This is a genomic window from Pelagovum pacificum (assembly GCF_016134045.1).
GTDB lineage: Bacteria > Pseudomonadota > Alphaproteobacteria > Rhodobacterales > Rhodobacteraceae > Oceanicola > Oceanicola pacificus_A.
Map to the genome: position 1 here is coordinate 222,687 of NZ_CP065915.1, position 106,713 is coordinate 329,399.

124 protein-coding genes, 1 other RNA gene, 1 pseudogene and 1 riboswitch are annotated in these 106,713 nt (G+C 66.7%); of the genes and pseudogenes, 74 read left to right on the top strand and 52 right to left on the bottom strand.

Going from position 1 to position 106,713, the window contains the following annotated elements; all coding sequences use genetic code 11:
- Positions 1 to 58 precede the first annotated feature (58 nt).
- Positions 59 to 844, top strand: coding sequence for a precorrin-4 C(11)-methyltransferase (gene cobM / locus I8N54_RS01105; RefSeq protein ID WP_140194347.1), 786 nt, complete (start codon positions 59 to 61; stop codon positions 842 to 844).
- Between the two features lie 75 nt (positions 845 to 919).
- Positions 920 to 1,267: a hypothetical protein gene (locus I8N54_RS01110; RefSeq protein WP_140194346.1), complete on the top strand. Its 348-nt coding sequence runs from the start codon at positions 920 to 922 to the stop codon at positions 1,265 to 1,267.
- Positions 1,268 to 1,274: 7 nt separating this feature from the next.
- On the opposite strand, the gene I8N54_RS01115 is transcribed toward I8N54_RS01110, so the two are convergent.
- Positions 1,275 to 2,447, bottom strand: a complete 1,173-nt coding sequence (locus I8N54_RS01115) for a MalY/PatB family protein (RefSeq protein WP_140194345.1) — start codon at positions 2,445 to 2,447, stop codon at positions 1,275 to 1,277.
- A gap of 101 nt (positions 2,448 to 2,548) precedes the next feature.
- On the opposite strand from I8N54_RS01115, the gene def (I8N54_RS01120) reads away from it, so the two are divergent.
- From def (I8N54_RS01120) to fmt, 4 genes are all read left to right on the top strand, one after another.
- Positions 2,549 to 3,070 carry a peptide deformylase gene (def, locus tag I8N54_RS01120; RefSeq protein WP_140194344.1) on the top strand — a complete coding sequence of 174 codons (522 nt, stop codon included), beginning with the start codon at positions 2,549 to 2,551 and terminating at the stop codon, positions 3,068 to 3,070.
- A gap of 1 nt (position 3,071) precedes the next feature.
- A complete protein-coding gene (def, locus tag I8N54_RS01125; RefSeq protein WP_140194343.1) occupies positions 3,072 to 3,566 on the top strand; it encodes a peptide deformylase in 495 nt (164 codons plus the stop codon).
- On the top strand, positions 3,563 to 4,054 hold the full coding sequence (def, locus tag I8N54_RS01130; protein ID WP_140194342.1) for a peptide deformylase: 492 nt from the start codon (positions 3,563 to 3,565) through the stop codon (positions 4,052 to 4,054). Before def (I8N54_RS01125) ends, def (I8N54_RS01130) begins: the two co-directional genes overlap by 4 nt.
- Positions 4,055 to 4,266: 212 nt before the next feature.
- Positions 4,267 to 5,169 (top strand): methionyl-tRNA formyltransferase, encoded by a 903-nt coding sequence (gene fmt / locus I8N54_RS01135; RefSeq protein WP_140194341.1) that lies wholly within the window; start codon positions 4,267 to 4,269, stop codon positions 5,167 to 5,169.
- A gap of 108 nt (positions 5,170 to 5,277) precedes the next feature.
- Here the strand turns inward: fmt and rnhA are convergent, their stop codons facing one another.
- The gene (gene rnhA / locus I8N54_RS01140) at positions 5,278 to 5,730 is read right to left on the bottom strand and encodes a ribonuclease HI (protein WP_140194340.1); all 453 of its coding nucleotides are present in this window, start codon (positions 5,728 to 5,730) and stop codon (positions 5,278 to 5,280) included.
- Positions 5,731 to 6,013: 283 nt separating this feature from the next.
- Positions 6,014 to 6,949: an L-threonylcarbamoyladenylate synthase gene (locus I8N54_RS01145; RefSeq protein ID WP_140194339.1), complete on the bottom strand. Its 936-nt coding sequence runs from the start codon at positions 6,947 to 6,949 to the stop codon at positions 6,014 to 6,016.
- A 114-nt stretch (positions 6,950 to 7,063) separates the two neighbouring features.
- Here I8N54_RS01145 and I8N54_RS01150 point away from each other — a divergent pair, with 114 nt between their 5' ends.
- The 5 genes from I8N54_RS01150 (at position 7,064) to I8N54_RS01170 (ending at position 11,175) form a co-directional block, all read left to right on the top strand.
- Positions 7,064 to 8,761 (top strand): acyl-CoA dehydrogenase, encoded by a 1,698-nt coding sequence (locus I8N54_RS01150; RefSeq protein WP_140194338.1) that lies wholly within the window; start codon positions 7,064 to 7,066, stop codon positions 8,759 to 8,761.
- A complete protein-coding gene (locus tag I8N54_RS01155; protein WP_231592548.1) occupies positions 8,758 to 9,792 on the top strand; it encodes an MBL fold metallo-hydrolase in 1,035 nt (344 codons plus the stop codon). The genes I8N54_RS01150 and I8N54_RS01155 overlap by 4 nt, the downstream gene beginning before the upstream one ends.
- 50 nt (positions 9,793 to 9,842) lie before the next feature.
- The gene (locus I8N54_RS01160) at positions 9,843 to 10,331 is read left to right on the top strand and encodes a DUF6173 family protein (protein WP_140194337.1); all 489 of its coding nucleotides are present in this window, start codon (positions 9,843 to 9,845) and stop codon (positions 10,329 to 10,331) included.
- Between the two features lie 71 nt (positions 10,332 to 10,402).
- A complete protein-coding gene (locus I8N54_RS01165) occupies positions 10,403 to 10,537 on the top strand; it encodes an aa3-type cytochrome c oxidase subunit IV (protein ID WP_140194336.1) in 135 nt (44 codons plus the stop codon).
- Between the two features lie 23 nt (positions 10,538 to 10,560).
- Positions 10,561 to 11,175 (top strand): hypothetical protein, encoded by a 615-nt coding sequence (locus I8N54_RS01170; RefSeq protein WP_140194335.1) that lies wholly within the window; start codon positions 10,561 to 10,563, stop codon positions 11,173 to 11,175.
- 140 nt (positions 11,176 to 11,315) lie between these two features.
- Here the strand turns inward: I8N54_RS01170 and I8N54_RS01175 are convergent, their stop codons facing one another.
- Together I8N54_RS01175 and I8N54_RS01180 are read right to left on the bottom strand one after the other, a co-directional pair.
- Entirely contained in the window at positions 11,316 to 11,639 is a 324-nt protein-coding gene (locus I8N54_RS01175; protein WP_140194334.1) for an AzlD domain-containing protein, read from the bottom strand.
- Positions 11,636 to 12,346, bottom strand: a complete 711-nt coding sequence (locus tag I8N54_RS01180; protein ID WP_140194333.1) for an AzlC family ABC transporter permease — start codon at positions 12,344 to 12,346, stop codon at positions 11,636 to 11,638. Before I8N54_RS01180 ends, I8N54_RS01175 begins: the two co-directional genes overlap by 4 nt.
- 58 nt (positions 12,347 to 12,404) lie before the next feature.
- On the opposite strand from I8N54_RS01180, the gene I8N54_RS01185 reads away from it, so the two are divergent.
- Genes I8N54_RS01185 through I8N54_RS01205 form a run of 5 tightly spaced genes read left to right on the top strand, consistent with a single transcriptional unit; the run spans position 12,405 to position 17,029 of the window.
- Positions 12,405 to 13,259, top strand: a complete 855-nt coding sequence (locus I8N54_RS01185) for a formate dehydrogenase accessory sulfurtransferase FdhD (RefSeq protein WP_140195661.1) — start codon at positions 12,405 to 12,407, stop codon at positions 13,257 to 13,259.
- Positions 13,256 to 13,843 carry a molybdenum cofactor guanylyltransferase MobA gene (gene mobA / locus I8N54_RS01190; RefSeq protein WP_140194332.1) on the top strand — a complete coding sequence of 196 codons (588 nt, stop codon included), beginning with the start codon at positions 13,256 to 13,258 and terminating at the stop codon, positions 13,841 to 13,843. The genes I8N54_RS01185 and mobA overlap by 4 nt, the downstream gene beginning before the upstream one ends.
- On the top strand, positions 13,840 to 14,328 hold the full coding sequence (gene mobB, locus I8N54_RS01195; protein WP_140194331.1) for a molybdopterin-guanine dinucleotide biosynthesis protein B: 489 nt from the start codon (positions 13,840 to 13,842) through the stop codon (positions 14,326 to 14,328). Before mobA ends, mobB begins: the two co-directional genes overlap by 4 nt.
- On the top strand, positions 14,325 to 16,454 hold the full coding sequence (locus I8N54_RS01200; RefSeq protein WP_140194330.1) for a molybdopterin-binding protein: 2,130 nt from the start codon (positions 14,325 to 14,327) through the stop codon (positions 16,452 to 16,454). The genes mobB and I8N54_RS01200 overlap by 4 nt, the downstream gene beginning before the upstream one ends.
- Positions 16,451 to 17,029 carry a GNAT family N-acetyltransferase gene (locus tag I8N54_RS01205; protein WP_140194329.1) on the top strand — a complete coding sequence of 193 codons (579 nt, stop codon included), beginning with the start codon at positions 16,451 to 16,453 and terminating at the stop codon, positions 17,027 to 17,029. The genes I8N54_RS01200 and I8N54_RS01205 overlap by 4 nt, the downstream gene beginning before the upstream one ends.
- Positions 17,030 to 17,059: 30 nt before the next feature.
- Here the strand turns inward: I8N54_RS01205 and I8N54_RS01210 are convergent, their stop codons facing one another.
- The 8 genes from I8N54_RS01210 to I8N54_RS01245 all read right to left on the bottom strand — a co-directional run bounded on the left by I8N54_RS01210 (position 17,060) and on the right by I8N54_RS01245 (position 22,991).
- A complete protein-coding gene (locus tag I8N54_RS01210) occupies positions 17,060 to 17,536 on the bottom strand; it encodes a hypothetical protein (protein ID WP_140194328.1) in 477 nt (158 codons plus the stop codon).
- On the bottom strand, positions 17,533 to 18,141 hold the full coding sequence (gene plsY, locus I8N54_RS01215) for a glycerol-3-phosphate 1-O-acyltransferase PlsY (RefSeq protein ID WP_140194327.1): 609 nt from the start codon (positions 18,139 to 18,141) through the stop codon (positions 17,533 to 17,535). Before plsY ends, I8N54_RS01210 begins: the two co-directional genes overlap by 4 nt.
- 3 nt (positions 18,142 to 18,144) lie before the next feature.
- Positions 18,145 to 18,603, bottom strand: coding sequence for a CPBP family glutamic-type intramembrane protease (locus tag I8N54_RS01220; protein WP_140194326.1), 459 nt, complete (start codon positions 18,601 to 18,603; stop codon positions 18,145 to 18,147).
- Positions 18,600 to 19,868, bottom strand: a complete 1,269-nt coding sequence (gene pyrC / locus I8N54_RS01225; RefSeq protein ID WP_140194325.1) for a dihydroorotase — start codon at positions 19,866 to 19,868, stop codon at positions 18,600 to 18,602. The genes I8N54_RS01220 and pyrC overlap by 4 nt, the downstream gene beginning before the upstream one ends.
- A 459-nt stretch (positions 19,869 to 20,327) precedes the next feature.
- Positions 20,328 to 20,927: an aspartate carbamoyltransferase catalytic subunit gene (locus tag I8N54_RS01230; RefSeq protein ID WP_140194324.1), complete on the bottom strand. Its 600-nt coding sequence runs from the start codon at positions 20,925 to 20,927 to the stop codon at positions 20,328 to 20,330.
- Between the two features lie 158 nt (positions 20,928 to 21,085).
- Positions 21,086 to 21,523 carry a hypothetical protein gene (locus tag I8N54_RS01235; protein WP_140194323.1) on the bottom strand — a complete coding sequence of 146 codons (438 nt, stop codon included), beginning with the start codon at positions 21,521 to 21,523 and terminating at the stop codon, positions 21,086 to 21,088.
- Positions 21,520 to 22,026, bottom strand: coding sequence for a hypothetical protein (locus tag I8N54_RS01240; protein WP_198571743.1), 507 nt, complete (start codon positions 22,024 to 22,026; stop codon positions 21,520 to 21,522). Before I8N54_RS01240 ends, I8N54_RS01235 begins: the two co-directional genes overlap by 4 nt.
- An 8-nt stretch (positions 22,027 to 22,034) precedes the next feature.
- A complete protein-coding gene (locus I8N54_RS01245) occupies positions 22,035 to 22,991 on the bottom strand; it encodes an aspartate carbamoyltransferase catalytic subunit (RefSeq protein ID WP_140194321.1) in 957 nt (318 codons plus the stop codon).
- A gap of 177 nt (positions 22,992 to 23,168) precedes the next feature.
- Here I8N54_RS01245 and I8N54_RS01250 point away from each other — a divergent pair, with 177 nt between their 5' ends.
- From I8N54_RS01250 to I8N54_RS01265, 4 genes are all read left to right on the top strand, one after another.
- Positions 23,169 to 23,981 carry a uracil-DNA glycosylase gene (locus tag I8N54_RS01250; RefSeq protein ID WP_140195659.1) on the top strand — a complete coding sequence of 271 codons (813 nt, stop codon included), beginning with the start codon at positions 23,169 to 23,171 and terminating at the stop codon, positions 23,979 to 23,981.
- Positions 23,978 to 24,574, top strand: coding sequence for a metallophosphoesterase family protein (locus I8N54_RS01255; RefSeq protein WP_140194320.1), 597 nt, complete (start codon positions 23,978 to 23,980; stop codon positions 24,572 to 24,574). Before I8N54_RS01250 ends, I8N54_RS01255 begins: the two co-directional genes overlap by 4 nt.
- A 7-nt stretch (positions 24,575 to 24,581) precedes the next feature.
- Positions 24,582 to 25,121, top strand: a complete 540-nt coding sequence (gene moaB, locus I8N54_RS01260) for a molybdenum cofactor biosynthesis protein B (RefSeq protein WP_140194319.1) — start codon at positions 24,582 to 24,584, stop codon at positions 25,119 to 25,121.
- A 61-nt stretch (positions 25,122 to 25,182) separates the two neighbouring features.
- Entirely contained in the window at positions 25,183 to 26,037 is an 855-nt protein-coding gene (locus tag I8N54_RS01265) for a GGDEF domain-containing protein (RefSeq protein WP_140194318.1), read from the top strand.
- 107 nt (positions 26,038 to 26,144) lie between these two features.
- On the opposite strand, the gene I8N54_RS01270 is transcribed toward I8N54_RS01265, so the two are convergent.
- From I8N54_RS01270 to I8N54_RS01285, 4 genes are all read right to left on the bottom strand, one after another.
- Positions 26,145 to 26,591: an NUDIX domain-containing protein gene (locus I8N54_RS01270; RefSeq protein ID WP_140194317.1), complete on the bottom strand. Its 447-nt coding sequence runs from the start codon at positions 26,589 to 26,591 to the stop codon at positions 26,145 to 26,147.
- Between the two features lie 213 nt (positions 26,592 to 26,804).
- Positions 26,805 to 27,881, bottom strand: coding sequence for a 5-(carboxyamino)imidazole ribonucleotide synthase (locus I8N54_RS01275; RefSeq protein WP_140194316.1), 1,077 nt, complete (start codon positions 27,879 to 27,881; stop codon positions 26,805 to 26,807).
- Positions 27,874 to 28,362, bottom strand: coding sequence for a 5-(carboxyamino)imidazole ribonucleotide mutase (purE, locus tag I8N54_RS01280; RefSeq protein WP_140194315.1), 489 nt, complete (start codon positions 28,360 to 28,362; stop codon positions 27,874 to 27,876). The genes I8N54_RS01275 and purE overlap by 8 nt, the downstream gene beginning before the upstream one ends.
- 361 nt (positions 28,363 to 28,723) lie before the next feature.
- Positions 28,724 to 28,942, bottom strand: a complete 219-nt coding sequence (locus I8N54_RS01285) for a YdcH family protein (RefSeq protein WP_140194314.1) — start codon at positions 28,940 to 28,942, stop codon at positions 28,724 to 28,726.
- Positions 28,943 to 29,107: 165 nt separating this feature from the next.
- Between I8N54_RS01285 and I8N54_RS01290 the strand changes: the two genes are divergently transcribed.
- From I8N54_RS01290 to I8N54_RS01320, 7 genes are all read left to right on the top strand, one after another.
- Positions 29,108 to 29,521, top strand: a complete 414-nt coding sequence (locus I8N54_RS01290) for an Hsp20 family protein (protein ID WP_140194313.1) — start codon at positions 29,108 to 29,110, stop codon at positions 29,519 to 29,521.
- Positions 29,522 to 29,523: 2 nt separating this feature from the next.
- Entirely contained in the window at positions 29,524 to 29,748 is a 225-nt protein-coding gene (locus tag I8N54_RS01295; RefSeq protein ID WP_140194312.1) for a DUF1150 family protein, read from the top strand.
- Between the two features lie 63 nt (positions 29,749 to 29,811).
- The gene (locus tag I8N54_RS01300; protein ID WP_140194311.1) at positions 29,812 to 30,855 is read left to right on the top strand and encodes a succinylglutamate desuccinylase/aspartoacylase family protein; all 1,044 of its coding nucleotides are present in this window, start codon (positions 29,812 to 29,814) and stop codon (positions 30,853 to 30,855) included.
- Between the two features lie 96 nt (positions 30,856 to 30,951).
- Positions 30,952 to 32,328 (top strand): DUF1800 domain-containing protein, encoded by a 1,377-nt coding sequence (locus tag I8N54_RS01305; protein WP_140194310.1) that lies wholly within the window; start codon positions 30,952 to 30,954, stop codon positions 32,326 to 32,328.
- A 2-nt stretch (positions 32,329 to 32,330) separates the two neighbouring features.
- Positions 32,331 to 33,503 carry a DUF1501 domain-containing protein gene (locus tag I8N54_RS01310; RefSeq protein WP_140194309.1) on the top strand — a complete coding sequence of 391 codons (1,173 nt, stop codon included), beginning with the start codon at positions 32,331 to 32,333 and terminating at the stop codon, positions 33,501 to 33,503.
- Between the two features lie 14 nt (positions 33,504 to 33,517).
- Positions 33,518 to 34,318, top strand: a complete 801-nt coding sequence (locus tag I8N54_RS01315; protein ID WP_269434071.1) for an NAD-dependent epimerase/dehydratase family protein — start codon at positions 33,518 to 33,520, stop codon at positions 34,316 to 34,318.
- Entirely contained in the window at positions 34,315 to 34,959 is a 645-nt protein-coding gene (locus tag I8N54_RS01320) for a sugar transferase (protein ID WP_140194307.1), read from the top strand. Before I8N54_RS01315 ends, I8N54_RS01320 begins: the two co-directional genes overlap by 4 nt.
- Here the strand turns inward: I8N54_RS01320 and I8N54_RS01325 are convergent.
- A complete protein-coding gene (locus I8N54_RS01325; protein ID WP_197097548.1) occupies positions 34,920 to 35,096 on the bottom strand; it encodes a hypothetical protein in 177 nt (58 codons plus the stop codon). The two genes, I8N54_RS01320 and I8N54_RS01325, sit on opposite strands and share 40 nt — an antisense overlap.
- 133 nt (positions 35,097 to 35,229) lie before the next feature.
- Positions 35,230 to 35,943: a response regulator gene (locus I8N54_RS01330; protein WP_140194306.1), complete on the bottom strand. Its 714-nt coding sequence runs from the start codon at positions 35,941 to 35,943 to the stop codon at positions 35,230 to 35,232.
- Positions 35,944 to 36,088: 145 nt separating this feature from the next.
- On the opposite strand from I8N54_RS01330, the gene mce reads away from it, so the two are divergent.
- Together mce and I8N54_RS01340 are read left to right on the top strand one after the other, a co-directional pair.
- Positions 36,089 to 36,493 carry a methylmalonyl-CoA epimerase gene (mce, locus tag I8N54_RS01335; protein WP_140194305.1) on the top strand — a complete coding sequence of 135 codons (405 nt, stop codon included), beginning with the start codon at positions 36,089 to 36,091 and terminating at the stop codon, positions 36,491 to 36,493.
- Complete coding sequence (locus I8N54_RS01340; protein WP_140194304.1) at positions 36,493 to 36,777, top strand: DUF1467 family protein; 285 nt, start codon at positions 36,493 to 36,495, stop codon at positions 36,775 to 36,777. The genes mce and I8N54_RS01340 overlap by 1 nt, the downstream gene beginning before the upstream one ends.
- Here the strand turns inward: I8N54_RS01340 and I8N54_RS01345 are convergent.
- Both I8N54_RS01345 and I8N54_RS01350 read right to left on the bottom strand, forming a co-directional pair.
- Positions 36,716 to 37,432 (bottom strand): EI24 domain-containing protein, encoded by a 717-nt coding sequence (locus I8N54_RS01345; RefSeq protein ID WP_140194303.1) that lies wholly within the window; start codon positions 37,430 to 37,432, stop codon positions 36,716 to 36,718. The two genes, I8N54_RS01340 and I8N54_RS01345, sit on opposite strands and share 62 nt — an antisense overlap.
- Positions 37,429 to 38,007, bottom strand: a complete 579-nt coding sequence (locus tag I8N54_RS01350) for a nitroreductase family protein (protein WP_140194302.1) — start codon at positions 38,005 to 38,007, stop codon at positions 37,429 to 37,431. The genes I8N54_RS01345 and I8N54_RS01350 overlap by 4 nt, the downstream gene beginning before the upstream one ends.
- A 123-nt stretch (positions 38,008 to 38,130) precedes the next feature.
- Here I8N54_RS01350 and I8N54_RS01355 point away from each other — a divergent pair, with 123 nt between their 5' ends.
- Positions 38,131 to 38,514 (top strand): VOC family protein, encoded by a 384-nt coding sequence (locus tag I8N54_RS01355; RefSeq protein WP_140194301.1) that lies wholly within the window; start codon positions 38,131 to 38,133, stop codon positions 38,512 to 38,514.
- On the opposite strand, the gene I8N54_RS01360 is transcribed toward I8N54_RS01355, so the two are convergent.
- Positions 38,511 to 39,614: a class II histone deacetylase gene (locus I8N54_RS01360; protein WP_140194300.1), complete on the bottom strand. Its 1,104-nt coding sequence runs from the start codon at positions 39,612 to 39,614 to the stop codon at positions 38,511 to 38,513. The two genes, I8N54_RS01355 and I8N54_RS01360, sit on opposite strands and share 4 nt — an antisense overlap.
- 83 nt (positions 39,615 to 39,697) lie before the next feature.
- Here I8N54_RS01360 and I8N54_RS01365 point away from each other — a divergent pair, with 83 nt between their 5' ends.
- The gene (locus tag I8N54_RS01365; RefSeq protein WP_140195657.1) at positions 39,698 to 39,970 is read left to right on the top strand and encodes a DUF167 domain-containing protein; all 273 of its coding nucleotides are present in this window, start codon (positions 39,698 to 39,700) and stop codon (positions 39,968 to 39,970) included.
- Here I8N54_RS01365 and I8N54_RS01370 read toward each other — a convergent pair.
- Positions 39,946 to 40,182, bottom strand: a complete 237-nt coding sequence (locus I8N54_RS01370) for a hypothetical protein (protein ID WP_140194299.1) — start codon at positions 40,180 to 40,182, stop codon at positions 39,946 to 39,948. The two genes, I8N54_RS01365 and I8N54_RS01370, sit on opposite strands and share 25 nt — an antisense overlap.
- A gap of 145 nt (positions 40,183 to 40,327) precedes the next feature.
- On the opposite strand from I8N54_RS01370, the gene I8N54_RS01375 reads away from it, so the two are divergent.
- Complete coding sequence (locus I8N54_RS01375) at positions 40,328 to 41,080, top strand: M48 family metallopeptidase (protein ID WP_231592546.1); 753 nt, start codon at positions 40,328 to 40,330, stop codon at positions 41,078 to 41,080.
- A 13-nt stretch (positions 41,081 to 41,093) separates the two neighbouring features.
- Here the strand turns inward: I8N54_RS01375 and trhA are convergent, their stop codons facing one another.
- Complete coding sequence (trhA, locus tag I8N54_RS01380; protein ID WP_456299565.1) at positions 41,094 to 41,759, bottom strand: PAQR family membrane homeostasis protein TrhA; 666 nt, start codon at positions 41,757 to 41,759, stop codon at positions 41,094 to 41,096.
- A 125-nt stretch (positions 41,760 to 41,884) separates the two neighbouring features.
- On the opposite strand from trhA, the gene I8N54_RS01385 reads away from it, so the two are divergent.
- Both I8N54_RS01385 and I8N54_RS01390 read left to right on the top strand, forming a co-directional pair.
- A complete protein-coding gene (locus I8N54_RS01385; protein WP_140194297.1) occupies positions 41,885 to 42,136 on the top strand; it encodes a DUF6455 family protein in 252 nt (83 codons plus the stop codon).
- Between the two features lie 63 nt (positions 42,137 to 42,199).
- Positions 42,200 to 42,730 carry a tetratricopeptide repeat protein gene (locus tag I8N54_RS01390; RefSeq protein WP_140194296.1) on the top strand — a complete coding sequence of 177 codons (531 nt, stop codon included), beginning with the start codon at positions 42,200 to 42,202 and terminating at the stop codon, positions 42,728 to 42,730.
- A gap of 55 nt (positions 42,731 to 42,785) precedes the next feature.
- Here I8N54_RS01390 and rimO read toward each other — a convergent pair whose 3' ends face one another.
- Positions 42,786 to 44,162, bottom strand: coding sequence for a 30S ribosomal protein S12 methylthiotransferase RimO (gene rimO / locus I8N54_RS01395; protein WP_197097547.1), 1,377 nt, complete (start codon positions 44,160 to 44,162; stop codon positions 42,786 to 42,788).
- A 265-nt stretch (positions 44,163 to 44,427) separates the two neighbouring features.
- Here rimO and I8N54_RS01400 point away from each other — a divergent pair, with 265 nt between their 5' ends.
- On the top strand, positions 44,428 to 45,618 hold the full coding sequence (locus tag I8N54_RS01400; RefSeq protein ID WP_140194295.1) for a GAF domain-containing sensor histidine kinase: 1,191 nt from the start codon (positions 44,428 to 44,430) through the stop codon (positions 45,616 to 45,618).
- Between the two features lie 131 nt (positions 45,619 to 45,749).
- On the opposite strand, the gene map is transcribed toward I8N54_RS01400, so the two are convergent.
- Positions 45,750 to 46,496, bottom strand: coding sequence for a type I methionyl aminopeptidase (map, locus tag I8N54_RS01405; protein ID WP_140194294.1), 747 nt, complete (start codon positions 46,494 to 46,496; stop codon positions 45,750 to 45,752).
- 134 nt (positions 46,497 to 46,630) lie between these two features.
- Here map and I8N54_RS01410 point away from each other — a divergent pair, with 134 nt between their 5' ends.
- The 3 genes from I8N54_RS01410 to dgcA all read left to right on the top strand — a co-directional run bounded on the left by I8N54_RS01410 (position 46,631) and on the right by dgcA (position 50,059).
- Positions 46,631 to 47,794 carry a mechanosensitive ion channel family protein gene (locus I8N54_RS01410; RefSeq protein ID WP_140194293.1) on the top strand — a complete coding sequence of 388 codons (1,164 nt, stop codon included), beginning with the start codon at positions 46,631 to 46,633 and terminating at the stop codon, positions 47,792 to 47,794.
- A 208-nt stretch (positions 47,795 to 48,002) separates the two neighbouring features.
- Entirely contained in the window at positions 48,003 to 49,109 is a 1,107-nt protein-coding gene (locus I8N54_RS01415; RefSeq protein ID WP_140194292.1) for a fumarylacetoacetate hydrolase family protein, read from the top strand.
- Positions 49,106 to 50,059 carry an N-acetyl-D-Glu racemase DgcA gene (gene dgcA, locus I8N54_RS01420; RefSeq protein WP_140194291.1) on the top strand — a complete coding sequence of 318 codons (954 nt, stop codon included), beginning with the start codon at positions 49,106 to 49,108 and terminating at the stop codon, positions 50,057 to 50,059. Before I8N54_RS01415 ends, dgcA begins: the two co-directional genes overlap by 4 nt.
- Positions 50,060 to 50,415: 356 nt before the next feature.
- Here the strand turns inward: dgcA and ispH are convergent, their stop codons facing one another.
- Both ispH and I8N54_RS01430 read right to left on the bottom strand, forming a co-directional pair.
- Positions 50,416 to 51,366 carry a 4-hydroxy-3-methylbut-2-enyl diphosphate reductase gene (ispH, locus tag I8N54_RS01425; protein WP_140194290.1) on the bottom strand — a complete coding sequence of 317 codons (951 nt, stop codon included), beginning with the start codon at positions 51,364 to 51,366 and terminating at the stop codon, positions 50,416 to 50,418.
- A gap of 131 nt (positions 51,367 to 51,497) precedes the next feature.
- Positions 51,498 to 52,079 (bottom strand): LabA-like NYN domain-containing protein, encoded by a 582-nt coding sequence (locus tag I8N54_RS01430; RefSeq protein ID WP_140194289.1) that lies wholly within the window; start codon positions 52,077 to 52,079, stop codon positions 51,498 to 51,500.
- 114 nt (positions 52,080 to 52,193) lie between these two features.
- Here I8N54_RS01430 and folK point away from each other — a divergent pair, with 114 nt between their 5' ends.
- The 13 genes from folK to I8N54_RS01495 all read left to right on the top strand — a co-directional run bounded on the left by folK (position 52,194) and on the right by I8N54_RS01495 (position 62,709).
- Positions 52,194 to 52,772, top strand: a complete 579-nt coding sequence (gene folK, locus I8N54_RS01435; protein WP_140194288.1) for a 2-amino-4-hydroxy-6-hydroxymethyldihydropteridine diphosphokinase — start codon at positions 52,194 to 52,196, stop codon at positions 52,770 to 52,772.
- A gap of 113 nt (positions 52,773 to 52,885) precedes the next feature.
- On the top strand, positions 52,886 to 53,245 hold the full coding sequence (rpoZ, locus tag I8N54_RS01440) for a DNA-directed RNA polymerase subunit omega (RefSeq protein ID WP_140194287.1): 360 nt from the start codon (positions 52,886 to 52,888) through the stop codon (positions 53,243 to 53,245).
- Between the two features lie 19 nt (positions 53,246 to 53,264).
- Positions 53,265 to 55,403, top strand: coding sequence for a RelA/SpoT family protein (locus tag I8N54_RS01445; protein WP_140194286.1), 2,139 nt, complete (start codon positions 53,265 to 53,267; stop codon positions 55,401 to 55,403).
- 21 nt (positions 55,404 to 55,424) lie between these two features.
- Entirely contained in the window at positions 55,425 to 56,051 is a 627-nt protein-coding gene (locus tag I8N54_RS01450) for a DUF2062 domain-containing protein (RefSeq protein ID WP_140194285.1), read from the top strand.
- A 55-nt stretch (positions 56,052 to 56,106) separates the two neighbouring features.
- A complete protein-coding gene (locus I8N54_RS01455) occupies positions 56,107 to 56,847 on the top strand; it encodes a pyridoxine 5'-phosphate synthase (protein ID WP_140194284.1) in 741 nt (246 codons plus the stop codon).
- Between the two features lie 180 nt (positions 56,848 to 57,027).
- On the top strand, positions 57,028 to 57,471 hold the full coding sequence (locus tag I8N54_RS01460; RefSeq protein WP_140194283.1) for a hypothetical protein: 444 nt from the start codon (positions 57,028 to 57,030) through the stop codon (positions 57,469 to 57,471).
- Positions 57,468 to 57,875, top strand: a complete 408-nt coding sequence (acpS, locus tag I8N54_RS01465) for a holo-ACP synthase (RefSeq protein WP_140194282.1) — start codon at positions 57,468 to 57,470, stop codon at positions 57,873 to 57,875. The genes I8N54_RS01460 and acpS overlap by 4 nt, the downstream gene beginning before the upstream one ends.
- A gap of 148 nt (positions 57,876 to 58,023) precedes the next feature.
- A complete protein-coding gene (gene lepB / locus I8N54_RS01470; protein ID WP_140194281.1) occupies positions 58,024 to 58,884 on the top strand; it encodes a signal peptidase I in 861 nt (286 codons plus the stop codon).
- Positions 58,881 to 59,828: a signal peptidase I gene (lepB, locus tag I8N54_RS01475; RefSeq protein WP_140194280.1), complete on the top strand. Its 948-nt coding sequence runs from the start codon at positions 58,881 to 58,883 to the stop codon at positions 59,826 to 59,828. Before lepB (I8N54_RS01470) ends, lepB (I8N54_RS01475) begins: the two co-directional genes overlap by 4 nt.
- Entirely contained in the window at positions 59,825 to 60,508 is a 684-nt protein-coding gene (gene rnc, locus I8N54_RS01480; protein ID WP_140194279.1) for a ribonuclease III, read from the top strand. The genes lepB (I8N54_RS01475) and rnc overlap by 4 nt, the downstream gene beginning before the upstream one ends.
- Positions 60,505 to 61,404, top strand: a complete 900-nt coding sequence (locus tag I8N54_RS01485) for a DMT family transporter (protein WP_140194278.1) — start codon at positions 60,505 to 60,507, stop codon at positions 61,402 to 61,404. The genes rnc and I8N54_RS01485 overlap by 4 nt, the downstream gene beginning before the upstream one ends.
- A 70-nt stretch (positions 61,405 to 61,474) precedes the next feature.
- Positions 61,475 to 62,380 carry a GTPase Era gene (era, locus tag I8N54_RS01490; RefSeq protein WP_140194277.1) on the top strand — a complete coding sequence of 302 codons (906 nt, stop codon included), beginning with the start codon at positions 61,475 to 61,477 and terminating at the stop codon, positions 62,378 to 62,380.
- A complete protein-coding gene (locus I8N54_RS01495; protein ID WP_140194276.1) occupies positions 62,377 to 62,709 on the top strand; it encodes a DUF1491 family protein in 333 nt (110 codons plus the stop codon). Before era ends, I8N54_RS01495 begins: the two co-directional genes overlap by 4 nt.
- Before the next feature lie 55 nt (positions 62,710 to 62,764).
- Here I8N54_RS01495 and I8N54_RS01500 read toward each other — a convergent pair whose 3' ends face one another.
- From I8N54_RS01500 to I8N54_RS01515, 4 genes are all read right to left on the bottom strand, one after another.
- Positions 62,765 to 63,832 (bottom strand): threonine aldolase family protein, encoded by a 1,068-nt coding sequence (locus I8N54_RS01500; protein ID WP_140194275.1) that lies wholly within the window; start codon positions 63,830 to 63,832, stop codon positions 62,765 to 62,767.
- Between the two features lie 4 nt (positions 63,833 to 63,836).
- Positions 63,837 to 64,316 (bottom strand): YcgN family cysteine cluster protein, encoded by a 480-nt coding sequence (locus I8N54_RS01505; RefSeq protein ID WP_140194274.1) that lies wholly within the window; start codon positions 64,314 to 64,316, stop codon positions 63,837 to 63,839.
- Positions 64,309 to 65,247: a bifunctional riboflavin kinase/FAD synthetase gene (locus I8N54_RS01510; protein ID WP_140194273.1), complete on the bottom strand. Its 939-nt coding sequence runs from the start codon at positions 65,245 to 65,247 to the stop codon at positions 64,309 to 64,311. Before I8N54_RS01510 ends, I8N54_RS01505 begins: the two co-directional genes overlap by 8 nt.
- Before the next feature lie 414 nt (positions 65,248 to 65,661).
- Positions 65,662 to 66,534 carry a TIGR01459 family HAD-type hydrolase gene (locus I8N54_RS01515; protein WP_140194272.1) on the bottom strand — a complete coding sequence of 291 codons (873 nt, stop codon included), beginning with the start codon at positions 66,532 to 66,534 and terminating at the stop codon, positions 65,662 to 65,664.
- A gap of 221 nt (positions 66,535 to 66,755) precedes the next feature.
- On the opposite strand from I8N54_RS01515, the gene I8N54_RS01520 reads away from it, so the two are divergent.
- Together I8N54_RS01520 and I8N54_RS01525 are read left to right on the top strand one after the other, a co-directional pair.
- A complete protein-coding gene (locus tag I8N54_RS01520; RefSeq protein ID WP_140194271.1) occupies positions 66,756 to 67,946 on the top strand; it encodes an acyl-CoA dehydrogenase in 1,191 nt (396 codons plus the stop codon).
- Positions 67,946 to 69,073, top strand: coding sequence for a CaiB/BaiF CoA transferase family protein (locus I8N54_RS01525; protein WP_140194270.1), 1,128 nt, complete (start codon positions 67,946 to 67,948; stop codon positions 69,071 to 69,073). Before I8N54_RS01520 ends, I8N54_RS01525 begins: the two co-directional genes overlap by 1 nt.
- Positions 69,074 to 69,176: 103 nt before the next feature.
- Here the strand turns inward: I8N54_RS01525 and I8N54_RS01530 are convergent, their stop codons facing one another.
- The gene (locus I8N54_RS01530; RefSeq protein WP_140194269.1) at positions 69,177 to 69,827 is read right to left on the bottom strand and encodes a DUF1194 domain-containing protein; all 651 of its coding nucleotides are present in this window, start codon (positions 69,825 to 69,827) and stop codon (positions 69,177 to 69,179) included.
- 151 nt (positions 69,828 to 69,978) lie between these two features.
- Between I8N54_RS01530 and I8N54_RS01535 the strand changes: the two genes are divergently transcribed.
- The gene (locus I8N54_RS01535) at positions 69,979 to 70,170 is read left to right on the top strand and encodes a hypothetical protein (RefSeq protein WP_197097546.1); all 192 of its coding nucleotides are present in this window, start codon (positions 69,979 to 69,981) and stop codon (positions 70,168 to 70,170) included.
- 83 nt (positions 70,171 to 70,253) lie between these two features.
- Here I8N54_RS01535 and ssrA read toward each other — a convergent pair.
- Positions 70,254 to 70,604, bottom strand: a transfer-messenger RNA (tmRNA) gene (gene ssrA, locus I8N54_RS01540).
- Between the two features lie 124 nt (positions 70,605 to 70,728).
- Here ssrA and I8N54_RS01545 point away from each other — a divergent pair.
- The 3 genes from I8N54_RS01545 to I8N54_RS01555 all read left to right on the top strand — a co-directional run bounded on the left by I8N54_RS01545 (position 70,729) and on the right by I8N54_RS01555 (position 73,626).
- A complete protein-coding gene (locus I8N54_RS01545) occupies positions 70,729 to 71,139 on the top strand; it encodes a TadE/TadG family type IV pilus assembly protein (RefSeq protein WP_197097545.1) in 411 nt (136 codons plus the stop codon).
- Positions 71,140 to 71,153: 14 nt separating this feature from the next.
- Positions 71,154 to 72,587: a pilus assembly protein TadG-related protein gene (locus I8N54_RS01550; protein WP_197097544.1), complete on the top strand. Its 1,434-nt coding sequence runs from the start codon at positions 71,154 to 71,156 to the stop codon at positions 72,585 to 72,587.
- A gap of 103 nt (positions 72,588 to 72,690) precedes the next feature.
- Complete coding sequence (locus tag I8N54_RS01555; RefSeq protein WP_197097543.1) at positions 72,691 to 73,626, top strand: LCCL domain-containing protein; 936 nt, start codon at positions 72,691 to 72,693, stop codon at positions 73,624 to 73,626.
- Between the two features lie 97 nt (positions 73,627 to 73,723).
- Here the strand turns inward: I8N54_RS01555 and I8N54_RS01560 are convergent, their stop codons facing one another.
- Together I8N54_RS01560 and I8N54_RS01565 are read right to left on the bottom strand one after the other, a co-directional pair.
- Positions 73,724 to 75,226 (bottom strand): MORN repeat-containing protein, encoded by a 1,503-nt coding sequence (locus I8N54_RS01560; RefSeq protein ID WP_140194265.1) that lies wholly within the window; start codon positions 75,224 to 75,226, stop codon positions 73,724 to 73,726.
- 82 nt (positions 75,227 to 75,308) lie between these two features.
- Positions 75,309 to 76,937 carry a tannase/feruloyl esterase family alpha/beta hydrolase gene (locus I8N54_RS01565; RefSeq protein ID WP_197097542.1) on the bottom strand — a complete coding sequence of 543 codons (1,629 nt, stop codon included), beginning with the start codon at positions 76,935 to 76,937 and terminating at the stop codon, positions 75,309 to 75,311.
- A 272-nt stretch (positions 76,938 to 77,209) separates the two neighbouring features.
- Between I8N54_RS01565 and lepA the strand changes: the two genes are divergently transcribed.
- Positions 77,210 to 79,012 carry a translation elongation factor 4 gene (lepA, locus tag I8N54_RS01570; RefSeq protein ID WP_140194263.1) on the top strand — a complete coding sequence of 601 codons (1,803 nt, stop codon included), beginning with the start codon at positions 77,210 to 77,212 and terminating at the stop codon, positions 79,010 to 79,012.
- A 92-nt stretch (positions 79,013 to 79,104) separates the two neighbouring features.
- On the opposite strand, the gene I8N54_RS01575 is transcribed toward lepA, so the two are convergent.
- The 5 genes and pseudogenes from I8N54_RS01575 to I8N54_RS01595 all read right to left on the bottom strand — a co-directional run bounded on the left by I8N54_RS01575 (position 79,105) and on the right by I8N54_RS01595 (position 81,082).
- Positions 79,105 to 79,641, bottom strand: coding sequence for a hypothetical protein (locus tag I8N54_RS01575; RefSeq protein WP_140194262.1), 537 nt, complete (start codon positions 79,639 to 79,641; stop codon positions 79,105 to 79,107).
- Positions 79,642 to 79,742: 101 nt separating this feature from the next.
- On the bottom strand, positions 79,743 to 80,318 hold the full coding sequence (locus I8N54_RS01580) for a hypothetical protein (protein ID WP_140194261.1): 576 nt from the start codon (positions 80,316 to 80,318) through the stop codon (positions 79,743 to 79,745).
- A 151-nt stretch (positions 80,319 to 80,469) separates the two neighbouring features.
- Positions 80,470 to 80,538 (bottom strand): annotated as a pseudogene (locus tag I8N54_RS20335) (DUF3072 domain-containing protein); the annotation flags it as partial.
- Between the two features lie 90 nt (positions 80,539 to 80,628).
- The gene (locus tag I8N54_RS01590; protein WP_140194260.1) at positions 80,629 to 80,796 is read right to left on the bottom strand and encodes an entericidin A/B family lipoprotein; all 168 of its coding nucleotides are present in this window, start codon (positions 80,794 to 80,796) and stop codon (positions 80,629 to 80,631) included.
- 85 nt (positions 80,797 to 80,881) lie between these two features.
- Positions 80,882 to 81,082 carry a DUF3072 domain-containing protein gene (locus tag I8N54_RS01595; RefSeq protein WP_140194259.1) on the bottom strand — a complete coding sequence of 67 codons (201 nt, stop codon included), beginning with the start codon at positions 81,080 to 81,082 and terminating at the stop codon, positions 80,882 to 80,884.
- Between the two features lie 143 nt (positions 81,083 to 81,225).
- Here I8N54_RS01595 and I8N54_RS01600 point away from each other — a divergent pair, with 143 nt between their 5' ends.
- The gene (locus I8N54_RS01600; RefSeq protein WP_140194258.1) at positions 81,226 to 81,465 is read left to right on the top strand and encodes a hypothetical protein; all 240 of its coding nucleotides are present in this window, start codon (positions 81,226 to 81,228) and stop codon (positions 81,463 to 81,465) included.
- A 146-nt stretch (positions 81,466 to 81,611) separates the two neighbouring features.
- On the opposite strand, the gene I8N54_RS01605 is transcribed toward I8N54_RS01600, so the two are convergent.
- Positions 81,612 to 82,337, bottom strand: a complete 726-nt coding sequence (locus I8N54_RS01605) for an alpha/beta fold hydrolase (protein WP_140194257.1) — start codon at positions 82,335 to 82,337, stop codon at positions 81,612 to 81,614.
- 51 nt (positions 82,338 to 82,388) lie between these two features.
- Here I8N54_RS01605 and I8N54_RS01610 point away from each other — a divergent pair, with 51 nt between their 5' ends.
- Positions 82,389 to 82,760 (top strand): hypothetical protein, encoded by a 372-nt coding sequence (locus I8N54_RS01610; RefSeq protein ID WP_140194256.1) that lies wholly within the window; start codon positions 82,389 to 82,391, stop codon positions 82,758 to 82,760.
- Here the strand turns inward: I8N54_RS01610 and glyA are convergent.
- A complete protein-coding gene (gene glyA / locus I8N54_RS01615) occupies positions 82,757 to 84,040 on the bottom strand; it encodes a serine hydroxymethyltransferase (RefSeq protein ID WP_140194255.1) in 1,284 nt (427 codons plus the stop codon). The two genes, I8N54_RS01610 and glyA, sit on opposite strands and share 4 nt — an antisense overlap.
- A 176-nt stretch (positions 84,041 to 84,216) precedes the next feature.
- Here glyA and I8N54_RS01620 point away from each other — a divergent pair, with 176 nt between their 5' ends.
- The 4 genes from I8N54_RS01620 to I8N54_RS01635 all read left to right on the top strand — a co-directional run bounded on the left by I8N54_RS01620 (position 84,217) and on the right by I8N54_RS01635 (position 86,646).
- On the top strand, positions 84,217 to 84,981 hold the full coding sequence (locus tag I8N54_RS01620; RefSeq protein WP_140194254.1) for an NAD kinase: 765 nt from the start codon (positions 84,217 to 84,219) through the stop codon (positions 84,979 to 84,981).
- 276 nt (positions 84,982 to 85,257) lie between these two features.
- Positions 85,258 to 85,698, top strand: a complete 441-nt coding sequence (locus I8N54_RS01625; RefSeq protein WP_140194253.1) for a curlin — start codon at positions 85,258 to 85,260, stop codon at positions 85,696 to 85,698.
- A gap of 73 nt (positions 85,699 to 85,771) precedes the next feature.
- A complete protein-coding gene (gene csgH / locus I8N54_RS01630) occupies positions 85,772 to 86,155 on the top strand; it encodes a curli-like amyloid fiber formation chaperone CsgH (protein ID WP_140194252.1) in 384 nt (127 codons plus the stop codon).
- 104 nt (positions 86,156 to 86,259) lie between these two features.
- Positions 86,260 to 86,646 carry a curlin gene (locus I8N54_RS01635; protein ID WP_140194251.1) on the top strand — a complete coding sequence of 129 codons (387 nt, stop codon included), beginning with the start codon at positions 86,260 to 86,262 and terminating at the stop codon, positions 86,644 to 86,646.
- A 135-nt stretch (positions 86,647 to 86,781) separates the two neighbouring features.
- On the opposite strand, the gene I8N54_RS01640 is transcribed toward I8N54_RS01635, so the two are convergent.
- Positions 86,782 to 87,630, bottom strand: a complete 849-nt coding sequence (locus I8N54_RS01640; RefSeq protein ID WP_140194250.1) for a M15 family metallopeptidase — start codon at positions 87,628 to 87,630, stop codon at positions 86,782 to 86,784.
- Here I8N54_RS01640 and I8N54_RS01645 point away from each other — a divergent pair.
- Positions 87,629 to 88,177, top strand: a complete 549-nt coding sequence (locus I8N54_RS01645) for a hypothetical protein (RefSeq protein ID WP_140194249.1) — start codon at positions 87,629 to 87,631, stop codon at positions 88,175 to 88,177. The two genes, I8N54_RS01640 and I8N54_RS01645, sit on opposite strands and share 2 nt — an antisense overlap.
- Here the strand turns inward: I8N54_RS01645 and I8N54_RS01650 are convergent, their stop codons facing one another.
- Positions 88,178 to 90,070, bottom strand: coding sequence for a propionyl-CoA synthetase (locus I8N54_RS01650; RefSeq protein ID WP_140194248.1), 1,893 nt, complete (start codon positions 90,068 to 90,070; stop codon positions 88,178 to 88,180).
- Between the two features lie 169 nt (positions 90,071 to 90,239).
- Between I8N54_RS01650 and I8N54_RS01655 the strand changes: the two genes are divergently transcribed.
- On the top strand, positions 90,240 to 91,304 hold the full coding sequence (locus I8N54_RS01655; protein WP_197097541.1) for a hypothetical protein: 1,065 nt from the start codon (positions 90,240 to 90,242) through the stop codon (positions 91,302 to 91,304).
- A gap of 24 nt (positions 91,305 to 91,328) precedes the next feature.
- Here the strand turns inward: I8N54_RS01655 and I8N54_RS01660 are convergent, their stop codons facing one another.
- Positions 91,329 to 93,608 carry an NADP-dependent malic enzyme gene (locus tag I8N54_RS01660; RefSeq protein WP_140194246.1) on the bottom strand — a complete coding sequence of 760 codons (2,280 nt, stop codon included), beginning with the start codon at positions 93,606 to 93,608 and terminating at the stop codon, positions 91,329 to 91,331.
- A 128-nt stretch (positions 93,609 to 93,736) separates the two neighbouring features.
- Positions 93,737 to 93,934 (bottom strand): DUF3072 domain-containing protein, encoded by a 198-nt coding sequence (locus I8N54_RS01665; protein ID WP_197097540.1) that lies wholly within the window; start codon positions 93,932 to 93,934, stop codon positions 93,737 to 93,739.
- 112 nt (positions 93,935 to 94,046) lie between these two features.
- On the opposite strand from I8N54_RS01665, the gene I8N54_RS01670 reads away from it, so the two are divergent.
- The 6 genes from I8N54_RS01670 to I8N54_RS01695 all read left to right on the top strand — a co-directional run bounded on the left by I8N54_RS01670 (position 94,047) and on the right by I8N54_RS01695 (position 99,954).
- Positions 94,047 to 94,439, top strand: a complete 393-nt coding sequence (locus I8N54_RS01670) for a cytidine deaminase (RefSeq protein ID WP_140194244.1) — start codon at positions 94,047 to 94,049, stop codon at positions 94,437 to 94,439.
- A complete protein-coding gene (locus tag I8N54_RS01675) occupies positions 94,440 to 95,744 on the top strand; it encodes a thymidine phosphorylase (protein ID WP_140194243.1) in 1,305 nt (434 codons plus the stop codon).
- The gene (locus tag I8N54_RS01680; protein ID WP_140194242.1) at positions 95,741 to 96,916 is read left to right on the top strand and encodes a phosphopentomutase; all 1,176 of its coding nucleotides are present in this window, start codon (positions 95,741 to 95,743) and stop codon (positions 96,914 to 96,916) included. The genes I8N54_RS01675 and I8N54_RS01680 overlap by 4 nt, the downstream gene beginning before the upstream one ends.
- A 66-nt stretch (positions 96,917 to 96,982) precedes the next feature.
- On the top strand, positions 96,983 to 97,984 hold the full coding sequence (locus I8N54_RS01685) for an adenosine deaminase (protein WP_140194241.1): 1,002 nt from the start codon (positions 96,983 to 96,985) through the stop codon (positions 97,982 to 97,984).
- Positions 97,981 to 98,622, top strand: coding sequence for a uracil phosphoribosyltransferase (upp, locus tag I8N54_RS01690; protein WP_140194240.1), 642 nt, complete (start codon positions 97,981 to 97,983; stop codon positions 98,620 to 98,622). The genes I8N54_RS01685 and upp overlap by 4 nt, the downstream gene beginning before the upstream one ends.
- A gap of 66 nt (positions 98,623 to 98,688) precedes the next feature.
- Entirely contained in the window at positions 98,689 to 99,954 is a 1,266-nt protein-coding gene (locus I8N54_RS01695; RefSeq protein WP_140194239.1) for a hypothetical protein, read from the top strand.
- Positions 99,955 to 99,962: 8 nt separating this feature from the next.
- Here the strand turns inward: I8N54_RS01695 and I8N54_RS01700 are convergent, their stop codons facing one another.
- The 5 genes from I8N54_RS01700 to ybeY form a co-directional block, all read right to left on the bottom strand.
- Positions 99,963 to 100,976 carry a hypothetical protein gene (locus tag I8N54_RS01700; RefSeq protein ID WP_140194238.1) on the bottom strand — a complete coding sequence of 338 codons (1,014 nt, stop codon included), beginning with the start codon at positions 100,974 to 100,976 and terminating at the stop codon, positions 99,963 to 99,965.
- A gap of 139 nt (positions 100,977 to 101,115) precedes the next feature.
- On the bottom strand, positions 101,116 to 102,282 hold the full coding sequence (gene metK, locus I8N54_RS01705) for a methionine adenosyltransferase (RefSeq protein ID WP_140194237.1): 1,167 nt from the start codon (positions 102,280 to 102,282) through the stop codon (positions 101,116 to 101,118).
- A 6-nt stretch (positions 102,283 to 102,288) separates the two neighbouring features.
- Positions 102,289 to 102,337, bottom strand: a riboswitch (SAM-SAH riboswitch).
- A gap of 13 nt (positions 102,338 to 102,350) precedes the next feature.
- Positions 102,351 to 103,862: an apolipoprotein N-acyltransferase gene (gene lnt, locus I8N54_RS01710; protein ID WP_140194236.1), complete on the bottom strand. Its 1,512-nt coding sequence runs from the start codon at positions 103,860 to 103,862 to the stop codon at positions 102,351 to 102,353.
- Positions 103,855 to 104,754 (bottom strand): hemolysin family protein, encoded by a 900-nt coding sequence (locus I8N54_RS01715; protein WP_140194235.1) that lies wholly within the window; start codon positions 104,752 to 104,754, stop codon positions 103,855 to 103,857. Before I8N54_RS01715 ends, lnt begins: the two co-directional genes overlap by 8 nt.
- 50 nt (positions 104,755 to 104,804) lie before the next feature.
- The gene (ybeY, locus tag I8N54_RS01720; RefSeq protein WP_140194234.1) at positions 104,805 to 105,296 is read right to left on the bottom strand and encodes an rRNA maturation RNase YbeY; all 492 of its coding nucleotides are present in this window, start codon (positions 105,294 to 105,296) and stop codon (positions 104,805 to 104,807) included.
- Between the two features lie 135 nt (positions 105,297 to 105,431).
- On the opposite strand from ybeY, the gene I8N54_RS01725 reads away from it, so the two are divergent.
- On the top strand, positions 105,432 to 105,773 hold the full coding sequence (locus tag I8N54_RS01725; RefSeq protein ID WP_140194233.1) for an ArsR/SmtB family transcription factor: 342 nt from the start codon (positions 105,432 to 105,434) through the stop codon (positions 105,771 to 105,773).
- Positions 105,770 to 106,681, top strand: a complete 912-nt coding sequence (locus tag I8N54_RS20320) for an SRPBCC domain-containing protein (protein ID WP_140194232.1) — start codon at positions 105,770 to 105,772, stop codon at positions 106,679 to 106,681. The genes I8N54_RS01725 and I8N54_RS20320 overlap by 4 nt, the downstream gene beginning before the upstream one ends.
- Positions 106,682 to 106,713: the final 32 nt, after the last annotated feature.

Here is a 106,713-nt window from a genome sequence, read left to right on the forward strand (position 1 = left end):
AGCGGGCCGACGCGGTCACGGGGCACGAGAGCACCTAAAGGATAAGGGAGATCACAGGATGACCGTCTATTTCATCGGCGCCGGGCCGGGCGATCCCGAGTTGCTCACGCTCAAGGCCGCACGGCTGATCGAGAGCTGTCCTGTCTGCCTCTACGCTGGCTCGCTGGTGCCAGAGGCCGTCGTCGCCCGCGCGCCCGAGGGGGCGGTGGTGATGGACACCGCTCCGATGACGCTGGACGAGACGCATGGCGAGATCCTCGCCGCCCACCAGCGGGGCGAGGACGTCGCCCGCGTCCACTCCGGTGACCCGTCGCTCTATGGTGCGATCGCCGAACAGACCCGGCGGCTGAAGGCCGACAACATCCCCTACCAGATCATCCCCGGCGTGCCCGCCTACGCCGCCGCGGCCGCAGCGCTCGGGCAGGAACTGACGATCCCCGAGGTCGCGCAGTCCATCGTGCTGACGCGCATGTCGATGAAGTCGACGGCCATGCCGAACGGTGAGACGCTTGAGAACTTCGCCCGCACCGGTGCGACGCTCGCCATTCACCTCGGGATCCGGGCGCTGCGCGAGATCGAACGCCAGCTCGCGCCGCACTACGGGGCGGACTGCCCGGTGGCCGTCGTCTATCGCGCCAGCTGGCCGGACGAGCAATTGATCCGGGGCACCCTGTCGGACATTCAGAGCAAGGTCCGCGAGGCCAAGATCACCCGCACTGCGCTGATCCTCGTCGGCCCCGCGCTCGGTCGCGAACACGGCTTTCCCGACAGCGCGCTCTATGATGCTGCACGGCCGCATCTGCTGCGCCCGAAAGCCCGGCGCGGCGCAACTGCAACCTCGTGAAACTCTGCTCAACCTGTCCCTTGATTTGCGGAGGGGGCACGTCATTTTAGACGTGAAGGATGGAGGGTCACGACGATGGAATTCTTGCCGGACAGCGTGAGGGAAGGACTCGAGCAGGCGCGAAAGAAAGCCGAGCGCCGCAAGAGCCGCCTTCGCCTCGAAGTGGGTGACCGTTCGATCCGCGTCCTGCGGTCATGGAGCACGGGCTTCGCACTCGACCGGGAAGAAGGCGGCAACCTGCGCGGCCTCGTCGACCTGTTCGAAGGCAGCAAGCACATCGCGCAGTGCCTGATCCTGACCTCTCGCGAAGACGGCGATGAGCTGATCTACGAGATCAAGCGCGCCACGCCCGCCGCCGACAAGCCGCCCGTCGATTTCGAGCAGCCAGATTTCAAGCCGGCGGGCTACCTGCCGCCGACCTGATCCGGCCTTACTGAACGTCCGCGAACGCCTTTTGCAGCCGCGCAACCGCGTCTTTCACGCGGGCACGCGACGTGCCGAGGTTGAACCGCATGCAGTGTTCGCCCCCGGTACCGAACGCCGGGCCGGGGCTCGGCGCGATGCGGGCGTCCTCATGTACCCGGCGCACCACTTCGTCGTGCGCCATGCCGAGCGCTTCGAAATCGACCCAGGCGAGGTAGGTGGACTGCATCGGCATCGACGACACGCCGGGGATCGCCGCGATCCCGTCCGCGAAGACGCTCACGTTTCCGGCGAGATAGGCCGTCAGCTCATCGACCCATTCCGCGCCGGCCGGGGAATAGGCGGCACGTGTGATCTCCGTTCCGAAGCGGTTCGGCTGGATATCGAACTGCCGGATGCGAGTCGTGATTCGCTCCTGCAGGGATGGATCGGTTGCGATCAGGAAGCCGGTGCGCCCTCCGGCGACGTTGAAGGTCTTTGACGCGGCCATCGCCATGATCGTCCGGTCCATGTGCTGCGGCGCAGCGACCGGGAAGGGTATGTGCCGGTTGCCCGGCAGGATCAGGTCGTGGTGAATCTCGTCGCACAGCAGGATCAGGTCGTGCCGCGCGCAGAAGTCGCCGATCGCGACCTGCTCCTCCGCCGTCCAGATTCGCCCCGCCGGATTGTGCGGGGAGGAGATGATGAGCATCTTCTCCGCGCCGGTCAGCAATGTCTCCCACCGCTCGAAGTCGAGCGCGAACAGGCCGTTGTCATCTTTCGCCAGCGGAAGCTCGCGGACCTCGCGGTCGTTGCGGCGGACCTTGTTGGTGAACTCGTGGTACACCGGCGTCATGATCGCGACCGGGTCGCCCGGCGCCGTGAATATGTCGAGGCACAGCGCGATCGCGTTGCCGATCCCGTGGGTGGCGTTCATGCAATCGGTCGACACGGTCCAGCCATGCCGCGTCTCCAGCCACCAGGCGACCGCGTCGTAGCAGGCGGGCAGGGTGGAGAAATAACCGTGGAAGCCCGTTTCCGTCACCTCGCGCAGCGCGTCCGCGATGAAGGGGCCGCTCTCGAAATCCATGTCGGCGACCCACATCGGCAGCACGTCCTCGCCGGTGACGCCCAGCATATCCGTCATGTCCCACTTGATGGAGCCGATACCGGCGCGGCCGACGGGTTCGTCAAATGACATGTGAATTCCTCTGCTTGCACGTTCGGCGAGAAGCTACGCTTCTGTAACGTGGCCACAAGGGGCGAGTTGCGCGGCGGCAGGGCTTGTCCTAGATGAGCGTCATGGCGAAGCGCACCATCCTCATCCATCCCGACCCGCGGTTGAAGACCGTGGCCGAACCGGTGACCGAAATCACCGACCAGCTCCGCACGTTGGCCGACGACATGCTCGAGACGATGTACGACGCGCCGGGCATCGGCCTCGCCGCGCCGCAGGTCGGCGTGATGAAACGGCTGCTCGTGATGGATTGCGTGAAGGAAGAGGGCGAGGATCCCCGCCCGATGGTCCTGATGAATCCCGAGGTCACCTGGACGTCGGACGAAATGGCAACCTACGAGGAAGGATGTCTCTCGATCCCCGACCAGTACGCCGATGTCGAACGGCCGGCGGAGGTCGAGGTCGGCTGGCTCGGCCTTGACGGGGCGCAGCATTCCGAACGGTTCGACGGTCTCTGGGCGACCTGCGTCCAGCACGAGATCGACCATCTCGATGGCAAGCTGTTCATCGACTACCTCAAGCCGCTGAAGCGCCAGATGATCACCCGCAAGATGCAGAAGCTGAAGCGCGAGAAGGCGCGCGCCTGACATGGCGCTGCGGCCGATCCTGCTCTGGCCCGACCCGCGCCTCGCCGAGGTCTGCGCGCCCGTGACCGACTTCGACGACGCCCTGCGTGCGCTGTCCGACGACATGCTCGAGACGATGTACGACGCGCCCGGCCGCGGCCTCGCCGCGCCGCAGATCGGTGTGATGTCGCGCCTGTTCGTCGTCGACGTGGCGTGGAAGGAGGCCGAGCCAGAGCCCATGGTCTTCGTGAACCCGGTCCTGCTCGGCACGTCGGAAGAGGTCTGCAGTTACACCGAGGGGTGCCTGTCGATTCCCGGAGTCACCGCCAGCGTGATACGCCCCGAGGCGGTCGAACTCCGCTGGCAGGGCCTCGACGGGGTGGAGCGCACCGGCCGCATGGACGGTGCGCTCGCCCGCTGCATCCAGCACGAGCTCGACCATCTCGACGGCCTCGTCCATTTCGACCGACTCCCGCCTGCCGAACGCGCGGCGCTCGAGGCCGAGTACGCCGCATGAGCCGTCCATTCGTGATGTGGCCCGACAAGCGCCTGCGCACCCCAGCCGCGCCGGTCGAGGCCGTGACGGACGAAACCCGCGCCATCTGGGACGAGATGATCGAGGCGATGGAAGCGATGCCGGGCTACGGCCTCGCCGCGCCTCAGCTCGGCATCGGCCTGCAGCTCGCCGTCGTCGACGCCAGCACCGCGCGCGGGCAGGCCGTCCGCCTCGCCAATCCGGAAATCCTGCACGCCAGTGTCGAGCCGCGCGAGCACGAGGAAGCCTCGCCCAACCTCCCCGGCGTCTCCGCCGTCGTGACCCGGCCCCGCGCCGTCACCGTGCGGTTCCTGAACGCTGCCGGCGCGATCGAGGAGAAGGACTTTGTCGGCCTCTGGGCGACCAGCGTCCAGCACCAGATCGACCACCTTGCCGGCCGGATGTATTTCGACCGGTTGAGCCGCCTGAAGCGTGAGCGGCTGCTGAAGCGGGCCACGAAGCAGCGCTGACGGTTGGCCCCTTGGGCCAGTTTTGAGCAGCAAAAGTGGGTGCGCATCGAGCGCGCACCCTACCCCCGGAGCGCCGGAACCCTCTCCCCTCGGGGGAGAGGGCAGGGTGAGGGGTCAGCCCCCAACGGCACCCACCAAGCGCAAACCACCCAAACCCTTCCCGCCCCCTCTCCCCGATGCTACCTCCGCAACGAAACAACGCCGGAGCCACCATGCGCATCGTCTTCATGGGCACGCCCGACTTCTCGGTCCCCGTCCTCGACGCCCTCGTCGACGCGGGGCACGAAATCGCCGCCGTCTATTGCCAGCCGCCCCGCCCGGCGGGCCGTGGCAAGAAGGACCGCCCGACCCCGGTGCAGGCCCGGGCCGAGGCGCTCGGCCTCGAGGTGCGCTACCCGGTCTCGCTGCGTAACGCCGAGGCGCAGGCGGACTTCGCCGCGCTCGGTGCCGAGATCGCGGTCGTCGTCGCCTACGGTCTGATTCTGCCGCAGGCCGTGCTCGATGCCCCCGCGCGCGGTTGCCTCAACATCCATGCCTCGCTCCTGCCGCGCTGGCGCGGCGCCGCGCCGATCCACCGCGCGGTCATGGCCGGCGACGCGGAGACCGGCGTCTGCATCATGCAGATGGAGGCCGGGCTCGACACCGGTCCCGTCCTGTTGCGCCGCGACACCGCGATCGGCGTGGAAGAGACGACCGGATCCCTGCACGACCGGCTCTCAATGCTTGGAGCGTCGGCGATCGTCGACGCGCTCTCCCGTCTGGAAGAGCTGTCGCCGGAGGAGCAGCCGGAGGATGGCGTGACCTACGCCGCCAAGATCGACAAGGCAGAGGCCCGCATCGACTGGACCCGCCCCGCGACGGACGTCGACCGCCTGATCCGTGGCCTGTCCCCGTTCCCCGGGGCCTGGTGCAAAGCGGACGGCGAACGGCTGAAACTTCTGGGGTCCGGCCTCGCCGACCAGTCCGGTGCGCCGGGAACGCTCGGCCCCGGCTTCACGGTGACCTGCGGTGAGGGCGCGGTCCGAATCTCTCGCGTACAGCGCGAGGGCAAGCGCGCGATGGATGCGGGCGAGGTGCTGCGCGGCTGGCAGGGGGCGCCGGACCGGCTCGACTGATCTCGACCGGAGCCACCGAAGAGCCGTCCACGAGACCACAAAGCCCGGCGCGCCGCGCAGCGGATGCCCGGGGAACTGTCCCCGCGTCCGGCGAACAGCCGGCAACCGCTACTTCTTGAAAGGTGCCATCCCGGCACGCGCCAGCTCGTCGGCGCGCTCGTTCTCGGGATGCCCGGCATGACCCTTCACCCACTCCCAGGTGATCTCATGCCGCGCGGCGGCTTCGTCGAGGCGGCGCCAGAGGTCCTCGTTCTTCACGGGCTTCTTGGCGGCGGTCTTCCAGCCGTTCCGCTTCCAGCCCCTGAGCCAGGAGGTGATGCCGTCCTTCACATAGTTGCTGTCCGTCACCATCGTCAGCCTTGAGGGCCGCGCCAGCGCCTCGAGCGCGGTGATCGCGGCGAGCAGCTCCATACGGTTGTTCGTGGTCTGGGCTTCCCCGCCGGAGAACTCCTTCTGCCGGACGATTGTATCGCCGTCGCGGGCGATGAGGATCGCGCCCCAGCCGCCGGGGCCGGGATTTCCGGAGCAGGCTCCGTCGGTATAGGCGTAAAGGTCGGTCATGCCGGCGGAATGGCGCGGCTGCCCGCATTTGTCGAGCAGGATTTGCTCCGGCGCGCCATGCCTCAGCGGCAGGACTGTTTGAAAGGTCGGAGCCTCCGGCGGGAGGTATTTATGGCCAGATGAGCGAGCGGGTGCGTGCCGTTCCCTTGGTGAGTCCCCCGTGTCTTCGGGCCGGAAATACCTCTCGGGGGTGAATGGTCCGCAGGACCAGAGGGGGCAGACAGCCCCCTGAGGCGTCCGACCACAAGGGGGCAGGCCTGCGCGCCGAAGGTGGTCCGCCGGATCAGCGTGGCGCGGCGGCGCGGCGCAGCCGGTCGTTGATCGCGCGACCGAGGCCATGGTCGGGAATCGGCGCGACAGCGATCGCCGTTGCTCCCATCGCGTCGAGCTGGTGCAGGCAGCCGAACAGAGCCGCCGCCGCTTCGACGAGGTCGCCGCTCCGCGACAGGGTCAGATCACCCTCATGGGGACCGAAGCCGAGGTAGGTCTCGCCTTCCAGGGGAGACTCGACCGCGAGCCGGACCCGGCCCGCCGGGGCGTAGTGCGACGACAGCTGGCCGGGCGAGATCGGGGCGCTGCCCGGGTCGCCCGGTTCCTGCAGCGCCGTGCCGAGGCATCGCTCCAGCGCTTCGACCGGCAGTCCGCCGGCCCGCAGCAGGGTCGGCTCCGGCAGCAGTCCGACGATCGTCGATTCGAGCCCCACCGGGCAGGGCCCGCCGTCGAGTACCGCCGCGATCTTGCCGTCGAGCCCGGCGAGCACATGCTCCGCGCTCGTCGGGCTGATCCGTCCCGACAGGTTGGCCGATGGCGCGGCGAGCGGCCCGGTTTTTCGCAGCAGCGCCCGCGCGGCAGGATGGTCGGGCACGCGCACGCCGAGCGTCGGCAGACCCGCCGTGACCAGCGGCGCGATTCCCGCGTCGTCGCGCAGCGGCAGGACCATCGTCAGCGCGCCGGGCCAGAAAGCGGCGGCGAGCCGCTCGGCATCGTCCGTCATCTCGACCAGTTCCGCCGCCGCCTCCGCGTCCGCGACATGCACGATCAGCGGATTGAACGCCGGCCGCCCCTTCGCGCGGTAGACCCGGGCGACCGCCTCTCCGTTGCGGGCATCGGCGGCGAGGCCATAGACCGTCTCCGTCGGCAGCGCGACGATCTCGCCGGCCCCAAGCAGGGCGGCGGCCTCCGCGAGGCCGGCATCATCCGTGGTCAGGTGTCTGGTCATGACGTGGCGTTCCGGTTGCGGGGTGGGGGCGCACGGCTAGCCTGTGGCCCATTCGTCCCGACCGGGCATAGACCTGTGCCGCCGGCCGGACAAGCAGCGCACGGGAGGCGTTTCATGCCATATCAGGCCTCGGTTTCCGAGTTCCGTTTCCTCCTCGACCATGTCGTCGGCTTCGAGCGCGTCGCCGACACCGACCGTTTCGCGGAGGCCACGCCCGAGACGGTGGACGCCATTCTCACCGAGGCCGGTCGGCTCTGCCAGACCATCGTCGCCCCGCTGCAGCGCCCCGGTGACACCAATCCCGCAAGGCTCGAGAACGGCATCGTGCGCACGCCCCCGGGCTTCGGCGAGGCGTTCGCCGCCATCGCCGAGGGCGGCTGGATCGGCATCTCCGCCGATCCGGACTACGGCGGAATGGGCCTGCCCCTGACGCTCACCACCGCGTTCAACGACATGATGGCAGGCGCCTGCCTTGCCATGCAGCTCAACCCGCTGATGAGCCAGGGCCAGATCGAGGCGCTCGAACATCATGCCAGCGACGAGTTGAAGGCGCTCTACCTGCCAAAGCTGATCTCCGGCGAATGGTGCGGCACGATGAACCTCACCGAACCGCAGGCGGGCTCGGACGTCGGCGCGCTCAGCACGAAGGCGGAGCCGAACGGCGACGGCACTTTCGCGATCACCGGTCAGAAGATCTACATCACCTGGGGCGACAACGATTTCTCCGACAACGTCTGCCACCTCGTTCTCGCGCGGCTGCCGGACGGCCAGCCGGGGACGCGCGGTATCAGCCTCTTCCTCGTTCCGAAATATATCCCCGATGCCGACGGCACCCCGGGCGAGCGCAATTCGCTGCAGGTCGTCAGCCTCGAGCACAAGCTCGGTCTGCATGGCTCCCCGACCGCAGTCATGGAATACAGCGGCGCGACCGGCTGGCTCGTCGGGCCCGAGCACGGCGGCATGGCCGCGATGTTCACGATGATGAACAATGCCCGGCTCGGCGTCGGCACGCAGGGTGTCGGCGTAGCCGATGCCGCCTTCCAGCTCGCCCTCGCCCACGCGACGGGGCGCAAGCAGGGCAAGGCCGCCGGCAGCGGCACCATCGTCGAACATGCCGACGTGCGCCGGATGCTGGCCGGCATGAAAGCCGATCTCTTCGCCGCCCGCGCCATCACGCTCGCCTGCGCCGTCGCGCTTGACATGGCGAAGGCCACGGGCGAGGACGCGTGGGCCGCCCGTGCCGCCCTGCTGACGCCGATCGCCAAGGCCTTCGGCACCGACATCGGCGAGGAAATCGCCTCGACCGGCATCCAGGTCCATGGCGGCATGGGCTTCATCGAGGAGACGGGGGCCGCGCAGCTGCTGCGCGACGTGCGCGTGACCTCGATCTACGAAGGCACCAACGGCATCCAGGCGATGGACCTTGTCGGACGCAAGCTGGCCGACAAGGGTGAGGCCGCGTTCCGCCTGATCGACGAGATCTGCGCCGGCTCCGAAGCGGCCCGCGCCGAACAGCCCGGCCTTGCAGACGCGGTCTACGATGCGGCTGAATCGCTGCGCGACGCGACCGAGGCGCTGGTCGCGCGCGACCCGGCCGACCGCTTCGCCGATGCCGTGCCCTACCTGCGCGCCTTCGCCCGCGTCCTCGGCGGGCACTTCCACCTCGTCGCGGCGACCTCGGGCGAGGCAGCCCGCACCAAGCTCGCCCGGTTCTACATCGATCGTCTGCTCCCGGAACATGCGAGCCTGCTCGCCGGGCTCGATGCCGCTGACGCGGTGCTCGACCTTTCGCCGGACGAGCTCGCCGCGTGACCATCCGGGCCGAGGCGATATCGACCCCGTGGGACACGCCGCCCGCGGCAGGCGAGGCGATCGAGGTGGCCGAGGGCATTTACTGGCTGCGCTTGCCGCTGCCGATGAAGCTCGACCACGTGAATGTCTACGCGCTTGACAACGGGGACGGCTGGACGCTGATCGACACCGGCATGGCGACGACAGCCGGACGTGCCGCGCTGCGGGCCGCGCTCGACGGACCGCTCGCGGGCAAGCCTGTCACACGCGTCGTCGTCACGCATCACCACCCCGACCACGTCGGCCTCGCCGGAGGGTTGATGGCACAGGGGGCGGAGCTCCTGATCCCGCGCACCGCCTACCTGATTGCGCGGATGCTCGTGCTCGACGAGCAGGACGTCGCGCCGCCCGAATCCGTCGCGTTTTACCGCGCCGCCGGGCTGGAGGGCGCGGCGCTCGACCGCTACATCGCCCGCCGGCCATTCAACTTCGCTGATGTGGTGGAGCCCCTGCCGCTCGGCTTCCGGGACCTGCCAGAAGGCGGGATGCTGAAGATGGGCGGGCGCACTTGGGACATTCGGCTCGGCGGCGGCCACGCCATCGACCACGCAACCTTCTGGTGCCGCGAAGAGCCGCTCGTCCTCGGCGGCGACCAGCTGCTGCCCGGCATCAGCCCCAACCTCGGCGTGCACCCGACGGAGCCCGAGGCCGACCCGGTCGCCGACTGGATCGCGGCGTGCCGGCGCCTCGCCCCCTTCGCGACGGAGGACCAACTGATCCTGCCCGGCCACAAGCTGCCCTATCGCGGCCTGCCGTTCCGCCTGCGCCAGATGGAGGAGAACCATCACTCCGCCCTCGCGCGGCTGCGCAATCACCTGGCCGAGCCACGCACGGCGATCGAGTGTTTCCCCGCGCTCTTCCGCCGCCGGATCGGCGAGGGCGAATTCGGCCTCGCGCTGGTGGAGGCGGTTGCCCATTGCAATCACCTCTGGCTCGCAGGGGAGGCCAGCCGCACCCGGCGCGGCGACGCATGGGTGTACAGTACGGCGTGACCTTGCGCCCAACCTTGCACCCGGCGGCGCGGCATGCTCCGGTCTCGCACATGACGAATGATGAGATCGCCACCGCCGCCGAGGCGCACGAGGCCGACGCGCTGCCCGCCGTGCACGAAGTGCACGCCGATCCCGCCACCGGGATCGTCGCGGTCCCCGAGGGTCTGAAACGCAGCGCCGAGCGCAAGAGCGCCGCCCGCTGGGCCTACGAGCGGCTGATCCTCTACATCCGCAACTTCGAGCAGCAGCTCGATTCGGAACACGAGGTCGCCATCGGCTTCACCGGCGGCGATGCCGGCGTGATCCGGATCGAGGGGATGGGGTACTTCGACCCTGACATCGTGACCTTCTACGGGGCCGATGGCACGGGCGCGAAGACGCAGGTGATCCAGCATGTCACGCAGCTCAACGTCCTGCTGCGCGCGATGCCCAAACATATCGATCAGCCCAAGGCGAACCGGATCGGCTTCCGCCTCGCCCGTGATCTCGACGCCGAGGACGAGGCGGGCGATGCAACGCCGCCACCTGCGACAGACTGACAGCTTCGTGAAGGTGACAGGGGCGACGCGATCGTCTAAGCACCGGACAACCAACGCACGAGGGAGCCGACATGGCCGAACACAAGCACGGTGAGATGGACATCTCCGTTCAGCAACAGACCTTCGACACCTTCATCAAGTTCGTCACCCGTGGTGCGATCGTGATCATCGTCGGTCTCGTCCTCCTCGCCCTCGTCAACGGCTGACAGGCCAGCCCCGGATCATCCCCTTGCAGCGACGCGCTTTCCTTCTCGGCGCCCCGGCAACCCTGCTGACCGCCTGCGGCGCGGCAGAGCCGACCTGGGCGCCCGACGAATTCCTCAATCCCCGCATCTATGCCTTCGACGGGCCGCCGATGCTCACGCTCTTCACCATGCGGGAAGAGGGCGGCGGGCAGGGCGCGCACACCGGGCTGATGATCAATGCCAGCCAGCGGGTTATCTTCGATCCCGCCGGGACCTTCGGCCACGAGTCGATCCCGGAGCGGAACGATGTCCATTACGGCATCTCTCCGCAGGTCGAGGAATATTATGAGACCTACCACGCGCGGATCACCTACTACCTCTACAGACAGGACAAGGTCGTGCCTGCGCCGGTCGCCGAACAGGCGCTGCGCCGCGCGATGACTTTCGGCGCCGTGCCCAAGGCCCAGTGCGCCCGCGCGACCTCGACCATCCTGTCCGAGCTGCCGGGGTTCGAATCGATCAACGTCACGTGGTTCCCGAACGCGCTCGCCCGCCAGTTCGACCGCCTGCCCGGCGTCACCAGCCGCGAACGGCACGAGACGGACAGCGACGACAAGACGATCGCCCGCGCCGCCTTTGACGAACAGGTCGCCGAATAGCGCACGGTCTCCGGCCTTCTTCGGGCTTCAAATATTTCTCGGGGGTGAATGGTCCGCAGGACCAGAGGGGGCAGACAGCCCCCTGAACCTGTCCGCCCGGAGGGCGGGCGTCCAGAGCGCACCGAAGGTGCGCCGCCGGATCAGGCCTGCAGCCAGATGCCGAGGTAGAACACCGCCGCCCCCGCCGCGATCGACAGCACGAGGTTCTTGCGCCAGACGCCGACCAGCAGCGTGGCGAGCGCCGCCGCGATCCACGCCGCGTCCGGCTCCCCGCCGGTCGAATCGGGCCAGAGCACCAGCGGCGCGACCATCCCCGGTAGCACCGCGACCGGCGTGTAGCGCAGCAGCCGCAGCACCAGCGGCGGCAACTTGCGGTCGCCGATTATGCCCAGGAACGAGAATCGGATCAGGAAGGTGCCGATCCCGAGCAGGACGATCAGCAGCCAGATCGCGGCGGAACTCATGGTGCCGGCCTCCCCATCAGGATCTCGACCGTCGCGCCCACCGCCATCGCGCAGGCCGCCGCCAGCAACAGCCCTGTGCCCGCCGGCAGTCCGGCCAGCAGCAGCGCCACGATGACCGAAGTCACCGCCGCCGCGACATGGGCCAAGGTTTTCAGCATCGGCGCAACGACGGCGAGGAAGGTGATCGGCAGCGCGAAGTCGATGTTCGCCTCGTCCGGAATGGCCGACCCGACCAGCGCACCGACGATCGTCATCGACGCCCAGAGCGGCGCGATCGGGATGGCCACGCCGAGGAAGAACGCCACCCGTTCGCCGACCGTCATCTGCGGCTCTGCCTCGTAGCGGGCGACGGACAGCGCGAAGGTCTGGTCGAAGTTCAGGTAGCTCACCAGCGCCCGCTGCCAGAGCGGCGCGCTCCCCAGCCACGGCACGAGTGAGGCCGAATACATCGCCATTCGCAGGTTTACCGCCAGCGCGCCCGCAAGCGCCATCCAGACGCCCGCCCCGTCGAGGATCAACTGCAGCGCAGTCAGCTGCGACGCGCCCGCGATCACCAGCAGCGTCATCGAGAAGGCCTGGATCAGCGGCAGGCCCGCCTCGGTCGCGACCACGCCGAACAGCAGGCCGAACGGCCCCACGACGAGCACGAACGGCAGCCCGTCGCGAAAGCCCTGCCAGAAGGCGGATTTCTCGGTGGAGGTGGTCATTGCGGTGAATTACTCTGAAGGTCGCACCGTGGGTATCCGGCGACGGAAGGAATGGCAATTGGCCCGGCTCGAGGATCTCTCCGGCTATCGTCTCGCTCCCGATCCGGAGGCCGCGCGCCTGACCCGGAGGGTGGCCGGGCACGATGAAACCGGCGCGCGCATCGAGGCCGACGTGGTCGAGGAACGCCCCCTGACGATCTACCTCAACAGCCGGGAGATCGTCACCGCCATGACCATCGGCGACTACCCGGAATATCTCGCTCTCGGTTTTCTGAAGAACCAGGGGATGCTGGCGGATGGCGAGGATGTGACCGGCGTCGATTACGACGCGGAAGTCGAGACGGTCGTCGTGCGGACCCGTTCGCGGACCACCTACGAGGACAAGCTCAGCCGCAAGACTCGCACCAGCGGCTGCGCCGTGGGCACCGTTTTCGGCGATATGATGGAGGGGCTCGAGGGCCTCACTCTGCCAGACCTCGCCTTGAAAACGTCCGATCTCTACGCGCTGTCGCACCGGATCAACCGGACGCCCTCGCTCTACCTGCGGGCCGGGGCGATCCACGGCACCGTGCTCTGCCGGGGGGATCAGCCGCTCGTCTACATGGAGGATGTCGGCCGCCACAACGCCGTCGACAAGATCGCCGGTTGGATGGTCGCGACGGGGGAGGGCGCGGCGGACAAGACTCTCTACACGACCGGACGGCTGACCTCCGAGATGGTCATCAAATGTGCGCTCATGGGCATCCCGGCGCTGGTCTCGCGCTCGGGCTTTACCGCGTGGGGTGTCGAGATTGCCAACCAGGTCGGCCTGACCCTGATCGGACGTCTCAAGGGCCGGCGCTTCCTCTGCCTCGCCGGGGAAGACCGGCTGGTGCGTGACGCGTCGCCGGACGGGACGGAGTCCACGGAATGAAGGCGCCGGTCGGAGTGATCCTCGCAGGGGGGCGCGCGACGCGGATGGGCGGCGGCGACAAGGGGCGGCTGCGGCTCGGACGATCGACCATCCTCGACCACGTGATCGACCGTTTCTCGCCGCAAGTCGCCGCGCTGGCGCTCAACGCCAACGGCGACGCCGGGCGCTGGTCCGATGTCGGCCTGCCGGTGCTGCCCGACGGGATCGACGGCTTTCCCGGACCGCTCGCCGGGGTGCTCGCCGGGCTCGACTGGGCGGCGGAGCAGGGCGCCGACCATGTGGTGAGTGCCGCCGCCGACACGCCGTTCCTGCCGCCCGACCTCGTACCCCGCCTGCTGCTCGCGGCGGAGGAGGGGGCTGTGCCGATCGCGCTCGCCGCGTCGCCCTCTGGTCGTCAGCCGACCTTCGGGCTCTGGCCCGTCGCGCTGCGCGACGACCTCCGCCAGGCGCTGACGGACGGACTGCGAAAGGTGGTGATCTGGACCGATCGCCACGGCTGCGCGATGGCCGAGTTCCCCGACGATACCGCCTTCTTCAACGTGAACACGCCCGAGGACCTTGCGACCGCGGAGACGATGGCGTGAGGCTGTTCGGGATCGTCGGCTACAAGAACTCCGGCAAGACAGGACTGGTGGAGCGACTGGTCATCGAGCTGACGGGCCGGGGCCTCAGGGTCTCCACCCTCAAGCACGCGCACCATGCGTTCGATGTCGACCAGCCGGGCCGCGACAGCCACCGCCACCGGGACGCCGGGGCGCGGCAGGTGCTGGTTGCCTCGGACCGTCGGTGGGCGCTGATGAGCGAGCTCGGCGATGCGCCCGAGCCGACCCTCGATGAGTTGCTCGAACGGCTCGACCCGGTGGACGTGGTGCTGGCGGAGGGCTGGAAAACCGCGCCGATCCCGAAGATCGAGGCCTGGCGCGAAGCGGCCGGCAACCCGCTGCTCGCACCCGACGACTCCACCGTCCGGGCGGTTGCCTCGGACGTCGAGGTGACGGTGCCGTGCCCGCGCTTCCCGCTCGACGATGCGTCCGCCATCGCCGACTTCATCCTGTCGGAGCCCGCATGACCCGGTTCGACGCCGTCCTGATGGTTGACTGGTCGGGGTCCGCCACGCCGACCTCCGCCAAGCCGAAGAAGGACGCGATTTGGATCGGTGAAGCGTCGGACAACGGCGTGACCGCCAGCTACCACCGCACGCGAGCCTCGGCGATGGCGGCGATCTCTGCCCGCATCGACACGGCGCTGGCCCACGGCGAGCGGCTGCTGATCGGCTTCGATTTCCCCTTCGCATACCCCCGCGGCTTCGCCCATGCGCTGACCGGCGCGACCGATCCGCTGGGCCTCTGGGACTGGCTGGCTGAGCGGATCGAGGACGCGCCCGACAATGCCAACAACCGGTTCGAGGTCGCCGCCGCGATCAATGCGCGCTTCCCCGGCGTCGGCCCGTTCTGGGGGCGGCCCGCGCACCTCGACCTGCCCGACCTGCCGACGCATGGCAGCGCGCGAACCTTCAAGGGCTTCCCCGAAAGGCGCGAGGTCGAGGGATTGCTGAAAAGCACGCACCCCTGCTGGAAGCTGTTCACCACCGGTTCGGTCGGTTCGCAGGCGCTGCTCGGGCTGCCGCGTCTGGCGGCGCTGCGGCAGCGCTACGGCAAGGCGATCGCAATCAGCCCGTTCGAACGCGCCGAGGCCCCGGTCGTTCTGGCGGAGATATTCCCCACGCTGCTCGACCGCGTGGTGCGCGCCCGGACAGGAGCGGACGATATCCGCGACGAGGTGCAGGTCAGGACGCTGGCCGAGGCGTTCTTCCGGCTCGCGCCGGAGCAGCTTGCCGCGATGCTGGCCGAAGGCGATGCCGAGGAAGGCTGGATCCTCGGCATCGGCCATGCTGACGCTCTGGAACGGGCGTTGCCATCAGGGGGCGTCGTCCGGGACTTCACGCCGGTGCCGCCGCTCTCGGACGATTGCTTTGCGCTGCCCCGCGGGGTGACCTGGACGCCGGTGGACGAGGCGCTCGACCTGCTGCGCGACCGACTTTCCCCGGTGACGGAAAGCGAGATCTGCCCCGTGACCGAGGCCGTAGGCCTGCCGCTCGCGGAGGATGCCGTCGCGGCACGGTCACATCCGCCGGGCGCGAACGCGGCGGTGGACGGCTACGGCTTCGCCCACCCCGGGCCCCAGACGGGCGCTCTGGTCCTGCCGCTGGTCCGTGGCCGGGCGGCTGCGGGCGCGCCCTTCGATCAGCGTGTCGCATCGGGGCAGGCAGTGCGCATCCTGACCGGGGCGCTGCTGCCCGACGGGGTCGATACCGTGGCGTTGCAGGAGGACTGCGCGGTCTCCGACGGAGACGTCGCGATGACGAAGGCCCCGAAACCCGGCGCCAACACCCGCAAGGCGGGTGAGGACATCCGGACGGGCGATCCGGTGCTCCCGGCCGGTCGGGTCCTCACGCCGGGGGATCTCGCCACCCTGTCGGCGGCGGGGCTCGGCACGGTGACGGTCCGGCGGCGGCTGAGGGTTGGCGTGCTGTCTACGGGGGACGAGCTGCGCGCTCCGGGGGAGGCCGACGGCGTGTCGCACACGATCGACGCCAATCGGCCGATGCTTTTGTCGCTGCTCGGCCGCTGGGGCTACGAGCCGGTCGACCTCGGCATCGCGCCAGACAGTCAGGACGCGGTCCGCGACCGGCTCGAGCACGGCGCGGCCGAGGCGGATGCGATCCTCACCTCCGGTGGCGCTTCGGCGGGGGATGAAGACCACGTCAGCCGTCTGCTGAACGAGACCGGGTCGATGCAGCTCTGGCGGATCGCGGTGAAGCCGGGACGTCCGCTGGCGCTCGGCCTGTGGCGGGGGGCGCCGATATTCGGCTTGCCCGGCAACCCGGTCGCCGCCTTCGTCTGCACGCTGATCTTCGCGCGGCCCGCGCTCGCGCGGCTGGCCGGCGCAGGCTGGCCGGACGTCGTCGGGTTCGAGGTGCCCGCCGCCTTCACCAAGTCGAAGAAGCAAGGCCGGCGCGAGTACCTGCGCGCGCGCATCCGCGAGGGCCGGGCGGAAGTCTTCGCCTCCGAAGGTTCGGGCCGGGTCACCGGGCTGAGCTGGGCCGAGGGGCTGGTCGAACTGGCCGAACCTGCGCGGCAGATCGCGCCCGGCGACCCGGTGCGGTTCCTCCCGTTCGGGAGCTTCGGCCTGTGATCGTGCGCAAGGGGTTCCACCCCGACGACCGCCCGGTGCTGGCGCGGCTCTACTGGCAGGCGTTCGGGGGCAAACTGGGTCGCGTCCTTGGTCCCGAGCAGAAGGCGTTGCGCTTCATCGAGGAAATGGCGAGCCCGTCCCATGCCCTCTGCGCCTACGACGGCGAGGTCCTGATCGGCGTCGCCGGGTTCCACACGCGGGACGGGGCGCTGGTGGGCGGCGACTTCGCCGATCTGCGGCGGGTCTACGGCCTGCCGGGCGCGCTTTGGCGGGCCGCTTGCCTGCGGCTGCTGGAGCGTCCGATGGAGCAGCGACAGCTGCTCGTGGACGGTATCTTCGTCACCGAAGCGGAGCGCGGGCGCGGCGTCGGCACCGCGCTGATCGAGGCACTGGCACGGGAGGCGCAGGCGCGGCATTGCCGCGAGGTGCTGCTCGACGTGGTGGAGGACAACGTCTCCGCGCGGGCGCTCTATGATCGGCGGGGGTTTCAGGAAGTGGGGGAGCGCGGCTCGCCCCTGATCCGGCTGCTGTTCGGTTACGGCAAGGCGACGACGATGGCGAGGCGCATCATGTGAGCCGTGCGATACAGTGGGGCGCGGCGCGGCTCACTCCTCGCTCACGTCCTCTTCGGCCGAGCCGGGGTCGAGCACGGTCTGGAACTCGCCGTCATAGGCGACGAAGGCCTGCACGCAGGGGCTGGCCCCGAAGTTGTCGCAGCGCGATCCGTGCCGCGCGAGCAGGATCACCCGCTCGCCCGCGAAATCGACCGTCTCCCACTTGAAGCCCCACCAACTCTTGGACCAGCTGCCGTCGATGACGAAATGGATCGGCGAGCCACCTGTGCCGTGCCAGTGGGCCATGTTCCACTCGCAGGAGACATATTCGAAATCGACGACCTCGTCGTCGGACATCCCGTCTCCATCGAGGTCGGCGGAGATGATCGCGCCATCCCGTACCTCGAGCGCGCCGGCTTCGATCGACTCGCAGGTCTCGGCGGCCTCGTCGAGGATCATCTGTGCCCGCTCGCTCTGAGCGAGGGCAGGCGCGGCGAGGAGCGACAGCAGCAGCGCGAGATGTTTCATGACTTCTGTCCGATCCTCGTTTCGGTGCCCGCCCGGAGCCGGGCTATGTTCGCAGCATGCCGGATGTAGACGAGGACCGCGAGGAGGAGCGCCATCACGAATATGTCGGCGTGCCCGACCAGCAGCGCCCAGGTCGGTGCCAGACCTGCAGCGACGAGCGCGGCGAGCGACGAGAAGCGGAAGGCCGCAGCGACGGCCAGCCACGTGACACAGGTCAGCAGCCCCACGGGCCAGGCGACGGCGAGCATGATCCCGATGAAGGTCGCCACGCCCTTGCCGCCCCGAAAGCCGAGCCAGACCGGGAAGCAATGGCCAAGGAAGCTGGCCACCGCCGCAATCTGCGCCGCGTCGGGCCCCGCCAGCCACCGGGCCAGCAGCACCGCCACCGCGCCCTTGCCGCCGTCGAGCAGCAGCGTCAGCGCCGCCGCCCGCTTGTTGCCGGTGCGCAGCACGTTGGTCGCGCCGATATTGCCCGAGCCGACCTTGCGCAGATCGCCGAGGCCGAACGCCCGCGACAGCAGCACGCCGAAGGGCACGGAGCCGAGCAGGTAGCCGAGGATGGCCCAGAGGATCAGGAGAGTGGCGGGTGAGGTGAGCTCAGGCATCTGTCATCCTTCCGGTCCGCCCCAGCCGAGGATCCATGCCGCGACGGTCAGCCAGTGGAGCGTGATGGCCGGCAGCAGCGTCCCGCTTCGCCATGTGCTCAGCGTCGCCGAGAGGCCGAGCGTCGCGGTCAGGGCGAGGAAGGCGGGATCGGTGAAGAGCGGCACCATCGCGGGGCGGAACAGCCAGGCCGCGAGCGGGTGCCAGGCGAGGTAGGTGGCCAGCAGAAGTGCCGCCACGGGAAGGCTGCGCAGGCGCGGGCGCAGCAGCGGGCCGCGAAAGACCAACTCTTCCGCGATCGCCGGGACGAGCAGGGCAAGCGCCGCCTGTTTCGCGCGCGAAACGTCGACGTTGGGCTGCAATTGTCCGGGAAAGCCGGAAAATCGGTTGAGGATCAGTGCGACGAGCACGATCGCGGCCAGCATCGCCGCGGCTTCGAGCCAGTCGCGGCGGCGGCCTGTCATCCATGAACCTGCCGTCCTCCGACCCACGTTCCCCTGACGCGGCCCTGCATCCGCGCGCCATCAAACGGCGTGTTCTTCGATTTCGAGAGCAGCGCGAACCGGTCCATGATGAACGGCGCGTCCGGGTCGAACAGGACGAGGTCGGCGGGCGCGCCTTCGGACAGGCGTCCGCTATCGAGCGCCAGTCGCTTCGACGGGTTCAGCGACAGCGCGCGGAACAGGCCCGGCATGGACAGATGCCCGGAATGATACAGCCGCAGTGCGGCGGGCAGCAGCGTCTCGAGCCCGACGGCGCCGGAGGCGGCTTCCTCGAACGGCAGGCGCTTGCTCTCCTCGTCCTGCGGCGTGTGCATCGAGCAGATCACGTCGATCAGGCCGGAGGCGACCGCTTCCACCACGGCGAGACGGTCGTCCTCGTGCCGGAGCGGCGGCTTCACCTTGAAGAAGGTGCGGTAGTCGGCGACGTCGAGCTCGTTCAGCGTCAGGTGGTGGATCGACACGCCGGCGGTGATGTCGAGCCCGTTGCGCTTCGCCCGCTCCAGCGCGGGCAGGGCGCGGGCGGTGGTGAGCTGGTCGATATGGAGCCGCGCGCCGGTCATCTCCGCCAGCGCGATCTGGCGATCGAGCTCCATCCGCTCGGCCATCGGCGTCACGCCGGAGAGGCCGCGCAGCGATGCGAACTTGCCCGAGGTGGCGCAGGCGCCGGCGGAGAGGATCGGCTCCTGCACGTGGGCGACGACGAGTGCGCCGAGCGCGCGGGCGTAGGTCAGCGCGCGGGAATAGACCTTGGTGTTTTCGACCACGCGGTCGCAGTCGGAGAAGGCGACGGCGCCGGCATCAAGGAGGAAGCCGATCTCCGTCATCTCGCGCCCCTCGCGGCCCTTCGTGAGCGCCGCCATCGGCAGAACGCGCACGATCGAGTCGGCGCTGGCGCGGCGTTCGACGAACTCCAGCGTCTCGGGCGTGTCGATCGCGGGGGTCGTGTCGGGCCGGGTGATCATCGTGGTGACCCCGCCTGCGGCGGCGGCGCGCCCGGCGGAGGCGAAGCTCTCCTTGTGGCGCTCGCCCGGCTCGGAGACCTTCACGCCGAGGTCTACGATGCCGGGGGCGAGGAACTGGCCGCCGCAATCCATCGCGCCGTCGGGGATGTCGGTGCCGTCGATGAGAGCGGCGATGCGGCCGTCCTCGATCCGAAGCCCGCCGGGACGGACCTCGTCACGTTCGGGGTCGATCAGGCGGGCGTTGGCGAGAATCACGGTGGTCATCGGGGCTCCGGCTTGCGGGGTCTTTCTACCGTATGGAGGCGTGGGGTCGAGGGGGTGTTGCGGGGTGAGTTAGGCGTGGCCCTCTTCCGACGGGGGAGAGGGTTGGGTGAGGGGCAGCACGGCTGCGCATCGAGCGCGCACCCTACGGATGGGTGGGACGTGGCCCTCCCCCCTCGGGGGAGAGGGTTGGGTGAGGGGGCAGCACGGGAGCGCATCAAGCGCGCATCCTACGGATGGGTGGGACGTGGCCCTCCCCCCTCGGGGGAGAGGGTTGGGTGAGGGGGCAGCTCGGGTGCGCATCGAGCGCGCACCCTACGGATGGGTGGGACGTGGCCCTCCCCCTCGGGGGAGAGGGTTGGGTGAGGGGCAGCACGGGTGGGCATCAGGCGCGCACCCTACAGATGCGTGGCGCCGCCCTATCCCCATGTGTGAGGGGGCAAGCCAACGACCCCGATCAACTCACCCGTTCCCCTCGGCCGCCATCTTGATGCCGCGCATGATGCGGTAGACCTCGCGGCCGTCGTCGATGCGGGCGAACTCGATCGGGGTGCGTACGGTGCGGGTCCGCCGACGGCCGTTGCGGCTCGAGGTGACGGTCCGCGTATCATACGCGAAGCGGACCGTGGCCGGGTCTCCGTCGAAGAGGCGGATCTCGGTGGTCTCGTCGATCGGCCAGTCCGACAGCGTCCGGCCCCGAAACGGATGGTCCACGGCGATGAAGGCCCGCTTGTCGGTCAGCGTGTAGTAGGTCCGGGTCATCAGATAGCTCGACCAGAGGAACCGGCCGATCGCGTTCCACAGCCCGATGAACAGGAAGATCAGCCCGAAATAGGGAAACAGCGCGAAAGGGCCCGGTGCGTCGCGGGGTGGGCCCATCGAAAAGGCCATCGACATCCAGAAGAGCGAGAACACCACGAAGACGCCGCCCATCAGCCCTTCGAACAGGTTGTAGCCGGCGAAGCTCAGTCCGCTGCGCGGGCGGCCCTGCCAGCGTACCGTCTCGCCGTCGTCGAGGATGCCTTCCCAGCCGGAAGGCGCGGTTGAAATGGTTGCCGTCATCGAAATCGTCCTGCGTGCCGAAATATGCCGGGAGTATGCCCGGGAAGGCGGCATCGGGGAAGCGGTGTTGGAAAGTTGCCGTATGGCCCTGACGTGCGCCCGGACCCTGTCCGCGACGGACGGCGCTGCCCGACCCGCCCGGGGCTTGGTCCGGTCGGTCAGGCGTCGCGCGCGGCCTCGATCCGCTCCAGCGTGAGGCGGGGCTTGCGCTGGAACCGGACGAGGTGGCGGCTGCCGGAATTGGTCGTCACCTGCACGGCGGAGCCGAACGGGCGCAGCTTGTCGATGCGCTTGAGCTCGATCTCCTGCCCGCCGGGTCCGACGAGGCGGCGGTCGGTGAGGTGCCAGCGCTCGGTCATGTCGCGATCGGCCGCGCTCTTGTGGCGGGCGGCGACGATGAGGATGGCGACCGGCGGGCCGGCGAAGGCGAGCGGCCTCCAGACCAGCCAGAAGGACAAGGCGGACAGCGCTGCCGCCAGCACGGCGAGCCACGCGTGGTCGCGGGTGTAGACCGCCGGGTCCGGGGCGAACGATTGCAGCAGGCGCTCGTCCGGAGCGAGGTCGGGCGCCTCGGGATCGGGGAGAGCCTCGCTCACGAGATCAGGATCATCACGAGGACGAGCGCGAAGAGCACCAGGAGCACAAGCACCGCGATCCGCCCGCCGATCGCTGCGTCGGAGGGTGGCTTGCGGGTCTCGTCGAGCGTGCCTTCGGCAGCGTCGGCGCGCAGCTTCTCCATCGGGGCGATCACCGTCGGCTCGGAATAGGTGCCGATCCAGCGCAGGGGTGGGCCGACTTCGAGCGTCCGGCCCTTCACCGCATTCGACAGAAGGATCAGCACGTGTCCGCGCAGCCCGTCGAGCCGGGAGGCGTCCGGGCGGACCTGGTCGACATCCATGCCCATCCCCTCGACGAGGTAGGACGACAGGCCGAGGCCCGCCAGGTTGCCGATCGGGAACAGCTCCACCTGCTCCATGTCGAGCGTCTCGATCCCGAGCGCGGCGGCGAGGTCGTCCGGCGTCAGCGCCTCCGCCCGTTCCGGGTCGAGGTCGACGGCGAAGACACGGGCGTGACCGTGTTCGGAGGCGGGAACCTGCATCGTGGTACTCATGCCGGCACAGCGCCCGCCTTGCGGGCTTCGCGCAGGTTGCGGGCGAGCATGTCCATCGCGGCCATGCGCACGGCGACGCCCATCTCGACCTGTTCCTGGATGACGGAGCGGTTGATGTCGTCGGCGAGGGTGCCGTCGATTTCCACCCCGCGGTTCATCGGTCCGGGGTGCATCACGATGGCGTCGGGCTTGGCGTGGGCGAGCTTTTCGGCATCGAGGCCGTAGCGGTGGAAATACTCGCGCTCTGACGGGATGAAGCCGCCGTCCATCCGTTCCTTCTGGAGGCGCAGCATCATCACCACGTCGACGTCGCGCAGCCCTTCGCGCATGTCGTCGAACACCTCGACCCCGAAGTCGGCGACGCCGGAGGGCATCAGCGTCGGCGGGGCGATCAGGCGGACCCGGTTCTCCATCTTGCCGAGCAGCATGATGTTGGAGCGGGCCACGCGGGAATGTGCGATGTCGCCGCAGATCGCGATGGACAGCCGGTGCAGCCGGACCTTGGCGCGGCGGATGGTGAGCGCGTCGAGCAGCGCCTGCGTCGGGTGCTCGTGCCGTCCGTCCCCGGCGTTCAGCACGGCGCAGTTCACCTTCTGCGCCAAGAGGTCGACCGCGCCGGAGTTCGGGTGCCGCACGACCAGCAGGTCGGGCCGCATCGCGTTCAGCGTCAGCGCGGTGTCGATCAGCGTCTCGCCCTTCTTCACCGAGGAGGAGGCGATTCCCATGTTCATCACGTCGGCGCCGAGCCGCTGGCCGGCGAGCTCGAAGCTCGCCTGCGTGCGGGTCGAGTTCTCGAAGAACATGTTGATCTGGGTGAGGCCGGCCAGCACGTCGCGGTGCGCGACGCCGCGGCGGTTGTCCTCCGCATAGCGGTCGGCGAGGTCTATCAGCGCGGTGATCTCGTCCTGTCCGAGATGCTCGATCCCGAGGAGGTGGGGGGCGCGAAAGGTCATGTGGTCTCCGACCGGTTGCGGACCCGTTATATCCGGGCGGCGTGGCGCGGCAACCCGGGGACGGCGGGTGACGCTCGGCTGCGCCGTCGCCCCACCCGCCGTCCCGCCGCGCCGTGTGACAAGACCGGCGCGGCAGGCTATCGCTGGGGCCACACCTGCAGGAATGGATTCGGCGGCATGGAGCTGAGCTACTGGGACGCGAAGGCGGCGCTCGACTGGCAGATCGAGCTCGGCATCGACGAGGCGATCGGCGACGAGACGGTCGACCGCTACGCGCTCGAGCCCGCGCGCCCGGCCGAGGCCGCCCCGACCGCCGCGCCCGCCGCCGCGCCGGGTGAAGACCAGCGTCCCGCCACGCCGCCCTTGCCGGTGGTCGAGAAGGTCGATGCCATCGCACTGGCCCGACAGGCGGCGGCCGGAGTTGCCGACCTCGGCGCACTGGCCCGCGCGATGGAAACGTTCGACCATTGCCAGCTCAAGGCCGGCGCGCGGAGTTTCGTCTTCTGCGACGGCAACCCCGACGCGCGGCTGATGATCGTCGGCGAGGCCCCGGGCCGCGACGAGGACCGGCTGGGCCGGCCCTTCGTCGGACGGGCGGGGCAGTTGCTCGACCGGATGCTCGCCGCCATCGGCATGGCGCGGGATGCGACTGACGCCGAACGCGCGGTCTACATCACCAACGTGCTGCCGTGGCGCCCGCCAGAGAACCGTAAGCCGGAGAAGGCGGAGATCGGCATGTTCCTGCCGTTCCTCGAGGCGCACATCGCGCTCGCCCGGCCCGAGTTGCTGATCCTGATGGGCAACACGCCCTGCGAGGCGCTGCTCGGCCGGGCCGGGATCACCCGGCTGCGGGGGCAGTGGACCGAAGTGCTTGGCGTGCCGGCCTTGCCGATGTTCCATCCGGCCTATCTTCTCCGTCAGCCCCAGGCGAAACGCGAGGCCTGGGCGGACCTTCTGGACATACAGGCGCGACTGAGAGGAAGCCATTGAGGATACTCGCCTTTTCCGACCTTCATCTCGATGTGGCGGCACGCGACGCGATCCTTGCGGCGGCGGGCGAGGCCGATCTGCTGATCGGTGCGGGGGACTTCGCCAACCGTCACGAGGGGCTCGCCGATTACATCGCCCCGTTCGAGGCAGTCGCCGACAAGACCGTCTTTACCTGCGGCAACAACGAAACCTTCGCCGCGCTGAGGGAGTCGACGTCGGTCCCGGTCCTGCACGGCACCACGATCGAGCGCGGCGGCCTCGTGATCGCGGGCATAGGCTGTGGCATCCCGCCGCTGACCGACGCGCCGTTCGTATCCTTCGACATGGAGGAAGACGATGCCGAGGCCATGCTGTCGGAGATCGACGCGGCCGATATCCTGATCTCGCATTCGCCGCCCAAGGGCATCGGTGACGCACACTCGAGCGCCGGCTCCATCGGGTCGATCGCCGTGGCCGAAGCCGCGGCCCGGATCGCACCGCGCTTCCTGTTCTGCGGTCACGTGCATGATTGCTGGGGCGTGCGCGGCACGATCGGAACGACCGAGGTTGCGAATCTCGGCCCCGGTCTCAACTGGTTCGAAACACAGGACTGAGGGCGCGATGGCAATCGACGAGTCGAGGGACTTCATCCCGGTACGCATTGCGGTTCTGACGATATCCGACAGCCGTTCGCTATCGGACGACCGTTCGGGAGATACGCTGGTCGAGCGGATCGAGTCGGCCGGCCATACCCTCGCCGCGCGGGACATCGTGACCGATGACCGGGCCGAGATCGCGGCCCGCCTGCGGGGCTGGATCGAATCGCCGGATGTCGACGTCGTGATCTCGACCGGAGGCACGGGACTGACCGGTCGCGATGTCACGGTGGAGGCGCATCGTGATGTTTATGAAAAGGAAATCGACGCGTTCGGAACGGTGTTTACCATCGTGTCGATGAACAAGATCGGCACCTCGGCGGTGCAGAGCCGGGCCACGGCTGGCGTCGCGCGCGGCACCTACCTCTTCGCGCTGCCCGGCTCCCCCGGAGCGTGCCGCGACGCTTGGGACGAGATCCTGCTGGCGCAACTCGATTACCGGCACAGGCCCTGCAATTTCGTCGAAATCTTCCCGCGGCTCGAGGAACACCGGCGCCGGAAGTAACCACCTGTTAAGAGTCGGCGACTAGTCTGATGGTCGAGCTTCGGGTTCGGGGGTCAGACTTATGCCGCTCTATCATTTCCTGTCTCGCCACATCTCGGCGGGCTTCGTCGCCAAGGCGATGCTTGTCGTCATGGCCGGCTTCTTCGTGCCGGTGATCGGGCTGGCCGCCTACGTGCTGCGCAGCGGGACGGCGGGGCTCGACCATTCGCTCGTCACTGTGATCCTCTCGGCGGTCTGCGCCGGCATGGTGCTGGCGGTGCTGGGAATCCGGGCGATTCTCGCGCCGGTCATGCTGGTGTCGGGCGCGCTGGACCGGTGGGGGCGGACCGGGCAGATGCCGGTCCTGCCGGAATCCTACCGGGACGAGGTCGGCCTGCTGATGGTCCGCACCAACCTGATGATGGCGCGGGCGCAACGGACGATCGACCATTCCCGCCGCGAAAGCGATACCGACCCGCTCACCGGGGCGCTGAACCGTCGGGGCGCTCTGCGGATGCTGCGCGACGCGCCGAGCGGGTGGATCGTGCTGATCGACCTCGACCATTTCCGGCTGTTGAATGAACGGCTTGGCCGTGCCGACGGCGACCGGCTGCTGCGCGACATCGCGCAGGCCTGCGCCAATGTCCTGCGGGAGAATGACATTCTGGCCCGCATGGACGGGAAGGAATTTCTCGTCTTCCTGCCGGGAACGCCGCGCAAGGTCGCGCTGCGCGTCGCGGACCGCCTGCGGGAAACGATCGGTCAGAGGCTCGTCAGCGGCAAGTTGCGTCTGACTGCTTCTGCCGGGCTGGCACATTTCGACGGCGGCGAGCCTGTCGATGAGGCGATCGCTGCAGCGAACGAACAGTTGAAACGGGCGAAAGCCTTGGGACCGGGGCAGGCCTGCTGGTCGGGCCAGGAAAGCGCGGCGGCCTGAGGATGCTTCGGGCGGGTCTCCTCCGGCACTGGATCATGCAGGTGGAGCTTGCAGTCAGCGCGATTGCTGGCCGTGTCGGGCTGCATCCGCAAAGCAGGCGGCTGGCACTAGCGAACGATCGGCTCGATCGGGTCATAGTAGGTGCCGGGCTCCGTGCTCCACGTGATGGCGCCCAGGCTGTCGGGTTTGACGTTGAGCGTGGCGAGCTCCTCCCGTGTGACCCACCGGCGATGCGTGACGACGCCCTCGACGTCCATCCAGTCGCCGTCGGGGTCTCCCCCGACCAGGGTGCACCGGAAGTAGATGTCGACCTGATGGAACGGTTCGCCGGGCGCGTGAAACTCGTTGACGAGGCAGATCTCGCCGGGGCCCACGGTCAGACCAGTCTCTTCGTGGACTTCCCGGACGAGGTTTTCGGGAAGTCCCTGGTGAGGCTCGGCCCCCCCGCCCGGCGCGCACCAGAGATCGGTGCGCCCGGCATAGGCGTTCACGAGGAGAAGGCGGTCATCGCGCAGGATGATGCCGCGCACGGCGAGGCGGATCGGACGTTGCATGGCGCGGAAGGTGCCCGCCTGCGCGGCGCACCGCAAGGCGGGCCGGGAATTTCAGCTCGCCTCGGGTCAGGTCGGCGCTGCTACCGCGCTCGCAGAAGTGCCACGCGATGGGATCGAACGCTTTGTCGGGGGCACCTGCCGCCGCCTCGGGCGGATAATCCCACCCGATCGGGCGCCCGGCGTCGCCAGTCGCCAAGCTTATCCGAATTCAGCTCACCCGCTTCCGAGCGGTTTGAGGTGGTTCACATGCCCCATCTTGCGTCCCTCTCGGACCTCGGCCTTGCCGTAGAGGTGCAGCGCGGCACCGGACGCGGCGAGCTCGGGCACGCGGTCCATGTCTGCTCCGATCAGGTTCTCCATCATCACGTCGGAATGGCGCGTCCCGTCGCCAAGCGGCCATCCGCAGATTGCGCGGATGTGCTGTTCGAACTGGCAGATCGCGCAGCCGTTCTGCGTCCAGTGACCGGAGTTGTGAACCCGCGGTGCGAACTCGTTCACCACAAGACCGCCGGGCGTCACGAAGAGTTCGACACCGATGACACCGACATAGTCGAGCGCGTTCAGGATACGCCCGGCAAGCAGGACCGCATCCGCCTGCAGCGACGCCGGAAGGCTGGCGGGGACAGTGGTCGTGCGCAGGATACCGTCGGAATGGACGTTCTCGCCCGGGTCGAAACATGCGACCGCACCGTCGAGCGAACGTGCGCCGATGACGGAAACTTCGGCAGAGAAGTCCACGAACCCTTCGAGGATCGAGGGCGCGTCCGTCATGGCAGACCAGATCGCCGGCAGGTCGCTGTCCTCGTTCAGCCGCGCCTGTCCCTTGCCGTCATAGCCGAAGCGCCGGGTCTTCAGGATCGACGGCAGGCCGACTTCGGCGACCGCGGACTCCAGCCCTGCGAGGTCGTCAACCGTCGCGAACGGCGCGGTCTTCAGGCCGAGATCCTGCAGGAAAGTCTTTTCCGTCAGGCGGTCTTGCGACGTGGCGAGCGCGGTCCGGTTCGGGCGGATCGGGCAGATCGCCTCGATCCGGTCGAGCGCCTCCGCCGGGACGTTCTCGAATTCGTAGGTCACGACATCGACCGAGCGGGCGAAGGCTTCGAGCGCGTCCGCATCGTCCCAGGCCGCCGTCGTCAGCGCGTCGGACACCTGCGCGGCGGGCGGCGCGTCGCCGGGATCATAGATATGGCACCGGAGGCCAAGCCGCGCCGCGGCGAGTGCGAGCATGCGGCCAAGCTGACCACCGCCAAGGATGCCAATCACGGATCCGGTGGGAAGCGGGTCACTCATCGCTCGGCTCCTCGGGAATCGAGGCGGCGAGCTCCTTGCGCCATGTGTCGATGCGCGCCGCGAGCGCGGGATCCGACAGGGCAACGATCTGCGCAGCCATCAGCCCGCCATTCATCGCGCCCGACGCGCCGATGGCCATGGTCGCCACCGGAAAGCCGCGCGGCATCTGGACGATGGAATAGAGCGAGTCGACCCCGCTCAACGCGCGGGTCTGGACCGGAACGCCAATCACCGGAACCCGCGTCTTGGACGCCAGCATACCGGGCAGGTGCGCCGCACCACCGGCGCCGGCGACGATTGCCTGCAAGCCCCGGTCGGCGGCTTCGATTCCGTAGCTCCACATCCGGTCTGGCGTGCGATGGGCCGAGACGATGCGCGTTTCGAACGGCACGCCAAGTTCTTCAAGGATATTGGCGGCTTCCTTCATGGTGGGCCAGTCTGACTGGCTGCCCATCACGACGCCGACGCGCGGTTCCGTCATCGCTTCCCTCCTTCGCGGAACGCGCACTATATCCGCGCGCCGGTCGGGTGCAATCGTCTGGCCCGAGGTCGTCTTGCCCGAGGGCGTCCGGGCCGAGATTGTGCCGCTTGAAAATGTGTGGCCCAAGATCGCTCTGCGGACGGACTATCTGCCCAAGGCCGTCTGGCCCCAAGTCGTTCGGCGCGGCGACGATGTCCAGCAAGGCAATGAGGGCCAGCGGAAAAACGACGAAAACTCAAGCGACGACGCACGGTCAGGCTTGGGGCGCGGGTAAGTCGCCGCCATCCAGACAAGTGACGACACCCAGACAGGTGAGTGCGCCGAAACATCTGATGATGACCGGTCAGGCGACCATGCTTGGTCAGGCGATGATGTCCGGGGTGATCCGGTCCTCGAGCGCCGAGATCCGGTCCTTCAGCGACAGCTTGCGCTTTTTCAGGCGACGGATGGTCAGCACGTCGGCGGTCGGGGTCGCCTCGAGCGCCTGGATGGCCGTGTCGAGATCGCGATGCTCGCCGCGCATCACCTCGAGCTCGACCCGCAGCACTTCGAGCTGCTCCATCCGGGCGGATTTGTTCATGGTGTCCTGCGCTTTCCCTGTGTCGCGGACAACATAACGCCGGGGCGAGGCGGCGCAAAGCCTGCACTTGCAAGGGGCGGAGCGCTTTCCCATATCTTTCGACAAGGCGGCTGCCGACAAGAGGGGCCGCTTCTGGACGGTCGCTTTGACGAAGGACATGTCGATATGACGAAACTCACGCTCGGGTCGCACCCGTTCCTGCTGGGGTTCGAACAGCTTGAAAGGCTGGTCGAGCGGACGGCGAAGACCGGGAACGAGGGCTATCCTCCCTACAATATCGAACAGACGTCCGAGACGTCGTACCGCATCACGCTCGCCGTGGCGGGCTTTTCCGAGGACGATCTGTCGATCACGGTCGAAGACAACCAGTTGGTGATCCGCGGCCGTCAGGGCGACGAAGGTCAGGATCGCCTGTTTCTTCATCGCGGGATCGCCGCACGGCAGTTTCAACGCAGCTTCGTGCTCGCCGATGGCGTGGATGTGGGCGATGCTCTTCTCGAGAACGGTCTTCTTCATGTCGATTTGAAACGACATGTCCCCGAAAGCGTTGTTCAAACGATAGAGATCCGGAGGAAGTGACCATGAACAGCAAAATCGACTTCGCCCATCTGGGCCAGAACATGGTCTACGTCAAACCCGTCGACGTCGCCGATCTGCCCGAAGACGTGCAGGAAGAGGCGGGCGATCTGGAGCAGCTTTTCGCCGTCCACAATTCGGACGGAGAGCAGCTTGCGCTGGTCGCTGACCGCAACCTCGCCTTCAGCCTTGCCCGGCAGCACGACATGTCGCCGGTGACGCTGCATTGACCTCTCGGCCGGGCTTGCGCTCGGCCGAAAACTCTGCCGTTCTCGTGGCTTGAGGGCTGCGATATGGCAAAACGTGCATCATTCGAAATCGGCGGTGAAACGGTAGCGCCGGGAACCCGGAAGGTCATCGACCTGCCGGTCTCGGTCATGTCGGATCATACGCCCGTCCATCTTTCGGTCGAAGTGATTCATGGCCGCCAGCCGGGGCCGACGGTGTTTGTCAGCGCTGCGGTGCATGGCGATGAAGTGATCGGTGTCGAGATCGCGCGGCGGCTTCTCAAGTCAGCACCCTTGCGGAGCCTTCGTGGCACGCTTCTGGTCGTGCCGATCGTAAACTCATTCGGTTTCCTGAACCATTCCAGGTACCTGCCGGACCGTCGCGATCTGAACCGATCGTTTCCCGGACATGCGCAAGGATCGCTCGCCTCGCGGCTGGCAAACCTGTTCCTGACAGAGATCGTGCTGCGTTGCGACTTCGGGATCGACCTGCATTCGGCGGCCGTCCATCGCACAAACCTGCCCCAGATCCGTGTGACGCCGGGCGTGCCGAGGCTGCGACAGCTCGCCTCCGCGTTCGGGCCGCCTGTCATCATCAACTCGCCGGTCCGGTCGGGGAGCCTGCGCGCCGAGGCGAAGGCGAAGGGCGTCGATATCCTGCTTTACGAGGCAGGAGAGGGCCTGCGTTTCGACGAGATGGCCGTGCGTTCAGGTGTGGCTGGCATCCTGCGGGTGCTGAATTCCTGTGCCATGCTGCCCGACAAGGGGATCAGCCGACCGCGTGCGGCGCCGCTGCTCGCGGTGGAGACCCATTGGTTGAGGGCGCCGCGGGGCGGGTTGCTGCGAACGTTCCGAGGCGATGGCGAGATCGTGTCCGAAGGCACCGTGATGGCCGCCGTGAGCGGTCCGTTCGGCAACACGGAGGCCGAGATACTCGCGCCGTTCGACGGCCTCGTCGTGGGGCGGGCCGTGATGCCGGTGGTGAACGAAGGCGATGCGGTCTTTCACCTTGCGCAGGTGGCGCGGCCCGACGCCGCAAACGAAGCGCTAGAGGATATGGCCGATCACCTGTCGCGCGATCCGCTGTTCGACGAAGACGAGATCATTTGACATCGGCGGCTACGCGCTTGTGATCCTTGCATCGTTGGAAGGTGGGCCGGCGAAGCGTTAAGTTGTGTCTCAGAATTCATTGAGACTCGTTGCTTCATGTTTGATCCCATCCTGGCCGAAATCCGGTTCGGAACCGGCCTGTCGCCCATCCATCGCCCCGTCCAGTCCGCAGACACCATGATTGCGCGGCTGAAGGGCCCTGACGTGGCCGCCGGTGACTTCGGCTGGACCATGTTCCGCAATACGCGGCCCTCGCCGGACGACCTTCTGGATGCCGGTCGCGCCATCCGGGATGCCGAGACGGAGGCGGCCCGGGAAGAGGCGCTGGCGGCCCGGCGGGAGATGTACGACCGTGTCGGGCTGCTCTACCGGCGGGGGTTCAAGACGTCTTTGCTGCGGGCGGCGCGGGCGGAGGACGGCTTTCGCGAGGCGCTTGTCGACTTCTGGGCCGACCATTTCACGGTACTGGCGAAAAACGCGCAGCACCGCCACCTCGTGATGGGATACATCGAGGAGGCGATCCGGCCGAACGTCGCCGGTCGCTTCCAGGACATGCTGATCGCGGTGGTGACGAACCCGCTGATGCTGCTCTACCTAGATCAATCGAGCTCCGTCGGGCCGAACTCTCCCGCCGGACAGCGGGGCGGGCGCGGGCTGAACGAGAACCTCGCCCGCGAGATGCTGGAGTTGCATACCGTCGGGGTAGAGGCGGAATATTCGCAGACGGATGTTCGGCAACTCGCCGAGCTGCTGACCGGGCTCACCGCCCCGTCGGGCGACCATTTCAAGTTTCAGCGCAACCGCTCCGAACCGGGTGAGGAAGTCGTTCTGGGCCGCACCTACGGTAGCGGGGGTGAGGGGTTTCACAACGTGGTCGAAGCGCTGACCGACATCGCGACGCACCCGGCCACGGCCCGTCATATCTCGACCAAGCTGGCCCGCCATTTCATCGCCGACGATCCGCCGGAAGAGGTGATCGCCGTCATGGCGGACGCCTTCCGCGCGACGAACGGCGATCTTGCCGCGGTCTACGAGGCGATGTTGCGCCATGACCAGGCGTGGACGCCGGAGCGGCTCAAGGTGAAGCAGCCGATCGAATTCATGAAATCCGCCTGCCGTGCGCTGGGCATGGGGGCGAACGATATCGCTTCGGACCGGCCCGGCGATCTTCATCCGGCGTTCTTCAGTCCGCTCATCACGATGGGGCAGGAGTGGCAGAAGCCGAACGGACCCGATGGCTGGCCCGAGAGGTCGGACTTCTGGGTCACCCCGCAATTCATGGCCGCGCGGATCAGCTGGTCGATCTACAAGGTGAATACCTTCATGACCCATCTCGAGGACCCGCGCGACTTCGTGCGGACCGCGCTCGGGCCCAACCCGCCGGAAGACGTGGTCTTCGCGGCGGGCGCAGCCGCCAACATTCGCGACGGGATCGGCGTTGTCCTGTCCTCCGCCGCGTTCCAGAGGAGATGACGATGGATCGCAGGGACTTTCTTCTCAGAGGCACGGCGCTTGGCTGTACCGCAGCGGCGAGCCCGTTCGTCACGCCAGTCGCGCTGGCGAGCGCGCCGTGGGACAACCGGCTTGTCGTCGTCATCCTGCGCGGGGCTATGGACGGGCTTGATGTCGTGCAACCCTACGGCGACGCCGGGCTGGCGGGGCTTCGGCCCGACCTTCCGTCGGGCGAGGCGGGCGGGGGTATGGACCTCGACGGGTTCTTCTCGATGCATGCGTCGCTCGGCGCGCTGTCGCCGTTGTGGCGAAGTGGCGAGCTTGGCTTCGTTCACGCGGTTTCGACCCCGTACCGCGACAAGCGCAGCCACTTCGACGGACAGGACCTTCTGGAAGCCGGAATCGGCGGGACGAGCGGTATTCGTGACGGCTGGCTGAACCGGATGCTGCAGCAGGTGCCGGGTCTGGAGCAGGAGATCGCCTACGCCGTGGGGCGCGAGCAGATGCTGATCCTGAGCGGCGACAAGCTGGTGTCGAGCTGGGCGCCGGGGACCGACCTTCAACTCGGCACCGAAACGCAGAGATTGCTGGAGCTGGTCCAGCACGACGATCCGATCTTCCGCGCGGCGAGCACCGACGCCATCCGGATCGCGGCGGAAGCACGCGACCTTGGCAACCTCGCCGGTGAGGCCGTCGGACGTGGCACGTCGGTCGATGTGGCGCGCTTCGCGGCGTCGCGGCTGCTGGCGGATACGCGGATCGCGTCGTTCTCGATCAACGGCTGGGATACGCACAACCAGCAGGCGCGGGGACTGCGCCAACCGCTGGAAGAGCTGGCGAACACGATCCTCACACTGAAGTCGTCTCTTGGCGACGTCTGGTCGAAGACGGCGGTGGTCTGCATGACCGAGTTCGGGCGCACGGCGCGCCAGAACGGCAGCGGCGGCACGGACCACGGGACAGCCGGGGCGATGCTGCTGGCCGGCGGGGCTGTGCGGGGCGGACGTGTCGTGACCGACTGGCCGGGACTGGGCGAGGCCGATCTTTATGACCGTCGCGACCTGATGCCGACGCGCGACGTGCGGGCACATGCCGGCTGGATGATGCGGGGGCTGTTCGGGTTGCCGCAAGGCACCATCGAGTCCGCGATCTTTCCCGGGCTCGAGATGGGTGGCGACCCGGGGCTGCTGCTCTGACCGAACGCTGGCTCATCCTCGGCGCGACAGGGCGGATCGGCTCCATGCTGGTGCGTCACTGGTCGGAGGCGCCGCCGACGGGGGCCGAGATCGTCCCGCAGGCGCGGCGTGCGCGGACCGGCCATGTCGTCTGGGACCCGTTGTCGGACGTCTGTCCGGTCAAGGCCGACGTCGTGGTGGGCTTGGCCGGCGTCACGCCGGGGCCGGGCGCGGAGTTCGGTCTGAACGTCGACCTCGGGCTTGCTGCGGTGCGGACCGCCGAAGAGGCGGGCGCGCGGCGGCTTTTGCTCGCCTCCACCTCGGCCATCTACGGGCCGGCGCGCAATGCGCCCGAGGACGCGGCGGTCGATCCACCCTCCGACTACGGCGCTTCCAAACTGGCGATGGAGCGGGCCGTGGCGAGTGAGTCGGTCGAGACCTGCTGCCTCAGGATCGGCAACGTCGCCTGGGCCGATGCACTGCTGGGGCGTTTGCAGCCGGGCAAGCCGGTGATGCTCGACCAGTTCGCCGACGGGGGCGGGCCGGTGCGGTCCTATCTCGGGCCGCGAACGTTGGCGCGGGTCATCGAGAGCCTCGCACGTGTGGAGGGGGCGCTGCCCAAGGTCCTGAATGTCGGCGGACCCGATCCGGTGACGATGGAATCGTTGCTCTTGGCGGCGGGCGTGCCTTGGGAGTGGCAGCCGGCGCCGCCGACGGCAGTGCAGCATGTCACGCTCGACTGTTCGAAGCTCGCCGCGTTGCACGGTTTCGCGTCGGACGCCACGGCGCCTGAGGTCTTGATCGCGGAAGGGAGAGGCCTCAAAGGAGGCGCATGACTCCTGCCAAGCGCCTGCTCGACATCCTGCTTTCGCTGATCCTCGGCCTGATCCTGTTGCCGGTGGTGATCGTCATCGCCCTGCTTATCCTGTTCCGGGACGGGCGGCCGGTGTTCTACATCTCCGAGCGGATGAAGTCGTTCGAGGAGGGGTTCGGGCTCATCAAGTTCCGCACGATGACTGTGGTCGAGAGCGACAGCGGCGTCTCCGGCGGGGACAAGTCATCGCGAATCACGCGGACCGGACGGCTCTTGCGGCGCACGCGGCTCGACGAGGTGCCGCAGCTTTGGAACGTGCTGGTCGGGGATATTTCATTCGTGGGGCCAAGGCCGCCGCTCCGGCAATATGTCGAGCGTTTTCCGAAAATCTATCGCGAAGTCCTGAAGGCGCGGCCGGGTATCACCGGGCTCGCCACGCTGGTCTACCATCGCCACGAAGAAATGCTGTTGGCCCGATGCTCCACAGTGGAAGAAACGGACGCTGTCTATTCCCGGGCCTGCGTGCCGCGGAAGGGCAGGCTGGACCTGATCTATCGTGACAACCGGACGATCTGCTGGGATCTGGCGATCATGTGGCGGACGGTCGCCCCGAAGCGCGCAGATCAGGCGCCGTCGACGGAAACGACCGCGAGCTCTTCCTGAGCGACCTGCCGGGAGCCGCCAGTGACGGTTGCGAAGACGGCGGTGCCGAGCATCAGGACACCGGCGGCAAGAACCATCCAGTCGACGACAGAATTCCCGTTTTCGTCAGTCCAGAGCCGTTCGACGATCCGCGCCATATGTGCAACCTCATTCCCTTTGGCGTCCGGGAGCAGCTCCGGACAGGCACCTAACTGCACCCCGAATCGGGCCGGAATTGGCCGAAGCGGCGGAACTTTCGGGTCACGCAGGGCGCCCGCCGCTTCAACTTCGTCACACTGTTGCCGCGTCGCGGATGCGAGCCTCGATCAGGGCCTTCAGCCGCGCCAGCGCCGCCGCGCGGTCCGTGGCGCGGTCGATGTCCGACGCCGCCCGCGCCAGCGGAGTGTCCCCGGCGCTGAGGGCCAGCCCGGCGAGGAAGCGGACGGCGTAGTTCACGGCCTCCGACGATTGGTCGTCGCCTAGGTCGGACAGCAGCCCGGAAACGGACAGAAGATCGTCGCGAAAGGCGAGCGGGTCGGGGTCCACCACCTCGCGCGGGATCGCGCGGGGCCCCGACGGCTGGCGGTCCGACGGCAGCCGTGACAGGATCGCCGTCTGGAACTCCGCCAGCGACGTCAGCGGCTTGGGCAGGAACTGCATCGCGCCTGCGGCCACGGCCGAGGATTCCGCAGAGGGGTCACCGCTGGTGGCGAGCAGCACGTCGACGGCGGGCGTCGCGCCGGAGAGTTCGGCGAGGAGTTCTTCCCCCGGACCATCGGGGAGGCCCATGTCCACGATCACGCAAGTCGGGCGGTAAACCCGAAGGTGTCGTCGCGCATTGGCCAGGCTGTCGGCGCGCCGGATCCGGGCGCCGGACCGAAGACAGAGCAGGCGCAGCGCGTCGCAGGCATATCGGCTGTCCTCGACCACGAGCACGGTAACCCCGAGCAGGGGGCGAGCGGGGGTCGGCGGGCGAGACATCAGGAATTCGTCCAACGTGTCCATCTGGTTTCCCTTCGCAGCAGAGGCTGATGACTCGATCCTCGCGCAGCGGAGTGAAGGGGCCGTTAACTCGCCGCGACCATCGGGCACGGTTGCGGCAATCGTCGCGGGGACGCATATGTCATCCGGGTCAGAGGGAAGGGCTCGCATGATCGGACGTCTCAACCATGTGGCCATCGCCGTGCCCGACCTCGAGGCGGCGACGGCGCAATATCGCGACACACTTGGCGCATCGGTGCGTCCGCCGCAGGACGAGCCGGAGCACGGCGTGACGGTCGTATTCATCGAGCTGCCGAACACCAAGGTGGAGCTGATCCACCCGCTCGGGGACGCATCGCCGATCGCCGCTTTCCTCGAGAAGAACCCCGCCGGCGGCATCCACCACATCTGCTACGAGGTGGAGGATATCGCCGCCGCCCGTGACCGGCTGACCGCGCAGGGCGCCCGGGTGCTGGGTGGCGGAGAGCCGAAGATCGGCGCACACGGTAAGCCGGTGCTGTTCCTGCACCCGAAGGATTTCAACGGCTGCCTGATCGAACTGGAGGAAGTCTGATGGGTATCACGTCCGGAATCGTGCTGTTCGCCGTTGTCTGGTTCATGGTGCTGTTCGTCGTCCTGCCGCTGCAACTGACGACGCAGGGCGAGGCGGGCGAGGTCGTGCCCGGAACGCACAAGTCCGCGCCGACCGATCCTCAGCTCAAGCGCAAGGTGAAGATGACGACGCTGTGGGCGATTCCGATCTGGGCGATCATCGCCACGATCATCCTCACCGGTGTCATCGAGGTGCGGGATTTCGACTGGATGCACCAGATGAGCCCGGCGTCCGACGCGAACTGACCCGGTGGTAGAGGTGCGTGAAGGTCGCCGCGCCGAGAATCGGGATCAGCAGGTTCACCAGCGGGATCGACAGCGGTAGCGCCATCAGGATGCCTGCCATCCAGATCTCGGTCCGATGGCGGCGGAACAGCTCTTTCGCGCCCTTGCGGCCCTCTCGGCGCATGGCGGCAATCTGGAAATACTCCCGTCCGAGCAGGTAGCCGTTCAGCGCGTAGAACAGGAACGGCGTGGAGAACGGCAACAGCACGTAGACCACGAGCGCGACGAGGTTCGCCGCGATGATGACCCCGAGGAAGTTCACTGTGTCGAGCGCGGAATCCCCGAACGAGGTGCGCGGCACCGGGGGCAGGCCGGGATAATGCCGGTCCTCGACCGCCGCTGCCACGTCGTCGAGGAAGAGCGAGGTCATGGCCGACGCAACCGGCACCATCAGCACGATGGAAAACATCAACACGAGGAAGAACGACACGATCAGCGGCGTGCCGTCGAACAGCGGGCTTTCGAAATCGGGGAGCACGGCTTCGAAGAACCAGAACAGCCCGATGTAGATCATCACCAGCACCACGAAGGTTAGCGCGATGCCGAGCAGGAAAACCCGCCGGAAGCGCGGGTCGGACAATTGTCCGACCGCACGGACGAAGTCGCGCAGGATCATGCGTCGAGCCAGGTGACGATGCGGGAGAGGTCCGGGCGCGGGCGGTCGGGCGGGGTCATCTTCTCGGTCCCGATGTGGATCATGCCCGCGACGAACTCGCCCGGCATGAGGCCAAGCGTGCTTTCGACGAAGCCCCGGTCGTGGACCGGCCAGCCCGTCAGCCAGTTCGCGCCCCAGCCGGAGGCGAGGGCCGCGTTCAGCAGGGCGAGGCAGACGGCACCGGCGGACAGTACCTGCTCGATCTCCGGGACCTTCTCGATCTCTTCCGGCCGGGCGATGACGGCAATGGCGAGATCGGCATCCGCGAACTGGAGGCGCGCCTTCTCGATCCTGTCGGGGTCATGGCCGAGCCGGTCCCCAGCCTCCGGCACCGCTTCTGCGAGGCGGGCGAGGGCGGGCTTTTCCAGCACGATGAAGCGCCAGGGCTCAAGTTTGCCGTGGTCCGGGCTGCGGGCGGCGGCGGTTAGGATCGTCTCGATCTCGGCGCGGTCCGGCACGGGGCCGGTCAGCGTCTTCGCGGGCCGCGACCGGCGGTTCAGCAGAAAATCGAGCGCGGCCTGGTTCCTGTCTGGCATGTCTGTCCCCGTTGATGTCCCGTCTGAGCTAAGCGCGCATGTGCCGGGTTTCCAGCAGAAAGCTGTTGCGCGGAAGTCCGAGGTGCGGTCATCTCGATACATACCGACCGGAGGGTATGTATAATGGCGGACACAAAGCGCTTTCCCATGGTGGCGGCGATGACCCTGTTCACGGAGGACCTCGTCGCGGCAAAGGCCTTCTACGCGCTGCTGCTCGAGGACGACCCGATTCACGAGGACGAGGCGTCCTGCGTCTACAAGGTGGGGCAGACGATGTTAAATCTGCTTCGCACCGAAGCCGTGCCGGAGCTGATCGACCCGCTCGAGATGGCGCAACCCTCGGTGCGGGCGGTCTACACGCTTCCCGTTGAGGATGTGGATGCGGAAGTCACGCGGCTTCAGGCGGCGGGTATCACGCTCGTCAACGGCCCGATGGACCGGCCGTGGGGCATCCGGACGGCGAGCGTCCGCGATCCCTCGGGCCATGTATGGGAGCTTGCGGCCTAGCGCAGCGCCTCTTCCATCTCGCCGATCAGTTCGCTGACGAAGGCGTCGAAGCGGGCGGACGGCTGGCGTCCGGCATAGGTCTCGGCGAATAGGTCGGCGGCGCGGATCGTGCTGCCGGACATCTGTTCGAGGACGGCGTGACCGCAGAAGGGGACGTAGACCTCGGAGTAACCGCCTTCGTGCACGACCAGCAGACGACCGTCGCAAAGCTCGGCGGCGAGGTCCTGCGTCATGGCGGTCATCGCGCGGTAGGTTTCGGCCGTGCAGAGCATCCGGCTCAACGGGTCGATCAAGGCGGCGTCATAGCCGCAGGCGACGATGATGACTTCCGGCTCGAACGCGCGGATGGCGGGCAGGGCAAGCCGCTCCATCGCTTCGAGGTAGCTCTTGTGACCGGTGCCGGGCGGCAGCGGGATGTTGAGGTTCGCGCCCTCTCCGGCGCCGGAGCCGCGCGCCGAGAACTCGCCCGTGTCGAGCGGGTAGTTGCGCTCCTGGTGGAGCGAGACGGTCAGGACGTCGGGATCGTCGTAGAATATCTCCTCCGTCCCGTTGCCATGATGAACGTCCCAGTCGAGCACGGCGACCCGGCGCAGCGTTCCGGCGGCACGGGCGTCCTCGATCGCGATGGCGATATTGTTCAGCAGGCAGAAGCCGTTGGGGAAATCGCTGGTGCAATGGTGCCCCGGCGGGCGGGAGAGGGCGTAGGCATTCGCGTGCAGTCCGGCCAGCACGTCGCGCAGCGCGGTCGAGGCGATCCCGGCGGACAGGCGGGCGATGTCATAACCGTCGACGCCGAAGGGCGCGCGCAGGCCAATCTCTCCGCCGCCGGCACGGGCGACCTTCTCGAACTCGTCGATGTAGCGGGGGGCGTGGACACGGAGCAGCGACTCGCGCGAAGCGGGCTCCGCGCCCGCGAGGACGAGCTCGGCGGACAGGCCGGTGACGTCGATCAGGTTCTTAAGGCGGCGCTTGCCTTCGGGGTTTTCCGGCAGGCCGCCGGCGGCAAGCGGCTGGACCAGCCCGCCGACCGGCGCGTTCCCGGCGTAGTTGCCGCCGGAGTGCCAGAAGCAGCGTTCGGCCCAGTAGAAACCCGTGGTCATGCTGTGACTCCCTGTGTCTCGTCGGGATGGTGGCGAAGCGGCGGCTTGTTCTCAAGTGGCTCGGGCGGGTAGCTGGCGGCATGATGCCGGACCTGTCCCACCTCGCCGAACCGGGCACCGAGATTGCGGTCCGGGTGACCCCCAAGGCGTCGCGCGCCCGTATCGAGCTGGCTGACGACGGCACGGTGAAAGTCTGGGTGACCGTGTCGCCGGAGGGCGGCAAGGCGAACGACGCGGTGATCCGGCAACTGGCCAAGGCGCTCGGCGTGCCGAAGACGGCGCTCACGCTCGTTCGGGGCGCGGCGTCGCGGGACAAGGTCGTTCGGCTGGATCACTCCACCTGGCGGAGGCGATAGACGCCTTCAGGCAGGTTCAGCGCCGCGCGCAGGTCGCGAAGCTGGGACATGGAGAACGTCACCACGACGTCGCGGTCGAGCCGCGAATCGAACTGGGTGATGGTGACGCATTCCTCGAAGGCCTGGACGATCACGTCCTCGCCCAGAGGGGCCGCGCCTTCGTCGACAAGGGTGACGACCGTGGCGTCGAAATCGTGCTCGATGGTGAACATGGAGAGAGCGTAGCGGCTCGCCCAAGCGGTTGGAAGAGCAAGGTGGCAAGGCTCTGCCAATAGCGTGATCGGGACGCGAACGGACTGTTCCCGCTCAACCGCTGTGCTACGTAGGCCATCGTTCGCTCATGAAAGAAGGTCCCGCATGATCGCCCGTCGACTGGCATCCTGTCTTGTCATCCTGATGACCGGCCTCCTTGCCGCCTGTACGGAGATGCCCGAACCGTCGGGGGAGCCGAAGACCGTGGCCGGACGCGTGCCCTTCGTGGGTGGCGCGATCGATGCCCGGACGGCGGCGCGGAATTTCATCGAAGTGGTCGAGGCGGTCGAGCCGGTGGCCGAGGCCGAGTGCCGGCGCCGTGCGGCACATTCAAACTGCGATTTGCGGATCGTAGTGGACGATCGTCCGGGAATGCCGCCGAACGCCTTCCAGACGATCGATTCCGAGGGTCAGCCGATCATCGCCTTCACCCTGTCGCTGATCGCCGAGGCCCGGAACAAGGACGAGATCGCTTTCGTCATGGCCCACGAGGCGGCGCACCATATCGAGGGACACCTCGACCGGCAGCGCGAATATGCGACTGCCGGAGCGGTGGTTTTCGGTCAGCTGGCCGGGGTTCTCGGCGCGGGGAGCGAGGACGAGATCCGTACCGCGCAGGAGATCGGGGCGGTCGTCGGGGCGCGCTCCTACTCCAAGTCGTTCGAGCTGGAGGCGGACGACCTCGGCACGATCATCACCGCGCGGGCAGGCTTCAACCCGATCGTCGGCGCCGACTTCTTCTTCCGGATTCCCGATCCGGATGGCCGGTTCCTGAGCACGCACCCGCCGAACGCGGAGCGCTACGACGCGGTCATCACCCGGGCGGCGACGCTCGGCATCACGCCACCGATGAACTGACGGCGCGCCGACGTCAGCCGACGACGGCGACGCTCCACGCGATGGCGGCGAAGAAACAGGCGGAGGCCGCGACCACGAAGCCGTGCCAGATCGCGTTCTGGAAGCGCAGATTCTTGAGGCTGTAGAAGATGGTGCCGGCCGAATAGAGCAGGCCACCGATCACGATCAGAGTCATCCCGCCCACGGGCAGTTTCTGTGCCAGCGGCCACATGAGGGCGAGGCTGAGCCAGCCGAGCACAAGGTAGAGTGCCGTCGCCCAGTGCCCCGGCGTTTCCCAGAAGAAAAGCTTCGCAGCGGCGCCGACCACAGCCAGCAGCCAGACCGCGCCGAGCACGGCCCAAGCGAAGACCGACCCGATCAGTGCGACCAGCGGCGTGTAAGTGCCCGCGATCTTGAGGTAGATCGCCGCGTGGTCGAGCCGCCGGAAGATCGGCCGCGCCCCGTCCCACGGTGTGAAGTGATAAAGCGTCGAGGCCGCGAAGGTCGCGATCAGGGCCGCGCCGTAGATGCTGACGGCGGCGATCATCAGACCCGGCTTCGCGCCGGCGGACATCACGATCAGCAGCACCGCGCCAACGATGGCGAAGCCGAGGCCGACGAAATGCATCGCGAAATCGGCGATCCTTTCGGCGCGCGAGAAGACGGGATACCCGGACTTTAGCAATTCTCTAACCATCATTTGCAAGTATGCCTGATTCTCGTTGCGGAAAGGGTAACGAACGCGCCGTCCCGCTTGATCTGACGCAAGGTCGTGGCCCTTGAAACCTGCGATCGTGGGTCAGCGACCTGCAGGAGGACCCGATCATGCGACCACTGGGACATCCGAGACAGCATTACTGGCTCGTGAAGGGCATGGCGAAACGCCTCGGCGCCGACGTCGTCGGCGCTGTCGAGACCGGAGAGCTCGACCTGTCGGAATGGTCGGGCATGGTTCAGGCCTGTCGGGGCTGTAGCGATCCGGAGGGCTGCCGGAAGTGGCTCGACCGGACGGACCATGCCGACGCGGCGCCCGAGGTCTGCCGCAACCGCGACCGGCTGGCGCGGCTCGCCCGCTGACGGAAAGATGATCTCCCGACCGGCCCGGCGTGGTAGCGTGGGGCAGGAAACGGGAGAGTCCTTATGCGCCACATGATCCTTGCTGCGATGCTGCTTGCCCCTGTCTCGGCCTTTGCCGTCGGCAGCGACGACGATGCGCCGCCCGAGCCAACCGAGTCCGTGACCGAGTGCGAGGAGGGGCTGGTCTACGACGAGGCGACCGAGACCTGCGTAACGCCGGAGGAGACCACGAACGACGACAGCGCGCGGATGGAGGACATCCGCTCGCTCGCCTACGAGGGGCGCTATGCCGATGCGCTCGGCCTGCTCGAGACGATGGATCCGGGCGATCCGATGGTGCTGACCTACTACGGCTTCGTGTCGCGCAAGATGGGGGACGTGCCGGCGGGCATGGATTACTACGCGGCGGCGCTCGAGGCCGATCCGGACCTGCTGCTGGCCCGCGCCTATCGCGGCATGGCCTTCATCGAGGCGGAGGATACCGTGTCAGCCTGGACCGAGCTGCAGGAGATCCAGGCGCGAGGTGGCCGGGGCAGCTGGCCGGAGCAGGCGCTGATCCGGGCGATCGAGACGGGGGAGACGATCGGGTATTGATCGGTCGGGGCACAGAGGTGCGGGAGGGTGCGCATCGAGCGCGCACCCTACGGGGTTATGAAGACGTCAGGCGGCCCCAGAGGTCGTAGTCGCCGGCCTCGTCGACTTCGACCGTGACGAGGTCGCCGACGGAGAGGCCCTCTGTCCCCTCGTCGATGAAGAGGTTGCCGTCGATCTCGGGCGCGTCGGCCTTGGTGCGGCACGTGGCGATGCCGTCGGCGTCGATGTCGTCGACCAGAACGTCCTGCATGGTGCCGACCTTCTTCGCCAGCTTCGCCTCGGAGATCGCCTGTGCCTTCTCCATGAAGCGGTTCCAGCGGTCCTGCTTCACCTCTTCGGGCACGTGGTCGGGCAGGTCGTTCGACCGCGCGCCGGCGACGTTTTCGTACTGGAAGCAGCCGACGCGGTCGAGCTGCGCCTCGTCGAGCCAGTCGAGCAGGTAGGAGAACTCTTCCTCCGTCTCGCCGGGATAGCCGACGATGAAGGTGGAGCGCAGGGTGATGTCCGGGCAAGTGTCGCGCCAGGCGGCGATCTCGGCCAGCGTCTCCGTCTGGGCGGAGGGGCGGGCCATCCGCTTCAGCGTGTCCGGGTGGGCATGCTGGAACGGGATGTCGAGGTAGGGCAGCACCAGCCCCTCGGCCATCAGCGGGATCAGATTGCGAACGCGCGGGTAGGGGTAGACGTAATGCAGCCGCACCCACGCGCCCAGGGAGCCGAGATCGCGGGCGAGGTCGTCGATATGGGCGCGGTGGCCGCGCTCTTCGGCGAACCTGATGTCGGCGCCGTAGGCGGAGGTGTCCTGGCTGATGACCAGAAGCTCCTTCACGCCGTTCTCCACCAGCTTCTCGGCCTCGCGGACGATGGCGTGGGCGGGTCGGCTGACGAGGCGGCCACGCATGTCTGGGATCACGCAGAACTTGCAGCGGTGGTTACAGCCCTCGGAGATCTTGAGGTAGCTGTAGTGCCGCGGTGTGAGGCTGACGCTCTGCGCCGGCATCAGGTCGATGTAGGGGTCCGGCGCGGGCGGCACGGCGGTGTGCACGGCGTCGAGGACCTGCTCGTACTGGTGCGGCCCGGTGACGGCGAGAACCTTCGGGTGCGCACCGGTGATGAACTCCGGCTCCGCGCCGAGGCAGCCGGTGACGATGACGCGCCCGTTCTCGGTCAGCGCCTCGCCGATCGCGTCGAGGCTTTCGGCCTTGGCCGTATCCAGGAACCCGCAGGTGTTGACGATGACCGCATCCGCCCCGCCGTAGTCGGGCGAGATGGCATAGCCCTCGGCCCGGAGCCGCGTGAGGATCCGCTCGGAATCGACGAGCGCCTTGGGGCAGCCGAGGGAGACCATGCCGATCGTCGGCTGGCCGGGGCGCGGCGCGTCCAGCCGCATCTTCGGCGCGAGGTCAGGGCGGAGGTCGGGAGGGTTCTGGGGCATTGGCGCGATATAGAGGGTGTGACGGAGGTGGGGAAGGGGGCGTGGAAGTGCGGCCGGGCGGCTTCCGGCCCCAGCTTTGTCGCGCCGGGACCGAAACGAGCGGCCAAGCGGGCAGACAGCGGTTTCGGCACCTTCAAAGTGCTGTCCTGTCAGCAAGATCGTGTGACAATCCCTGTGGCCGCCGGTAGGAAGGGTCGTACGGAAGCAGGTAACGCAAAGGCATGTCTGGCTAAACTGACACGCAAGCCTTTGAGAAATGGGCGAAATGTCAGTCGGTTCTCACGATTTCCAAAGGGACATCGACGCAATCGGTGCGAGCGACGCCGTGCCGACGATCCTCGAAACGGTGAGCCTGTCCACGGGGATGGGGTTCGCCGCCGTCGCCCGTGTCACGGATTCCCGCTGGGTCACCTGCCGGGCGGTCGATCACATTCATTTCGGCCTCAACCCGGGAGACGAGCTCGAAGTCGAGAGCACGCTCTGCCATGAGGTGCGGCAGTCGGATAACGAGATCGTCATCGCGGACGTCCAGACAGACACTCACTATTGCCACCATCATACGCCTGCCCGTTATGGCTTCCGAAGCTACATCTCGGTGCCGATCTACCGCTCGGACGGCAGTTTCTTCGGCACGCTCTGCGCCATCGACCCCGAGCCCCGCGACCTGAACGATCCGCGCGTGCTCAACATGTTCCGACTGTTCGCGCGCAGCATCGGCGACAGCCTCGAGTCCGGTGAACGGCTGCAACTGGCTGAGCAACGGCTGGCAGAAGAAAAGGACCTCACCCGGCTCCAGGAAGAGTTCGTGGCGATCCTTGGTCACGATCTGCGCAATCCGATCGCCGCCATGGGGGCCGGTCTTCGGATGCTGTCCAGACGGCCGCTCGATGAGCAGTCGGTCGATCTGGTTGGACATATGCAGGCGTCTTTGCACCGCATGTCGGGACTGGTCGGAAACATCCTGGATCACACAAGGGTGCGGCTGACGGGCGGTATCGGTGTCGAGCGGGAAACCTGCGACGATCTGGGGCAGACCCTCGAACATGTCGTGCACGAAGTCCGGGCCGTGTCCGTGAGCCACAGCTTCGACGTGAATATCGAGGTCGGCGATCCGGTGTATTGCGACAAGGATAGGCTGGGGCAGCTTCTGTCCAACCTCCTGTCCAATGCCGTTCTTCACGGAGACGGGGGTGAGCCGATCACCATCAACGCCCGGGCGGAGGATGGCGAGTTGTTCGTCTCCGTCGGGAACGGCGGGGAGCCCATCCCTCCTGCGACGCAGGAAAAGCTGTTCGCGCCGTTTTCCCGGGGCGACGCGACGTCGCCCTACAGTGGTCTCGGCCTCGGGCTGCATATCGCGGCGCAGATCGCGAAGGGACATGAGGGCCAGATCGATGTCCATTCGGATGCCGACGGCACCCGGTTCACGTTACGGATGCCGGTTCAGCCGGGCTGAGGCTGTCTCCGTCTACGGTCGCCCTTTGACGCCGGCTGAGGGTCGGCTTGCGCTCTTTTCAGCGAAGATGCCGAGATCACAGCGGTCAGTTCACGCCCCGGAGCTACGGTTCGCTGTAAACTCCGACAGTCTTATGCCGCCGTGATGACGATCGCCCCACGCTCCGTCGCCACGACCGTGTGTTCGTACTGGACGACCGGGGCGGCGGGCTCGGAATAGAGGGTCCAACCGTCGTCGCCGTCCACGGCCCAGAGGCCGCCTTTCGACAGGAAGGGCTCGACCGTCAGGACGAGGCCGCGGTCGATGCGGCGGCGCTCGGCCCGGGTGGGCCAGGTCGGGATCTCGCCCGGCTCCTCATGGAGCGCGCGGCCGATGCCGTGGCTGGCGAGATTGCGGATCAGCGTGTAGCCGCGCTTCGAGGCGAAGGCGCCGACCGCCTTGCCGATCCCCGCGAGCGGCTGGTCGGCCCGCACGGCCTTGATCCCGACCGACATCGCCTGCTTGCCGTCGCGGCAGAGCTTGTCGAGCGAGGGCGTCACCGGCCCGGCGCGGAAGGTGGCGCCGGTGTCCGCGAAATAGCCATTCTTGGAGGCGGAGACGTCGATGTTGACGAGGTCGCCTGTCCGGATCGCGCGGGGTCCGGGGATACCGTGGGCGATTTCCTCGTTCACGCTGATGCAGGTGTGGCCCGGAAAGTCGTAGGTCGAGCGGGGCGCGGAGATGGCACCCTCCCGCTCGAGCTCGGCGGCGCCGATGGCGTCGAGCTCCGCCGTCGTGATGCCGGGTTCGATCGCCTTGGCCATCGTCTGCATGGTGCGGGCGACGATGCGGCCAATGTCCTTGAGGCCGTCGAGCTCGTCTTCACGGGTGATCGTCATGGGGCATCCTTGCTGAAAGTCTCGGCACTCTAGCGTGCAACGGCGGGGATGTCCTGCCGGTTGTGCCGTCGACGGGAACCGCTTCGCGCCGAGGTGTTTTAGCCTCGAGACGGGGCGAAACCGAGGGGGACCCGATGTCAGGACCGACAGATATCGTCAACTCCGTGGGTGGCTACGTGCCGGCCTGGCTGGAGTCGCTGCTGCTGTTGCTGGTCGGGGTGGCGCTGGCCTACCTGCTGCACGGGCTGCTCTGGCGCGTCGCGACACGGATGATCGGCGAGCGGCGCGGGCTTGCGGTGCGCATCTTCCACCGGCTGAAGCGGCCCTCGCGGCTGGCGCTCGTGCTCGTGGTGCTGATCGCGCTGGTGAACGGCGGCACGCTGAGCCGGGCCTGGGAGCGCGGGATCGAACAGGCGGCGCTCGCCATCCTGTTCGTGATCTTCGGCTGGGCCGGGCTGATCGCCATCGATACCGCCTCCGAGCGGGCCGCGGGCAAGCTGCGGCTCGATGCGGAGGACAACCTGTCGGCCCGCAAGCAGATCACGCAGATCAAGGTGGTTCAGAAGGTCAGCAAGGTGCTGGTCTGGCTGCTCACGGCCGGTTTCGTGCTGTCGACCTTCGAAGCGGTGCGGCAATACGGTGTGTCACTGTTCGCCTCGGCCGGGGCGGCCGGGCTCGTGCTTGGCTTTGCCGCGCGGCCCGTGCTGACTAACCTGATCGCAGGCATCCAGATCGCTCTGACCCAGCCGATCCGCATGGACGACGTGGTGATCGTCGAGGGCGAGTGGGGCTGGATCGAGGAGATCGCCTCGACCTACGTGGTGGTGCGGATATGGGATCTGCGGCGGCTGGTGGTGCCGTTGTCCTACTTCATCGAGCAGCCATTCCAGAACTGGACGCGGGAGAATGCCAACATCATCGGCTCGGTCTTCTGGTTCGTGGATTACAAGGCGCCGATCGCCGCGATGCGGGCGAAGTTGCAGGAGTTTGTGGAGGCCACGCCGCTCTGGGACGGCAAGGTGGTGAACCTGCAGGTGACGGAGTCCGAGCGCGATACGGTGCAGGTGCGGGCGCTGGTGTCCGCCCGGACATCGCCCCGCGCATGGGACCTGCGCTGCGAGATCCGCGAAAAGATGATCGAGTGGCTCAAGGACGAACATCCGGAGGCGCTGCCGCGCGAGCGGGGCGAGCTGATGGTGATGCGCGACCGCGACGAAGGGCCCGGTCCCCGGTTCGAGCGGGAGACGGGAGTCGAGGACGCGGGCACCGGCATTCCGCGCGAGGCGCGGCCGGGGTGACCCCGCGGTGCACCTGCGGTGCGCTTTGGGAGCCCTCCCTGACGGTCGGGCGGAGTCCGGGGGCTGTCTGCCCCCTCTTGGGCCTGCGGCCCAATTCACCCCCGAGAATATTTGAGGGCCCAAAGAAGATGGGGCGCCGGGTTGCAGTCCGGGCGGGATGTGGTGACAGTCCGCGGGACTGAGACTGGACCGGCGGGGAGGCGCGGAGATGGCTGGAGTGCTTGAAGGGTTGGCCGGGGATGGCCTGTTTGTCGGCCGGGCCGAAGGGCCGGACGGGCCGGTGGTGCTGCGCCTCGCCGACGGCGCCTTGAGCGACGTGACCTGCCGCGAGGTGCCCACGGTGCGCGATCTGCTCGAGCTGGAGGACCCCGCCGGCTGGCTTCGTGCCGCCGACGGTGTGCCGTTCGAGGCCGGGGACCGGATGCTCGCGCCATGTGATCTGCAGGCGGTGAAGGCCTGCGGCGTCACCTTCGCGAAATCCATGGTCGAAAGGGTGATCGAGGAACGCGCCGCCGGCGATGCCGGCAAGGCGGAGGAGATCCGCGCCCGCGTGGGCGAGCTGGTCGGCGGGCGGTTGCGCGATCTCGTGCCCGGCTCGGAGGCAGCCGCCGAAGTGAAGGCGGCGCTGCAGGGCGAGGGGCTCTGGTCGCAGTACCTCGAGGTTGGGATCGGTCCGGATGCGGAGGTATTCTCCAAGTGCCCGCCGATGGCCGCCGTCGGGACCGGGGCCGAGATCGGGCTGCACCCGGTCTCCACCTGGAACAACCCGGAGCCGGAAGTCGTGCTGGCAGTGAACTCGCGCGGGGATATCCTCGGGGCGACGCTGGGGAACGATGTGAACCTGCGGGATGTGGAGGGCCGCTCGGCGCTGCTGCTCGGCAAGGCGAAGGACAACAACGCGTCGGCCGCGATCGGGCCGATGATCCGGCTGTTCGATCAAGGCTACTCGCTGGACGACGTCCGGCAGGCCGAGGTGCGGCTGACCGTGACGGGCGAGGATGGCTACGTGTTGCAGGGTTTCTCGTCGATGGCCGAGATCAGCCGCGACCCTGCGGACCTCGTCGCGCAGGCGATCGGGCCGCATCACCAGTATCCGGACGGCATGATGCTCTACCTCGGAACGCTGTTCGCGCCGGTCGAGGATCGGGATGCGCCGGGACAGGGGTTCACCCATAAAATCGGCGACGAAGTAAGGATCGAGTCGGACGGGCTCGGGGCGCTGGTGAACCGGGTGCGTCTGTCGACCGACTGCGCACCCTGGACGGTCGGGGCAGGGGCGCTGATGCGAAATCTCTCCGGACGGGGGCTGCTATGAGCCTGAAGGTGACGGCTGACTCCTTCCGTCTGGCCGAGGCGTTCGTCATTTCGCGCGGGTCCCGGACGGAGGCGAAGGTGCTGACGGTGCGGACCGGAGACGGCTGGGGCGAGTGCGTGCCTTACGCGCGCTACGGCGAGACGATGGAGAGTGTCACCACCGAGATCGAGGGCCTGCCGGACGGCGTCGATAGGGACGCGTTGCAGGGACTATTGCCACCCGGTGCCGCTCGCAATGCCGTGGATTGCGCCTTGTGGGATGCCGAGGCCAAAGCGGCGGGCAAACGGGTTTGGGACCTGGCGGGCCTGTCCTCGCCGGGGCCTGTCGACACGGCCTACACGCTGTCCCTGGGTGAGCCCGATGCGATGGAAGCGGCGGCGGCGAAGCACGCGGCCAAGCCGCTTTTGAAGATCAAGCTGGGCGGCGAAGGCGATATGGCGCGGCTCGAAGCCGTGCGCCGTGGTGCGCCCCGGTCCCGGATCATCGTGGACGCCAACGAGGGCTGGACGGCGGACGTCTATTCCGAGCTGGCGCCGCATCTCGTCAGGCTCGGCGTCAGCCTGGTCGAGCAGCCGCTGCCCGCAGACGAGGACGGGATGCTGGGCGAGATCGACCGTCCGCTGCCGGTCTGCGCCGACGAGAGTTGCCATGACCGGGCAACCCTGGCGGCGCTGAAAGGCCGCTACGACATGGTGAACATTAAGCTCGACAAGACGGGGGGGCTGACGGAGGCGCTGGCGCTCAGGGACGAGGCGCGAGCCGCCGGCTTTGGCATCATGGTCGGCTGCATGGTCGGGTCGTCGCTGGCGATGGCACCGGCCGTGTTGCTGGCGCAGGGGGCGGAAGTGGTCGACCTCGACGCGCCGTTGCTGCTGGCGGAGGACCGGCCGGTGCCGCTGCGCTACGAGGGGACGGTGGTGCATCCGCCAGAAGTCGGTCTTTGGGGATGACGTCGGACGGCTGCCGCGTCGCTCGGGCGCAGGAGCCGTAAGGCCGGCGTTAAGGTTAACGCGGTTATCGAATTTTCGACGAAAATTCGGGTGTTAAGGTTAATGGGACGGTCGAAAAGGCGTGGCCGTGACGGAGGCAGGTGGCTCTGTTCCCGATTATCCGGCCCGTCCTCTCCAGGGCCGGTGTCGGTGAAGAGCGCCAGAGTTCCATTCGCCTCTCGGCGCGGCACTTTTCCCGGTCGGGCGAGACCGATCATTAACCTTAACGGAGCTATCAAATTTTCTACGAAAATTTGGTGCTGACACAATTATGCGCGTGCAGCCGGGAAACAGGTGGCTGAAGCCACCCAACCCGATCACGCAGGTTCGCGAAAAACCCTCGGCACCTTGAACTCGACGTTCTCGGTCGCCGTCGTCACGGTCTCCACCGTTACGTCGAAGCGCTCCCGGAACGTATCGACCACTTCGTCGATCAGCACTTCGGGTGCCGATGCCCCCGCCGTGATTCCGATCGTCGTGATCCCCTGAAGGGCACGCCAGTCGATGTCGCTGGCGCGCTGGACCAGCTGCGCATAGCTGCAGCCCGCCTTGCGCCCGACTTCCACCAGCCGCTTCGAGTTCGAGGAGTTCGGCGCCCCGACCACCAGCAGACCGTCGATCTTCGGTGCCATCTCCTTCACCGCCTCCTGACGGTTGGTCGTCGCGTAGCAGATGTCTTCCTTGTGCGGCCCGACGATCTTCGGGAAACGGGCCTTGAGCGCCTTCACAATATCCGCCGTATCGTCGATCGACAGCGTCGTCTGCGTCACGAAGGCGAGCTTGTCGGGATCGCGGACCTCGACCTCCGCCACGTCTTCCGGCGTCTCGACCAGAAGGACTTCGCCATCGGGCAGCTGCCCCATGGTGCCGATCGTCTCGGGGTGGCCGGCATGGCCGATCATGATCATCTGAAGGCCGTTTTCGGCGTGGCGCGAGGCCTCGATATGGACCTTGGACACCAGCGGGCAGGTCGCGTCGACATAGATCATCTCGCGCTTGGCGGCTTCGGCCGGGACGGCCTTCGGCACACCGTGGGCGGAAAAGATCACCGGGCGGTCGTCGGGACATTCCTCGAGCTCTTCCACGAAGACCGCGCCCTTGTCGCGCAGGTCGTCGACCACGTACTTGTTGTGGACGATCTCATGCCGGACGTAGACCGGAGCGCCCCATTTCTCGAGCGCCATTTCCACGATCTTGATCGCGCGATCGACGCCGGCGCAGAATCCACGCGGGGCGGCGAGGTAGAGGGTCAGAGGGGGCTTGGTCATCGCGGGCTCCTTCCTGTTGGCACCTAAGCAATCGGGCGCGCCGCGTCGAGGGGGAGGAGGCATGCCGGGTGTGCGGTTGCCGAACACCCGGCCAGTTCAGTCGAACCGGCAAACCGATCCGGGCCGACGGCTTATTCGCCCTCGGCCATTTCTTCTTCGTGCTGGCTGCGGGCCGGGCGATCTTCGCGCGGCGGACGGCCCACGACTTCGCGCAGTTCGTCAAGCTCGATGAAGTTGTCGGCCTGGCGGCGGAGTTCGTCGGCGATCATCGGCGGCTGGCTGCGGATGGTGGAGCAGACCGAGACGCGAACGCCTTTGCGCTGAAGGGCCTCGACAAGCGGACGGAAATCGCCGTCGCCGGAGAAGAGCACGATGTGATCGACGTGAGCGGCGATCTCCATGGCATCGACGGTCAGTTCGATGTCCATGTTGCCTTTGACCTTACGGCGGCCCTGGCTGTCGGTGTATTCCTTGGCCGGCTTCGTGACCATCGTGAAGCCGTTGTAATGCAGCCAGTCCACGAGAGGCCGGATCGGAGAGTAATCGTCATTCTCCAGCAGTGCGGTGTAATAAAATGCGCGCAACAGCTTGCCCCGGCGCATGAACTCCTGCCTGAGGAGCTTGTAATCGATGTCGAAGCCGAGCGCCTTGGCGGCCGCATAAAGGTTCGATCCATCGATGAAGAGCGCAAGCCGCTCGTCCCGATAAAACATCAAGTTGTCCTTCTACGTGACTGTTTCCGCCGTTGAAGTCCGTGAGTGTGAGTGAAAAATGGCCGGCGGAGCACTGTGTATATGTAAATCTTCAGTAACATGGATCAACCCGGAATGGCAGATGGCACAATTCGTACGGCGTTGATTGCCGCAGGGTCGAACGCAACGTCAGAAGGCCGCGTGTCACGTGATCTGGTTACGGAAGCCTTTCGGTCGATCGAATTGATCGCAATTGGAGCCGTCGAATTGAGCCGGCTATACCAGACGCCGGCATTTCCGGCCGGTTCGGGTCCCGACTTCGTGAACGCAGCGTGTGCGATCCGCACACATTCCGGGCCGGAAGAGCTGCTCGCCGCCCTGCACGCCATTGAAACCGAGGCGGGGCGCACACGGCAGGTGCGCTGGGGACAGCGGACGCTGGACCTCGATCTCATCGCGATGGACGGTCTGGTCCTGCCTGATGCGGAGAAGCTCAAGGGGTGGATCAATCTCCCGCTGGAGTTGCAGCTGAAGTCTGCTCCGGAAGAGCTGCTCCTGCCGCATCCCCGGCTTCAGGACCGAAGTTTCGTTCTTGTCCCGCTGGCCGATGTCGCGCCCGATTGGCGTCACCCGATTCTCGGTCGGACGGTCTCGGAGATGCTGGCCGCGCGTCCGTCCGGTGAGCGGGACGAGGTGATCGTCCTCGACCCCTGAAAATTCAGCGTAATACAGGGCCGGAACGTGGTTCGACCGCCTTGTCAATGCCTTTGATCGGTAGTAGAGAGCCTTTTCCGACGATCCCCAGGACCGAGAGTGGAGGCCCCCGCATGGCCCGCGTTACCGTTGAAGATTGTGTCGACAAGGTTCCGAACCGTTTCGAGCTCGTGATGCTCGCCGCCCATCGTGCGCGCGAGATCAGCTCCGGCGGACCGCTCACCGTCGACCGTGACAACGACAAGAACCCGGTCGTTGCGCTTCGCGAAATCGCCGAGGAAACGCAGCAGTCCGACGACCTGCGCGAACGGATGATCGAAGCCAACCAGACCCAGATCGAGGTCGACGAGCCCGAGGACGACGCCATGGCGCTACTCATGGGCGCGTCCGAGCCTGCCGACAAGCCTGCCGACGACGACATGTCCGAGGAGAAGCTCCTCCGGGCACTGATGGAGGCGCAGGGGCAGCGGTAATCCGCACCCGGCGGACGGGATGACGACAGACTGCGACCTCATCGCGCTCGTCCGCTCCTACAACCCGCACAGCGATGCCGACCTTCTGCGCCGGGCCTACGCGTTCGGGCAGGAGATGCACGATGGCCAGTTCCGGCAATCGGGCGAGCCCTATTTCACGCACCCGCTCGCCGTCGCGCTGATCCTCGCGGAACAGCAGATGGACGATGCCTCGATCGTCACGGCGCTGTTGCACGACACGATCGAGGACACCCGCGCCAGCTACAAGATCGTCCGTGACCAGTTCGGACAGGAGATCGCCGACCTCGTCGACGGCGTGACCAAGCTGACGAACCTGCAGCTTTCCTCGACCGAGACGAAGCAGGCCGAGAATTTTCGCAAGCTCTTCATGGCCACCAGCCGCGATCTGCGGGTGACGCTGGTCAAACTCGCCGACCGTCTGCACAACATGCGCACGATCCGGTCGATGCGTCATGAAAAGCAGGTCCAGAAGGCGCGGGAGACGATGGACATCTTCGCTCCGCTGGCCGGCCGCATGGGCATGCAGTGGATGCGTGACGAGCTCGAGGACCTAGCCTTCCGGGTCCTGAACCCCGAGGCCCGCAACTCCATCATCCGCCGCTTCATCATGCTTCAGCGGGAAACCGGCGACGTGGTTCAGAAGATCACCGCCGACATGCGCCTCGAGATGGAGAAGGCCGGTATCAGGGCCGAGGTGTCGGGCCGGGCGAAGAAGCCCTATTCGATCTGGCGCAAGATGCAGGAGAAGGATCAGGGCTTCTCGCGCCTGTCCGACATCTACGGTTTCCGGATCATCACCGGGACGGAGGCGGACTGCTACCGTACGCTGGGCGCGATCCACCAGCGCTGGCGCGCCGTGCCGGGTCGCTTCAAGGACTACATCAGCCAGCCGAAAAGCAACGGTTACCGCTCGATCCACACGACGGTCTCTGGCCGGGACGGCAAACGGGTCGAGGTCCAGATCCGCACGCAGGAGATGCACGAGGTCGCTGAAGCCGGGGTTGCCGCGCACTGGTCCTATCGCGAGGGCGTGCGCGTCGAGAACCGCTTCGCCGTCGACCCCGCCCGCTGGATCGCCGCCCTGACGGAGCGTCTGGACGAAGGGCAGGACCACGACGAGTTCCTCGATATGGTGAAGCTCGAGATGTACACCGACCAGGTGTTCTGCTTCACGCCGAAGGGGGATGTCATCAAGCTGCCGCGCGGCGCGACGCCGATCGACTTCGCCTATGCCGTGCACACCAAGGTCGGACACGCCTGCGTCGGCGCAAAGGTGGACGGGATGCGCGTGCCGCTCTGGACCCGTTTGAAGAACGGCCAGTCGGTGGAGATCATCACCGCCGACGGTCAGTCGCCGCAGGCGACCTGGATCGACATCGCTGTCACCGGTCGGGCCAAGACCGCGATCCGCCGGTCGCTGCGGGAAGAGGACCGCGAACGCTTCATCAAGCTCGGTGCCGAGCTCGCCCGGGTCGCATTCGAGAACGTCGGCAAGAAGGCGACCGACAAGGCGCTGCGCACCGCGGCGCGGGCGCTCGCGCTCGACGGGGCCGAGGACCTGCTGGAGAAGCTGGGCTCTGCCGAGGTGTCGGGCCGGGAGGCCGTGCGCGCGATCTATCCCGACCTCGCCGAAAAGCCCGGCGACGAGGTCGACCAGAAGCGCGCGGTCGTCGGCCTCGCCCCCGGGCGGCGCCACCTGCGCGCGCCATGCTGCCAGCCGGTGCCGGGTGAGCGGATCGTCGGGATCACGTTCCGCGGCAAGGGGGTTGTGCTCCACGCCATCGATTGTGAAGTGCTGGCACAGTTCGAGGATCAGGGCGACCGGTGGGTGGACCTGCAATGGCAGGAAGGCACGCACCCGGCGGTGAACACCGTCACGCTCGACGTCTCGATCAGCAACGACACGGGGATGCTGGGACGAATTTGCACGTTGATCGGAGAGCAGTCGGCGAATATCTCCGACCTAAGGTTCATTGATCGGAAACCGGATTACTACAGGCTGCTGATCGACGTCGACCTGCGCGATGCGGAGCATCTCCACAGGGTGATGACGGCGCTCGAGGCGGACAGCAACGTCGCCTCCATCAGCCGCCATCGGGACCCGGCGCGGGCGACGTTCGTGGCATTCGAAGGCTGACCGCCGGCAAGGGGAACGGGTTTGGTATTCAAGCGCAGGGACAGGCGGCCGATCTGGCGGATCGCGCTCGAGTTCCTCTGGCCCCGCGGTGGCTGGGGGCGCGCGGCTCGATACGTGCGTCACCGCGTCCGGCGGCTGCCCGACACGCCCGAGAAGATCGCCCGCGGCATCTGGGCCGGGGTCTTCACAACCTTCACGCCGTTCTACGGGCTGCATTTCATCGTCTCGGCGGCGCTTGCCAAGGCGATGCGCGGCAACATCGTCGCGGCCCTGCTGGCGACGTTCTTCGGCAACCCGCTGACCTATGTGCCGATCGGGATCATCTCGCTTCGGGTCGGGCACTGGATCCTCGGCTCGCAACCGCCGTGGGGGATGGAGCACAGCCTCTTGCGGATGTTCTCGGGCGCGGGCAACGACCTCTGGCGCAACTTCATGACGCTGTTCAACGGGTCGACGCCGGACTGGTACCGGCTGTCGATCTTCTACCACGAGGTTTTCCTGCCCTACTTGGTCGGGGGCATCCTTCCCGGCATCATCGTGGCCTCCGTCGGCTACTACCTGACGCTGCCGGTGATCCGCGCCTACCAGAACCGCCGGCGCAAGATGCTGCGGGCCAAGCTCGACAAGCTGAAGACCACCGGGGGCTGACATTGCATTCGCGTGGCGCGCCGCTATCGTCCGCGCCGAACCGGGGAGAACGGCCATGGAAAAGCTGAGACTTGGCGTCAACATCGATCACGTCGCGACGGTGCGCAACGCGCGCGGCACGGCATGGCCCGACCCGGTGCGCGCGGCGAAACTGGCAGAGCAGGCCGGCGCCGACGGTATCACCGCGCACCTTCGCGAAGATCGCCGCCACATCTCCGACGCCGATATCGAAGCGCTCGCCACCGGCCTGACGGTGCCACTCAACTTCGAGATGGCCGCGACCGAGGAGATGCAGGCGATCGCGCTGCGCCACAAGCCGCACGCCGTCTGCCTCGTTCCCGAAAAGCGGGAGGAGCGGACGACCGAAGGCGGCCTCGAAGTCGCGCGCGAGGAGAATCGCCTCGCCCATTTCATCGCCCCGCTGCGCGACGCCGGCTGCAGGGTGTCGATCTTCATCGCCGCCGACACGGCCCAGATCGAGGCCGCGCACCGGATCGGCGCTGCCGTGGTGGAACTGCACACAGGTGCCTATTGCGACCATCATGCCGAAGGCGACATGGCCGCCCGCGACGCCGAGCTCGCCCGCCTGACCGAGATGGCGACCTTCGCCCATTCGCTCGGGCTCGAGGTGCACGCCGGTCATGGCCTGACGTACGACACGGTCGGTCCGATCGCTGCGCTGCCCGAGATTCGCGAGCTCAACATCGGCCACTTCCTGATCGGCGAGGCGATCTTCCGCGGGCTCGAAGGCTCGATCGCCGAGATGCGCCGGGCGATGGATGAAGCGCGGACCTGACACCTCTTCGGGCTGCAAATATTCCGGGGGAGGCGCCGCAGGCGACGGGGGCAGTGCCCCCTCCCGCCCGCCCGGCAGGACGGGCTCGCAGAGCGCGCCGAAGGCGCACCGCGAGGTCGCGCGCCCTTGCGGTGGCCGCGGCCTTGCGCTTTCACTGACCGCGCCAAGGGAGGACACGAGATGATGAAAGCCTGCGCCGCGATGCTCTGCCTGTTGCCCGCTCTCGCGACCGCCGAGCCACTGGTCCGCGACTGCGACAGCTACATCGCCAACGCTCGCAACCTTTCCCGCCCGTTCGACCAGGCGACGCGCGAGTTCGCGAACGGCGAAGTCGCCATATTGTCGCTTCTGCTGGATGAGCCGGCCTGCTGCGGCGCGCACCTGATGGTGACCTACCCGGACCCCTACGAGGGGTTCGCCCAGTGCCGGCTCGTCACGACCGCCGACGAGATGGGCTACGCGTCCTTCGACCTCGTGTCGGCGCAGGCGGCCTACGACCCGGCGACCGGCCTCGTCCTGTCGCTGCCCGCACGGCAGTTCGACGGCTCCGACTTCGCGCCGCTCACGGTCGAGGTCACCGTGAACCGCGCGGTGGGCGAGGTCTACGCGACCGAGCGGCGATGATCCTCGGCATCGGCACCGACCTCTGCAATATCGAGCGGATCGAGCGCACGCTCGCCCGGTTCGGCGACCGCTTCCGCCACCGTGTCTTCACCGAGATCGAGCAGGCGAAGGCGGAACGCCGGGCCGACACCCCCGGCACCTACGCCAAGCGCTGGGCCGCGAAGGAGGCCTGCTCCAAGGCGCTCGGCACCGGGCTGCGGATGGGCATCGCGTGGAAGGACATGGCGGTCAGCAACCTGCGCACGGGCCAGCCTGTGATGCACGTGACGGGCTGGGCGAAGGAGCGTCTGGACGAGATGACCCCGGAGGGTCACGAGGCGATCATCCACGTCACGCTCACCGACGATCACCCGTGGGCGCAGGCCTTCGTGGTGATCGAGGCGCGGCCGTTGCCGGGAACGTGACCGCCCCGGGCCTGTGTCCTGTGACGTGGCAGGCAAGGCGCATCGGGCCCCAACCGGAACACATTGAAGCAGTTGGACAACGGGCAACTTGACTCGCCCCGAACCGCCACGCATGTAGCCGGCATTCAGGAGAGAGGACACGAGCAGCATGGCCGAAAAGGACGGGGTCCTCCAGGGCATCTGGGAGACCATAAAGACGATCGTCTATGCGCTGCTCATCGCAGGGCTGTTCCGCACGCTCCTGTTCCAGCCGTTCTGGATTCCGTCGGGCTCGATGAAGGATACGTTGCTGATCGGCGACTTCCTCTTCGTCAACAAGATGGCCTATGGCTATTCGTACGCCTCCTGTCCCTCGATCCGCATTCCGGCGCTTGGCGTGGATATCGGCGCGGACGATTTCTGCGGCGTCTTCCAGGGCGACCGCAGCAGTCCGGACTATGAAGGCGGCGATCGGTTCCTGGGCGGCCAACCCGATCGGGGCGATGTCGTGGTCTTCCGCCATCCGGTCACGGGTCGCGATTTCATCAAGCGCCTGATCGGCCTGCCCGGCGACCGCATCCAGATGAAGGAGGGGCACCTCTTCATCAATGACGAGCCCACCCAGGTTGTCGATGCCGGCATCTTCGAGGAAGTCTTCGCCCCGCAAGGGCCGCAGGGCCTGCGGCCACGCTGCTCCAACGGAGCGGTCGGACTTGGCGCGGTCTGCGAGAAGCGGCTCTCGATCGAGACGCTGCCGAACGGTGTCGAGCATCACATTCTCAACATTGGCACGCAAACTTTCGACGATACGGGTGTCTATACCGTCCCGGAAGGGTATTACTTCTTCATGGGAGACAACCGCGACAACTCGCGTGACAGCCGTGAAAGCCAGGCCTCCGGGGGCGTCGGTTTCGTGCCTTACGAAGATATCGTGGGCCGCGCCGACCGGGTCATGTTCTCGTCCGCCGGACGCTCGATGCTCTATTTCTGGACCTGGCGGGCAGACAGGTTCTTCAAGAAAATCGAATGATCCTGACTCGGGCCCTTCGCGACTTCTTTATCGGGGGTTTCGACTGGAACGGGGTGTCGGGCCGCTGGACGGTGCTGGTCGGCATGGCGACCGCAGGCCTCATCATCCTGCTGGGGGCCCCGCTGTCGGGTCTGACAAATGGTGCCCTCTCGCCGATCCAGGTGATCTTCGTGCTGTTCGCGCCGTTCTGCGTGCAGGCCTATGGCACGATGGTGCGCCGCCTGCATGACGCCGGCCGCAGCGGGGTCTGGGTCGTGCTGTTCGGCTTGCCCTATGGGCTCATCCTGCTGCCGCTCGCGCTGCTGGCCCTGCCGCGCAAGCCGGACGCGCCGCAACGGCGCAAGCCGACGCTGCTGCGCCGGATCGGCTTCGCCGCCGCCTGCGTGCTGGCGCTGACCTACGCCTCGCGGGCGTTCTGGACCGGGCACCTCATCATCAACGAAGCGATGGCGCCGACGCTGCAGGTCGGCGACTACGTCGGCGCGACGACGCTGTTCGGCCATCCCCGGCGCGGCGACATCGTGATCTACTCGCTCGACGCGCCCGGCGATCCGCTGCAGATCATGCGGGTCGTCGCGCTCGAAGGGGAAGAGGTCTCCATCGGCCCCGACGGCCTGTCGATCGACGGCGTGCCGGTGGAAAACAGCGACTCGCAAGAGACGCTGCCCGGCGGGCTGACCCACCTCGTCGTGCCGGCCACCGCGACGGCGGAGGAGGTGCAATCCACCGAAGTGCCGCAGGATCATATCTTCGTGCTGGTCGACAACCGCACGCTGGAGGACACGCTGAGCAATCCCGGCACGATGGAGGCCCGTCTCGTCCCGCTGGAGCGGACCCGCTCGCGTGTCTTGAGGATCATCGCCTCTTCGGAAAGCTGGCAGGCCGGCATTCTGCGCTGGGGCCGTGACATGCGATGGGACCGGGTCTGGAGCCGGCCGATATGAAGGTTTCCGCCGACGTCGCCGCTTTCTGCGACCGGCTGGGCTATCGGTTCTCCGACCCTGCGCCGCTGTTGCAGGCTCTGACCCATCCGTCCTTCGGCAGCCCCGGACGGGGCGACAACCAGCGGCTGGAATTCCTCGGCGATCGGGTGCTCGGCCTCGTGATGGCCGAAGCGCTGTTCAAGGCCGACCCGACCGCCAAGGAAGGTCTTCTGGCGCCCCGCTACAACGCGCTGGTCCGGAAAGAGACCTGTGCCGAAGTCGCGCGCGAGATCGACATAGGCGCGGTGCTCAAGCTCGGCCGCTCTGAGATGATGTCCGGCGGTCGGCGCAAGGATGCGCTGCTTGCCGACGCGATGGAGGCGGTGATCGCCGCCGTCTATATCGATGCCGGGTTCGACGCCGCGCGGGACCTGATCCTGCGCCTATGGGGCCGCCGCGTGGCCGAAGTGGAAGCCGACGCCCGCGACGCCAAGACCGCCCTGCAGGAGATCGCGCAGGCCAAGGGCGAGCCACCGCCCGCCTATGTCGAGGTCGCGCGCACCGGTCCCGACCATCAGCCGCAGTTCACCATCGAAGTGCAGCTCGCCTCGGGGCCGAAGGCCACCGCCACGGCGGGCAGCAAGCGACAGGCCGAACAGGCCGCCGCCCGCGACCTGCTGACGCGGCTCGAACGGGGATGACCGCTAACGCCTCGCGCCGCCCGCGCGCCGCGCTTTCACCCAACCTCGTCGGCAGCGGCTTCATGGTGCTGGCCATGATGGGCTTCGCGGTCGAGGACGCATTCTTCAAGGCCGCGAGCGCGAGCGCCTCTCCCGGGCTGCTGACGGTGATCTTCGGGGTGCTCGGCACCGTGGCGTTCGCCGTGCTGTCGTGGCGTGCCGGCCAGTCGCCGGTGACGCCGCAAATGCTGAAACCGCGACTTCTGATCCGGTCGGCGTTCGAGATCGTCGGACGGCTGTTCTTTGCGCTCGCGCTCGCCTTCACGCCGCTCTCCACCACCTCGGCGATCCTGCAGGCGACGCCGCTGGTCGTCACGCTCGGCGCGGCGGTCCTGCTGGGCGAACACGTCGGGCCGCGCCGGTGGGTGGCGATCCTCCTCGGGTTCTGTGGTGTGCTGCTGATCCTGCGCCCGACCCCGGCGGGGTTCGAAGTCTCCGCGCTGCTGGCAGTCATGGGCATGATCGGTTTCGCCGGTCGCGACCTCGCCACCCGTGCGAGCCCGCCGGAGGTCTCGGGCAACCAGCTCGGCGTACTCGGCTTCCTCGTCGTAACGGCGGCGGGCCTCGTGATCCTCGCGACGGAGGGCGGGGCACCGACGATCGATCTCCCCGCCGCGCTGCGCATCTGCGGTACGGCGACGGCGGGCGTGCTGGCCTACGCGGCGCTGACGCGGGCAATGCGGACCGGCGAGATATCGGTCGTTGCGCCATTTCGCTACAGCCGTCTGCTGATCGCGCTGCTGTTTGCTTACGTCCTGTTCGGCGAACGGCCCGACGCGCTGACGCTGGCGGGTGCGGGGCTGATCGTGGGAAGCGGGCTCTATACGCTCTGGCGGAGTCACCGCGCGGGACGTTGAGCGGGCTTGCCCTCTGGCGCGGGTCGCGGGCATCCTGTAAGGGGCGGCCTTCCGCTGTCGAGAGTGCACCATGACCACACGCGCGGGCTTTGTCGCCCTGATCGGAGAGCCGAACGCCGGCAAGTCGACCCTGACCAATCGCCTGGTCGGGGCGAAGGTGTCGATCGTCACCCACAAGGTGCAGACCACGCGGGCCCGCATCCGGGGCGTCGCGATGGACGGCGACGCGCAGATCGTGCTCGTCGACACGCCCGGCCTTTTCAAACCGAGGCGCCGGCTCGATCGGGCGATGGTCGCCGCGGCATGGGGTGGGGCGGCGGATGCCGATATCACCGTGCTGCTCGTCGAGGCGCACCGGGGGATCACGCCCGGCGTCGAGGAGATCCTGTCTCGGCTGGAAGAGATCGGGCAAGGTCGCACCGTGGTGCTCGCCATCAACAAGATCGACCGCGTGCAGGCGCCCGTGCTGCTGGCGCTGACGAAGGACCTGAACGAGCGTTACGCCTTTGCCGAGACCTTCATGATCTCCGCCGAGAAGGGCCACGGCGCTGCCGACCTGAAGCGCTGGTTGGGAGAGCACCTGCCCGAGGGGCCGTGGCTCTATCCCGAAGACCAGATCGCGGACCTGCCGCTGCGGATGATCGCGGCCGAGATCACCCGGGAGAAGCTGACGCTGCGCCTCCACCAGGAACTGCCCTATCAGCTGACGGTCGAGACGGAGGCCTGGGAAGAGCGCGAGGACGGCTCCGCCCGGATCGACCAGATCGTCTATGTGGCGCGCGACGGGCACAAGGGCATCGTGCTCGGCCACCGGGGCGAGACGATCAAGTCGGTCTCGACCGCCGCCCGCACCGAGCTTGAAGAGTTCATGGGCCGCAAAGTGCACCTGTTCCTGCAGGTGAAGGTGCGGCCGAACTGGCTGGACGAGGCGGAGCGCTATTCCGAGATGGGACTCGATTTCCGGGACGGCGCGTGACCGCCCGGCTGACCGCGGACCTCTGGGTATCGGCCTACCTCGCGCGGCTCCGGCTGGCGGACATCCCGGCCTTCGTAGTGGCGCGGGGCGACGGCACGGCGGGTGCCGTTCTGGTCAAGCAGAACCGTCTCGATGGCACCTCGACGTGCCATGAGCGTTCACTCGACCTGATGAGCGGTGAACGCCGGTGGATCGTACTGTCGGAAGGCGACGAAGCGGAGGTCGACGCGGTGATCTCCCGCCAGCGGAGTCGCGACCCGGACCTCTGGGTGATCGAGGTGGAGGATCGCGACGGACGGCACCTGCTCGACGAGCCGGGACTGGAGTGAGAAGGCCCTGACCGAACGACGATGTTCGGTCGAAGGCCCTCGAAAGTCTCTCGCCTCAGGCTGCTGCCCGCGCGCCCTGCAAGTGGCCGAGGAACTCGTCCACGCCTTCGTCCGTCATCGACCAGTCGCAGACCAGCCGGCCAGTAAGGAGCTCGTCCGGGTTGCTCCCATCGAGCGACCCGCGCGTCAGATAGTAGGTCGCACCCGCATCGGTCAGGGCCTGATGCACGCGGCGCGGCCAGCGGACGTAGAGCATGTTCGCCGCCGGGTCCGTGACGAGGCTGTCACCGAGGCCCGCCGCTTCGATCCCCGCCTTGAGCCGCGCGGCCGCGACGTTGGCCTGCCGCGCGAGGTCGAGCCAGAGACCATCCGTCAGATAGCCCTTCATCTGGGCCGACAGCAGCCGATGCTTGGAATAGAGGTGCCCGCCACGCTTGCGGCGCAACTGGAACTGCCAGCTGTCGTCCGGATCGAACAGGATACAGGCCTCGACCCCGAGGCAGCCGTTCTTCGTGCCGCCGAAGCTGACCGCGTCCACCCCGGCCTTCCACGTCATCTCCGCCGGCGTGCAGCCGAGCGAGACCAGCGCATTGGCGAAGCGTGCGCCATCGAGGTGAGTCTTCAGGCCGTAGCTCTTCGCGACGTCGGTGATCGCGGAGATCTCCTCGACGCTGTAGATCGTGCCGCGCTCGGTGACCGAGGTGATGGAGACCGGCCCGCGCTGCGGCGTGTGTACGCCATGCGCGCCGCGTACCTGGAGGACGTCGGCCAGCGCCTCTGCTGTCATCTTGGCGCCCTTGGAGGGAACATGCGTGAGGGATGCCCCGCCCGACGCGGCCTCGACCCCGTTGCATTCGTCGTCGGAAATGTGGCTCTCACCCGTGCAGAACACCGTTTCCCACGGGTTCGCCATGGTGGCGAGCAGCAGCGTGTTCGCCGCCGTCCCGGTCCCGACGAGGTGGACCGCCGCGCGTGGCGCCTCGAAGATTTCGCGCACCATTTCCTGCACTTCGGCCGTCAGCGGGTCGGCGCCGTAACCGGACTGGTAGCCCCGGTTGGCGTCTGAAAGGGCGTCCAGGATGGCGGGATGGGCCGGGCCGGCGTTGTCTGAAGCAAAAAACATCGCGTCAGGGTTCCTCGATGATGTGGTCCTCCCACTCGTCCTCGCTGACCTCGAATTCGGGGACGGTCAACCCCCGGACCGAGACGCCGGCGTCATGCACCGTGCGCGGATCGCCGGAGACGAGCGGATGCCAGTGAAACAGGTCGCGCCCCTCGTAGACCAGCCGGTAGGCACAGGTCCGCGGGAGCCAGTACATGTGTTCGTGAATGGTCTGCGGCGTGAGCCGGATGCAGTCCGGCACGAACTGGTGGCGGATCTCGTAATTGCCGCAAAGGCAGGTGGAATCGTCGAGCAGCCGGCACGCGACACGGGTCAGGGCGACCTCGCCCGTGTCCTCGTCCTCGAGCTTGTTGAGGCAGCACTTGCCGCAGCCGTCGCAGAGTGCTTCCCACTGCTTGGCGTTCATCTTCTCGAGCGGCGTGTCGCGCCAGTAACCCTCGCGCAGGCCATCGCGGTCGATCGGGTCGGGGAAGGCCTCAGACATCGGCCAGGATCCTTCCTGCCTCCGCGCAATCCTCGCCCATGCGGGTGATCAGCGCCTCGAGGCTGTCGAATTTCAGCTCTGGCCGCAGGTAGTCCACCAGAGCGACCGAGAGGTGTTCATCGTAGAGATCGCCGCTGAAGTCGAACAGGAAGGTCTCGCAGTTCGGCAGGTTCTCACCGAACATGGGCCGGATCCCGATCGAGGCGGCGCCATTGTAGGTGCCGGCGTGGGGACCGGTCAGCACGTCGACCTTCACCGCGTAGACACCGAACTTCGGCGGGTGCAGCCCCTCGATCGACATGTTGGCGGTCGGGTAGCCGAGCTCGCGCCCGCGCTGCTCGCCGTGGATCACCTTGCCTTCGATCCGGTGCCAGTGACCGAGCATCTTCGCCGCGGTGCGCGGATCGCCGTCGGTCAGCGCCTTGCGGATCGCCGTGGAGGAGACCTCCGTCTCGCCGAGCGACAGGATCGGCGAGATCGTGACGCCGAAGCCGAGCTTCGCGCCGAGTTCGCCCAGCGTCTCTGCCGTGCCTGCGCGGTTGCGTCCGAAATAGAAGTCCTCGCCGACGACGACATGGGTGAGGCCGAGCGCGTCGTGAATGATCTTCTCGGCGAACATGTCGGGCTCGTATCCCGCGAGCGCGCGGTTGAAGGGCACCTCGTAGAGCATCTGAACCCCGACCTTGGCGAGGCGGTTGGCCCGGGCTTCGGCATTCATCAGGCGGAACGGCGGGGCATCGGGCGCGAAGACCTCGCGCGGGTGGGGCTCGAAGGTCATCACGCCGAGGGGCGCGTCGGTCTGCCCGGCGATTTCGCGAGCGGTGTCGATCACGACGCGGTGGCCGAGGTGGACGCCATCGAAATTGCCGATGGCCACGGCGGCGCCGCGGTCGGCAGGATCGAGGTAGGCTGTGTCGCGGACGATGCGCATGTGGGGCAGGTAGCGCCGCCCGGTCCCGGGCGCAAGGTGCCGCACTGCGGCACGGTGTTGGGGCAGGGTGCGGGTGCGCCGCCGGGGGTGCGATGCAGGGGGGGTGCGCATCGAGCGCGCACCCTACGGGCGGAGCGGGTTGCCCTCTCCCTTCGGGGGAGAGGGTTGGGTGAGGGGGGCAGCTTGGGTGCGCATCGAGCGCGCACCCTACGGGCGGCGCGATTGCCCTCTCCCCTCGGGGGAGAGGGTTGGGTGAGGGGGGCAGCGCGGGTGCGCATCTAGCGCGCACCCTACGGATGGGGCGCGATTGCCCTCTCCCCTCGGGGGAGAGGGTTGGGTGAGGGGGCAGCGCGAAATGGCGAGGCGCAGCTCTCTCCCCCGGGGGGGGGGGAGGGCTGGGTGAGGGGCCAGGCCCTACCGAAGATATCCGATCGAGAACGTCGGCTCGACCCGCTCCCCGGCGAGATAGGCATCGAGCGCCGCCGCATCCGGCTGCTCTTCGGTCTTCGTCTCCGAGGCAGCGAGGCCTCCGGTGATGAAGAGAGTGTCGATATCCTCCTGCTGGCCGCCGAGGATGTCGGTGCGGATGCCGTCGCCGATGCAGATGATCGACGGCGTCTTCTCAGCGCCGTCGAGGTCGGCATAACGCCGGCGGGCGAGGTCGTAGATCGGCGGATGCGGCTTGCCGAAGTAGAGGCTCTCGCCGCCCATCTCGGTGTAGAGCTGCGCCAGTGCGCCGGCACACCATTCGCGCTTCTCACCCCGGTCGACGACGATGTCGGGGTTGGCGCAAAGCAGCTTCAGCCCCTTCTGCTTGGCATAGAGAAACGTCGGTCGATAGACGTCCGGGTCGGCAAACCGGTCCTCGGGGCCGCAGCAGACGATGCCATCGGCCTCCTCGAGAGCGACGCGGGTGATCTCGACAGGGTCCTTGATGACGTTCAGCGGCTCGAAGAAGGACATGTCGTTCTGTTCGCCGATGAAGTAGACCTTGCTGCCCACGGCGCCTTCGAACATCGCCGCCCGGGCACTGTCGCCGGACGTGGCGATGCTGTCGTAGGCCTCTTCCGTGATGCCGAGCCCGTTGATCTGGGTCGCCACGGGGCCGCGCGCGCGGGGCGCGTTGGTGACCAGCACGACCTTGCCGCCCGCCTTGCGATATTCGGTCATCGCCTCGACGGCGGCCGGGAAGGCGTGGATGCCGTTGTGCATGCAACCCCAGAGATCGACGAAGGCGACGTCGTACTGATCGGAGATCTCGGCGAAGCTGTTGATGATGCGGGTCATGGGGTCTCCGTAAGGTCGCGGCTGCTCGCCCGGTTGATGGCCTATCGGGCGGGAGAGACCAAGGCCTTTGCAGGCGCCGTGGAAAGATTCTCGCCGCGTCGGTCCGGTGACGCCGCCTTACCGCAGCCCCATCCGCGACCTGACGTCCGGACCGGCGACTTGTGTTTGACGCCGGGCCGCCAAACGGCGACCTTTTGCGCCGAACCGACAGGAGCGCCGAGATGTCCGCCAAGCCCGCCACCTTCACATGGGACGACCCCTTCCTGCTGGATCAGCAGCTCGAGGAAGACGAGCGCATGATCCGCGACACCGCCCGCGCCTATGCGCAGGAGCGGCTGCTGCCCCGGGTGATCGAGGCTTATGCCGAAGAGAAGACGGACCCTTCGATCTTCGCGGAGATGGGCGAACTTGGCCTGCTTGGCGTCACGGTGCCGGAAGAGCAGGGCGGCATCGGCGCCTCCTACGTGGCCTACGGCCTGATCGCCCGCGAGGTGGAGCGCGTCGATTCCGGCTATCGCTCGATGATGTCGGTGCAGTCGAGCCTCGTGATGTATCCGATCAGTGCCTACGGCTCCGATGCGCAGCGGCAGGAATTCCTGCCCAAGCTGGCGAGCGGGGAGTGGATCGGTTGCTTCGGTCTGACAGAGCCGGATGCGGGGTCCGACCCGGCAGGCATGAAGACGGTCGCGAAGAAGACCGATGGCGGCTACCGGCTGAACGGGTCGAAAACGTGGATCTCCAACGCGCCGATCGCGGATGTCTTCGTCGTCTGGGCAAAGTCCGAGGCGCACGACGGCGCGATCCGGGGGTTCGTGCTGAAGAAGGGGACGAAGGGCCTGTCCGCGCCGAAGATCGGTGGCAAGCTTTCGCTGCGGGCGTCGATCACGGGCGAGATCGTCATGGAAGACGTCGAAGTCGGCGAAGAGGCCCTGCTGCCCGGCGTCGAGGGGCTGAAGGGGCCGTTCGGGTGCCTGAACCGCGCGCGCTACGGCATCAGCTGGGGGGTGATGGGTGCGGCGGAGGATTGCTGGCACCGGGCACGGGACTATGGGCTGGACCGCAAGCAGTTCGGCCGGCCGCTGGCGCAGACCCAGCTTTACCAGAAGAAGCTCGCCGACATGATGACGGAGATCACGCTCGGCTTGCAGGCCTCGCTCCGCGTCGGACGCCTGTTCGACAGCGGACAGATGGCGCCCGAGATGATCTCTCTGGTGAAACGCAACAATTGCGGCAAGGCGTTGGACGTGGCGCGGGCCGCGCGGGACATGCACGGCGGCAACGGCATCCAGATCGAGTACCACGTGATGCGCCATGCCCAGAACCTCGAGACGGTAAACACCTACGAGGGCACGCACGACGTCCACGCGCTGATCCTCGGACGGGCACAGACCGGGCTGCAGGCGTTCTTCTGATGGCCGCGCCGCTGGAGGGAGTGCGGGTGCTCGAACTCGCCCGGGTTCTGGCGGGGCCGTGGGCCGGGCAGGTGCTGGCCGATCTCGGCGCCGAGGTCATCAAGGTCGAGAGCCCCGACGGCGACGACACCCGTGCATGGGGCCCGCCCTTCATCGAGCAGGATGGCGACCGCTCGGCCGCCTACTTCCACAGCACCAACCGGGGCAAGCGGTCGGTCGTGATCGACTTCCGCACGGAGGAAGGCCGCGCCGAGGTCCGCCGCCTCGCCGCCGGTGCTGACGTGCTGATCGAGAACTTCAAGGTCGGCGGGCTAGAGAAATACGGGCTCGATTACGACAGCCTTTCGGCGCTGAACCCGGCCCTGGTCTATTGTTCGATCACCGGGTTCGGGCAGGACGGGCCCTATCGGGACCGCCCCGGTTATGACTTCCTGATCCAGGGGATGGCCGGCTGGATGGACCTGACCGGCACGCCGGAGGGCGAGCCGCAGAAGGTCGGGGTGGCCTTCGCGGACATCTTCACCGGGCTTTATGCCGTCATCGGCATCCAGGCGGCGCTTGCGATGCGCGCGCGGACCGGTCGCGGTCAGCAGGTGGACATGGCGCTGCTCGACTGTGCCGTCGGCGTCCTGGCGAACCAGGGGATGAATTACCTCGCTACGGGACGCGCGCCCCGCAGGCTTGGCAATTCGCATCCCAACATCGCGCCCTACGAGGTGCTGCCGACCGGGGACGGCGACATGGTGCTGACGGTCGGCAACGACGGCCAGTTCCGCCGGCTCTGCGGGGCGATCGGGCGAGAGGACCTGCTGGTCGCCAACTATGCGACGAACGAGGCGCGGGTGGCCAACCGGATCACGTTGCGGGCGGAACTGATCCTCGCCTTCGCGAACTGGTCGCGGGACGACTTGCTGGCCGCGCTGGAGGCGGCGAACGTGCCTGCGGCGCCGATCAACTCGGTCGACCAGGTGTTCGACGATCCGCAGGTGCTGCACCGGGGGATGCGGGTGGACGCCGACGGCGTGCCGGGCGTGCGCTTGCCAGTGAGGTTCTCCGAAGCCGATGTCGCGCCGGGACGGGCGGCGCCGGCACTGGGTGGCGGACGCGCCGAGTGGAGCGACCGGTAGGGGCGGGTCGGGGACGGGGTGCGCATCGAGCGCGCACCCTACGGATCGCGGGACATGGCCCTCTGCCCTTGGGGAGAGGGTTGGGTAAGGGGCATGTCGCCCCCTACAGCTTGCCGAAAACCCGGCTGATCTCGCGGAGGATCTTGCGGCGGATGGCGTCGGGATATTCCCGGTGGCCGCGCGCGGTGATGACGAAACCGTCGCGCGTGATGATGGCACGGCGGTAGAAGTTGGTGATCGTCAGACCCATCCCCTCGATCGCGATGCCGTTCACCGTGATGCCCCGGCGCTGCGCTTCCCGCGCCAGGCCGCGCACATCCGTCCCGGCGTTCGGCGTGCCGTCGCCCGAGACATCGATGATCTGCCGTTCGCAGTCCGGGGCGCGGTCCATGTGATCGAAGGCAAAGCGCAACGCCTCGGCCGGGGCGGTGTCGGACAGCACGAACGCCCGGATCAGCGACCGGGCCTGCTGTGAATAGGCCACGACGTCGGCGGGCGTCGCCATGATGGTCCAGGGCAGGCTGACCTCCTGCCGCTCCGGCCCTGACCACTGCACCACGGTCAGCGCGACCTGTCCCTGCACCAGAGCCTCCGACACTTCTGGATCGATCAGCGCGTCGGCCAACCCGTCCGTCTGCAGACGGAATTCCGCCGGATCGATGGAGTTCGACACATCCATCATCAGCAGGAGCGCGGTGTCACACGCCCGGGCCGGCGTCGACAGCAGCCAGAACAGGAGCACAAGTCGCGACATCGGCCCAGTCTCGGCGGGCGGGCATCCGCTGACAAGCCATCGTCGGTCACTTTGTCATGGTGGGGAATCCCGGACTGCCTAAGGCTGCAAGGCGCGACTACGATTCCCCTGCGGTCCGCACGGCCCGCGTTTGATTGGAAAGGATTCCTCTATGGGCAGAATTATCGGCATCGTTGCGGTCATCATCATCCTGATCCTCGGCTACTGGTTCTTCATCGCCGGCGATGACGAAGAGGTGGTTGTGGAAGAGCCCGTTGCAGAAGAAAGCGTCGAGGACGCCGCTGAAGATGCTGCCGACAACACGGAAGAGGCGGCCGAAGAGGTCGAAGAAACGGTCGAGTGACCGACAGCCCGCGGGCGGCCCCGGTCGCCCGCGCAGGCAAACGGCCCCTGAAGCAGGTCAGCGATCTTGGTCACGGGTGGGAAAGTGCAGGCTTCTGTTGCCAGGTGCCTGCGAACCCCGCCTTACGCTGCTAGGCGCAAGGGCTTAGATTTCGATCTTCGTTACTGCTTAAGCAGCAACGGCGATCGGAGCACGATTGTTGTTGGCAACTATGCTTTACGGACCGATATCGGTGGTACCTCACCGGGACAAAGCAAACCCCTTTAGACGTTCGTCGATCCTATTTCGGCCCCATGATCCCCCAACAAGAGATGTATGGTGGAGCCGCCGGGTACCGCCCCCGGGTCCGATCCGCTTATTACGAGCGCGTTTATGTCCATAGTCCCTTGCGGGACACGACAGATATAGGCGCCGGGCGAGCCTCGCTCAAGCCCTGACCTCAACGTCAATATTTTACCAGTTTGCGCATTGATGCCGGTCTGCCGCCTGATTTCCAACATATTCGAGTCGCAGAACTTTCGCTGGGGTTTGGAAAATTTTCAGGACGATTGCCTGGCCATGATGCCGAAAAATTTGCTGTCCAAGGTGCGCCGGCTTCGCAAGGATGAGGCCGGGAACGTCACCATCGAATACGTTCTGTGGTTGCCGATCTGGATCCTCATCATGACGATGACGACGGACGTGACCATTCTGTTCCACCAGCGCAGCCAGCTGTTCATCTCGGCGCGCGACATGAGTCGTGCCGTGGCCGTCGGTGCCAAAACCCCAGATGAAGCTGAGACGCTCATCAAGCAGGCCTATTCCGAGGTCGAGGGCTTCAACGCCTCGATCACGACGGCGAACGGGTTCGTCACAACGCGGCTGACGGCTCCGTTCTCGGCCTTCTCGACCATGACCGCGACATTCGCGAACGGCACGCTCGGCTCGACCGTGACGATGTTCATCGAGGGGCAGGACACCGGCGCGTGATGATGATGGAAACCATGTTCAAACTCCCGGAAAAGCTGAAATCCTTTCGCAAGGCACAGGAAGGTGCGGCCACCGTCGGCGGCATCTTCTTCACGACCACGGCGCTGATTCTCACTGGCCTCGCGCTCGATTCGGCGAACGCGTGGCAGGTGCAGACGCAGTTGCAGATCACGGCCGACGCCACGGCGCTTGCCGCCGCGACACGTGTCGACGACCTTGAAGCGGCGCGTGCGCTCGGGCTTGAAGTCGCGGCGCAGAACGCCAGCGGCAACATGATCACCGATGCGAGCTTCGTGTTCGGTCGCTGGGACAACGAAGCGGGCACCTTCACCGAGACGGATACCGATCCCAACGCGGTTCAGGTCGCGGCCCTGCGAAACGAGGACAACGGCGGCGCGATCCCGACCTACCTGTTGAAGCTCGTCGGCATCAACCAGTGGGAGACCGGCGCGACCTCGATGGCCGTCAACGCGTCATCCTCCGCGGATGGCGGCGGCGCCGGGCCCGTCATCAACTGCAACATGATGACCGTCGTCTCCTACGGGTCGATCCAGACCGGCGGCGGCAACATGCTGAAGAAGGGTGTCTGCATCCACGGCCAGACCGGCGTAGCGACCGGCGGCGGCGACAAGTACGACCGTGAGGTCATGTTCTCCGCGCCGCACGAGGAAGACATCTACATCGCCTCCTACCAGCCGCAGAACCTCCCTGTCGAAGACATCACGATGACGCGCTCGGTCGAGCCCGTAATCCTGCCGCAGCTCAACGACATCTGGACCGACCTTTGGCAGCAATTCTATGTCGGACGGCCCAACTACTACTACGGTAACCTTCTTCCCGACTTCATGTTCGAAGGGAACACGGCGCCGCGCGTCGTGGTCAAGGAAGGCTGGTGGAGCATCCAGCCGGGCGAGGTGCAGCCCAACACGATCTACGTGGTGAACGGTGGCGCGCAGTTCTCCGGCGGTATCGACGCCCAGAACGTGACCTTCATCGTGAACGGCTATTTCGGGGTCGGTGGTGGTTTCAACCTTCAGTTCCGCGACGTCTTCATCATGGCGCGCCAGATCAACCTCGCCGGCAACATCACGTGGGGCGAGAAGGGCACCCAATGCAAGGAAGACCATTTCAGTGTCTACCTGATGGGCCTCGACAGCCTCTCGATGGGCGGCTGGGGTAACGAGGTGTCCACCAACGGTGTCATCGGCATCTCGCCTGTGCTGAACCTCGGTGGCAACATGAAGGCCCGCAATGTCTACTTCGAGACTGGTCGTCGCAGCGAAAATGGCCAGACGTCGATGGGCGGCAACAATGAGACGTCCCTTGGTGGCGATCTCAGCATCAACGGCAACGACTGCTCTTTTGAGCTGACGTCGCACTACGAGCTGAACTTCCGCGGCGATACCGAGGTCAACGGCTACGGCAACCGCTCCCGCCTCATGCGCTGACCGAGGGCGGGGAAACCCGACCTTGTCGAAAAGCTGACCCAGCGTCAGGATGGATGTGCCGGCAGGAGGAGAGCCGGCGCATCTTTTTAATCGCAGGTTCGCCATGAAACGCATTCCGACCGTCGCCGTCGCGGGACTCCTGTCCGTTACCGCATCGCTGTCCGCCGCTCAGGAGGCCTGCCCCTCCCAATTGCCGACAGAGCTGGGCACGTTCAGTTGCAGTTGCGGGGCAGGTGTCTTTCTTCGGTCGAACCTCTGGGGGACCGGCACCTACACGGGTGACAGCGATGTCTGCGCTGCTGCGGTCCATGCCGGCGTCATCACGCGCGAGAGCGGGGGGACCGTCACGATCGAGCTGATCGAGGGGCTCGAGTCCCACACCGGCTCGAGCGCGAACGGCGTCAATTCGCGGGACTGGGGCAGCTATCGAACAAGCTATTCATTCGTGACGGGACCGGAGGCCTGCGGCGCCTACCCGGTCGGCGAGGCGAGCTACGAGTGCGGCTGCTCTGCCGACGACAGCACCGGTTCGATCTGGGGCAGCGATCCATACACCGCCGACAGCAGCATCTGTACCGCCGCGCGTCATGCCGGGGTGATCGGTGAGGACGGCGGGACGGTCGTCGCCATCGCCGAACCGGGGCAGGAGACCTACAGCGCCAGCAGCGCGAACGGCGTCACGACGAGCGATTGGGGCAGCTACGACTCGAGCTTCACCTTCCGTACAGCTTCCGCGATTCCTGCCGGGTTCGAGATGTGCGGCGCGTTCCCCGAGACGCAGGTCGAATATGCCTGCGGCTGCGGGCCGGATGCCGCAAGCGGCTCTGTCTGGGGCAGCGGTCCCTACACCTCCGACAGCGACATCTGTGCCGCGGCGCTGCATGCCGGCGTCATCGGTACGGACGGCGGACCGGTTACCGTGCTCGCCTATCCCGGCCTCGCCGCCTACCTCGCCACGGACGCAAACGGGGTCGAGACGATGGACTGGGGCGAGAACGAGATGTCGATCATCTTCGATCGGAACCGCAGTTATCCGTGAGAGTCACGTCAGGATGTGAGGGTGGGTGCGCATCAAGCGCGCACCCTACACGGACGGGCCCGTAGGGTGCGCGCTTGATGCGCACCCATCGCGCCAGTCACTGAGCGTCTTCACCCTCGACGTCCGCACTCTCCTCCTGGTTTTCTTCCAGTGCCGAGACGAGGTCGCCGTCCTGCCATTCGCCCTCCGCCACTTCGCCGGAGGCGTAGCGCATCGTGCCCTCGCCCTGACGGCGACCGCCGACGAAATTGCCTTCGTAGACATCGCCGTTGGTGTAGGTCGCCACACCCGCGCCGCTGATCTCGCCCATCTCCCACTGTCCTTCGTAGGTGAAGCCGTCGGGCATGGTGATGGTGCCCTGTCCATCACGCTGTCCTTCGGTGAACTGGCCGTCGTAGACCGTGCCGTCGGAATAGGTCGACACGCCCTGTCCGCTGCGGCTGCCGTTCTCCCACTCGCCCTCATAGGTGTAGCCGTCGGAGTAGGTCATAGTGCCGGTGCCGTGGTTGCGACCGTTGAGGAACCCGCCCTCGTAGACCTGTCCGTTGGGGTAGGTCGCGCGGCCCTCGCCCCGGATCACACCGCTCACCCACTGGCCCTCGTACGTGGAGCCGTCGGGATAGGTAATCTCTCCGGTCGAGCAATGGCCGACCTCCTCGGGGTCGGAGCCGGCGTCGAGCGCGGCCTCGACCTCTTCCGGGCAGCGGGTGTCGGCGAGATCGTCGAGGAACGTGCCCTCGTAGACGGATCCGTCCGGGTAGGTGACTTCGCCTTGGCCCTCGATCTCGCCCATGTTCCACTGACCGACGTAGACGTAGCCGTCGGCCCCGGTGAAGGTGCCCTGACCGTGACGCTGGTCCTCGTGGAAGTTGCCCTCGTAGACGTCGCCATTGGCGAAGGTCACGGTGCCTTCGCCTTCGCGCAGGCCATTGGTCAGCGTGCCTTCGAAGACGTCGCCGTTGGCCTGCACCTGCTGGCCGGTGCCCTCCATCTTGCCGTCGACCCACGAGCCCTCGTAAACCATGCCGTCGGGCAGGGTGAGCGTACCTTCGCCCTCGCGCTCGTCCCCGGCCATCGCACCGGTGTAGACCGCGCCGTCGGGGTAGGTGATCGTGCCGGTGCCTTCCTTGACGCCGTTCACCCAGTCACCCGAGTACTGGTAGCCGTTCGGAGCGACGAGCGTGCCCTGACCGTGGTGCATCGAGTTGCGGAACTGGCCGGTGTAGGTGACGCCGTTGGCGTAGTTGACCGTGCCGCGCCCGACGATGTTGCCGTCGACCCACTCGCCCTCGTAGGTGCCGCCGTCGGCGAAGGTGATGGTGCCGATACCGTTCGGCTTGCCGGCCGCGAACTCGCCCACGTAGACGGAGCCGTTGGGGAAGCGCGCGGTGCCTTCGCCGCGAATTTCGCCTTCGAACCAGCTGCCCTCATATTCGTAGCCGTTCGGCAGGCGGTAGGTCCCCTGTCCGTGCTGGCGGCCGTTCAGGAACGTGCCCTCGTAGATCCCGCCGTCGTCGTATTGCTTCGTCTCGACGGTCTGCGCGCCTGCGCCGGTCGCGAGCGCAAGGGCAAGTCCACCCAGAAGGATCGTCCGTTTCATCGGCTCAGCTCCCCATATCCTCGAAGAGGCACACTAGGCCAAGGCGTTGGACCCGGCAACGGGCGCGGCGGTGACATTGTCCTTACTCCGCGCAGGCGAAGCTCGCGGCCTCAGCATGCGGTCCTTCCCCGTCGTACCGAGGCACGAGCGGGTAGGGGCAAAGGGGGCGCTCCGCCGTCGCGCTGCCGTCAGGCGAGGAATTGACGAGGCCCTCGGGCACGCCTTCGAACTCTACCCAGACTTCGAGCGCGGCGAACAGGTCGGCGGCGGCCGGCATGCCCTCCGGAACGTCCCGGTCATGGGTCACACCGGGAAAGACGTAGAAGCGGACGAAGGAGTCGACACGTTCCCGCCCAAGATCGCGCACCATGCGACGCCAGAGATCGGCCATCTCGCCCGGGGGGTATTCGGAGAGGCTGCCGGCATAGACGGTCAGGTGCCCGCCCGCGGCGGCGAAGGCGCCGAGGTCCGGGTCTTCCGCATCAAGCATCTGTTCGAGTTCCGCGATCCGCGCATCCGCGTCCGGAGCGGGCGACGGCGCGACGAGTACGATTTCCTGATCGGTGTCGTCCTCGGCCACTTCGTCTTCCGGTGTGGGCGCCGGCGCGATTGGCGGCGTGACGAACCAGTCCCGGAAGTCGGCGACGCGATCACGCGCAGTCGGCGGAATGTCGGGGGTGCCCATGTAGCGAGTGTCCCAGTCGGACGTGCCCCACGGCAGGCCGGCATGTACGGTCAGGTCCGTGCTCATCGGGGCATGCAGCGCGTTCAGCGCCTCGATCTGGCCGAAGGTCAGGCAGCGATCGCTTTCGCTCTCGGCGCAGGCGATGATGGCGAGGTCGGGGGCGCAGCCCTCCCAATCCGCGATGACACCATCCGACACGCCGTCGAGCCAGTCGCACTGCACCCGGATTTCTTCCTTCACGATATCCAGCATCTCGGGCGGGATATAGGCGCGGGGATCGTCGAACAGGTGGGCCGCACGCTCGCGCAGCAGCATCAGCCCGGTGAAGTCGACGATCGGCTCTCCCGCGAGGATGCCGTCGTAGTCCTCGGGCCGCCGCTGCGCCGCCATCAGTCCCTGCCGCCCGCCGTCCCCGAAGCCGACGAAGTAGCGCAGTTCGGCCGGCGTGCCGTAGCGTGTCTCGATCAGGGTCTGGGCGGCGGCATGGACCTTGGCGGTCGCGCCTTCCGCGAAATCCGCCAGCATGCCAGGGTCGGATGCGAAGGACGCAGGGTCTTCCGGGGACGGCAGATCGTCGGCCCTGTGCCCTGAATCGCCGCCGTAGAGTGCGTGCGCCTTGAAAGGGAACACCTCGGCGGCGTTCGGTGTCTGCCAGTCCGCGCCGGTGAGCGCCGGTATCTCAGTGCCATAACCCTGAAAGCCGAAGTGGACGGACCGTCCGCTCCACTCCTCGGGCAACAGCGCCTCGAACAGGATGGGGCGGCCGATGGATTCACCGGTCTCGGACTGCTCGGGCGGGATCTCCGCTTTCACAAGGCAACGCTGCGGGCGCGCCTCCGTCGCGGTGCCGAGGAAGGTCGAAGTGATGGTGAACCCGCTGAAGGGCACGGCGGCGAGGTCGGCACAGCTGATCTGAACCGGTGCGGCGTCCTCCTCCGCAACGGCCTCGTCCTGCGCCGAAACGGAGAGCGTGCCGCCCACCAGGGCACACAGAACTGCGATCGAACTGCCGAACGGCGCACCCACGGCCTTGCCCCTTTCCAGCCGGCTTCAGCGCAAAGGTAGGCCGCTGGCGGGGACGGCAACAAGCAAGTGCAGGTTCCGGCCCAACTTTTTCACCCGATTGAGTCCCGCAGGACTCACCGCGCGGCCAGTTGGCGGATATCGGGCGGGTATCCGATGCCCGACGAGTGTCCGATCCCGGTCCGTGACGTCGCCGTGAGGCCCGCAAAGCACGCAGACACTGGAATCTCCCGCCAATTCGGATATGTGGTCCCGAACCCCGAGGACACGCCCGTATGACCGACCTTGCCCATATCCGCAACTTCTCCATCGTGGCGCACATCGACCACGGCAAGTCGACGCTGGCCGACCGGCTGATCCAGCTCACCGGTACGGTGGCGGAGCGCGACATGAAGGACCAGCTGCTCGATTCCATGGACATCGAGCGGGAACGCGGCATCACCATCAAGGCCAACACCGTGCGGATCGAGTATCCGGCGAAGGATGGCCACAAGTACGTGCTGAACCTGATCGACACGCCCGGCCACGTCGACTTCGCCTACGAGGTCAGCCGCTCGATGCAGGCGGTGGAGGGGTCGCTCCTCGTCGTCGACGCCACCCAGGGGGTCGAGGCGCAGACGCTGGCCAACGTCTACACCGCCATCGACGCCAACCACGAGATCGTGCCGGTCCTCAACAAGATCGACCTGCCCGCCGCCGAACCCGAGCGCATCATCGAGCAGATCGAGGACGTGATCGGGATCGAGGCGCACGACGCCTGCATGATCTCCGCCAAGACGGGCGTCGGCATTCCCGACGTGCTCGAGGCGATCGTCACGCGCCTGCCGCCGCCGAAGGAAGGCGACAAGGACGCGCCGCTGAAGGCGATGCTGGTCGATTCCAAGTACGACCCCTACCTCGGCGTCGTGGTCATCGTCCGCATCATCGACGGGGTGATGAAGAAGGGCCAGCGCATCAAGATGATGAAGACCGGCGGGACCTACGAGATCGACAAGATCGGCGTGTACAAGCCCGCCATGGTCGATGTCGAAGAGCTCGGCCCCGGCGAGATCGGCTTCCTCACCGCGTCGATCAAGCAGGTGCGCGACACCCGGGTCGGCGACACGATCACGACCGAGAAGAAGGGCACGGACAAGCCGCTCCCCGGCTTCAAGCCGTCGATCCCGGTTGTGTTCTGCGGCCTCTTCCCCGTCGACACGTCCGAGTTCGAGGACCTGCGCGACGCGATCGAGAAGCTGGCCCTGAACGACGCGTCCTTCTCCTACGAGATGGAGACCTCCGCCGCGCTGGGCTTCGGCTTCCGCTGCGGGTTCCTCGGCCTGCTGCACCTCGAGGTGATCCGCGACCGGATCGAGCGCGAGTACGATATCGAGCTGATCACCACCGCGCCGTCCGTGGTCTACCACGTCTACATGCGCGACGGAGAGATGATCGAGCTGCACAACCCCGCCGACATGCCCGACCCGACGATCATCGAGCATATCGAGGAGCCGCGCATCAAGGCGACCATCATGGTGCCGGACGAGTACCTCGGCGACGTGCTGAAGCTGTGCCAGGACCGGCGCGGCATCCAGCAGGACCTGACCTATGCCGGGACGCGGCCGCTAGTGGTTTATGACCTCCCCCTCAACGAAGTGGTGTTCGACTTCTACGATAGGCTGAAATCGGTAACGAAGGGTTACGCGAGCTTCGATTACCAGATGATCGGGTATCGGCAGGACAACCTCGTGAAGATGCAGATCCTCGTCAACGACGAGCCGGTCGACGCGCTGTCGATGATGGTCCACCGCGACCGGTCAGAGCAGCGCGGCCGCGCGATGTGCGAGAAGCTGAAAGAGCTGATCCCGCGCCACATGTTCAAGATCCCGATCCAGGCGGCCATCGGCGGCAAGGTCATCGCCCGCGAGACGCTCTCGGCGCTCCGCAAGGACGTGACGGCCAAATGCTACGGCGGCGACGCCACCCGGAAGCGCAAGCTGCTCGACAAGCAGAAGGCGGGCAAGAAGAAGATGCGCCAGTTCGGGAAGGTGGAGATCCCGCAGGAGGCCTTCATCAGCGCGTTGAAGATGGACAGCTAGGCTGTCCAGCTTCAATGTGGGGATGAAGGCGGTGGGCGTAGTAAGAGCTTATTTGCTGAACTCCTCGACCCACCTGAGGCCTCGGTCAATGATTAGTAGGGTGCGCACGGTTCGTTGGCTGATAGAAGCTGCTGCCCTTCAAAGCAAACGCTAGCGCCTTCTACGCCAGAGATCCAAGTGCTGAAGTCTAATTCTGTTGTTTCAGCGGATAATGTGGTGCCAGTATAAGTTATTACGGCCTCTAACTCAGAATTCGGATTTGTGGTGAATGTTAACGCGCCCGATGATTGCGGTATAGTGATGGTCGAACCCTCTGGAAATCCAGCTGATGCCATCTCCGGCGAAAGATCAAACACAAGGGCGTCTACTCCTCCTTCTGGGTTAAATTGTGCTACTGCATCGTGGCCCAGTATTTCGTAATTGGGAGACAAAGGCACCAAATTTCCATTAAATATTATCTCTTTGGTAATAAATGGATTAATGATATTTTTGGGGCATACCTCGTCGACTGCAGTAAGACTATCTGTATCGATCTCATCGGTGCTCCCGTCGCAAAACCGAAAGTTATGACCATCTGCGTTGCCTGAAGCTAGGCGAACTCCTAGTCTTTGATCCATCGCTCCAGCCATTCTATAGTGCTGTTCGAAGAGTGGAGCGTCTAAGTCGGTTGGGATTTGATCGCCAATCTCTTGAGAGTGAAGAGGGGAAAAGCATAAGGCAATGGCGCTCGTCAAAGCTCCAGTTGATATACAACGTAGTCGCCTGTTGTTCGATTTGTACGTATTATCCATCTTGCGGAAGATCCCCCTATCCCTAAACTCGCCACATAAATATTACCCAGCTTCCCGGAGCTGAGCCATCGGATTTGGTATTTTTGAAAGTCGTTTCCTATAGTGGTTCGAAGCTCGCTCAAAGAGCTGTCTAACACTGTAACGATCGGTAGATATCGAAAGCCATTCTTTGCTGCAATTAGCCCAAAACGGTCGGCGCTAAATAGGCAAACCAGAAGAACTGTTGATATAAGGGTAATAAGAAATTGGTGTAACCAATCGAATGAGTAAAGTCTGCTTTGAGCTGCCGTGATGGTTAGGAAAATAAACGCAACCAGCATAAAGAATAAATAATATTCAGTAAGTGCAATTCTAATTGCTGTCATTGAGTGGCTTGCAATAGCTTGCAGGCCCAATTCCAAGTCGCTGGGCTCAACCCCGAAATAGCTATAGTAGCCATAAAGATAGCTATATCCAATAACGAAACACGCCGCAGAAGCTAGCGCAATAACGATCGTAGTTGTTTCAAGCTTCATTGTTGATTTCGTTTAAGGCCAATCTCCATATTGATTGTACATAGTTTGTGTAAGTTTGCTAGGTCCTGAGTGGTTAGCCTCAGCCCCACCCTCACCCCTTCAACCGATCAATCCGCTCCCACGCCTCGGGCTTCTTCAGGCTGTAGTCGAATTACTCCCAGGCTGACTCGCGCAGCGCCTTGAGGTAGCTCGCCTGCACGCCGGTCATCGGGTCGTCTCCGCTGACCCTCCATTGAAAGAAAGGGTCTGCCGGCCTTCAATTAACCGCCAAGGCCGGCCCTTACCCCACTGTCAGGACCGGCGCCTAATCCTAGCAAGGCGTCCCGTCCGCCAGCATACCGTTAATACAGGCACCCTGTTGCTCGCGGGCTTCTCCGGTCATGACCTGCCCGGCGTTCTGAACGTCTTGTCCAACACCGGCGACGGTGTTGCAGGCACTCAGGACGGCAAGGCTGGCTATCAGCAGGTAGGTTTTCATCGGCTCGTGCTCCTCGGTTGTCGAGCAGACAACTGCTGCGGACAACCGGCGTTCCACGCAGGGGCGCGAAACTCGGGTTGGGGGCTCAGTTTCCTGCTTTCAGCGCGTCGATCCGCTCGGAGGCCTCGGCCTTGGTGAGGCTGTCGTCGAACTCCTCTCCGGCGGACTCGCACAGCGTCTTGAGGTAGCTCGCCTGCGCGCCGGTCATCGGGTCGTCTCCGCTGACCCAGTCCTCGGGGTCCTTCTCGGCGTTGCCGTGCGGGTTGCTCTTGGGATCGTCGGTCATGGCGTTCTCCATTCGTTCCTGCGCTGACAACCCGCCGGGCGCCGGCCGGTTCCGAGTGAGCCTGTGAGCGGGCAGGGGGCAGGCCCGGTGCGCGCGGGAACCGCCCCGGCACGGAAGCGTTCTGTCAGCAAAGGGAGCCGACCATGACCCGTCTCAGCCATCACCTCGCCGTCTTTCTCACCGGACCGACCATCGCCGGCGCGCTCACGATCCTGTGCTTCGCACTGGGGTTCTACAGCTGGCAGGCGGTGGCCATCTCTGTGGTGACGGGGCTGGTGCTCGCCTGGCCGGCGGGCCGTATCCTCGCCCGTCGCATCAAGCGGGGGGACCCGACGTGGGACGCCCGCTCCGACAGACCGCTCCGCCGCCCGGCTCACGGGTAACGTCGCGATATCGAAGGAAGACCTCATGAACGAATTCGTCCTGACCGCTGCCATCGCCACCACCGCCGCCGGGCTTTTCGCCCTGACGCGCATGGCCGCGAAACATGCGACGCTTCCGGTGCGGGTGCGCCGCGACCGCTGAGGCGTCAGCTGCAGAAGGTCCGGATCGCGGCTTCGAACTCGCGCGGTTTCTCCGCGTGGATCCAGTGGCCCGATCCGGGGATCTTCGCGAATTTGGCATTGGGGAACAGCGACTTGATCCGGTCGCGGTGTTCCCGCTTCACGTAGTCGCTGTCACCGCCGGACAGGAACAGCGTCGGGCCCTCGAAGGTGCCCGAGACGTCCGGAAAGCCGACGATCTTGTCCATCTCCGCACCGAGGACGTCGAGGTTAAGCAGCCAGCGCTTGTTCTTGACGTCGAAGCTCTGGATCAGGAAATCCTTCACATCTTCGGGCACGTCCAGCGCGTCCCGTGCGGCGCTCCGCGACGGCTGGTCGGTGTCGAGTGCTTTCATCGCCTCGACGAGGTGCATCTGCGTGTGCTGATAGCCGACTGGCGCGATGTCGGCGACGATGAGGCGGCGGACCTTCTCGGGGTGTCGCAGCGCCAGCACCATCGCCGCCTTGCCCCCCATCGAGTGTCCCATCACGTCACCGTCCGCGAAATCAGCGAGATCGTCGGCCATGTCGAAGTAGGTGTGCGTGTCGAACCACGGGCTGGAGCCGTGGTTGCGCATGTCGACCGAAGTCACCTCGAACGCGTCGGAGAGTCGCTTGGCGATGATGCCGAGGTTGCGACCCGACCCGAATAGCCCATGTGCGAGCAGGAGCTTGTGATCGTTGCCTTCCCCGGTGACGGTGGCGTTCAGCATGGATGTATCCTCAGTTGCCAGCCTTGGGCGGCGTGGCTAATCCTGTCTTTTATGACGCCTAACGCGCTGAAATCCGAGGTGGAAGAGGTTCGCGGCCTGCTGCGGCAGAAGTTCGGTGTCAGCGGGCCGACTCTGACCGTCCAGTTGAGGCGCGTCGGAAGGCTGCTGCCGCGTCCGCTGCGCCGGGACGGGGCGCGGCTCGCGCAGGCGGCGCAAGTCGCCCGACACCCGAGGGCCGGACGGCAGATCGACCTTGCCGGTGCGCGGCAGGCGCAGCAGCGGCTGGTCTTCTATCTGGAGGGGATCGATCCGGAGGAGAGGCGCCGGATGCGGCACCTCTCCATTGTCGCGACGATCGTTGGCAACCTGCTGGTCGTGGCGGCGTTTCTGATTGCCGTCCTCGCCTGGCGCGGGTTTCTCTAGAGCCCGGGGTAGATCGGGAACTTCTCGCACAGCGCCTCGACCTCGGCTTTCACCTTGGCTTCGACGTCGGCGTTGCCTTCGTCCCCGTTGGCAGCGAGCCCGTCGACCACTTCGACGATCCAGTCGCCGATCTGCCGGAACTCGGCCTCACCGAAGCCGCGCGTGGTGCCGGCCGGCGTGCCGAGGCGGACGCCGGAGGTGACCATCGGTTTTTCCGGGTCGAAGGGAATGCCGTTCTTGTTGCAGGTGATGTGCGCGCGGCCGAGCGCCTTCTCGGTGGCGTTGCCCTTCACATTCTTCGGCCGGAGGTCGACGAGCATCACGTGGCTGTCGGTGCCGCCGGTGACGATGTCGAGCCCGCCCTTCATCAGCTGGTCGGCCAGTGCGATGGCGTTGTCGACCACCTGCTGCTGATATTCCTTGAAGCCGGGGCGCAGCGCCTCGCCGAAGGCCACAGCCTTGCCGGCGATCACGTGCATCAGCGGCCCGCCCTGGATGCCGGGGAAGATCGCGGAGTTGATCTTCTTCGAGATGTCCTCGTCGTTGGTGAGGATCATGCCGCCGCGCGGACCGCGGAGGGTCTTGTGCGTCGTGGTCGTCGCGACGTGGGCGTGCGGGAAGGGCGAGGGGTAGATGCCCGCCGCGACGAGGCCGGCGAAGTGGGCCATGTCCACGACGAGGTAGGCGCCCACGCTGTCGGCGATCTCACGGAACTTCTCGAAGTCGAGGATGCGGGGGATGGCCGAACCGCCGGCGATGATCATCTTCGGCTGGTGTTCGGTGGCGAGCGCCTGGATCTGGTCGTAGTCGGGCAGGCTGTCCTGACGACGCACGCCGTACTGGATCGCATTGAACCATTTGCCCGACTGGTTCGGCTTGGCGCCGTGGGTCAGGTGCCCGCCGGCGTCGAGGCTCATCCCGAGGATCGTGTCACCGGGCTGGAGCAGGGCGGTATAGACCCCCTGGTTGGCCTGGGAGCCGGAGTTCGGCTGCACGTTGGCGAACTGGCATGAGAAAAGCTCGCATGCGCGTTCGATGGCGAGGTTTTCGGCGATGTCGACGAACTGGCAGCCGCCATAGTAGCGACGGCCCGGGTAGCCCTCTGCATACTTGTTCGTCATCACCGAGCCCTGTGCCTCGAGGACGGCGGCGGACACGACGTTCTCGGAAGCGATCAGCTCGATCTCGTTCTGCTGCCGACCGAGTTCTTTCTGGATGGCGCCCCAAATCTCGGGATCGCGGCTGGCAAGTTTCTCGGTGAAGAAGCCGTCGTCGGTCATGTGGCAAGTCTCCTTGGCTGCCGGAAGGCGGGTTGCGTCCTTCTAACGAGCCGGGGCCGGGGTCTAAAGGGCGAAACCGACGCGGGGCGCGTCCCGAACGTCACGGATCGTGTGCTTGCCTTTCCGATCGGCGACAGGGCAGGGTTCGGCGGAAACTTCGGAGGTCAGACCTACCCATGTCCCCGCGTCGCATCGCATTTCGTGCCAGCTCTTCTCCCATCGCGGAGGAGGCACGCCTCGCCCTGACCGAGGCGCATGGCGACGTGTCGCTCGAAGAGGCGGAGGTGATCGTTGCGCTCGGCGGGGACGGCTTCATGCTCCAGACGCTGCACGCGACACAGCACTTGCCCGCGCCGGTGTTCGGTATGAACCGTGGCACGGTCGGCTTCCTGATGAACGAGTATCGCTCCGCCGGGTTGATCGAGCGGCTGGCCGCGTCCGAAGAGGCGGTCATCCACCCGCTGCACATGACGGCGACGACAGTGGCCGGTGAGGTGCACGAGTCACTCGCCATCAACGAAGTCTCGCTGCTGCGCGCCGGGCCTCAGGCCGCGAAGCTGAGGATCACGGTCGACGACCGGCTCCGGATGGCGGAGCTGGTCTGCGACGGCGCGCTCGTCGCGACGCCCGCCGGGTCGACGGCTTACAATTATTCCGCGCACGGACCGATCCTGCCGATCGATTCGAAGGTGCTCGCCATCACCGCCGTGGCTGCGTTCCGGCCCCGCAGATGGCGTGGCGCGCTCGTCCCGATCTCCGCCACGGTCAATTTCGAGGTGCTAGAGCCTAACAAGCGGCCCGTCATGGCTGTCGCCGACTCGGCCTCGGTGCCCGATGTGGCGCGAGTCGAGATAAAGAGCTCCCCCGACATCTCGCACCGGATCCTTTTCGATCCGGGTCATGGCCTCGAAGAACGGCTGATCCGCGAACAGTTCGTCTGAACCGTTACGTCTGCCGAGACGCGGAAAACCTGCGCGCAGAGTGGTTTACCTTACGTAAATCGAACGGCTGCTATCCGATAGCATTGCCCGGTCAGAGCCTTGCAGCGCAGGCGTCATGACCTGTCAGACCCCCGATATTGTCTGCATCCCCGGCAAGGCCCTTCATCAGGTCATCGGCACCGGGCCAGCAACGACACGGGGTCGAGACGAAACCGAAACCAGACACACCCAACACGCTGCCAACATCAGCTTTTTAGAACCAAAGGACCTTACACCATGAAACTCGTTACCTTCATCAAGACCTCCGCCGTTTCCCTCGCCATCGTGCTCGGCGCCGCCTCTCCCTCTCTGGCGGACGGCAACTACGCCAACGTTCACCAGTGGGGCTGGCACAATGAAGCGGGCGGCGGCCAGTACGGCTTCGGCAACCGCCTGACGGTCGACCAGGGCGGCTGGGGCAACAGCTCCGTGGCGCTCCAGGACGGCAACTTCAACAAGACGGTCATCGGCCAGAACGGGCACCACAACGGGGCGCTGACCCAGCAGTACGGCCGCTGCAACGTCGCCGGCATCGCCCAATTCGGCGGACACAACAACGCGTCGACGACCCAGTCGGGCAACTGCAACGCGTCCGCCACGATCCAGTCGGGCCACGGCAACAGCGCCAACACCACGCAGCGCGGCTCGGGCAACGTCTCGGTCATCGTGCAGGACTGACCCGTCCTCCGGGCCGGCGCACCATGAGGGCGCGCCGCCCGGGCCTCACCCATTCCTAGAAAGGATTGATCCCATGATTGCCACCATTCGCGCCATCGCCGCCGCCTCCGCCGCTGTCGTGGCTGCCGCCTGCGCGGTTCCCGCCGCCACCGGCACCGAGACCGCCACGGCCGCCCCGCTTCGCTGCGGGCTCCAGGTTACCGAGGCCGGCGGGATGGTCACCGTCGAAGGCGTCGTTCAGTCGGACACCGCCGTCTCTGGCTCCTACGCCCTGAACCTCACCCGGTCCGCCGGTGGCGGGACCGCGCAAGTCCAGCAGGGCGGTGCCTTCACCCTCGCCGCCGGCGAAAGCGGCCGGATCGGCCGCGCCGAGTTCAACGGCCGTGCTGCCGATATCGACGGTCAGCTCACCGTCAATGTCAGCGGAGCGGACCTCGTCTGCCCGATGATGCCGTAAGTCCCGGGGTGCCGGATCCCGAATTAGCGCGGATCCGGCAGGCCCCGTCCCACGAAGACCCAAAGTCATTTTCGACAAACATCTAGACCCAAAGGATTGCTGCCATGCTCCGTACCGTCATTCTCTCCGCCGCTCTCAGCCTCACCGCGATCTCCGCCTCCGCCGATGGCCAGATCAGCTTCACCGTGAACCCGACGAACCAGAAGGAAGACGCTCTGATCCGTTTCGGACTTGCCGCCTACATGCTGCACAAGGACTACGAGACGAACGGTCAGGTCACCCAGAACGGCATCAACAACGCCGCCGGGCTCTACCAGAACGGCGCCTGCAATACCGGCCTAATCGAGCAGAACGGTTCCGGCCACACCGGCACGCTGAGCCAGAACGGCTGCAACAACGCGCACGGCCTGTTCCAGTCCGGCAACAACTCCAACGCGCATGTCAGCCAGAGCGGCGGACAGTCGGGGCTGACGTTCGTCTACGGGTTCTGAACTGGCCTTTTCCGTCTCCGAACCGTTTTCCCCCTCACCCAACCCTCTCCCCCATGGGGAGAGGGCTTTGTCGTGTCTGGTTGATGTGTAGCGCGTCATTATGACCCCCATTGGGGGAGAGGGTAGGGTGAGGGGCTATCTCATCAGCCGCGCGTAGAGGATCAGCTCCGGCCGGTACTCGAAGTGCATGCCGTCGAAATGGTGCCACTTGCCGCCCCAGATGAAGCCGTAGCGCTCCATCGCCTCCACAAGGTCGCGGGGGACGCGGTTGTCGAACTCGCCGACCGCGCCCTCGGTCGCCCCGGACCAGCGCCAGTAGCCACCAAGCTGGCTGTTGATGTCGACCGCGGCGCCGAAGGAATGCACGGACAGGCGCTCGGTGCCGGCGATGGTGCGCCAGTTGAAGCTGCCGCCGATCGACATGAACATCTCGCCGTTGTCCTGGTTCTCGATCCGATCGAGCGCCGCCTGGAGCTGGGCGTAGACGCAGTGCCGCGAGGTGACAAAGAACTCCGCCGTGATCGCACCGTCGTTGTAGCCCACACGCACGAGGCTCTGGCGGACCTCCTCGGCGCTGTCGCCATAGAGCGCCCGCAGAAACCCCTCGTCCCGATAGCGCCCCGGATCGGCCCATGGCTCGAGCCGGGCGGAGAGGTCGAATTCCAGCGGATAGACGACCGTGAACTGGTCCCCGAACGTCGCGGCGGCGAGCCGCTCGGCCGGGGTGGCGTCGCTGGCGGGCACGGCCGGGACCTGGAGTCCATCGGGCGTGGTAAAGATACCGGCGGCCCAGTCCAGGTCGCTGCCGGGATAGGCCGTCTCGATCGCCGTCTCTATGGGGTCGCCGCCGCCGGGCAAGAACGCCCGCGTCCAGTCGACCGCCCGGCAATCCTGTGCCAGCGCCGCTCCGCCAATGAAGGCCAGAAGGGTTGCCGCGACGAGGGTGACACGCCTAGATGGCGCCAGAGAAAAAGGGGACTCCATGCTGCGCTATCTTGCTCACGCCGCGATTGCCGGCGCAACGATTCCGTCGATCATCGCTGCGCAGGAAAGCTTCGTGCCCTACGACGAAGTTCGGGCCGAGAACCCGGGCCTGACGCAGGAATGCATCGCGCAAGACGGCGACACCTGCCTTGGCCTCGTGGAACATCGCGGCAGCGTGGCGCGCCCCGATCTGAGGCTCGTCTTCGCCTATTCGGCCGAGCCCCGCATCGTGATCCGGCTCGACGTGCCGGCGGTGACGCGGGACGGTCAGCTCTGCATGGATATGCGCCGCGCCGACCTTCGGGTCGTGTCCGATCTGCCGCCGTCGCTTGCCCGGGACATCGACGCGGCGGCCTGCCGGGCCGCGATCGGCGAAGTCGAGGGCTGGTCCTGCGTCGCCTACTACCGCAATCCCGAGGGCGGATACTTCCAGTACACCACCGACAACGGCGAGCCGAGCGCGCCGTTCGATCGCGCGCTCGACCGATCGGTATTCGTCGAGAGCCGCCCGCAGATCCGCGCGCTGATCGACGAACCCGGATTCTGATCAGCCGGCCTTGCCGTAGCCAAGCGGGCGGATCGCCTCCCGGATCTCATCGATGATCGCAGGATCGTCGATCGTCGCGGGAGTCCTGAACTCCACGTCGTCGGCGATCTTGGCCATCGTCGCGCGAAGTATCTTGCCCGACCGGGTCTTCGGCAGACGATCCACCACAGCCGCGAGCTTGAATGCCGCGACCGGCCCGATCTGGTCGCGGACGCGGGCGATACATTCCTTGACCACCGTGTCGTGGTCGCGGTCGCAGCCCTTGTTCAGGCAGAGGAACCCCATTGGCAACTGACCCTTGAGCGAGTCAGCCACGCCGATCACCGCGCATTCGGCGACATCGGCATGACCGGCGAGCACTTCCTCGATCGCGCCGGTGGACAGACGGTGGCCGGCCACGTTGATGACGTCGTCCGTGCGGGCCATGATCCAGAGGTAGCCGTCCTCGTCCTTCATCCCGGCGTCGCCCGTCTCGTAATAGCCTGGGAAGTGGTCGAGGTAGGCCTTTCGGAACCGTTCATCCGCGTTCCAGAGCGTCGGCAGCGTGCCCGGCGGCAGCGGCAGTTTCACTGCGATCGCGCCGAGCCGGCCGGCTGGCAGCTCCGTCCCGTCCTCGCCGAGGATGTGGACGTCGTAACCCGGCATCGGAACGGTGGGGGAGCCGATCTTGACCGACAGCGGCTCGATACCGGCGGGATTGCCGGCGATTGTCCAGCCGGTCTCGGTCTGCCACCAGTGGTCGTAGACCGGGACGTTCATCACGGTCTGCGCCCACTCGATCGTATCGGGGTCGGCTCGCTCGCCCGCGAGGTAGAGCGCCCGCAAGCAGGAGATGTCGTAATCCTGGATCAACTCGCCCTTCGGATCGTCCCGCTTGATCGCCCTCAGGGCGGTCGGGGCGGTAAAGAAGCTGGCCACCCGGTGTTCGGAGATGACTCTCCAGAAGGTCGCGGCATCGGGGGTGCCGACAGGTTTGCCCTCGAAGACGATCGTTGTGTTGCCGTGGATCAGCGGGGCGTAGCAGATGTAGCTGTGTCCCACGACCCAGCCGACGTCCGAGGCCGCCCAGAACACTTCTCCCGGCTCGACGCCGTAGATGTTCTTCATCGTCCAGTTCAGCGCGACGAGGTGCCCGCCGGTCGGGCGGACGACGCCCTTGGGCTGGCCGGTCGTTCCGGAGGTGTAGAGGATGTAGGCCGGGTGGTTGCCTTCGACCGGCACGCAGTCTGCCGGCTCCACCCCGTATTGAAAGCCGTGCCAGTTCACGTCACGGCCCTCGGTCAGCTTGGCGACCTCCTGCTCGCGCTGGAGGATGACGCAGAATTCCGGCTGGTGGTCCGACTGCTCCAGCGCGCCGTCGAGAAGAGGTTTGTAGTGGATGACGCGGCCCGGCTCTATGCCGCAGGCGGCGGCGATGATGCACTTGGGTTTGGCGTCGTCGATCCTGACGGCAAGCTCGTGGCTCGCGAAACCGCCGAAGACGACGGAATGGATCGCGCCGAGCCGGGCACAGGCGAGCATCGCCTCCAGCGCTTCGGGGATCATCGGCATGTAGATGACGACGCGGTCGCCCTTCTCGATCCCTTTCGCCTTCAGGGCCCCCGCAAGCGTGGCGACGCGGTTGCGCAGTTCGTAATAGGTGATCTCGCGCTTTGTGCGGGTCACGGGGCTGTCGTGGATGATCGCCACCTGTTCGCCTCGGCCGGCCTCGACATGGCGGTCTACGGCGTTCCAGCAGGTGTTGACCATGCCGTCGGCGAACCACTCGTGAACCGGGGCTTCGCCGGAAAGCGCCTTCGTCGGCTCACGGTCCCAGTCGATCGCCTTGGCGGCTTCCATCCAGAATTTGTCCGGATCGGCCTTCCACCCCTCGTAGACTTCACGGTAGCCCATGTGCCTCGGTCCTCCCTCTCCCTGCTCCCGAAGCGCAGGATAGGCTTGCAGGTCAGCTTGCGGCAATGGGCTGCGACATGATTGCGCCAACAGTACCCTCGCACCCTGTCGCCAAACGATGCGAGGCGGTATGTTGGTGAAGTCTGCCCGTTTGATGGAGGAGCGGCCTTTGCGAATCCTGCTGACCGTTATGCTGGCGATTCTCGCGCTCCCTGCCGCCGCGCAGGGGCGCTGGAGCTATGTCGCTGACGACGACACCGGTCGCCGCGCCGCTGTAACCTGTCCTTACGGGGAAATTTCGGCGGGGGGTTACTTCTGCCTCGAGATCGGGTGCGACGCGGACGGCGTCGTGGATTTCCTCATCCGGCTGACGGAGGCCGAGGTCCAGCCGACGGTGGAGGGGGTCTGGACCGTGGATCGCCGCGAAGCCGGAACGCTGTCGCTTGATCCGGTGGAAGATATTCCGAACAACTACACCGCCCCGTTTGACGCGGCGCGCGACAGCGATCTGCTGGCGCGGATGCGCGGCGGGACGGATGCGTCCTTCACCATACTGAACCGGCCCGTGCGGGCGAACCGGCCATTCTCCCTCGCCGGGTCGAGTGCCGCCCTGTCCACTGCGCTCACCGCCTGTGAAGAGGCTGCCCTCGCCGCACCGGACGAGGAAGAGGCGGAGCCAGAGCGCGCTGCGCCGCCGGTCACGGCCGACAGCGAGGCGGCGCCGTCGGCCCCGACCGACGAGGCGGAGGAAGACGCGTCGCTACCCGACCCGGACGCACCGATCGTCGTCACCGCGGCGCCTGCGGCGGACGGTGGTCCGGGTGTCGGCGTGAATGAGGAAGGGGAAATCGTCGATCCCGTCGCGCTGGTGCTCGAGGAGATCGACGCCGCCTGCCTCGACCACGGCGGGACCTTCGTCGAGGTGCAGGAGCATTTCGCGAAAGAGGGCGACTTCGACCGCGACGGCGTCAAGGACATCGAAGTCAGCTATGCCGCCGCCGTCTGCGATGCGGCGGCCGACCTCTATTGCGATCGGCTTGCCTGCCGGACGGACATCTACCGGGGGCTTGGCGACGGCACCTACGAGCAGGTGTTCAGTGACGACTATATCGAGTCATCGGTGCTTCAGACCGTCATCATGACCTTCGAGAAGGACCCGGAGTCCTGCGAGGGGACCGATCCCTGCTTCGCCAGCTATCTCTGGGACGATGGGGAGCTGGTCCTGCTAGAGTAGGATGGGGGTCTTCCCCCATCCGTCCTAGCTGTAATGGTCGACCGGGGTGCCGGCGACGGCGGACATGTTCAGCAGACCCCGGGCCGTGATCGACGGCGTCACGATGTGTGCCCGGTTGCCCATGCCCATGAGGATCGGCCCGACCTCCAGCCCGCCACCCTTCATCTTGAGGATGTTGCGAACGCCCGATGCGGCATCGGCATTGGCGAAGATCAGGACGTTGGCCGCGCCGGTCATCCGGTTCTCGGGCAGGATGCGCCCGCGCAGTTCGGGGTCGAGCGCGGCGTCGATGTTCATCTCGCCCTCGTAGCAGAAGTCACGCGGGATAGTGTCGAGCACCTCCATCGCGGCCCGCATCCGACGACCGGTCTCGTGGTCGAGGTTGCCGAACTGGCTGTGCGAGCAGAGCGCGATGTTCGGAGACAGGCCGAACCGGCGCACGTGACGCGCGGCGCCGATGGCCGTCTGTGCGATCTGTTCGGGCGTGGGGTCGGCATGGATCTGGGTGTCGGCAATGAACAGTGGCCCGTCCTCGAGGATCATCATCGAGAGCGCACCGACCGGACTCCGTCCTCCGGTGCCGAGCACCTGCGTCACGTAGTTCAGGTGCCACAGGTACTGACCGAAAGTGCCGCAGATCAGGCTGTCGCCTTCCTCGCGATGCACCATCACCGCGCCGATGGCGGTGGTGTTGGTGCGCATGATCGCCTTGGCGAGGTCGGGTGTGACACCCTTGCGGGACATCAGTTCGAAATAGGTACCCCAGTAATCCCGGTAGCGCGGGTCGTTCTCGGGGTTCACGATCTGGAAGTCGCGGTCGGGCCGGATCGTCAAGCCGAGCCGCTCGCACCGGGTCGCGATGACCTCGGGACGGCCGATCAGGATGGGCTGCTCCGGCGTTTCCTCGAGTATGGCCTGCGCGGTGCGGAGCACGCGCTCGTCCTCGCCCTCCGCGAAGACGATGCGACGGGCGGCGGTCGAGGCCGCCTCGAACACCGGGCGCATGAGAAGGGCGGACTTGAAGACCGACCCGTCTAGCGTGCGCTTGTAAGCCTCGAAATCCTCGATCGGGCGCTTCGCGACACCGGTCTCGACAGCGGCCTTCGCGACGGCGGTCGCCACGACACCCATGAGGCGGGGGTCGAACGGCTTCGGGATCAGATAGTCGCGCCCGAAGGTCAACTGCTCACCGTGGTAAGCGGCGGCAGCCTCGGCGCTGGTCGTCGCGCGAGCGAGCGCGGCGATCCCCTCGATGCAGGCGATCTGCATCTCGTCGTTGATCTCCGTCGCGCCGACGTCGAGGGCGCCGCGGAAGATGAAGGGGAAGCAGAGGACGTTGTTGACCTGGTTCGGGAAGTCGCTGCGCCCGGTCGCGATGATCGCTTCCGGCGCAACGTCGCGGGCGACGTCGGGCATGACTTCCGGGTTCGGGTTGGCAAGCGCGAAGATGATCGGGCGCTCGGCCATCTTGGCGACCATCTCGGGCTTCAGGACGTTCGGGCCGGACAGGCCGAGGAACAGGTCCGCGCCCTCGATCACATCGTCGAGGGTCTTCGCTTCGGTCCCTTGGGCGTACTCCGCCTTCTGCGGCGTCATCTCCGTCTCGCGGCCTTCATGGACCAGCCCGGCGATGTCGCACAGCCAGACGTTCTCGCGTTTCACGCCGAGTTTCAGCAGCATGTTCAGGCAGGCGATGCCCGCCGCGCCGCCGCCGGTGGAAACCACCTTGATATCCTCGAACGACTTGCCGGCGACACGCAGGGCGTTGGTCGCCGCGGCGCCGACGACGATGGCGGTGCCGTGCTGATCGTCGTGAAAGACGGGGATGTTCATCCGCTCACGACAGATCTTTTCGACGACGAAACAGTCGGGAGCCTTGATGTCCTCGAGATTGATGGCGCCGAAGGACGGCTCGAGCGCGCAGACGATGTCGGCAAGCTTTTCCGGGTCGCTCTCACTCACTTCGATATCGAAGCAATCGATGCTGGCGAACTTCTTGAAGAGGACGGCCTTGCCCTCCATCACCGGCTTCGAGGCGAGGGCGCCGATGTTGCCGAGGCCAAGCACAGCCGTGCCGTTGCTGACGACGGCGACCAGGTTTCCGCGCGCCGTGTAATCGCGCGCCGTCTCGGGGTCCGCCTTGATTTCTAGGCAGGCCTCGGCGACGCCGGGCGAATAGGCGCGGGCGAGGTCGCGACCGTTGGCGAGGGGTTTCGTCGCCCTGATCTCGAGCTTGCCGGGCTTCGGCAGCCGGTGGTAGTCCAGCGCCGCCTGCCGCAGGGTGTCCTTGGTTGTGTCGCTCATCCCGCCCTCCCGAAAATGGTTTAATATTAAACCATCATCCTGTGCCGTGCCTGCATTTCCATAAGCACGGGAGGCGCAACTTGCAAATGAACTTGTGCCGACAGGCGCGCGGTCAGCGGCGTTGACGGCTACTCGCCGAGCACTTCCTGCAACGCCGCAATCCGCTTTTGCGCCTGCATCTGTGTCAGGTTGGCATCCATCGGCTCACCGGCCCGGTCGCAGAGGTCGCGCAACTGGGCAGCCTGCTCCTCGGTCATGGGCGCATCGTCGTCCAGATTGTTGTCCGGGGTCAGTTCGTCGGAGAGCGGTTTGACGGGTGGTATCATGGCTTCCTCCATGGGGTTTGAACGATAACCTCCGCGGCGTCGCCCTGTTCCCGGCTCTTGCATCCCTGTACGCCCCGGCACAGTCTGTCCAAAATTCGAGGGAGACCCCCAGATGTCCCTGGTCGATGATGCCCGCGCCGTGCGCGAGAACGCTCATGTCCCATACTCCGGCTTCAAGGTCGGCGCCGCCATCCGGGCTGCGTCCGGTACGGTCTACAAGGGCTGCAACGTAGAGAACGTCGCCTATCCCGAAGGCACCTGTGCCGAAGCCGGTGCCATTGCCGCGATGGTCGCGGGCGGTGACCTCCAGATCGCGGAAATCGCCGTGATCGCCGACAGCCCCAAGCCCGTTTCGCCCTGCGGCGGCTGCCGCCAGAAGCTCGCGGAGTTCGGCGCGCCGGACACCCGCGTCACGCTCGCCACGATGGACGGGGAGGAGATGTCGACCACGGTCGGCGAGCTGCTCCCCGGCGTCTTCGACAAAGATTACATGAGCCGCGTCTGAATGGACGCCCGCACGATCATCCGGAAGCTCCGGGAGGCCGAGACCCCGGACGCCGAAGAGCTGACATGGTTCGCCGAAGGTCTCGCCAACGGGCAGGTCAGCGACGCGCAGGCCGGCGCCTTCGCGATGGCGGTCTGCCTCAACGGCATGACGGATCCCGGTCGTGTCGGCCTCACGCTAGCGATGCGCGACAGCGGCGACGTGCTGGAGTGGGGCCTGCCGGGCCCGGTGCTCGACAAGCATTCGACGGGCGGCGTCGGCGACTGCGTGTCGCTTCTGCTCGCCCCCGCGCTGGCGGCGTGCGGGGTCTACGTGCCGATGATCTCGGGGCGCGGCCTCGGCCATACGGGCGGCACGCTCGACAAGATGGAGTCGATCCCCGGCCTCTCGACGCAAGTGGATGGCGACATGCTCCGCCGCATCACATCGAAAGCGGGCTGTGCGATTGTCGGTGCCACGGGCCGGATCGCGCCGGCGGACAAGCGGCTTTATGCGGTCCGTGACGTCACCGCGACGGTCGAGAGCATCGACCTCATCACCGCGTCGATCCTGTCGAAGAAGCTCGCCGCCGGGCTGGAGGGGCTTGTTCTCGACGTTAAGGTCGGGTCCGGCGCCTTCATGAAGACCCCGGCGGAGGCGCAGTCGCTGGCCTCTTCCCTCGTCGATACCGCGAACGGCGCGGGCTGCCCGACGGCGGCGCTCGTCACCGACATGAGCCAGCCGCTCGCCCCCGCCCTTGGCAACGCCTTGGAAGTTGCGGTGGTGATGGAGCTTCTGTCCGGGAACAAGGCTGCGGGGCCGAGCCTGCATGATCTGACGGTCGCGCTGGGCGGAAGGCTGCTCGCGCTGGCCGGGCAGGCTGAAGGCGAGGCCGAGGAAATGATCGAGAACGCGATCTCTTCCGGCGGCGCGATGGAGCGGTTCGCCCGCATGGTGTCCGAACTCGGCGGCCCGCCGGACATGGATTCCGACTGGCGCACCCATCTGCCCGCCGCGCCGGTGATCGGCGACGTGCCCGCCCCAACCACAGGGCATGTCGCCGCGATCGACGGAGAAGCGCTTGGCCTCGCAGTCGTCGCGCTTGGCGGCGGACGGCAAGTGGAGAGCGACCGGATCGACCCCTCCGTCGGCCTGTCGGAGTTCATCCGCCTCGGCGCGCCTGTCGAGCGTGGCCAGCCGATCTGCACCCTCCACGCCCGCGACGAGGAGACGGCGGAGCGTGCCGCGCGCGCCGTCCTCGCCGCCGTCACCATCGCCGACGCCCCGGAACTGCCGCCGCTCGTCCACCAGAGGATCGACCCGTGACCCGTGCCTTTCTCATCGTGATCGACTCCGTCGGCATCGGCGGCGCGCCGGACGCCGCGAAGTTCTTCAACGGCAAGACCCCCGACACGGGCGCAAATACCGTGGGCCACATCGCCGAGGCCGTGGGCCTAGAGGTTCCGACACTGGAGAACCTGGGCCTCGGCGCGGCCGTCAAGCTCGCGTCAGGCATCGACGATTGCGAGATGCGGCTGACGGGGCAGGGCGCGTGGGGCGCGGCAACGGAAGTCAGTCCGGGCAAGGACACGCCCTCCGGTCATTGGGAACTCGCCGGCGTGCCGGTGCCGTGGGACTGGGGCTATTTCCCCGACAAGAAGAAGTCGTTCCCGAAGTCGATCATCAAGGAGGTGAGCCGCGCCGCCGGGTCCGACGGCATACTCGGCAACTGCCACGCTTCAGGAACCGAGATCATCGAGGAGCTTGGCCAGAAGCATATCGAGACCGGCAAGCCCATCTGCTACACGTCCGCCGACAGCGTGTTCCAGGTGGCGGCCCACGAAGAGCACTTCGGTCTCGAGAAGCTGCTGAAGCTCTGCAAGGACATCGCACCGACGCTGCATGGCATGAAGATCGGGCGAGTGATCGCCCGTCCGTTCGTCGGAGAGCCGGGCAGCTTCACCCGCACGCAGAACCGCAAGGACTTTGCCATCGAGCCGCCGGAGCCGACGCTCTGCGACTGGGTGTTCGACGCGGGCCGACCGGTCCACGCGGTCGGCAAGATCGGCGACATCTTCTCCATGCGCGGGATCACCGACGTGGCGAAGGGTGACGACCGGACCCTGATGGGACACGTCGACCGTCTGCTGGACGAGGCGGAGGACGGCTCGCTCACCTTCGTGAACCTCGTGGAGTTCGACAGCGTCTACGGCCACCGCCGGAACGTCGAGGGCTATCGCGATCACCTCGAATGGTTCGACGCCACGCTGGCCCCCCTGCTCGAGAAGGCGCGCGACGGCGACCTGATCGTCGTGACGGCCGACCACGGCAACGATCCGACGTGGGTGGGCACGGATCACACGCGTGAGCGGGTTCCCGTGCTCTGCCACGGGGTTGGCCGCAAGGAGCTCGGGCTCGTCGCCTTCGTCGATGTGGCGGCGTCCGTCGCCGCGCATCTCGGCGTGCCGTCGCAGGGGCCGGGGCGGTCTTTCCTGTGACGGGCGGATTCCGGTCGGCGGACCGGACTGCTATGTAGGATCGAGACAAATCAGGAGACAGCCCGGATGAGCTGGAAAGACTACCCCAAGGCCGAGCTTCACCTGCACCTCGAGGGCGGCGCGCCGCCGGCTTTCATCCGGGGCCTCGCGTCCGAGAAGCACGTCGACATTTCGAAGATCTTCACCGAGCAGGGCACCTACGCTTACCACGGCTTCGACCATTTCCTCGAAGTCTACGAGGCGGCCTGCACCGTCCTTCAGGGCCCCGAAGACTTCCATCGCCTGACCCTCGCCGTGCTGGAGGAAAGCGCTGCGAACGGTGTTGTCTACTCCGAGACCTTCCTGTCGCCGGATTTCTGCGGTGGCGGCGACCTTGCCGCGTGGCGCGATTACCTGGCCGCGATCGAGTCCGCCGCTGACGAGGCTGAGGCGAAGTTCGGCATCACCCTGCGCGGCATCGTGACCTGCATTCGCCACTTCGGCCCCGACAAGGCGAAGGCACCCGCAATCTGCGCGGCCGAGACCAAGGGGCGGTTCATTACCGGCTTCGGCATGGCAGGAGCGGAGATGGTCGGGCGGCCCGGCGACTATTCGTGGGCCTTCGACGCAGCGAGGGAGGCGGGGCTCGGTATCACCTGCCACGCGGGCGAATGGGGCGGGCCGGACATGATTGCCGACACGCTTCGCGATCTTCGGCCGTCTCGCATCGGGCACGGGGTTTCGGCGATCCGCGACCTCGCGTTGGTCGATCAGCTGGCGGAAGACGGCGTGACTCTCGAGGTCTGTCCAGGCTCCAACGTCTTTCTCGGCGCGGCTGGGATCAAGGTCGGTGACTGGCACGCTCATCCGATCGAGAAGCTGCGCGCACGTGAAGTGAAGGTCACGATCTCCACCGACGACCCGCCGTTCTTCGGCACGACCATGACGAAAGAGTTCGAGATGCTGGAGAAGACCTTCGGCTGGAACGAGGACGACTTCGCCGAACTGAACCGCAACGCCCTTGATGCCGCCTTCTGCGACGCCGCCACGAAAGAGGCTGTCGCCAAGAAACTGGAGCCAGCCGCATGACCGAACCCACGCCCCACCTCACCGTCGTCGATCACCCGCTGGTGCAGCACAAGCTGACGCTGATGCGCGACAAGACGACGTCGACCAACAGTTTTCGCCGGCTGCTGCGCGAGATCAGCCACCTGCTCGCCTACGAGATCACGCGCAACCTGCCGATGACGACGAAGACCATCGACACGCCGCTCGAGCCGATGGAAGCGCCGGTGATCGAGGGCAAGAAGCTGGCGCTGGTCTCAATTCTGCGGGCCGGGAACGGTCTGCTGGACGGGGTGCTGGAGCTGGTGCCCGCCGCGCGGGTCGGGTTCATTGGGCTCTACCGCGACGAGGAGACCCTGAAGCCTGTGCAGTACTACTGCAAATTGCCCGACAACCTGCAGGACCGTCTGGTGATCGCCGTGGACCCGATGCTCGCAACTGGAAACAGTTCGGCTGCTGCAATTGATTTGTTGAAGCAATCGGGTGCGACCAATATCCGCTTTCTCTGCCTTCTCGCGGCGCCCGAAGGGATCGAGCGGATGAAGGCTGCGCACCCGGATGTCCCAATAGTTACAGCGTCTGTGGATAACTACCTCAATGACCATGGATATATTGTACCCGGGCTAGGTGATGCGGGAGACCGCATGTTCGGCACGAAATAGAGGGCCGATCCCTTTACAAGAAACAATGCCTGATCCAAAGTGCCATAAATCACTTTGGGAGCTAAAATGGCCAGAAGTCGTTTCGTAATTGCAGCCGCGATCGCGATGATTGCTGGCGTTGCAGCGGCTCAGACGTCCCGCACGCCGAGCCCGCCAGCGGAGCTGCCCTCCGAAAACTACGCCGGCTCCCAATATGTGGACAGCCGCGGTTGTGTGTATATCCGCGCCGGCATCTCCGGTGCCGTGACCTGGGTGCCGCGCGTGACCCGCGCTCGCGAGCAGCTGTGCGGCTTCAATCCGACTGGCAGCGACGGACCGACGCGCTCCGCGCAGGCGACGCAGCCGCGTGAGGTTCCCAATCCGCTCGAAGTCGGTGCCGCCGCACTCGGCCAGGACGTCGCCGAAATGCGCACGCCCGCGCCGCAGCCGCAGCGGGTTGCCGCGCCCGCGCAGCCTCAGCCTGCCGCCCGAGCCAGTGCCCCTGCGGAGCCGCAGCCACGCGTGATTTCGCTTCCGCAGCAGCCGCGCGGTGTCGTCAACCCGCTGACCGGTGCTCCGGTGGCGACGGCTCCTGCGCCGTCCGCTCCGGTGGTTCGGGCCAGCGCCCCGGCGCCGAGCGCCGCCGACGAGGACCTCATCACTGGTCCGACCCGGATGTCCCGGTCCGCGGCTTGTGCCCTGATCGCCCGCACCGGTCAGCAGCTTCTCGACCAGGCGACGGGTGAGCCGGTGGCCTGTGGCGGCCGACGCCCGGCGGCCCCAGCGCCGACCTACGCCAGCTATGCCCAGCCCGACGCACCGACGTTCGGCCGGACCGTGATGCCCGCGGCCCCGGCGACGTACGCCGCGACCACGAGCCAGGAAATCACTGCTCCTGCCGGTGCAAGCGCCCCGGCGCAGGCCGGCGTCGCGGTCGCAAGCGTCGGTTGCGGCAACGTCAGCGCCGTGGCGCAGCAATACATCAACACCTCCCGCAACGTCCGCTGCGGTCCTCAAGCCCAACCGATCTTCGGCGGCAATGGCTACGCGGCGGCGACGGTATCGACACGGAACACGATCCCGGCGTCGAATGCCAATGCGGTGACGATCTCCACCTCGAATTACCAGGCGCGCACTTATCTCTCGACGTCGAACTACGAGCCGATCACGCCCCCGTCCGGGTACGAGCGGGTCTGGGACGACGGACGCGTCAATCCGAGCCGTGGCCTGACCGGAGTGACCGCCTACGTGTCCAGCAGCAACGTCAGCGGTGCCCCGGTCTATTCCAACCCGCGTCCGACGGGGGGCTACGCCATGGTCGGCGGAACGGGCTACGTCCCGCTGACCCGCTAAGCGACGGGTCAGGGGCCGCAGATCTGCTGTAGCCCCACCCAGTCCGCATCTCTCAGGACAGGGGCGCCCTCGGCGGCCGTTTCCGCCGAAACAAGACCCGTCACGTCCCCGCCATCTTCGCTCAAGGCACGGGCGAAGGGGGCGACGGGCACCTCGGCCTCCTCGAAATAGGGCAGGAGGACGTCGGCCGGTGGTGTTGGCGGCGGTGCAGCAAGCAGCGCCTGCGATGGTCCGGCGAGGTTCTCCGCCGGAAACTCGCCCGTCGTGAAGAGCCGGAAGGTGGTCCCGAGGCCGGCGTCGGTCAGCACACCTTCGAGCGGGTCGCGCACCCGAACCTGAGCCATCGCCGACAGCAGGTAACCCGCCAGGACCGCCGGATCCTCTTCGTTCTCGATCAGGCCCCGGCCGACCGCGATGATGCCGCCGGGCAGGTAGATCGACCGCAGTTCATCCGATGGCAGCACGACGATCTGTGCGTTGCTGTCCGCGCCGAGCACCCGCGATTTCAGTCGAGCCAGCGCCTCGGTCGCGGTGGGCGAGCGGCAGGAAGGACCGGTGATCCGCTGCATGTGACCAAGCACCATTGCCCCGATTTCCGTCCGTTTCGCTGGGGGCACCACGGCGAGCGTCTGTGTCACCATTGCCCCCGGCAGCCAGAAGACGCCAAGCGCCACGACGGAGGCGATCGACAAGCCAACCCCGAACAGGCGAAGCCGGCCGGGACGGGGCCGCGACCGTGCGATCGTGCGCCTGATCTTGTCGAGCGCGGCGATCATGTCGGGTTCGGCGACCTCGAGAGTCTCGAGCCCTTCCAGGTCGGGGCCGTAGAGGGCAGGTGTCTCGTGTCCGTTGAGGCGTTCGATGGCGGGCAGGGACCAGTGCGTCAGGGCGCGCCCCTGCGAGTCCGAGATGACGAGGGTGGCGTCGCCAAATGCGACGATCACGTCCCGGCGCTGCGAGTCCGGGTCCGGCCGCCAGAGCCCGGTGCTCTCCAGCCGGGCATATTGCGTCAATGCCGTCATCGGGGCGGGGCCTGCTCTGCCTCTCCTTTGGCATTGCAGGATAGGGCAGGTCGCAACGGAAGGATAGGCCCAACACAGCCAGAACGCGAACAGGCCGCCCGGTGAGGGGCGGCCCGTCGCAGATCCGTCGCCGTCTGGATCAGGCGTACTTCTTCAGCGCGTCGGCAAGGTCGGTCTTCTCCCAGGAGAAGCCGCCGTCCGAGTCCGGCTGGCGGCCGAAGTGGCCGTAGGCCGCGGTGCGCTGGTAGATCGGCCGGTTGAGCTGCAGGTGCTCGCGAATGCCGCGCGGGGTGAGGTCCATCGCCTGCGGGATGGCCTGCTCGATCGCGACGTCGTCCACCTTGCCGGTGCCATGGGTGTCGACGTAGATCGACAGCGGCTTGGCGATCCCGATCGCGTAGGACAGCTGAATGGTGCAGCGGTTGGCAAGGCCGGCGGCCACGACGTTCTTGGCGAGGTAGCGGGCGGCGTAGGCAGCCGAGCGATCGACCTTGGTCGGGTCCTTGCCGGAGAACGCGCCGCCACCGTGAGGGGCCGCGCCGCCGTAGGTGTCGACGATGATCTTGCGGCCAGTGAGACCGGCGTCGCCGTCCGGGCCGCCGATCACGAACGTCCCGGTCGGGTTCACCCACCATTCCGTATCCTCGGTGAGCCAGCCTTCGGGCAGCTCCTCGCGGATGTACGGCTCCACGATGGCGCGGATATCGTCGCTCGACTGGTCGATGCTCTCGTGCTGGGTGGACAGGACGATTGAGGTGACCTCGACCGGCTTGCCGTCCTCGTAGCGCATCGTCAGCTGGCTCTTGGCGTCGGGGCGCAGGGTCGGCTCGGTGCCGTTCTTGCGCACCTCGGCGAGGCGACGGAGGATCGCGTGGGAATACTGGATCGGGGCCGGCATGAGGTCGGGCGTCTCGTCGACCGCGTAGCCGAACATGATGCCCTGGTCGCCCGCGCCGTCACGGTCCACGCCTTGGCTGATATGGGCGGACTGCTCGTGCAGGAAGTTCAGGACGTGACAGGTGTTCCAGTGGAACTTGTCCTGCTCGTAGCCGATGTCCTTGATGCAGTCGCGGGCGATCTGCCCGATGTTGCCCATGAAGGTCTTCAGCCGCTCCTGGTCGGACAGTCCGACCTCGCCGCCGATGACGACCATACCGGTCGTCGCGAACGTCTCGCAGGCCACCCGGGCTGTTTCCTCCTCTGACAGGAAGGCGTCCAGAACCGCATCGGAAATGCGGTCGCAGACCTTGTCGGGATGCCCCTCCGAGACGGACTCGGACGTGAAGACATAGTCGGATCTTGCCATGAAAAGTGCTCCATTGGTGTCTGACCGCCACGCCAGGAAGCCGTTGTGGCGGCGGATGTCTCTCCCGGTTACGGCTCGGGAGACTCCGCGTCAACGCGATTTCGCCGGGCATGGTGAAGGCCGAGAGCCAGCGTGGCAAGGATGACGCCGATCGCCAGCCAGTCCGCGAAGCGGTCGAACGGGGTCGCCGGAAGCGCCTCGGGAAGTGGCACGTCGAGGAAGCCCGCCTCGCCGAGCGGCAGGCTCTCGATCAGGTTGCCATGCGGGTCGATCATCGCGCTGACACCGGTGTTGGCCACGCGGATCATCGGCAGGCCCATCTCGATCGCCCTGAGGCGCGCCTGCGCGACGTGCTGGTAGGGGCCAGAGAATTTGCCGAACCACGCATCGTTGGTGATGAGCAGCAGCACACGGGGTCGGGTCTCGGTCGCATTGACCTCCTCGGCGAAGATGCCCTCGTAGCAGATCAGCGGCAGCGCGGGGCCGATGCCGGGCAGCACGACCTGACTTCCCGCGACACCGGAGGAGAAGCCGCCCCCCTCGTTGGCGGCGAGACCGTGAATGCCGACCTTCGCAAGCAGGTCAGCGAACGGCACATACTCTCCGAACGGGACAAGATGCGCCTTGTCGTAGACCTGTCCGACCTCCCCCTCCGCGTTCAGGAGCGCGAGCGCGTTGAAGTAGCGTGGATGTTCGTAGCGCTGAATGCCGAAAACGACCGGGATGCCGGCGGCGGCATCGGCCATGACCTCGATCGCGCCCGGCGCGGTTTCGAGGAAGTAGGGCACCGCCGTCTCCGGCCAGACGACGAGGTCGGGTCGCGGCTCCGCTTCGGTGTAGGTGAGCTGGCGTTCGAAGAAGGTGCCCGACTTCATCGGGTCCCACTTCTCGTCCTGCGGGGCGTTCGGCTGTACAAGCCGCACGATTGGCGCATTGGCCGGCGTTTCGGGGATCGGGACGAGGGTCGTTCGAAGCCAGCCCGCACCGATCAGAAGCACCGTCAGCGCGACGCCTGCGGCGAAGCCGGGCAGGGGGCGGCGCAGCGCGACCGGCAACGCGGCGACCAGCAGCGCGAGGATGGTCAGCAGGTGCGGACCTCCGAGCGCGGCCAGCTGCGCGACCGGGGTCCCGATCCAGATGTGCCCGATCAGCGCCCAGGGAAAACCCGTCAGGATCAGCGACCGCGTCAGTTCGGCCAGCGACAGCGTCGCGGCAAGCCCGAATGGCCCGAGCCTGAAGGCCGCCGCCCCCGCCGCGCCCCAGAACAGCGCGAGTCCGCCAGCCATGAACACGACGGCGAAAGGTGCCATCCAGCCGTCGCGCGCGGCGTCGACCATGAAGGGCTCCACCAGCCAGTTCAGCGAAGCGAGGAAGTAGCCTGTGCCTACCCACCAGAGCGCTGCCGCCATCGACCGGCGGGTCGGGCGGGACTGCGCGAGGTGTATGATGAAGGCGAGCGCGACAAGCGATACGGGCCAGAGGCCGAACGGCGCCTGGCCGAGCGACGCAGCGGCACCGCCCAGAAGGGCGAGCCACCAGCGATAGCGCAGCCGCCCGACCGAGCGGGGCGCGTCATTCATCCGTCACGGGCACTCTTACGCGAAGACGCTTGATACGCCGGGGGTCCGCCTCGATCACCTCGAACTCCGGTCCCATCGGATGCTGCACGACTTCACCGCGGGCGGGCACGTGACCGGCGAGCATGAAGACGAGGCCACCGAGCGTGTCGATTTCCTCTTCGTCGATCTCTTCGTGCTCGGTGAGGTTCATGCCGATCGCGGCCTCGAACTCCTCCAGCGGCATCTTGGCGCGCGCGACGTAGACGCCGGGCTTTTCGCGCGACCACATGCGGGCCTCTTCGACATCATGCTCGTCCTCGATGTCGCCGACGACCTGCTCGAGCAGGTCCTCGATCGTGACGAGGCCATCCGTGCCGCCGTACTCGTCGATCACCAGGGCCATGTGGATCCGGTCCGCCTGCATCTTCTGCAGAAGGACGCCAAGCGACATGGATGGCGGGACGTAGAGCAGGGGACGCAGGATCGTGCGAATGTCGAAATCGTGCCCGTTGCCGTTGAAGCCGTGCTTCAGCGCGAAGTCCTTGAGGTTCACCAGCCCCACAGGGGTGTCCAGCGTGCCCTCGAAGACGGGCAGGCGCGTGAGACCGCTGTCTCGGAACAGCTTCACAAGCTCATCCTTGTCGGCGGTCACCGGGACCGCGACGATGTCCGCCTGCGGAATCGAGACATCCTCGACCGTGAGGCGGCGCAGGTTGGCCATGCCGAGGATGGGTGGCGCGACAGGGTGCGGTGACAACCCGTTCACCAATGGCGTCGCTTCGTCTCCGGGCGCCAGCGCCTCGAAGATCCTCGTGAAAAAACCTTTGCCCGAAGTGTTGTCCGGACTGTCGGCTGAGTCGTCATCCGGCGCGCCTTGCGCAGCCTGTTGCGACCCCTCAGTCGTATCTCCCATTGTCTCCTACCAGGATGCGGACGCGAACCGATTCCGCGCACGCTTCGTTTTCAAGTCCCATATGGGTTCGGCAAACCCAATTTGCCAAGTATCTCTACCTCAAGTCCTTCCATAAGGTCGGCATCGAGGTCACGCACGTGATCGTAGCCCAATAAATGTAACGTACCATGAATGAGCAGGTGCAAAACATGGTCCTGCAAGGGTTTTTCCGCGTCTCGGGCTTCTTGTTCGCAGGTTTCGTAGGCAATTGCGATGTCCCCCAGCTCCGGATCGGCGGGATCCGGAGCAAGCGGCGTTTCGCCGGCGGCGAAGGCTGCGCGCTCTTCGGAAGGCCATGACAGCACGTTCGTCGCGCGATCCTTGCCTCTGAATTCACCATTCAAACCGGCGATCCGGGCGTCGTCGCAGGCGAGGATGCTGATCCCCCAGACCGTCGGCTCGAGACCCAGCCGATCCAGCGTCGCCTCTGTCGCCCGCTCCGCGAGGACCCCGAGGCCGAGCGCCTCCCACCGGTCGTCTTCCAGCACCACGTCGACTGTCATGTTGGATGTCCTCGCTCGCGTTTGCAGGGCGGAGAGCTACCCCCCGGCGGTTCTGCTCACAAGTGCTCTATAAAACTTAGCTCATGTCCTAAGTTTTTGCTTGCCAAGTCTTGCGAGGCGCGAATAGTTAGGCATATGGCTAAACATGATCCATCCCTCGACCTCGTTTTCACCGCGCTCGGCGATCCCACCCGGCGCGCGATCCTCGCTCAACTCGCGGCGGGTCCGGCCTCCGTGTCCGATCTCGCGGAGCCTTTCGAGATGGCGATGCCTTCTCTCATGGGGCATCTCAAACGGCTGGAGGCGGCGGGCCTCGTCACCTCGACGAAGGACGGGCGCGTGCGGACCTGCGCGTTGGCGCCCGACGGCTACGGCCCTGCGCGCGACTGGCTGGACGAGCAACGCCGGCTGTGGAGCGACCGGCTCGATCGGTTCGACAGTTTCGTCACGCAACTCGCCAAGGAACAAGACAGATGATCGAGACACCGGAATCCTCATGCGACCTGTCCTTCAGTCGCACATTGGCCGCCCCGCGGGACCTTGTCTGGGCCTGCTGGTCGGATCCCGAACTGCTGAAGCAATGGTTCGTGCCCAAGCCGCACGTCATCGAACATGCTGAGATCGACCTGCGGACGGGAGGGGCGTTCCACACCCGGATGAATGTCGACGGGCAAATCAACGATCTTCCCGGCGTCGTCCTGGAGGTGAAGCACACCCGGCGTCTCGTCTTCACCGACGCTTTCCGGCCGGGCTGGGTGATGAATCCGGAGCCGTTCATGACAGCGATCCTGGAATTCTCCGACGTGCCCGGGGGAACGAAGTACGACGTTCTGGTCCGCCATCCCAACCCGGAGGTGAAGGCCCGGCACGATGCGATGGGCTTCTTCGACGGTTGGGGCATCGTCGCGGGCCAGCTTGGCGACCACGCCTCGAGCCTGCAGGGCGCCAAGCCGGATCGCGAAATCACGTCGACCCGCCGCATCGCCGCGCCGCCGGCGCTGGTCTGGAAAGCATGGACCGATCCGGAGCTGATCGGGAGCTGGTGGGGCCCGGACGGCTATCATTGCGAAACGGAAAGCATCGAACCCGGCCCCGGAGGCCACTGGAAGTTCACCATGGTTGGCGAGGGGCAGCGCTTTCCGAACCTGCACGAGTATGGCGAGATGGACCCCGAGAAGCGCCTGACCTATCGGCTCAGTGGCTTTGACGACATGCGCCATCATGCCGACGTCGTGGTGGACTTCCGTCCCGAAGGCGAGGGGACGCGCGTTACGATGCGCATGACCTTCGTCGACATGAAGACGGAAGACGCCCTGAAGTTCGGCGCGCTCGAGAAGGGCTACGAGACGCTCGGCTCCCTCGAACAACTCGCGCGGACGCTCTGATTGGTACGGAAGGCGCGTCGAAGCGCCTTCCG

Coding starts and splice junctions, on each gene's coding strand:
- I8N54_RS01300 (WP_140194311.1), top strand. CDS start 29,812: ATGGCAAAACGTGCATCATTCGAAATCGGCGGTGAAACGGTAGCGCCG.
- I8N54_RS01265 (WP_140194318.1), top strand. CDS start 25,183: ATGCCGCTCTATCATTTCCTGTCTCGCCACATCTCGGCGGGCTTCGTC.
- I8N54_RS01575 (WP_140194262.1), bottom strand. CDS start 79,641: ATGGCTGGAGCGATGGATCAAAGACTAGGAGTTCGCCTAGCTTCAGGC.
- I8N54_RS01695 (WP_140194239.1), top strand. CDS start 98,689: ATGGCCAGAAGTCGTTTCGTAATTGCAGCCGCGATCGCGATGATTGCT.
- I8N54_RS01385 (WP_140194297.1), top strand. CDS start 41,885: ATGCGACCACTGGGACATCCGAGACAGCATTACTGGCTCGTGAAGGGC.
- mce (WP_140194305.1), top strand. CDS start 36,089: ATGATCGGACGTCTCAACCATGTGGCCATCGCCGTGCCCGACCTCGAG.
- I8N54_RS01505 (WP_140194274.1), bottom strand. CDS start 64,316: ATGTCTGAGGCCTTCCCCGACCCGATCGACCGCGATGGCCTGCGCGAG.
- cobM (WP_140194347.1), top strand. CDS start 59: ATGACCGTCTATTTCATCGGCGCCGGGCCGGGCGATCCCGAGTTGCTC.
- I8N54_RS01455 (WP_140194284.1), top strand. CDS start 56,107: ATGGAAAAGCTGAGACTTGGCGTCAACATCGATCACGTCGCGACGGTG.
- I8N54_RS01535 (WP_197097546.1), top strand. CDS start 69,979: ATGGGCAGAATTATCGGCATCGTTGCGGTCATCATCATCCTGATCCTC.
- I8N54_RS01270 (WP_140194317.1), bottom strand. CDS start 26,591: ATGCAACGTCCGATCCGCCTCGCCGTGCGCGGCATCATCCTGCGCGAT.
- def (WP_140194343.1), top strand. CDS start 3,072: ATGGCGCTGCGGCCGATCCTGCTCTGGCCCGACCCGCGCCTCGCCGAG.
- I8N54_RS01645 (WP_140194249.1), top strand. CDS start 87,629: ATGCTGCGCTATCTTGCTCACGCCGCGATTGCCGGCGCAACGATTCCG.
- I8N54_RS01230 (WP_140194324.1), bottom strand. CDS start 20,927: ATGACGGCAACCATTTCAACCGCGCCTTCCGGCTGGGAAGGCATCCTC.
- I8N54_RS01345 (WP_140194303.1), bottom strand. CDS start 37,432: ATGATCCTGCGCGACTTCGTCCGTGCGGTCGGACAATTGTCCGACCCG.
- map (WP_140194294.1), bottom strand. CDS start 46,496: ATGACGATCACCCGTGAAGACGAGCTCGACGGCCTCAAGGACATTGGC.
- I8N54_RS01410 (WP_140194293.1), top strand. CDS start 46,631: ATGTCAGGACCGACAGATATCGTCAACTCCGTGGGTGGCTACGTGCCG.
- mobA (WP_140194332.1), top strand. CDS start 13,256: ATGAAGGCGCCGGTCGGAGTGATCCTCGCAGGGGGGCGCGCGACGCGG.
- I8N54_RS01110 (WP_140194346.1), top strand. CDS start 920: ATGGAATTCTTGCCGGACAGCGTGAGGGAAGGACTCGAGCAGGCGCGA.
- I8N54_RS01355 (WP_140194301.1), top strand. CDS start 38,131: ATGGCGGACACAAAGCGCTTTCCCATGGTGGCGGCGATGACCCTGTTC.
- I8N54_RS01545 (WP_197097545.1), top strand. CDS start 70,729: ATGATGCCGAAAAATTTGCTGTCCAAGGTGCGCCGGCTTCGCAAGGAT.
- upp (WP_140194240.1), top strand. CDS start 97,981: ATGACCGAACCCACGCCCCACCTCACCGTCGTCGATCACCCGCTGGTG.
- I8N54_RS01510 (WP_140194273.1), bottom strand. CDS start 65,247: ATGCGCATCGTCCGCGACACAGCCTACCTCGATCCTGCCGACCGCGGC.
- metK (WP_140194237.1), bottom strand. CDS start 102,282: ATGGCAAGATCCGACTATGTCTTCACGTCCGAGTCCGTCTCGGAGGGG.
- I8N54_RS01145 (WP_140194339.1), bottom strand. CDS start 6,949: ATGACCAGACACCTGACCACGGATGATGCCGGCCTCGCGGAGGCCGCC.
- I8N54_RS01150 (WP_140194338.1), top strand. CDS start 7,064: ATGCCATATCAGGCCTCGGTTTCCGAGTTCCGTTTCCTCCTCGACCAT.
- I8N54_RS01500 (WP_140194275.1), bottom strand. CDS start 63,832: ATGTTTTTTGCTTCAGACAACGCCGGCCCGGCCCATCCCGCCATCCTG.
- csgH (WP_140194252.1), top strand. CDS start 85,772: ATGATTGCCACCATTCGCGCCATCGCCGCCGCCTCCGCCGCTGTCGTG.
- I8N54_RS01515 (WP_140194272.1), bottom strand. CDS start 66,534: ATGACCCGCATCATCAACAGCTTCGCCGAGATCTCCGATCAGTACGAC.
- pyrC (WP_140194325.1), bottom strand. CDS start 19,868: ATGACCACCGTGATTCTCGCCAACGCCCGCCTGATCGACCCCGAACGT.
- I8N54_RS01600 (WP_140194258.1), top strand. CDS start 81,226: ATGACCCGTCTCAGCCATCACCTCGCCGTCTTTCTCACCGGACCGACC.
- I8N54_RS01340 (WP_140194304.1), top strand. CDS start 36,493: ATGGGTATCACGTCCGGAATCGTGCTGTTCGCCGTTGTCTGGTTCATG.
- I8N54_RS01370 (WP_140194299.1), bottom strand. CDS start 40,182: ATGTTCACCATCGAGCACGATTTCGACGCCACGGTCGTCACCCTTGTC.
- ispH (WP_140194290.1), bottom strand. CDS start 51,366: ATGACCAAGCCCCCTCTGACCCTCTACCTCGCCGCCCCGCGTGGATTC.
- I8N54_RS01245 (WP_140194321.1), bottom strand. CDS start 22,991: ATGACCTTTCGCGCCCCCCACCTCCTCGGGATCGAGCATCTCGGACAG.
- I8N54_RS20320 (WP_140194232.1), top strand. CDS start 105,770: ATGATCGAGACACCGGAATCCTCATGCGACCTGTCCTTCAGTCGCACA.
- I8N54_RS01605 (WP_140194257.1), bottom strand. CDS start 82,337: ATGCTGAACGCCACCGTCACCGGGGAAGGCAACGATCACAAGCTCCTG.
- I8N54_RS01660 (WP_140194246.1), bottom strand. CDS start 93,608: ATGAGCGACACAACCAAGGACACCCTGCGGCAGGCGGCGCTGGACTAC.
- trhA (WP_456299565.1), bottom strand. CDS start 41,759: ATGATGGTTAGAGAATTGCTAAAGTCCGGGTATCCCGTCTTCTCGCGC.
- I8N54_RS01415 (WP_140194292.1), top strand. CDS start 48,003: ATGGCTGGAGTGCTTGAAGGGTTGGCCGGGGATGGCCTGTTTGTCGGC.
- I8N54_RS01530 (WP_140194269.1), bottom strand. CDS start 69,827: ATGTCGCGACTTGTGCTCCTGTTCTGGCTGCTGTCGACGCCGGCCCGG.
- I8N54_RS01520 (WP_140194271.1), top strand. CDS start 66,756: ATGTCCGCCAAGCCCGCCACCTTCACATGGGACGACCCCTTCCTGCTG.
- I8N54_RS01640 (WP_140194250.1), bottom strand. CDS start 87,630: ATGGAGTCCCCTTTTTCTCTGGCGCCATCTAGGCGTGTCACCCTCGTC.
- lepA (WP_140194263.1), top strand. CDS start 77,210: ATGACCGACCTTGCCCATATCCGCAACTTCTCCATCGTGGCGCACATC.
- I8N54_RS01210 (WP_140194328.1), bottom strand. CDS start 17,536: ATGAAACATCTCGCGCTGCTGCTGTCGCTCCTCGCCGCGCCTGCCCTC.
- folK (WP_140194288.1), top strand. CDS start 52,194: ATGGCAGATGGCACAATTCGTACGGCGTTGATTGCCGCAGGGTCGAAC.
- ybeY (WP_140194234.1), bottom strand. CDS start 105,296: ATGACAGTCGACGTGGTGCTGGAAGACGACCGGTGGGAGGCGCTCGGC.
- I8N54_RS01250 (WP_140195659.1), top strand. CDS start 23,169: ATGGAGCTGAGCTACTGGGACGCGAAGGCGGCGCTCGACTGGCAGATC.
- lnt (WP_140194236.1), bottom strand. CDS start 103,862: ATGAATGACGCGCCCCGCTCGGTCGGGCGGCTGCGCTATCGCTGGTGG.
- I8N54_RS01350 (WP_140194302.1), bottom strand. CDS start 38,007: ATGCCAGACAGGAACCAGGCCGCGCTCGATTTTCTGCTGAACCGCCGG.
- I8N54_RS01595 (WP_140194259.1), bottom strand. CDS start 81,082: ATGACCGACGATCCCAAGAGCAACCCGCACGGCAACGCCGAGAAGGAC.
- rnc (WP_140194279.1), top strand. CDS start 59,825: ATGAAGGTTTCCGCCGACGTCGCCGCTTTCTGCGACCGGCTGGGCTAT.
- I8N54_RS01175 (WP_140194334.1), bottom strand. CDS start 11,639: ATGAGTTCCGCCGCGATCTGGCTGCTGATCGTCCTGCTCGGGATCGGC.
- I8N54_RS01160 (WP_140194337.1), top strand. CDS start 9,843: ATGACGAATGATGAGATCGCCACCGCCGCCGAGGCGCACGAGGCCGAC.
- I8N54_RS01610 (WP_140194256.1), top strand. CDS start 82,389: ATGACGCCTAACGCGCTGAAATCCGAGGTGGAAGAGGTTCGCGGCCTG.
- I8N54_RS01550 (WP_197097544.1), top strand. CDS start 71,154: ATGTTCAAACTCCCGGAAAAGCTGAAATCCTTTCGCAAGGCACAGGAA.
- I8N54_RS01675 (WP_140194243.1), top strand. CDS start 94,440: ATGGACGCCCGCACGATCATCCGGAAGCTCCGGGAGGCCGAGACCCCG.
- I8N54_RS01635 (WP_140194251.1), top strand. CDS start 86,260: ATGCTCCGTACCGTCATTCTCTCCGCCGCTCTCAGCCTCACCGCGATC.
- I8N54_RS01240 (WP_198571743.1), bottom strand. CDS start 22,026: ATGCAGGTTCCCGCCTCCGAACACGGTCACGCCCGTGTCTTCGCCGTC.
- I8N54_RS01390 (WP_140194296.1), top strand. CDS start 42,200: ATGCGCCACATGATCCTTGCTGCGATGCTGCTTGCCCCTGTCTCGGCC.
- I8N54_RS01310 (WP_140194309.1), top strand. CDS start 32,331: ATGGATCGCAGGGACTTTCTTCTCAGAGGCACGGCGCTTGGCTGTACC.
- I8N54_RS01560 (WP_140194265.1), bottom strand. CDS start 75,226: ATGAAACGGACGATCCTTCTGGGTGGACTTGCCCTTGCGCTCGCGACC.
- I8N54_RS01485 (WP_140194278.1), top strand. CDS start 60,505: ATGACCGCTAACGCCTCGCGCCGCCCGCGCGCCGCGCTTTCACCCAAC.
- rnhA (WP_140194340.1), bottom strand. CDS start 5,730: ATGACCGACCTTTACGCCTATACCGACGGAGCCTGCTCCGGAAATCCC.
- I8N54_RS01200 (WP_140194330.1), top strand. CDS start 14,325: ATGACCCGGTTCGACGCCGTCCTGATGGTTGACTGGTCGGGGTCCGCC.
- I8N54_RS01285 (WP_140194314.1), bottom strand. CDS start 28,942: ATGAACAAATCCGCCCGGATGGAGCAGCTCGAAGTGCTGCGGGTCGAG.
- def (WP_140194344.1), top strand. CDS start 2,549: ATGGCGAAGCGCACCATCCTCATCCATCCCGACCCGCGGTTGAAGACC.
- rimO (WP_197097547.1), bottom strand. CDS start 44,162: ATGCCCCAGAACCCTCCCGACCTCCGCCCTGACCTCGCGCCGAAGATG.
- I8N54_RS01330 (WP_140194306.1), bottom strand. CDS start 35,943: ATGGACACGTTGGACGAATTCCTGATGTCTCGCCCGCCGACCCCCGCT.
- I8N54_RS01725 (WP_140194233.1), top strand. CDS start 105,432: ATGGCTAAACATGATCCATCCCTCGACCTCGTTTTCACCGCGCTCGGC.
- I8N54_RS01625 (WP_140194253.1), top strand. CDS start 85,258: ATGAAACTCGTTACCTTCATCAAGACCTCCGCCGTTTCCCTCGCCATC.
- I8N54_RS01275 (WP_140194316.1), bottom strand. CDS start 27,881: ATGAGTGACCCGCTTCCCACCGGATCCGTGATTGGCATCCTTGGCGGT.
- I8N54_RS01365 (WP_140195657.1), top strand. CDS start 39,698: ATGCCGGACCTGTCCCACCTCGCCGAACCGGGCACCGAGATTGCGGTC.
- acpS (WP_140194282.1), top strand. CDS start 57,468: ATGATCCTCGGCATCGGCACCGACCTCTGCAATATCGAGCGGATCGAG.
- glyA (WP_140194255.1), bottom strand. CDS start 84,040: ATGACCGACGACGGCTTCTTCACCGAGAAACTTGCCAGCCGCGATCCC.
- I8N54_RS01115 (WP_140194345.1), bottom strand. CDS start 2,447: ATGTCATTTGACGAACCCGTCGGCCGCGCCGGTATCGGCTCCATCAAG.
- I8N54_RS01665 (WP_197097540.1), bottom strand. CDS start 93,934: ATGATACCACCCGTCAAACCGCTCTCCGACGAACTGACCCCGGACAAC.
- I8N54_RS01325 (WP_197097548.1), bottom strand. CDS start 35,096: ATGGCGCGGATCGTCGAACGGCTCTGGACTGACGAAAACGGGAATTCT.
- I8N54_RS01165 (WP_140194336.1), top strand. CDS start 10,403: ATGGCCGAACACAAGCACGGTGAGATGGACATCTCCGTTCAGCAACAG.
- I8N54_RS01525 (WP_140194270.1), top strand. CDS start 67,946: ATGGCCGCGCCGCTGGAGGGAGTGCGGGTGCTCGAACTCGCCCGGGTT.
- I8N54_RS01650 (WP_140194248.1), bottom strand. CDS start 90,070: ATGGGCTACCGTGAAGTCTACGAGGGGTGGAAGGCCGATCCGGACAAA.
- I8N54_RS01400 (WP_140194295.1), top strand. CDS start 44,428: ATGTCAGTCGGTTCTCACGATTTCCAAAGGGACATCGACGCAATCGGT.
- fmt (WP_140194341.1), top strand. CDS start 4,267: ATGCGCATCGTCTTCATGGGCACGCCCGACTTCTCGGTCCCCGTCCTC.
- lepB (WP_140194281.1), top strand. CDS start 58,024: ATGGCCGAAAAGGACGGGGTCCTCCAGGGCATCTGGGAGACCATAAAG.
- I8N54_RS01555 (WP_197097543.1), top strand. CDS start 72,691: ATGAAACGCATTCCGACCGTCGCCGTCGCGGGACTCCTGTCCGTTACC.
- I8N54_RS01715 (WP_140194235.1), bottom strand. CDS start 104,754: ATGGGAGATACGACTGAGGGGTCGCAACAGGCTGCGCAAGGCGCGCCG.
- era (WP_140194277.1), top strand. CDS start 61,475: ATGACCACACGCGCGGGCTTTGTCGCCCTGATCGGAGAGCCGAACGCC.
- def (WP_140194342.1), top strand. CDS start 3,563: ATGAGCCGTCCATTCGTGATGTGGCCCGACAAGCGCCTGCGCACCCCA.
- I8N54_RS01445 (WP_140194286.1), top strand. CDS start 53,265: ATGACGACAGACTGCGACCTCATCGCGCTCGTCCGCTCCTACAACCCG.
- I8N54_RS01220 (WP_140194326.1), bottom strand. CDS start 18,603: ATGACAGGCCGCCGCCGCGACTGGCTCGAAGCCGCGGCGATGCTGGCC.
- I8N54_RS01685 (WP_140194241.1), top strand. CDS start 96,983: ATGAGCTGGAAAGACTACCCCAAGGCCGAGCTTCACCTGCACCTCGAG.
- I8N54_RS01620 (WP_140194254.1), top strand. CDS start 84,217: ATGTCCCCGCGTCGCATCGCATTTCGTGCCAGCTCTTCTCCCATCGCG.
- lepB (WP_140194280.1), top strand. CDS start 58,881: ATGATCCTGACTCGGGCCCTTCGCGACTTCTTTATCGGGGGTTTCGAC.
- I8N54_RS01320 (WP_140194307.1), top strand. CDS start 34,315: ATGACTCCTGCCAAGCGCCTGCTCGACATCCTGCTTTCGCTGATCCTC.
- I8N54_RS01580 (WP_140194261.1), bottom strand. CDS start 80,318: ATGAAGCTTGAAACAACTACGATCGTTATTGCGCTAGCTTCTGCGGCG.
- dgcA (WP_140194291.1), top strand. CDS start 49,106: ATGAGCCTGAAGGTGACGGCTGACTCCTTCCGTCTGGCCGAGGCGTTC.
- plsY (WP_140194327.1), bottom strand. CDS start 18,141: ATGCCTGAGCTCACCTCACCCGCCACTCTCCTGATCCTCTGGGCCATC.
- I8N54_RS01295 (WP_140194312.1), top strand. CDS start 29,524: ATGAACAGCAAAATCGACTTCGCCCATCTGGGCCAGAACATGGTCTAC.
- I8N54_RS01290 (WP_140194313.1), top strand. CDS start 29,108: ATGACGAAACTCACGCTCGGGTCGCACCCGTTCCTGCTGGGGTTCGAA.
- I8N54_RS01360 (WP_140194300.1), bottom strand. CDS start 39,614: ATGACCACGGGTTTCTACTGGGCCGAACGCTGCTTCTGGCACTCCGGC.
- I8N54_RS01700 (WP_140194238.1), bottom strand. CDS start 100,976: ATGACGGCATTGACGCAATATGCCCGGCTGGAGAGCACCGGGCTCTGG.
- I8N54_RS01460 (WP_140194283.1), top strand. CDS start 57,028: ATGATGAAAGCCTGCGCCGCGATGCTCTGCCTGTTGCCCGCTCTCGCG.
- rpoZ (WP_140194287.1), top strand. CDS start 52,886: ATGGCCCGCGTTACCGTTGAAGATTGTGTCGACAAGGTTCCGAACCGT.
- moaB (WP_140194319.1), top strand. CDS start 24,582: ATGGCAATCGACGAGTCGAGGGACTTCATCCCGGTACGCATTGCGGTT.
- I8N54_RS01375 (WP_231592546.1), top strand. CDS start 40,328: ATGATCGCCCGTCGACTGGCATCCTGTCTTGTCATCCTGATGACCGGC.
- I8N54_RS01430 (WP_140194289.1), bottom strand. CDS start 52,079: ATGTTTTATCGGGACGAGCGGCTTGCGCTCTTCATCGATGGATCGAAC.
- I8N54_RS01305 (WP_140194310.1), top strand. CDS start 30,952: ATGTTTGATCCCATCCTGGCCGAAATCCGGTTCGGAACCGGCCTGTCG.
- purE (WP_140194315.1), bottom strand. CDS start 28,362: ATGACGGAACCGCGCGTCGGCGTCGTGATGGGCAGCCAGTCAGACTGG.
- I8N54_RS01180 (WP_140194333.1), bottom strand. CDS start 12,346: ATGACCACCTCCACCGAGAAATCCGCCTTCTGGCAGGGCTTTCGCGAC.
- I8N54_RS01670 (WP_140194244.1), top strand. CDS start 94,047: ATGTCCCTGGTCGATGATGCCCGCGCCGTGCGCGAGAACGCTCATGTC.
- I8N54_RS01590 (WP_140194260.1), bottom strand. CDS start 80,796: ATGAAAACCTACCTGCTGATAGCCAGCCTTGCCGTCCTGAGTGCCTGC.